The organism is Salinivibrio kushneri (genome assembly GCF_005280275.1).
GTDB classification, from domain to species: domain Bacteria; phylum Pseudomonadota; class Gammaproteobacteria; order Enterobacterales; family Vibrionaceae; genus Salinivibrio; species Salinivibrio kushneri.
Map to the genome: position 1 here is coordinate 1691647 of NZ_CP040021.1, position 115343 is coordinate 1806989.

Annotated in this window: 92 protein-coding genes, 12 tRNA genes and 1 pseudogene (2 of these 105 only partly in view); 33 read left to right on the forward strand and 72 right to left on the reverse strand. The window is 49.7% G+C overall.

Annotation, left to right across the window (positions count from 1 at the left end):
• The 3 genes from pstA to FCN78_RS07975 form a co-directional block, all read right to left on the reverse strand.
• Window positions 1–357 carry the 5' end (the start) of a phosphate ABC transporter permease PstA gene (pstA, locus tag FCN78_RS07965; protein WP_077486915.1) on the reverse strand. The gene continues 948 nt to the left of window position 1, outside the view, so only the first 357 of its 1305 coding nucleotides appear in the window; it begins with the start codon at window positions 355–357; the stop codon falls past the left edge of the window.
• Complete coding sequence (gene pstC, locus FCN78_RS07970) at window positions 350–1732, reverse strand: phosphate ABC transporter permease subunit PstC (protein ID WP_069362254.1); 1383 nt, start codon at window positions 1730–1732, stop codon at window positions 350–352. Before pstC ends, pstA begins: the two co-directional genes overlap by 8 nt.
• Before the next feature lie 66 nt (window positions 1733–1798).
• A complete protein-coding gene (locus tag FCN78_RS07975) occupies window positions 1799–2839 on the reverse strand; it encodes a substrate-binding domain-containing protein (RefSeq protein ID WP_069362253.1) in 1041 nt (346 codons plus the stop codon).
• A 292-nt stretch (window positions 2840–3131) separates the two neighbouring features.
• Between FCN78_RS07975 and FCN78_RS07980 the strand changes: the two genes are divergently transcribed.
• Window positions 3132–3602: a hypothetical protein gene (locus tag FCN78_RS07980; protein ID WP_077659785.1), complete on the forward strand. Its 471-nt coding sequence runs from the start codon at window positions 3132–3134 to the stop codon at window positions 3600–3602.
• A gap of 91 nt (window positions 3603–3693) precedes the next feature.
• Here the strand turns inward: FCN78_RS07980 and FCN78_RS07985 are convergent, their stop codons facing one another.
• Window positions 3694–5310, reverse strand: a complete 1617-nt coding sequence (locus FCN78_RS07985; RefSeq protein WP_069362251.1) for a methyl-accepting chemotaxis protein — start codon at window positions 5308–5310, stop codon at window positions 3694–3696.
• Window positions 5311–5438: 128 nt separating this feature from the next.
• Complete coding sequence (locus FCN78_RS07990) at window positions 5439–5900, reverse strand: DUF3429 domain-containing protein (RefSeq protein ID WP_235607614.1); 462 nt, start codon at window positions 5898–5900, stop codon at window positions 5439–5441.
• A gap of 202 nt (window positions 5901–6102) precedes the next feature.
• On the opposite strand from FCN78_RS07990, the gene FCN78_RS07995 reads away from it, so the two are divergent.
• Window positions 6103–7776, forward strand: a complete 1674-nt coding sequence (locus tag FCN78_RS07995; RefSeq protein WP_069362249.1) for a BCCT family transporter — start codon at window positions 6103–6105, stop codon at window positions 7774–7776.
• Window positions 7777–7836: 60 nt separating this feature from the next.
• On the opposite strand, the gene glpC is transcribed toward FCN78_RS07995, so the two are convergent.
• The 7 genes from glpC to FCN78_RS08030 all read right to left on the reverse strand — a co-directional run bounded on the left by glpC (window position 7837) and on the right by FCN78_RS08030 (window position 15966).
• Window positions 7837–9093, reverse strand: a complete 1257-nt coding sequence (gene glpC, locus FCN78_RS08000; RefSeq protein WP_077659786.1) for an anaerobic glycerol-3-phosphate dehydrogenase subunit GlpC — start codon at window positions 9091–9093, stop codon at window positions 7837–7839.
• Entirely contained in the window at window positions 9083–10396 is a 1314-nt protein-coding gene (gene glpB / locus FCN78_RS08005) for a glycerol-3-phosphate dehydrogenase subunit GlpB (protein ID WP_077600401.1), read from the reverse strand. The genes glpC and glpB overlap by 11 nt, the downstream gene beginning before the upstream one ends.
• On the reverse strand, window positions 10393–12087 hold the full coding sequence (gene glpA, locus FCN78_RS08010) for an anaerobic glycerol-3-phosphate dehydrogenase subunit A (protein WP_077659787.1): 1695 nt from the start codon (window positions 12085–12087) through the stop codon (window positions 10393–10395). The genes glpB and glpA overlap by 4 nt, the downstream gene beginning before the upstream one ends.
• Window positions 12088–12377: 290 nt before the next feature.
• Window positions 12378–13061, reverse strand: coding sequence for a YoaK family protein (locus FCN78_RS08015; protein WP_077659789.1), 684 nt, complete (start codon window positions 13059–13061; stop codon window positions 12378–12380).
• Window positions 13062–13069: 8 nt separating this feature from the next.
• Entirely contained in the window at window positions 13070–13837 is a 768-nt protein-coding gene (locus tag FCN78_RS08020; RefSeq protein ID WP_102505176.1) for a glucosaminidase domain-containing protein, read from the reverse strand.
• 95 nt (window positions 13838–13932) lie between these two features.
• Window positions 13933–15225, reverse strand: a complete 1293-nt coding sequence (locus tag FCN78_RS08025; protein ID WP_077659790.1) for an ATP-binding protein — start codon at window positions 15223–15225, stop codon at window positions 13933–13935.
• A gap of 33 nt (window positions 15226–15258) precedes the next feature.
• On the reverse strand, window positions 15259–15966 hold the full coding sequence (locus tag FCN78_RS08030; protein WP_077659791.1) for a response regulator: 708 nt from the start codon (window positions 15964–15966) through the stop codon (window positions 15259–15261).
• A gap of 248 nt (window positions 15967–16214) precedes the next feature.
• On the opposite strand from FCN78_RS08030, the gene FCN78_RS08035 reads away from it, so the two are divergent.
• Window positions 16215–16802 (forward strand): porin family protein, encoded by a 588-nt coding sequence (locus tag FCN78_RS08035; protein WP_077458630.1) that lies wholly within the window; start codon window positions 16215–16217, stop codon window positions 16800–16802.
• A gap of 415 nt (window positions 16803–17217) precedes the next feature.
• Window positions 17218–18387 carry an MFS transporter gene (locus FCN78_RS08040; RefSeq protein WP_077659792.1) on the forward strand — a complete coding sequence of 390 codons (1170 nt, stop codon included), beginning with the start codon at window positions 17218–17220 and terminating at the stop codon, window positions 18385–18387.
• Window positions 18388–18533: 146 nt separating this feature from the next.
• On the opposite strand, the gene FCN78_RS08045 is transcribed toward FCN78_RS08040, so the two are convergent.
• Window positions 18534–19418 (reverse strand): sterol desaturase family protein, encoded by an 885-nt coding sequence (locus FCN78_RS08045; RefSeq protein ID WP_235607615.1) that lies wholly within the window; start codon window positions 19416–19418, stop codon window positions 18534–18536.
• Between the two features lie 159 nt (window positions 19419–19577).
• A tRNA-Ser gene (locus tag FCN78_RS08050) sits at window positions 19578–19668 on the reverse strand.
• Between the two features lie 182 nt (window positions 19669–19850).
• Here FCN78_RS08050 and FCN78_RS08055 point away from each other — a divergent pair.
• Window positions 19851–20210, forward strand: coding sequence for a HopJ type III effector protein (locus FCN78_RS08055; protein ID WP_069362239.1), 360 nt, complete (start codon window positions 19851–19853; stop codon window positions 20208–20210).
• Between the two features lie 72 nt (window positions 20211–20282).
• Here FCN78_RS08055 and FCN78_RS08060 read toward each other — a convergent pair whose 3' ends face one another.
• Window positions 20283–21269, reverse strand: a complete 987-nt coding sequence (locus tag FCN78_RS08060) for an arginine deiminase-related protein (RefSeq protein WP_077458633.1) — start codon at window positions 21267–21269, stop codon at window positions 20283–20285.
• A 328-nt stretch (window positions 21270–21597) separates the two neighbouring features.
• Here FCN78_RS08060 and FCN78_RS08065 point away from each other — a divergent pair, with 328 nt between their 5' ends.
• A complete protein-coding gene (locus FCN78_RS08065) occupies window positions 21598–22569 on the forward strand; it encodes a sensor domain-containing diguanylate cyclase (protein WP_069362237.1) in 972 nt (323 codons plus the stop codon).
• Between the two features lie 23 nt (window positions 22570–22592).
• Here the strand turns inward: FCN78_RS08065 and FCN78_RS08070 are convergent.
• From FCN78_RS08070 to FCN78_RS08100, 7 genes are all read right to left on the reverse strand, one after another.
• A tRNA-Gly gene (locus FCN78_RS08070) sits at window positions 22593–22668 on the reverse strand.
• A gap of 37 nt (window positions 22669–22705) precedes the next feature.
• Window positions 22706–22782, reverse strand: a tRNA-Met gene (locus tag FCN78_RS08075).
• A 37-nt stretch (window positions 22783–22819) separates the two neighbouring features.
• Window positions 22820–22895, reverse strand: a tRNA-Gly gene (locus FCN78_RS08080).
• Window positions 22896–23033: 138 nt separating this feature from the next.
• Window positions 23034–23110 (reverse strand) — tRNA-Met (locus FCN78_RS08085).
• A gap of 37 nt (window positions 23111–23147) precedes the next feature.
• Window positions 23148–23223, reverse strand: a tRNA-Gly gene (locus FCN78_RS08090).
• Window positions 23224–23361: 138 nt separating this feature from the next.
• Window positions 23362–23438, reverse strand: a tRNA-Met gene (locus FCN78_RS08095).
• A 28-nt stretch (window positions 23439–23466) separates the two neighbouring features.
• A tRNA-Cys gene (locus FCN78_RS08100) sits at window positions 23467–23540 on the reverse strand.
• A gap of 336 nt (window positions 23541–23876) precedes the next feature.
• Here FCN78_RS08100 and FCN78_RS08105 point away from each other — a divergent pair.
• Entirely contained in the window at window positions 23877–25373 is a 1497-nt protein-coding gene (locus tag FCN78_RS08105) for a M20/M25/M40 family metallo-hydrolase (RefSeq protein WP_201258665.1), read from the forward strand.
• A 97-nt stretch (window positions 25374–25470) separates the two neighbouring features.
• Here FCN78_RS08105 and FCN78_RS08110 read toward each other — a convergent pair whose 3' ends face one another.
• The 3 genes from FCN78_RS08110 to FCN78_RS08120 all read right to left on the reverse strand — a co-directional run bounded on the left by FCN78_RS08110 (window position 25471) and on the right by FCN78_RS08120 (window position 28179).
• Complete coding sequence (locus FCN78_RS08110; protein ID WP_069362261.1) at window positions 25471–26037, reverse strand: alpha-ketoglutarate-dependent dioxygenase AlkB family protein; 567 nt, start codon at window positions 26035–26037, stop codon at window positions 25471–25473.
• Between the two features lie 116 nt (window positions 26038–26153).
• Complete coding sequence (locus FCN78_RS08115; RefSeq protein WP_077659696.1) at window positions 26154–26762, reverse strand: 2OG-Fe(II) oxygenase; 609 nt, start codon at window positions 26760–26762, stop codon at window positions 26154–26156.
• A 121-nt stretch (window positions 26763–26883) separates the two neighbouring features.
• On the reverse strand, window positions 26884–28179 hold the full coding sequence (locus FCN78_RS08120; RefSeq protein WP_077659695.1) for an NAD(P)/FAD-dependent oxidoreductase: 1296 nt from the start codon (window positions 28177–28179) through the stop codon (window positions 26884–26886).
• A gap of 297 nt (window positions 28180–28476) precedes the next feature.
• Here FCN78_RS08120 and FCN78_RS08125 point away from each other — a divergent pair, with 297 nt between their 5' ends.
• From FCN78_RS08125 to FCN78_RS08155, 7 genes are all read left to right on the forward strand, one after another.
• Window positions 28477–29520: an ABC transporter substrate-binding protein gene (locus FCN78_RS08125; protein WP_069362233.1), complete on the forward strand. Its 1044-nt coding sequence runs from the start codon at window positions 28477–28479 to the stop codon at window positions 29518–29520.
• A gap of 168 nt (window positions 29521–29688) precedes the next feature.
• Window positions 29689–30699 (forward strand): low-specificity L-threonine aldolase, encoded by a 1011-nt coding sequence (gene ltaE, locus FCN78_RS08130; protein ID WP_069362232.1) that lies wholly within the window; start codon window positions 29689–29691, stop codon window positions 30697–30699.
• Window positions 30700–30872: 173 nt separating this feature from the next.
• Window positions 30873–33245 (forward strand): Lon protease family protein, encoded by a 2373-nt coding sequence (locus FCN78_RS08135; RefSeq protein WP_077659694.1) that lies wholly within the window; start codon window positions 30873–30875, stop codon window positions 33243–33245.
• A gap of 223 nt (window positions 33246–33468) precedes the next feature.
• Window positions 33469–33696, forward strand: coding sequence for a FeoA family protein (locus FCN78_RS08140; protein ID WP_069362230.1), 228 nt, complete (start codon window positions 33469–33471; stop codon window positions 33694–33696).
• Entirely contained in the window at window positions 33696–36023 is a 2328-nt protein-coding gene (gene feoB, locus FCN78_RS08145; RefSeq protein ID WP_069362229.1) for a Fe(2+) transporter permease subunit FeoB, read from the forward strand. The genes FCN78_RS08140 and feoB overlap by 1 nt, the downstream gene beginning before the upstream one ends.
• Window positions 35974–36195: a FeoC-like transcriptional regulator gene (locus FCN78_RS08150; protein ID WP_069362228.1), complete on the forward strand. Its 222-nt coding sequence runs from the start codon at window positions 35974–35976 to the stop codon at window positions 36193–36195. Before feoB ends, FCN78_RS08150 begins: the two co-directional genes overlap by 50 nt.
• Window positions 36196–36350: 155 nt before the next feature.
• The gene (locus FCN78_RS08155) at window positions 36351–36995 is read left to right on the forward strand and encodes a Fic/DOC family protein (protein ID WP_069362227.1); all 645 of its coding nucleotides are present in this window, start codon (window positions 36351–36353) and stop codon (window positions 36993–36995) included.
• On the opposite strand, the gene FCN78_RS15860 is transcribed toward FCN78_RS08155, so the two are convergent.
• The 6 genes from FCN78_RS15860 to FCN78_RS08180 form a co-directional block, all read right to left on the reverse strand.
• Window positions 36978–37130, reverse strand: a complete 153-nt coding sequence (locus FCN78_RS15860) for a hypothetical protein (protein WP_167483330.1) — start codon at window positions 37128–37130, stop codon at window positions 36978–36980. The two genes, FCN78_RS08155 and FCN78_RS15860, sit on opposite strands and share 18 nt — an antisense overlap.
• Window positions 37131–37309: 179 nt before the next feature.
• Window positions 37310–37396, reverse strand: a tRNA-Leu gene (locus FCN78_RS08160).
• 39 nt (window positions 37397–37435) lie between these two features.
• Window positions 37436–37511, reverse strand: a tRNA-Gly gene (locus tag FCN78_RS08165).
• Between the two features lie 35 nt (window positions 37512–37546).
• Window positions 37547–37623: transfer RNA gene (locus FCN78_RS08170), tRNA-Met, on the reverse strand.
• A 25-nt stretch (window positions 37624–37648) separates the two neighbouring features.
• Window positions 37649–37722, reverse strand: a tRNA-Cys gene (locus FCN78_RS08175).
• Window positions 37723–37960: 238 nt separating this feature from the next.
• A complete protein-coding gene (locus tag FCN78_RS08180) occupies window positions 37961–38548 on the reverse strand; it encodes a TfoX/Sxy family DNA transformation protein (protein WP_077458642.1) in 588 nt (195 codons plus the stop codon).
• Window positions 38549–38849: 301 nt separating this feature from the next.
• Between FCN78_RS08180 and FCN78_RS08185 the strand changes: the two genes are divergently transcribed.
• From FCN78_RS08185 to FCN78_RS08195, 3 genes are all read left to right on the forward strand, one after another.
• Window positions 38850–39437: an LON peptidase substrate-binding domain-containing protein gene (locus FCN78_RS08185; protein WP_069362225.1), complete on the forward strand. Its 588-nt coding sequence runs from the start codon at window positions 38850–38852 to the stop codon at window positions 39435–39437.
• Between the two features lie 135 nt (window positions 39438–39572).
• Entirely contained in the window at window positions 39573–40496 is a 924-nt protein-coding gene (locus tag FCN78_RS08190) for an HDOD domain-containing protein (protein ID WP_069362224.1), read from the forward strand.
• A 110-nt stretch (window positions 40497–40606) separates the two neighbouring features.
• Window positions 40607–41515, forward strand: coding sequence for a LysO family transporter (locus tag FCN78_RS08195; RefSeq protein ID WP_069362223.1), 909 nt, complete (start codon window positions 40607–40609; stop codon window positions 41513–41515).
• A gap of 58 nt (window positions 41516–41573) precedes the next feature.
• Here FCN78_RS08195 and ptsG read toward each other — a convergent pair whose 3' ends face one another.
• The 14 genes from ptsG to yceD form a co-directional block, all read right to left on the reverse strand.
• On the reverse strand, window positions 41574–43004 hold the full coding sequence (gene ptsG, locus FCN78_RS08200) for a PTS glucose transporter subunit IIBC (protein ID WP_069362222.1): 1431 nt from the start codon (window positions 43002–43004) through the stop codon (window positions 41574–41576).
• A 614-nt stretch (window positions 43005–43618) separates the two neighbouring features.
• Window positions 43619–44398, reverse strand: a complete 780-nt coding sequence (locus FCN78_RS08205; protein ID WP_069362221.1) for a TatD family hydrolase — start codon at window positions 44396–44398, stop codon at window positions 43619–43621.
• Between the two features lies 1 nt (window position 44399).
• Window positions 44400–45392 (reverse strand): DNA polymerase III subunit delta', encoded by a 993-nt coding sequence (gene holB, locus FCN78_RS08210; protein WP_077659693.1) that lies wholly within the window; start codon window positions 45390–45392, stop codon window positions 44400–44402.
• A complete protein-coding gene (tmk, locus tag FCN78_RS08215; protein WP_077487024.1) occupies window positions 45389–46027 on the reverse strand; it encodes a dTMP kinase in 639 nt (212 codons plus the stop codon). The genes holB and tmk overlap by 4 nt, the downstream gene beginning before the upstream one ends.
• The gene (gene mltG, locus FCN78_RS08220; RefSeq protein WP_077659692.1) at window positions 46024–47040 is read right to left on the reverse strand and encodes an endolytic transglycosylase MltG; all 1017 of its coding nucleotides are present in this window, start codon (window positions 47038–47040) and stop codon (window positions 46024–46026) included. The genes tmk and mltG overlap by 4 nt, the downstream gene beginning before the upstream one ends.
• Window positions 47034–47843, reverse strand: coding sequence for an aminodeoxychorismate lyase (gene pabC / locus FCN78_RS08225; RefSeq protein WP_077659691.1), 810 nt, complete (start codon window positions 47841–47843; stop codon window positions 47034–47036). Before pabC ends, mltG begins: the two co-directional genes overlap by 7 nt.
• Before the next feature lie 109 nt (window positions 47844–47952).
• Complete coding sequence (fabF, locus tag FCN78_RS08230; RefSeq protein ID WP_069362216.1) at window positions 47953–49191, reverse strand: beta-ketoacyl-ACP synthase II; 1239 nt, start codon at window positions 49189–49191, stop codon at window positions 47953–47955.
• Window positions 49192–49283: 92 nt separating this feature from the next.
• Entirely contained in the window at window positions 49284–49520 is a 237-nt protein-coding gene (gene acpP, locus FCN78_RS08235; RefSeq protein WP_046075439.1) for an acyl carrier protein, read from the reverse strand.
• A gap of 157 nt (window positions 49521–49677) precedes the next feature.
• Window positions 49678–50412: a 3-oxoacyl-ACP reductase FabG gene (gene fabG, locus FCN78_RS08240; protein WP_069362215.1), complete on the reverse strand. Its 735-nt coding sequence runs from the start codon at window positions 50410–50412 to the stop codon at window positions 49678–49680.
• A 67-nt stretch (window positions 50413–50479) separates the two neighbouring features.
• Window positions 50480–51421 (reverse strand): ACP S-malonyltransferase, encoded by a 942-nt coding sequence (gene fabD / locus FCN78_RS08245; protein ID WP_077659690.1) that lies wholly within the window; start codon window positions 51419–51421, stop codon window positions 50480–50482.
• A gap of 18 nt (window positions 51422–51439) precedes the next feature.
• Complete coding sequence (locus FCN78_RS08250) at window positions 51440–52399, reverse strand: beta-ketoacyl-ACP synthase III (RefSeq protein ID WP_069362213.1); 960 nt, start codon at window positions 52397–52399, stop codon at window positions 51440–51442.
• Between the two features lie 8 nt (window positions 52400–52407).
• Window positions 52408–53430 (reverse strand): phosphate acyltransferase PlsX, encoded by a 1023-nt coding sequence (plsX, locus tag FCN78_RS08255; protein WP_069362212.1) that lies wholly within the window; start codon window positions 53428–53430, stop codon window positions 52408–52410.
• 9 nt (window positions 53431–53439) lie between these two features.
• On the reverse strand, window positions 53440–53610 hold the full coding sequence (rpmF, locus tag FCN78_RS08260) for a 50S ribosomal protein L32 (RefSeq protein ID WP_046075434.1): 171 nt from the start codon (window positions 53608–53610) through the stop codon (window positions 53440–53442).
• Between the two features lie 5 nt (window positions 53611–53615).
• Window positions 53616–54146, reverse strand: coding sequence for a 23S rRNA accumulation protein YceD (yceD, locus tag FCN78_RS08265; RefSeq protein ID WP_077659689.1), 531 nt, complete (start codon window positions 54144–54146; stop codon window positions 53616–53618).
• Between the two features lie 326 nt (window positions 54147–54472).
• Here yceD and FCN78_RS08270 point away from each other — a divergent pair, with 326 nt between their 5' ends.
• Complete coding sequence (locus FCN78_RS08270) at window positions 54473–55066, forward strand: Maf family protein (RefSeq protein ID WP_077487031.1); 594 nt, start codon at window positions 54473–54475, stop codon at window positions 55064–55066.
• A 59-nt stretch (window positions 55067–55125) separates the two neighbouring features.
• On the opposite strand, the pseudogene FCN78_RS08275 reads toward FCN78_RS08270, so the two are convergent.
• The 4 genes and pseudogenes from FCN78_RS08275 to rluC form a co-directional block, all read right to left on the reverse strand.
• Window positions 55126–55363, reverse strand: a pseudogene (locus FCN78_RS08275) (hypothetical protein).
• Window positions 55363–55533 (reverse strand): acetyltransferase, encoded by a 171-nt coding sequence (locus tag FCN78_RS16020; RefSeq protein ID WP_077487035.1) that lies wholly within the window; start codon window positions 55531–55533, stop codon window positions 55363–55365. The pseudogene FCN78_RS08275 and the gene FCN78_RS16020 overlap by 1 nt, the downstream one beginning before the upstream one ends.
• A gap of 83 nt (window positions 55534–55616) precedes the next feature.
• On the reverse strand, window positions 55617–56342 hold the full coding sequence (locus FCN78_RS08285) for an HAD-IA family hydrolase (protein ID WP_235607606.1): 726 nt from the start codon (window positions 56340–56342) through the stop codon (window positions 55617–55619).
• 84 nt (window positions 56343–56426) lie between these two features.
• The gene (gene rluC / locus FCN78_RS08290; RefSeq protein WP_077605373.1) at window positions 56427–57377 is read right to left on the reverse strand and encodes a 23S rRNA pseudouridine(955/2504/2580) synthase RluC; all 951 of its coding nucleotides are present in this window, start codon (window positions 57375–57377) and stop codon (window positions 56427–56429) included.
• Window positions 57378–58071: 694 nt separating this feature from the next.
• Between rluC and rne the strand changes: the two genes are divergently transcribed.
• The 14 genes from rne to gspS2 all read left to right on the forward strand — a co-directional run bounded on the left by rne (window position 58072) and on the right by gspS2 (window position 81195).
• On the forward strand, window positions 58072–61020 hold the full coding sequence (gene rne / locus FCN78_RS08295) for a ribonuclease E (RefSeq protein WP_077659688.1): 2949 nt from the start codon (window positions 58072–58074) through the stop codon (window positions 61018–61020).
• 308 nt (window positions 61021–61328) lie between these two features.
• Complete coding sequence (locus FCN78_RS08300; RefSeq protein WP_077659700.1) at window positions 61329–64733, forward strand: hybrid sensor histidine kinase/response regulator; 3405 nt, start codon at window positions 61329–61331, stop codon at window positions 64731–64733.
• Between the two features lie 967 nt (window positions 64734–65700).
• Window positions 65701–67389, forward strand: coding sequence for an ABC transporter substrate-binding protein (locus FCN78_RS08305; RefSeq protein WP_069362207.1), 1689 nt, complete (start codon window positions 65701–65703; stop codon window positions 67387–67389).
• A gap of 83 nt (window positions 67390–67472) precedes the next feature.
• Window positions 67473–68465: an ABC transporter permease gene (locus tag FCN78_RS08310; protein ID WP_069362206.1), complete on the forward strand. Its 993-nt coding sequence runs from the start codon at window positions 67473–67475 to the stop codon at window positions 68463–68465.
• Window positions 68462–69490 (forward strand): ABC transporter permease, encoded by a 1029-nt coding sequence (locus FCN78_RS08315; RefSeq protein WP_077649898.1) that lies wholly within the window; start codon window positions 68462–68464, stop codon window positions 69488–69490. The genes FCN78_RS08310 and FCN78_RS08315 overlap by 4 nt, the downstream gene beginning before the upstream one ends.
• Complete coding sequence (locus FCN78_RS08320) at window positions 69487–70476, forward strand: ABC transporter ATP-binding protein (RefSeq protein ID WP_077659687.1); 990 nt, start codon at window positions 69487–69489, stop codon at window positions 70474–70476. Before FCN78_RS08315 ends, FCN78_RS08320 begins: the two co-directional genes overlap by 4 nt.
• Before the next feature lie 27 nt (window positions 70477–70503).
• A complete protein-coding gene (locus FCN78_RS08325; RefSeq protein WP_077458563.1) occupies window positions 70504–71499 on the forward strand; it encodes an ABC transporter ATP-binding protein in 996 nt (331 codons plus the stop codon).
• Window positions 71500–71519: 20 nt separating this feature from the next.
• Window positions 71520–73523, forward strand: coding sequence for a glycoside hydrolase family 9 protein (locus FCN78_RS08330; RefSeq protein WP_106407202.1), 2004 nt, complete (start codon window positions 71520–71522; stop codon window positions 73521–73523).
• Entirely contained in the window at window positions 73523–75487 is a 1965-nt protein-coding gene (locus FCN78_RS08335) for a beta-N-acetylhexosaminidase (protein ID WP_077659686.1), read from the forward strand. The genes FCN78_RS08330 and FCN78_RS08335 overlap by 1 nt, the downstream gene beginning before the upstream one ends.
• Before the next feature lie 109 nt (window positions 75488–75596).
• On the forward strand, window positions 75597–76364 hold the full coding sequence (gene miaE / locus FCN78_RS08340) for a tRNA isopentenyl-2-thiomethyl-A-37 hydroxylase MiaE (RefSeq protein ID WP_077659685.1): 768 nt from the start codon (window positions 75597–75599) through the stop codon (window positions 76362–76364).
• Window positions 76365–76768: 404 nt separating this feature from the next.
• A complete protein-coding gene (locus FCN78_RS08345) occupies window positions 76769–77710 on the forward strand; it encodes a transposase (RefSeq protein WP_077659684.1) in 942 nt (313 codons plus the stop codon).
• Between the two features lie 454 nt (window positions 77711–78164).
• A complete protein-coding gene (locus tag FCN78_RS08350) occupies window positions 78165–80288 on the forward strand; it encodes a plasmid pRiA4b ORF-3 family protein (protein WP_077659683.1) in 2124 nt (707 codons plus the stop codon).
• 218 nt (window positions 80289–80506) lie between these two features.
• Window positions 80507–80818 carry a YciI family protein gene (locus tag FCN78_RS08355; protein WP_077659682.1) on the forward strand — a complete coding sequence of 104 codons (312 nt, stop codon included), beginning with the start codon at window positions 80507–80509 and terminating at the stop codon, window positions 80816–80818.
• Entirely contained in the window at window positions 80818–81195 is a 378-nt protein-coding gene (gene gspS2 / locus FCN78_RS08360; RefSeq protein WP_069362196.1) for a type II secretion system pilot lipoprotein GspS-beta, read from the forward strand. The genes FCN78_RS08355 and gspS2 overlap by 1 nt, the downstream gene beginning before the upstream one ends.
• On the opposite strand, the gene FCN78_RS08365 is transcribed toward gspS2, so the two are convergent.
• The 14 genes from FCN78_RS08365 to FCN78_RS08430 form a co-directional block, all read right to left on the reverse strand.
• Window positions 81188–81856, reverse strand: a complete 669-nt coding sequence (locus tag FCN78_RS08365) for a TIGR01621 family pseudouridine synthase (RefSeq protein WP_077659698.1) — start codon at window positions 81854–81856, stop codon at window positions 81188–81190. The genes gspS2 and FCN78_RS08365 overlap by 8 nt on opposite strands.
• A 313-nt stretch (window positions 81857–82169) precedes the next feature.
• Window positions 82170–83585 carry a Na+/H+ antiporter NhaC family protein gene (locus tag FCN78_RS08370; protein ID WP_077659681.1) on the reverse strand — a complete coding sequence of 472 codons (1416 nt, stop codon included), beginning with the start codon at window positions 83583–83585 and terminating at the stop codon, window positions 82170–82172.
• Window positions 83582–84742 (reverse strand): trans-sulfuration enzyme family protein, encoded by a 1161-nt coding sequence (locus tag FCN78_RS08375; RefSeq protein ID WP_077659680.1) that lies wholly within the window; start codon window positions 84740–84742, stop codon window positions 83582–83584. The genes FCN78_RS08370 and FCN78_RS08375 overlap by 4 nt, the downstream gene beginning before the upstream one ends.
• Window positions 84743–85130: 388 nt before the next feature.
• Complete coding sequence (locus FCN78_RS08380; protein WP_077659679.1) at window positions 85131–86135, reverse strand: substrate-binding domain-containing protein; 1005 nt, start codon at window positions 86133–86135, stop codon at window positions 85131–85133.
• A 34-nt stretch (window positions 86136–86169) separates the two neighbouring features.
• Entirely contained in the window at window positions 86170–87099 is a 930-nt protein-coding gene (rbsK, locus tag FCN78_RS08385) for a ribokinase (protein WP_077659678.1), read from the reverse strand.
• 84 nt (window positions 87100–87183) lie between these two features.
• Complete coding sequence (gene rbsB, locus FCN78_RS08390) at window positions 87184–88077, reverse strand: ribose ABC transporter substrate-binding protein RbsB (protein ID WP_077659677.1); 894 nt, start codon at window positions 88075–88077, stop codon at window positions 87184–87186.
• Window positions 88078–88200: 123 nt separating this feature from the next.
• Window positions 88201–89190 (reverse strand): ribose ABC transporter permease, encoded by a 990-nt coding sequence (gene rbsC / locus FCN78_RS08395; RefSeq protein WP_077659676.1) that lies wholly within the window; start codon window positions 89188–89190, stop codon window positions 88201–88203.
• Complete coding sequence (rbsA, locus tag FCN78_RS08400; RefSeq protein ID WP_077659675.1) at window positions 89187–90692, reverse strand: ribose ABC transporter ATP-binding protein RbsA; 1506 nt, start codon at window positions 90690–90692, stop codon at window positions 89187–89189. Before rbsA ends, rbsC begins: the two co-directional genes overlap by 4 nt.
• A gap of 23 nt (window positions 90693–90715) precedes the next feature.
• Window positions 90716–91135 (reverse strand): D-ribose pyranase, encoded by a 420-nt coding sequence (rbsD, locus tag FCN78_RS08405; RefSeq protein ID WP_077659674.1) that lies wholly within the window; start codon window positions 91133–91135, stop codon window positions 90716–90718.
• Between the two features lie 481 nt (window positions 91136–91616).
• Window positions 91617–91841 carry a hypothetical protein gene (locus tag FCN78_RS08410; RefSeq protein WP_077659673.1) on the reverse strand — a complete coding sequence of 75 codons (225 nt, stop codon included), beginning with the start codon at window positions 91839–91841 and terminating at the stop codon, window positions 91617–91619.
• Between the two features lie 30 nt (window positions 91842–91871).
• Window positions 91872–92111 carry a hypothetical protein gene (locus FCN78_RS08415; protein WP_077659828.1) on the reverse strand — a complete coding sequence of 80 codons (240 nt, stop codon included), beginning with the start codon at window positions 92109–92111 and terminating at the stop codon, window positions 91872–91874.
• Between the two features lie 267 nt (window positions 92112–92378).
• Window positions 92379–94403: a capsular polysaccharide biosynthesis protein gene (locus FCN78_RS08420; RefSeq protein ID WP_077659474.1), complete on the reverse strand. Its 2025-nt coding sequence runs from the start codon at window positions 94401–94403 to the stop codon at window positions 92379–92381.
• On the reverse strand, window positions 94400–95362 hold the full coding sequence (locus FCN78_RS08425; RefSeq protein WP_077659473.1) for a glycosyltransferase family protein: 963 nt from the start codon (window positions 95360–95362) through the stop codon (window positions 94400–94402). The genes FCN78_RS08420 and FCN78_RS08425 overlap by 4 nt, the downstream gene beginning before the upstream one ends.
• A complete protein-coding gene (locus tag FCN78_RS08430; protein WP_077659472.1) occupies window positions 95359–97500 on the reverse strand; it encodes a glycosyltransferase family 2 protein in 2142 nt (713 codons plus the stop codon). The genes FCN78_RS08425 and FCN78_RS08430 overlap by 4 nt, the downstream gene beginning before the upstream one ends.
• Before the next feature lie 213 nt (window positions 97501–97713).
• Between FCN78_RS08430 and FCN78_RS08435 the strand changes: the two genes are divergently transcribed.
• The gene (locus tag FCN78_RS08435) at window positions 97714–99855 is read left to right on the forward strand and encodes a glycosyltransferase family 2 protein (RefSeq protein WP_158014705.1); all 2142 of its coding nucleotides are present in this window, start codon (window positions 97714–97716) and stop codon (window positions 99853–99855) included.
• A 5-nt stretch (window positions 99856–99860) separates the two neighbouring features.
• Here FCN78_RS08435 and FCN78_RS08440 read toward each other — a convergent pair whose 3' ends face one another.
• The 9 genes from FCN78_RS08440 to FCN78_RS08480 all read right to left on the reverse strand — a co-directional run.
• Window positions 99861–100307 (reverse strand): hypothetical protein, encoded by a 447-nt coding sequence (locus FCN78_RS08440; protein ID WP_077659470.1) that lies wholly within the window; start codon window positions 100305–100307, stop codon window positions 99861–99863.
• A gap of 67 nt (window positions 100308–100374) precedes the next feature.
• Entirely contained in the window at window positions 100375–103287 is a 2913-nt protein-coding gene (locus tag FCN78_RS08445) for a glycosyltransferase (protein WP_077659469.1), read from the reverse strand.
• A 169-nt stretch (window positions 103288–103456) separates the two neighbouring features.
• Window positions 103457–105637 (reverse strand): polysaccharide lyase, encoded by a 2181-nt coding sequence (locus FCN78_RS08450; protein WP_077659468.1) that lies wholly within the window; start codon window positions 105635–105637, stop codon window positions 103457–103459.
• Window positions 105638–105814: 177 nt separating this feature from the next.
• A complete protein-coding gene (locus FCN78_RS08455; protein WP_131825570.1) occupies window positions 105815–106030 on the reverse strand; it encodes a hypothetical protein in 216 nt (71 codons plus the stop codon).
• Between the two features lie 212 nt (window positions 106031–106242).
• Window positions 106243–107736 (reverse strand): methyltransferase domain-containing protein, encoded by a 1494-nt coding sequence (locus FCN78_RS08460; RefSeq protein ID WP_167483331.1) that lies wholly within the window; start codon window positions 107734–107736, stop codon window positions 106243–106245.
• Between the two features lie 129 nt (window positions 107737–107865).
• Complete coding sequence (gene glmM / locus FCN78_RS08465; RefSeq protein ID WP_077659465.1) at window positions 107866–109212, reverse strand: phosphoglucosamine mutase; 1347 nt, start codon at window positions 109210–109212, stop codon at window positions 107866–107868.
• Between the two features lie 38 nt (window positions 109213–109250).
• Window positions 109251–110621: a bifunctional UDP-N-acetylglucosamine diphosphorylase/glucosamine-1-phosphate N-acetyltransferase GlmU gene (gene glmU / locus FCN78_RS08470; protein WP_077659464.1), complete on the reverse strand. Its 1371-nt coding sequence runs from the start codon at window positions 110619–110621 to the stop codon at window positions 109251–109253.
• A gap of 13 nt (window positions 110622–110634) precedes the next feature.
• The gene (locus tag FCN78_RS08475; protein ID WP_077659463.1) at window positions 110635–112056 is read right to left on the reverse strand and encodes a glycosyltransferase family 4 protein; all 1422 of its coding nucleotides are present in this window, start codon (window positions 112054–112056) and stop codon (window positions 110635–110637) included.
• Between the two features lie 870 nt (window positions 112057–112926).
• Window positions 112927–115343, reverse strand: partial view of a glycosyltransferase gene (locus FCN78_RS08480; protein WP_077659462.1) — the 3' end only. 2656 nt of this gene lie beyond the right edge of the window; 2417 of the gene's 5073 nt are visible here — the last part of the coding sequence; its start codon lies off the right edge, out of view; its stop codon occupies window positions 112927–112929.

A 115343-nucleotide genomic window follows, 5' to 3' on the forward strand; every position in this document is an offset into this window, starting at 1 on the left:
ACGGAACAGCTCACGTTTGTCGCCACGCGACGTCACCTCGGGCATGGCATCAAAAATGGCATCTGCCAATACTGAGCGATAGCCCAGGTATTTAAGGGTCTCATCATTTAATGGCTTGCCTTCAATACCTAGATTTTCTTCACTTAAATCAACGGTCAAGCGAATTTCCGTGGTATAGAAAGCGGTGTAGCCTTGCGAGACGATCGAGCCGAGCAATAGAACCAAGAAGGTAAACGCTAGGAAAATAGAGCCGATACCGTAAAAACGGAAACGTCCTTCTTTCCCGCGGCGCTTTGCTAAGCTGGCCCTTACCCTTGCGCGCTTTTCTTGCGCCAGTTGTTCGATTTTATCAGTCATATTGTTCCCGGTATTTCTTCACGATGTTCAACGCAATCACGTTAAGTGCCAGTGTCACAACAAATAAGGTCAGACCCAAAGCAAACGCCGCCAAGGTTTTTGGACTATCAAATTCTTGGTCACCTACAAGAAGCGTGACAATCTGCACCGTCACTGTGGTCACTGAATCAAGGGGGTTAGCCGTTAGGTTCGCCGACAGACCCGCCGCCATTACGACAATCATGGTTTCGCCAATTGCACGTGAAACAGCCAGCAATAAGCCACCCACAATGCCGGGTAATGCAGCCGGTAAAACAACCTTGCGAACCGTTTCTGACGGCGTCGCGCCCAGTCCATACGAGCCATCACGTAGCGATTGCGGTACAGCAGTGATCACATCGTCTGATAATGACGACACAAAAGGAATAATCATGATCCCCATCACCGCACCGGCAGCCAGTGCACTCTCTGACGACGCGCTGCTAAAGCCGATCGCCTGTGCCACATCACGTATAAAGGGTGCGGCCACCAATGCTGCAAAGAAGCCATAAACCACGGTTGGAATACCTGCCAGGATCTCCAAAATTGGTTTGACGATACCCCGTATACGCGGCGATGCATATTCGGCCAAGTAGATCGCACTCATCAACCCGACTGGTGCCGCAATGCACATGGCGATAAACGAGATCATCAAGGTGCCGGTAAACAGTGGAATCGCACCAAACGAGCCACTGGCCGCTTGTTGGTCTGCACGTAAGGCGATTTGCGGTGACCACTCAGTACCAAAAATAAATTCAGTGACTGGGATCATTTGGAAAAAGCGCAACGCCTCAAACAACACCGAGAGCACAATGCCCAGTGTGGTTAAAATCGCGAGTGTTGAACAAAGCAGCAAAAAAGCCTGCATCACATTTTCCACGCGATTTCGAGCGCGAAGACGTAATCGCAGAGAGCGCCAGCCAAAGGCCAACCCCGCTAATGCAAGCGATGTCATGGCGGTGAAACGCAACGTCGTTCCCAGTTGGTTCAACATTTGATAATGGTCAGCCGCTGCCAACAAGACAGCATCGTCAGTTTGGGTGATGCCACGAGCGACGTTGCCAATCTGACTGTATAGCAAGTCGGCGTTGCCGAACTGCGTGACATACGAATCAGATAGTTGTGCCATCACCAAACTGTGGATCAAGTTGGGTTCTACCGCTTGCCACAACAATAAGAGAACCAGTGCCGGAATAGCCGCGAGAATCGCAACATAAGAGCCGTAATAATTAGGACGAGAATGAAGCTTACTCAATCCGCCAGCCGTATCGGCGAGCTTGATTGAACGTGCTCGAGCAATAAAAAAGCCTGAAATTGCAATGACAGCAATTACGGTCATCAGCATGGGTGTTGTCATTGTTCCTCCTGAACACGCACAAAGGTGGCACCTCATGTGTGCCACCTTTTCGTGTTCACACTGCGCTTACAGGTTTGGTTTTAGGTCAACTGCGGCGCTGCGTACTTGTTTCCATTCACCGTTGTCGAGTGGGATAAGGCCACGGTCAGCCAAGTAACCCATGTTGCCGATTGCATCTTCAGCAGTGAATGCGCTTACGTAGTCTTTCAGACCTGGAATCACGTCTTCGTGTGCTTTTTTCACGTAGAAGTACAGTGAACGTGATACGGGGTAGTCGCCACTACCAATCGCGTCAAACGTTGGTTCAACACCCGCGATTTTTGAGCCTTGTACCTTGTCAGCATTTTGCTCTAGGAAGCTGTAACCGAAGATACCAAGTGCATCTGGGTTTGCTTCAAGCTTTTGTACGATAAGGTTGTCGTTCTCACCCGCTTCGATGAAAGCACCGTCTTCACGCATGCCATGACAAATCGCTTTAAACTTGTCTTCGTTGCTGTCTTCAAGCGCTGCCACTTCTGGGTATTCGGCACAGCCCGCTTCCATGGCTAGCTCAACAAAGGCGTCACGTGTACCTGATGTTGGTGGTGGACCTAGCACTTCAATTTTGGTGTTAGGCAGTGATGAATTCACGTCTTTCCACGTGTCATTTGGGTTATCAATGAAATTGCCGTTACCGTCTGGCACGGTTTTGGCGAGCGCGGTGTAGATGTCTTTCAAGCTCAAGTCATATTGCTGAGACATTTTCGAGTTCGCCAGCGCGATGCCGTCATAGCCGATTTTGATTTCAACAATGTCGTCAACGCCGTTTGATTTACAACGGTCAATTTCCGAGCTTTTGATTTTGCGTGATGCGTTAGTGATGTCTGGCGTGTTTTCACCCACACCTGCACAGAACAGCTTAAGACCGCCGCCTGAACCGGTTGATTCGATTTTTGGTACTGAGTATTGCGACGTGCGACCGAAGCGCTCAGCAACTACAGTAGCAAAAGGGTAAACGGTAGAAGAGCCAACGATGCTAATGTAATCACGGTTTGCGGCCGTTGCGCTACCTGAGGCCAGCACGGCCATTGATACTGTAGTAGCTGCAAAGAGAGCTTTAAGTTTCACATCAACCTCCAAGTCGATTATTTAAGTTAGTGCTGTGCAAATCAGTTTATCTACACATAACGAAGAACTCGGTTAACGGGGAGACACATTAAGAGCACAAAGTGACAGTTCCTTTATGCAATCATGAAGGTTTGATGACAGTGCGGCGCATTGGTAACAGATTCAAAAGTTGTTTTTACCACGCTGGCGCTGAACACATGGCGGGCTAGGATAAACGCATCCAGGGCTGATGCGCGTCGACGAGATGCGCCGATAAACGTCCTGTCTTCCACTTTTTAGATGAGTAAAGGCAATGATAGATGCCAAAGACAATGTCCCGTTAGACGCGCGTGCCGACGCGTTCCCGATGCATAATGATACCGCGCCGAGTAAGCCAGTGGTTTTGTTTTTGTGCGATGGTGTACATGGCGTCTCCTTGATGGCCGCCGCTGTGATGAAAAGTAAAGCGAGCAGCTTTTTTGATGTCCACTGCGCACATACATCCAGCACCATGCATACTGCACAAGCGTCAAAAGCACTTATTCAATTCCAACTCTCAACCTCTGGGATCACGCCTTGCCCGCTGGCCGAGCTGACATTGACATATGTTGATTATCTAGTTGCCGTGAATCCAGCCGCCGTACAATCTGGACTACCCTTGCCCCGTTACGGAAAATTTGTGCCTTGGGATGTGACCGAGCACAGTGATGCCGGCTTGGTTGCCGTGCTCCGGGAGGTGAATAAAAGCATCAACTACTTTTTATCTTTGTATTTATTTCGTTGAGATATTTGTTTCGCTACTGCGTTTGCGGCGGGAATAAAAAGTGCGCTCCATTCGCGCACTTTCTGTTGGTGGATGGTGTCGGTGGGTACAGTTATAACCTGAAGGCTTCCGCTTGCTCTTTAATACTGGCGTTTTCTTTTTCCAAGCGCTCATAGGCTTGACGGGTTTGCTCTGCGGTCTCGGCAAGTGACTCTGCCGCTTGGTGAATCGCCGACACATTTTGGTTCAGATCCGCCGCTGCCGTGGTTTGCTCTTCGGTCGCGGTAGCAATCGCACCTGTCATTTCAGATACCTGCTGCGTCGCATCATTAATGGTGTTGATCGCTTCTGCCGCATGCTTGGCATCATCCAGCCCTTTTTGCGTCAAGGTTTGGCTATCGCTCATCACTTTGTAGGCCTGACGCGCTTTGGTTTGCAGTCCTTCAATGATCTGGTTGATCTCATCGGTCGATGATTGGGTTTTGGTTGCCAACCCTCGTACCTCATCAGCCACGACCGCAAAGCCTCGACCCGCTTCGCCCGCGCGCGCCGCCTCAATAGCCGCGTTGAGCGCGAGCAAGTTGGTTTGCTCGGCGATGGTACTAATCACTTCCGAGACTTTACCGATATTTTCGCTGTCTTCGGTTAACGCCTCAATCACTTGCGAGGCTTCGTTAACTTGATCTTTAGCCGCCACGCTTTGCTGATACGATTGCTCAAACGTTTGTCGGCCTTGCTCTGCGTATTCACGCGATTTATCAGTATGTTCCGCCGCATTGACAGTGTTACTGGCCACTTCACCAAAGGTAGACTCCATCTGCGTCATCGCGCTCGCAAGCTGTGAGAGTTCACCCCGCTGTTGCTCAACGCTATTCACGGTATGGCTCACCTGGGTCGATAGCTCATCACTGACCGTTTGTAATCGCTTAGTGCCTTTCACTAACGACCCTATCAGCTCGGTAATGCTTTCTTGCATTTGCGCAAAGGTATTCGCTGCTTGTCCCAGCTCGTCGCGGTTAAACGTATCGAGATCCAACCGTTGGGTAAGATCACCGCTTTCCACCCGCTGCATCTGAGTAACCAGCTTCGCCAGCGGCCCACGTATTCGCTGTTGTAGCAATAACGCCACACCCGCCATCAGCACAACCAGAGCAATAATCACGGCAATACCACTATAAATGAGACGCTCAATTTTTTCCGATTCTCGCGTCTTTATCGCGTTGGCTTGGTCTTCCAACGTCTGTTGCAATGTGGCGAGATTCGCGACTATCTGGTCAAACGGCGCCAACATGGGGCCTAACATTTTACGGCGCGCATCATCAATTCGCCCGTTATCAATAAGCGAAATATAATCGTTTTGCATCTCACGGTAATTGTTCAGGCGCGTTTCTATCGTGGCCACGGCCTCTGTATTACTGTCACTCACCGTGAGTGCTTTCATTCGGTCAAGTGCTTCGCCAACCTCTTGATCGTTGCGCTCTATTTTCACCAAAATATCGCGATGCGCTTGTTTGTCATCGGTTAACCCGTAATCGAGTGCGAAACGGCGATAAGTGACGGTATAATAACGCAAGTCAGACACAGTGCTCAGCAGGCGAACATTACGCTCTACCACATCATTAAACTGTGCCTTGACCGTGTTTATTTCGCTGAACAAGTACGCCCCGCTCGCCGCAACCGCAATGCCGAGTGCCAGAAACACCACGCGTAAATACTGTATAATCGTCATTGGTTACCCCGCTGCCCCTAATTCCACTGTAAAGTTACTTGTTTTTTTGCGCACGAGGTAACGGGTACGGCCTATTGCTGCAATAGGTTCATTCTCGGTAGGGTTTTTCTTGGTGGCCTTTTTGCTGCTCACACCACAATGAGCAGCAACCCATGACAAGCCACAACAGCTATCGTCAAGCGGCCACGCATGGTTTGATAGGCAGAGGACGTGTCTTCACTCTCGCTTTTTCGGATCCATTTTTCCGCCAGCCATACCGCTAAATAACCGGTCGCAAGCAGCCCAGTCGCGATCAGGTATTGGGTCGCGCCTTGAATAAGCGCCCCCCAAGCCAAGAGTGCAAACAGGTTGCTCAGCAATAACGCATTACGGCTAAGTTTATGGGAAAAGTGATCGATGCCATTGCCCCATAAAACGCCGGATAAAAAGCTTAAAATCACCGCGCTATAGCTTAAAAAAAGCTGCTCGCCACTGAGACCTAATAAGGTCAGATCGGCCCAGGTGACGAGCACACCGCCAATAAAAGGAAGCAAGCCAAGGTACCCAAGTTGCAGCATGGTATCGCGCGAAGCGGGTTGTGGTTTCATCATCTCACTCCTAGACACTCTATTAAGGTTTTTATCAATCCTAAGTGTACGAAGACAATCCGCCACTGGCCGTCTTATCGACACATTTCGCTGCTTTTCTCAACACCTCCACCTAAAATAATGTGATTAACGGCTCTTTTTTTTGCAAAGGGTGCTTGTGTTGCGTAAATTGTTGCGCGTTTTGTTGTTAAAAGAGGAACGATTCATGTCAACACGAAGTACGTCGGATGCGAGTAATGCCAGCGCATTGCAGCATCCGTTTGCCGATTGCGTCACACAGACCGGCCTGTTTAAAGGTGTTCATAAAAATATGATGATCGCCGCCACGCTCCTGGTTTGTGTCTTCGTGTTTTTTACCGGATTTAATACTGATTTAGCCGGCCGTGTATTTGCTGCGGCACGTGGCTGGGTGGAGTCGACCTTTGGTTGGTATTACATGTTGGTGTTGGTGCTGTTACTGGTCGCCAGCTTGACGATTGCCGTCACGCGTTTAGGAAACATTCGGTTAGGTGATGACGACGACCGGCCTGAGTTTAGCACCTTCTCGTGGCTATCTATGTTGTTTTCCGCGGGTGTTGGCGTTGGCATACTGTTTTTTGGGGTAGCCGAACCCACGCTCTACTTTGATACAAGTGGTGCGTTCGGCTACCCCAACAACCCGTATGCGGATATGGCCGGAGCCACCACCATGGGCTTTGACCGCGCGGCGGATGCCTTGCGTGTCACCTATTTCCATTGGGGCTTTCATGGCTGGGCGGTGTATGTGATTGTCGGCCTCGCGCTCGCTTATTTCTCATTTAGGAAAAAGCTGCCTCTCGCACTGCGTTCCACGGTGCACCCGCTGATTGGTGATCGTATTTACGGGCCCATCGGCCATATTATCGATATCTTAGGGGTACTTGGCTGCGTGTTCGGCGTCGCCACCTCGCTGGGTCTCGGTGTCAGTCAGATTGCCGTAGGGCTTGACCGTCTATTTGGCGTCGACCCGGGCGTGACGACGCAAGTTATCCTCATTGCTCTGATTTCCGTGGCGTCCATCTTGTCGTCTCTCTCCGGGGTCGGCAAAGGGATCCGAATCATTTCTGAGTGGAATATTATCGTCTCAGCATTAGTAATCGCCTACTTTTTATTCGGCGGGCCTACGGCTTGGTTAGTGCAGATCTTTGGCGCTTCACTGAGCGACTATTTGGTCGAATTCATTCCGATGGGGCTATGGTTCCCAGAGGCGCAAGGCCCCACCGCGTGGCAAAACGCTTGGACTATTTTCTATTGGGGCTGGTGGATTGGCTGGGCGCCCTTTATTGGCTTGTTTATTGCGCGTATTTCTCGCGGCCGTACCTTGCGCGAGTTTGTGGTTTGCGTGCTGTGTGCGCCAACACTGATGATTTTTGCTTGGCTGGCAATTTTTGGTGGTAACGCCTTACATCAAGAGCTTGTTGCCGATGCTGGGATTGGCACCGCCGGCATTATTGATTTGGTCAATGGTTGGGACTTACCGGCGGCGCTGTTTGCCACCGCTGATGGCATTACCGGTGGCGGGATCTGGGGTTGGATTCTCAACGCCATGATGATCTTCTTGCTGTTTAGCTGGTTTATTACCTCGTCAGACTCAAGCACCCTTGTGCTGACCACGATTTTGTCGATGGGCAATGACAACCCGCCCAAACGCTTTCGAGTCTTCTGGGGCACCATGATCGGTGCCGTCGCCGCGGTATTGTTGGTCGCCGGTGGCTTACGCGCCCTACAAACCGCGAACATGGTTACCGCCCTACCCATCAGTGTGTTGGTGATCTTAATGACCATCAGCGTGATGAAGTCTTTACTGGCAGAGTCGGTGGGTAAATCCACCGCCTCGACACCATCCAAAGCGAGTCGCTAGCGCGCACTCTCAGACTAACAGCGCCACCCTATGCGGTGGCGCTGTTCTTTGCGGCGAAGCTCAAGACGCTGATGGAGCCTCAACGGCCATCGCCAGCACACTCACCGGATGCAAGGCTTCCAGCGACGTGTTTTCTTCAATTTGCCATTTACAGGTTTCACAGTCGGTGATCGCAAAGTCCGCTTGCGCAGCCTCTATCTGGGCAAATAAGCTACTACCAATCGCAATCGAGGTTTGATAGTTCTCGGTTTTAAACCCATAGGTGCCTGCCAAGCCACAACATTCGCTATCGAGCACAACCACCTCTAATCCGGGGATCATACGCAATAGCTCAATGGTAAACATCGCATTACCACTGCGCGCCAAGTGACAAGGGGTATGGTAAACCACCCGCTTATTGATTGGATTGAGCTTGGGCATCTCGCCATTCATAGCCGCTTTGAGTAAAAAGCGGGTCACAAAGCTGATTTGCCCAGCGACCTCGCTGTTATCCACGCCCAGCACATGGGGATACTCTTCTTTTAACGTCAGCGCACAGGATGATGAGGTGGCGATCACTGGGCGCTCCTCAGCAACAGAATCGGCAATCATCGCGGTATTGGCGGTCGCGTTGCGGCGCGCTTTATCGTAAAAGCCATTGGCAATTAAAGGCACGCCACAGCACTTATGCTTGTCGAGCAATTGCACGCCGTACCCCATCGCATTCATCACTTTTACCAAGTCTTTACCAAGCTTCGGGTTATTAAAATTCACATAGCAACCGTGGAAGTAACTGACTTGTTTCGGGTATTCAGCTTGTGCCGCCGCTTGGCTTTTCATCCAACGCCGAAAGGTGCCAAAAGAATACTTGGGTAGAGATTTATGTTTATCCACCCCAATCGTGGCATGCATCACCGCTTTCACTGGTTTCAGATCCGTCATCACATTTACCAGTGGCGCGACTGGATTAGCAAGCGTGCCAAACAAGTCGGTGTGGCTGAGCACGTAATCACGCATCAGCTTGGGGTTGATGTTTTTCTTGCCGTGTTTGCCGCGCGCCACCGCAATGATATCGCCAATTTTTACACCGGATGGGCAGGCGGTTTCGCAGCGTTTGCAGTTGGTGCATAGCTTGAGCAGGTCATCATAATACTCAGGATTTTTGATCCGCAGGCGCTCACCATCCGGGCCACATTCTTTGGGGCCAGGATACGCCGGGTTCGCTTTCGACACCGGACAATACACTGTGCACACCGTGCATTTAATGCATTGGTCAAAGCTGGTGGGTTGCGGCGCATGGTCGCTATAGTCACGCTGTTTAAGCCATTCAGTTAGCATGGGACGCCTCCTTAGCGCTCGCCATCACGGCGAGCGCACGTTGCGCGGCGGCGTAGCCAGTAGCGATCGCGACGCCACCGCCACAGCCTTCATAGACGGGATCGTAACCACTGAGTACCGCGCCACACACAAACAGGTTTTGGCAACGTTTGCCGCGTGCGGTGGGCCGCAGTTGATTGTCGGTATTGATGCCAAACGCCATAAAGGGATGGCTTTGCTGGCTAAAAAAGTCGTCGTTGCGCCACTCGCTGCGATCGGGGCTTTGCACCATGTCTAACCCCAACGTCGGTTCGCTCACCTGGGTGCGGTCGGCATTGAGACCGCGGCTAAAATAGCTGCCCGTGGCCAAGATCACCGCCTCTGCGGTTAACGGAATATCTTCGAGCTGGCGCGTATGCAGGGCGGTGAGGCAACCATTGTCGTCAAACTCACCGCCGGTCACTTGATCACCACGCAGCAATACCCCACCTGCACTGGCAAAGGCCCGCTGTAAGGCGGTTTCAATTCGAATACCCAACAGCGAAGGCGGCATGGTTGGCACTTCGTGAAAACAGCGATCGGTGCGCTGTTTAAGCACATCCATACCCCGTTCGCCGGCGACATCGGCAATAATGGCGGGCAAAATCACCAATTCATCCGGGCCGGATTGCGCGATTAATTGCTCGCACAGGCTGTCAAAGGCATCAGGCTCGGCCAATAAACGGGAAAGATCCACCGAGCGCAGCTCATTGCGGTTACGGCGTAATCGCTCGGCACCCGGAATCGACAACGTGATGGTGCGACTTGGGCAGGAGGCAAAATCACGCTGGGCGGTAATGGTGTCTTTGGCTAACGTCGGTTGCGCATCGCGATAGCCTTCAATGGCGACAAAACATAAACCAGAGAAACGACGCGGGCCGCGATGCTGATACACATGTCCTTGCGACAGCCAAGTCGGACGCACGGTGCCCAGCGGCGTAATACGGCCGTGGTTGGCATTATCCTCTTGATGATACAGACACACCTTTTGCGCACTCAGTTGCTGTTGGAACCAAGTCAGTGATTGGGTGATTTCCTCTAAACTGACTTTGGCATACGGATGCTCAGGGTGCTGGCGCACCAGTTTCGGAATCGCTTCAAAAGGCTGACTGACCGGCTCACCATTAGGGAAATGGCCCAATACATCAATCGAGCCTGACGAAAAATGTAGCGCGCTTTGTCCGGCGCTAATCATCACAGTTTTCTTGCCCGCTTCTAGTGCCCGCAAGGCGGCAGTAAACCCGGCAATGCCGCCACCAATCACTGCGATATCGTAGTGGATCATTGTGATACCTCCTGATCAGCCGCTGACGTCGGTGTAGCACGTTTTAACTCACCACTACTGCGTGGTGTCTTCGGCGGCGTTGGCACCTCTCCGGCGCCAAATAATCCTTGATAAATCCAATAGCTAAATTCGGCTTCGCGTAGCGCGTCGCCCCAAAAAATGGGTTTCACGCCTTTCCAGCGCTCTTCGAGAAAATCCACTAGCAGCCCAGCACTGGCTTGGCCATCTAATCCTCCGCATTCACTAAATAAGCTGGCGGCACGATAGCTGCAAAGCTCACCCTGACAAGGCCCCATACCCAGACGGGTGCGGCGACGTAAATCAGTGATGTTTTTTGCGTCCAACGATTGAATGGCATAGTTCACCTCGCCCTTGGTCACCATTTCGCATTCGCAAATCACTGCTTGGCTATCGTCACTGTCATTCAGAAAATGGCTAACGCGTTCACCGTGGCGGTAATAGGCGGATTGGTAGACAGGTTTCACCAAGCTGGCGCTGGCTTTACGGATCCCTTTAGAAGGCTCAGAGCCCGGTAGCGGACGGGTCGCAGTTTGGCATGGATTGCGGTTACCCAGCTTTTCAGCCACCAAGTCTGTGGCTTGCTCGGCCATCAAACGGTAGGTCATGAGCTTACCACCGGTGATGGTGATCAAGCCCTCCAGCCCATCGCGTGCTTGGTGATCAAGTAATACAATGCCGCGACTGATATTACGCCCACTGCCGTCGTCGTCTACCGAGACCAACGGCCGCACACCCGCGTAGGCGCGCAAAACCCGCGTATTGGCCATAATGGGGGCGAGCTTAGCCCCCTCGCGCATCAGCACATCCACCTCTTGTGGCGTCACCGCCAACTTATCAATCTGATCGTACTCGATGTGCTCAGAGGTGGTGCCGATTAAGGAAATGGTGTCACCAGGCACCAAGATGTCAGCGTCTGCCGGTTTACGGCAGCGGTTGATCACTCGATTGTTAATCCGATAATCGAGGATCAGCAATGAGCCCTTGGCGGGGAACATTTTGATATTCAGATCAGCATACTCGCAGATTGTCTGCCCCAAAATCCCTGCGGCATTAATCACTTGCTTCGCCATGATGGCAAAACGCTCGCCGGTGAGGGTATGCAAACACTGGACACCTTGCACCGTCGCCCCTTGACGAATTAATCCCGTCACTCGGGTATGGTTAAACACCTTGCCGCCGTGCTCTTTGCCGTCCAACACATTCGCGGCACACAAGCGAAACGGATCGATAATGCCATCCGGTACCTGCACCGCACCAATCATAGCCGGATTGGCGTTGGGCTCGAACGCCAGCGCTTCACGTGGTGTCAGCTTCCGGGTCGGAATGCCGGCTTTATCACAACTGGCAATAAAGGTGTCTTGGTACGCTAAATCATCTTCCGGCAAGGTAATAAAGAGTCCGCTGGTATCTTCCACGCAGTGGCGAGCAACGGATTTAAGGTTGGTGTTTTCTTGGATGCATTCACGGGCCGATTCGGTATCTGTGACCGCGTAACGAGCCCCAGAATGCAGCAAGCCATGGTTGCGCCCCGATGTCCCAGCCGCGATATCGTCACGTTCGAGCATAATGCACGAGATACCGCGCAGCGCACAATCTCGCATAATGCCGGTGCCGGTTGCTCCCCCGCCGATGATGACCACATCCGTTTCAATATACTGGCTATTTGGCATGGGGCCTCCTTGTTACTGTATCGTAACGGGAGTGTGGCATTTTCTGTATCACAAAGACGGCGAGATCATCACACAATGCGCGAATTCGAAACACAAACTCACACTTGTTTGATTTGAGACAAACTTTTGGCCGCAAAAAGACGCGCGAATGGTGACACGGTAAACCGCCGCCACAGGAAGCAGGCACGACGTTGACACCAAAGAATCGGGCAAGTTAGAGCCATCGATACGATGCACAACACGCACATTAAAAAATGCGCGAAAACGCGCATTGTTAATAACGTGTGTGTTTATTTGCTACTGGTGCGGGTTATCAAACGCTGGCGTGTCATATATCCGCGATAACACAATGCCACCACAAAACATAACCCTGCGGGAAACAGCAAAGCCGCAAAATGGAAGCACGCAAAGAGCGACGCGCCCACTACCCCGCCGACGATAAAGCCAGACGCAATCAGTAAAAAGAGCATCAGTTTGCGCTTATCCACTGGATTGCCGCGCAGCTTACCCCCGAGCATCAATCCTAAATCGGTAAAGATGCCGGTTAAGTGGGTTGAGCGCACGATCGCGCCGCTGTAGGTCGTCGCCATCGCGTTCTGCAAGCCGCACGCTGCCGAGGCGGCTAACTGGCCAATGGCAAAGCCACGAGAAAGAAAATAGAACGCCACCATAATCAGCCCAGCTTCGACAAACAGTGCCGAGTCATAATGGCGGCCCAGTTTGAGCGTGCTGCCATGCAATAAGCACCCGGAAATCGCGGCACCAAGGAAAAATGCCACCAGTAAGCCCCCCAGCTGGATGACTTGTGTCCACTGGCCTGCAAACAACCCCGAACCAAATTGCGTCGCGGTACCTGACACGTGGGAGACGGCTTGATGTTCAAAGCCCAACAAACCGATCGCATTGATGGTACCGGCGATCAGCGCTAACACAAACGCCCCGGCTTCAACCCACCGAGGCAAACGGGTAATCATTGGCTGTCCTACTCGTTATTTGATAAAGGTGATGGCTGGTCAAGCCTGTCCAGTTGGTTATGACGGATCATCGCTTGTAGCTCCTTCACATAGGCTTGGCCACGCTCCGAATAGCGCCCCAACCCATTGGCAAGCGATGTACCTGAAAGCGGTTTATTCTGCTCACGCAGGCTAGCGCGGATCTCGCGTAGCCCTTGATACGCGGCATGGGTATTCAAGTTATTGATGTAGCTTTTTACCGAGGCTTGCGGGTTATCAAAGGCTGCCACTTCGTGCACTTTCCCTTCCGCACGTTGCTTGGGTACCAGTCCACATCCTTTGCTGAAGCACCACTGTCCGAAGTAGTTATTCCCTTCACGCGCAAACCGCGAGGTACCCCATGCACTCTCATTGGCCGCCTGCGCTAATACCAACGACGGCGGAATGATATCTACCCGTTGAATCAGCGCCATCCAGTCTGCTTCTTGGCCGACATCAAACTCGGCTAGCTCATACTGATCGGCGAGCGCTTGAACGCGTTTTGTTTCTCGGCGGCTTAACTCACTTTGACGCGTGTGCCATGCCGTTAACGCGGTCCGATCCGCCAAGATTTCGCTGTTAATGGTATTCACGACAGGGGTGAAGTAATCAAAAAACGCCTGCTTACGCTCAGCCCCCGCCGCAAAGGATTGAAAATCGGGCACAAGCGGGGCTTTGGGCTGCTGGCGCGAAACCAAAATGGTGACGGTCACGGCAAAAATCGCCATGCCAATAAAGACGAAAGTACGGTGTTTCATAGTGCCCCTAGTGTTGTCGATGTGGGCGCTATTATACGCGAAATACCTGATGGCGACGAATGCCGCCCTATCAACTTAGCCCTGGCAGCGTGACATCATGTTTTTATGGGTAAGATCACCCGAAAACATGCGCCGCCTAAATCACTATGATCAATCTCAACATGACCGCCGTGGCGGGTGACAATTTGTTTAACGATCGCCAGCCCCAAGCCATAGCCTGAGCGCTTTTTATCGCGGGAACGATTCGCACTGTAAAAGGCATCAAAAATAAACGGCCAGTGTGATGGATCCACCCCCTCACCATCATCGTGTACGGCAATCACAAGCTGTGTGTCCTCGCAATAGACACGCACGGCTATTTGACGAGTCGCATACTTCTCCGCATTACCGATTAAATTGGTGATCACTCGTTTGAGCAGGTGTGGATCGGCCTCAACACTGGGCAAGTCTTGCGGGGCATCCAAGCTCACGGACTTAGTGCTGAGCGTTTGCCAACGCGGCCATTCTTCTTGTAGCCACATCGCCGTATTCAATCTTTCCGGGCTAAAAGGTGTATTGGGGTGATCAACACGTGCCAAATAAAGAAGCTCATCAACCAATCCTGCCATTTCATCCGTATCTTCAACGATACTGACGATTTTTTGTTGTTGCTTGCGATCCAGTTGGCTCTCACTCAACAATTCAGCTTGCCATTGAATTCGAAATAAAGGAGAGCGCAATTCATGCGCCACCGCATTGGTTAGCGCTCGGCGACTACTGACCAAACTGGCAATTCTGTCTGCCATATGATTAAAGGTCGCGTTCAAACTCCCCACGGTATATTGACTCTTTGTTGACGCCCGCGCGTCTAAATTGCCGTTGGCAAATTGAAGAGCCGCTTGCTCGAGTGACCGTACTCGGCGGCTGAGAAACCGCACCATGAAAAAACTGTAGAGAGCAAAACCAAAAAAGAGAAAAACGAACAATAGATCTTCATTAAACGCAATGGCCCCGTGTAGCTCAGAGTCTACCGCGGTTTGTAAACTATAGATTTGCGCCTTATCGTCGAGACGGAACCACAAGGTTTCGTTTTTATCATCAAAAACGGCCGAGGGGTCAAGTTGGTGGGAAAATGCCTCCTTCAAATGGGCCGGAATCTTGCCAAGTTCGTGTACCGATAATGAATATTCAACGTTATCGGCATACCCCTTCAGCGCACCTAAAGCTTCTTGCGTTCCCGCCTGTGACTCAATCAGCGCTACCATATCAACGACACTTTCAGCCTGTCGCTTCGCCAAGGTTGCTTCATAGTTTTCCGTCAGTTCATACACGAGGTATTCGTAGGTCAATGAGCTCGCCATAAAAATGACGACCAGCCCAAAGAAGAACTCTAAATATATCCGACGCATTGCTCACCACTCATACAGACTTCTACTACGCACTTACCATGCATCAGGCACAAACAAGTAACCCTTTCCCCGCACTGTGATAATTTTTTTAGGGTTGGTGGATGTATCACCCAGCTTTTTTCTCAAGGTCACAATTTTATTATCTATCGTCCGGTCAACACCGTCATACTCAATACCTCGTAATGCACGCGTTAACGTCTCTCGTGTGTGCACCTCGTCAGGCTGACTGGCCAGGTGCCAAAGCAATGCAAATTCACTGTCTGTTAATGCGATAGGCTCATCATTTAATGAACAGTAGCGTCTTGCCTCATTGAGCGCCAAGACACCATAATTAAGGACACTGGGCTTGGGTGCGAGCACTGCTGCGTCGTCTCTAAGCTGGCGTAGTTGCACTCTTACACGAGCCATCAGCACCCGAGGCTTAATCGGTTTACTGATAAAATCGTCCGCGCCCACCTCTAGGGCTGCCACATGGTCAAAATCATCATCACTCGCGGTTAGCATCACAATTCTTCCTCTAAACCCATCACGGATTTGTCGGCAAATTGTCAGTCCATCGTCACCGGGTAGCATTAGATCGAGTAGAACCAAATCAGGTTGTGCGGACAAAATGTATTCAGCCGCCCCTGTCCCTTCAGCGAGTGCCGTGACGCGATAGTCTTGTGTATCAAAATACTCTGTCAGCATTTCTCGCATTTTGGGGTCATCTTCGACAACCACCAAGTGTAGTTTCTCTTCCATTAATATTGACCTAGAAAAATAAACAAACCAAAAGCCTTGGTATCAATCATTAATAACTCTGTGCGTCTACAGGCGTAGCTATCACGACAGTCATACGACAAACCATGACACTCTGCAGATACATTACCGCGCTCGTCAGCCGTAAAGTACCACTCAAACGTTCCCCCTTAAACGAACGTTCCAAAAAGCAATGACTATAAGTCATACGTTCTTAAAAAACACCTACGACGAATAATAGGTTATTTACAATGAAAAAATTAGCACCTTTCGCTTTACTGATTCTCGCACCAGCGGCTTATGCCTCTTCTTATATGGGGATGGAATTTGGAGCTGGTAGCGCTGATGTGAGTGGCTTAGATAGCAGCGAGTTCAAAAGTGATCTCGAGGACCGAGGAACCGTCAAGCTGTACGGCGGTAAGTATATCACTGACTCAGTGCGCGCTTACGGCTACTGGCAGTCGGGCGCGTCGAGTAAATCGACCGTGAAAGCAGGAGATGAAGAGCTGTCGCTGGAAAATACTGATTATCAATTCGGTATGGGCTTAGACTATATTCACGAGTTCACTGACAATTTGTACGGTATTGCTGGTGGTACGCTAGGCTATCAACGCAGCAAGCTAGAAATTAAGGACAAAGATGCTCTGGGGACTGACAACTATAATCTCAGAGACTCTGGCCTAGCGAGCGACGTCAATCTCGGCCTTGGGTATCGTTTTAACTCCGGTATCGCTTTGGAAGGCGGTCATAAATACGGCTTAACGAAACAAAAGTATGCGGAAGGTATTTCCTTCAAGAACCCAAGTGTGTTTTACCTCGACGTTAACTATAAATTCTAACAACACGCTCACAGACGACAGTTGGCTAAACTTACGCGGACAGACCGTTTAAGCTAAGACAAAGACACTATCTCACTCCTTACCCAAATAGGCATCCACTCAGTGGGTGCCTATTTTTCTTGCAATAGCGATGATTGGTTAAATACCAGTTCTAAGTGTCAACTCAATCACCCTTTGATATAAAGGCTGACTCATCGCGCCCTGTATTATAGTCAATTGTTTACTCTGTAAAAAATACTTGCCTGCTCCTCTACCTATATTTGCTGGCAAGTGTTTTCGCCCAATGTAATACTTTGTTACATTTCCTGGACATTATAAAGTTGTACGCTTGACAAGGGGCCCTTCCCCATCGTCATCTGCGTGTCAATTGACGGTATACCCGCAACTTTTCAAAGACTCACGCGCTAGGCTATCCATGAAAAACATTTTATTTTTACCCATTGCGATGTTTGCGTTCGGCATGGATGCATATGTCGTGGCGGGCATTATTCCGGAAATTTCCACCAGTTTTCAGATCACAGAAGCACAAACCGCACAAATGGTGACGGCTTTTACCTTGTGCTACGCCCTTTCTGCGCCAATCTTGGCGACATTGTTGGCAGGCTTTCCGACCAAAAAGGCACTCGTGTTATCGATGCTGATGTTTATCGCCGCTAATCTTGTCACCATTTTCAGCACGCACTTAACCATGTTACTGGCAAGCCGCGCGCTAGCCGGCATAGGGGCAGGCATTTTCTCGCCTTTAGCGGCGGCGAGTGCCGCCTCTTTGGTGCCTGCAGAAAAGAAGGGGCGTGCATTAGGGCTGTTGCTGGGTGGTATGAGTGCGGGTACCGTTGTCGGGGTTCCCGTCGGTCTCGCTCTCGCCACTTGGCTTGGATGGCAAGGCGTGTTTGCCGTCGTGATCGGTATCGCGCTCATTGGGCTGATTGGCGTGGTGCTGGGTGTTCCTCAGATCTGTGTCGCCCCGCCACCATCGCTAAAAGCACGCGTCGCGTTACTCGCCAGTCGGTCCGTGTCTGCGACTATTAGTGTCACCTTCTTGACGGCTGTCGCCAGCTTGGGGCTCTATTCTTATCTCGCACCTGTGATTACAGGCATCACACAACAAACCAACCTCACGCCCTATTTATGGATTTGGGGGCTAGGCGGCATGGTAGGCAGCTTCACCATCGGCCATTTAATTGACTGGGTAAAACGTCCAAGGACAATCCTGCTCAGCGTCCTGACGCTCATGTTCGTCGCCATCTTTAGCATTCCGAGTAGCTTGCCGTTGCCCTCAATCATTGCCTTTGTGCCATTCTTTTTATGGGGTGCGGCCGGTTGGTCGTCGCTCGCACCACAGCAACACACTCTGATTAGCCTCCAACCGGAGCAAAGTGCCGCCGTTGTCGCACTCAATAGTTCATCAAACTACCTTGGTGGTGCGGTGGGTACCCTTTTGGGTGGGCTGTGGCTCGGCCACGGGATTTCAGTGATTCAGCTTGTCTACGCTGCCGCCGCGGTAGCGGCCGTAGCCATCGTTATTCAGGTTGGGATTCTGCGCCAAAGCGCCAACGCCGTGACAAAGGAGTGCAAAAGCATCTAGCCTGCTAACAATCAACTCGGCTCATATTTCAAACGTTGCGTTTACGCGCCTCCATAGGCAGGAATGCTACACGTGGCGGTGTTGGCACCCGGTAACAATGAGCTATATCCTCAAAATGTGTTTGCTTGCAGCAAGCCAGCAAACTGCTACCTCTTACGTGATGCTTGCTCGTCTGTCGTGTGGCCTTGTGCGTGTCCTGGCGGTGCAAACAAGCACCGCCATCGTTGCCGAAAACTCAGATCAGGCTGCGTGACATCGCGCCACATTTGCTGCCATTCTGCAAAGGTCACCACCAGAGGGTTAAAACTTTTTACTGGCTTGGGGATCCCATAGCGCACCGGCTCAGATTCCGGCTCGAAGGTGCCAAATAATTTGTCCCAAATGATCAAAATGCCCGCGTAGTTTTTGTCGATGTACTGGGGGTTCACGCCATGATGAACACGATGATGAGACGGGGTATTAAAAACCCATTCCACAGGCCCGAGTGTCTTTATCCATTGAGTATGGACAAAAAACTGTAACCCTAAATTCAGCAGCACAACAAACACCACCCATTGCGGCGGAAATCCAATCACCACCAGCGGCAGCCAAAACAGCCACATCCCTGCCAGCGGATACATTAAGCTTTGGCGAAACGCGGTGCTAAAGTTCATCCGCTCTGAGCTATGATGCACCACATGCGCCGCCCACATCCAGCGAACACGATGGCTGGCGCGGTGGAACCAGTAGTAACAAAAATCTTGTGCGGCCATCAGCAACAAAAACAGGCTCACCGACATCTCAATGTCGAACAGCCGCCAGCCAAACCACCATAAATAGACCTTGGCAACCAGCAAACCAGTCAGTAGATCGGCAGCTTGATGCAGCCCCGCCAAGGTAAAGTTACAGAGCACTTCCGGCACGTAATAACGCGCATTATCGCCCAATTTCCCCCGGCGCAGCGCCACCCAATACTCCCCCAGCATGCATAAGAAAAACACGGGAGCCAATACAAGCAGTAGCCATTCTGGATGGGAGATCAGTTCAGTCACGGAGCCTTTATCGCACAGTACAGTTTCTTAACATATTAGGTGTTTCAGCCCAACCTGTAAGGAAAAGCATCACCAAGCTGTTAGTTTGCGCACAAAAGGAGAGTAAGCGGATATACAGATACAAAAAAGCCGCTGATTTCTCAGCGGCTTTTCGGTATGTGGCGGAGGGACAGGGATTCGAACCCTGGAAGGGCTATTAACCCTTGCCGGTTTTCAAGACCGGTGCTTTCAACCGCTCAGCCATCCCTCCGAACTGGGTGGTATACTAATGTTGCCCCGAGTCAATGTAAAGCACTGCAACAAAAAATTTGGTTTAAGTGATGGATATTTATCCATTAGTCGCTTCTCTTGGCTTCACATTGGTTAAACAAGTTGGTACAACGTGCACATACTCTCGACGAGAGCTCGCATGTTATTAACTCAGGAACCAACATGACCTTAGACAGCTTTCTCGCTAAAGTCACGCAAACCCCAGATATGGTAATGTTTGACGAGACAATAGCGGTGATAGATGCCCATTACGACTATGCCCCCACTCGATTCACTAACGGTGATCTGGCTAATAAAGCAGGCCAGAACACAGGGTCTTGCAAAGTCCTCGCATTCTGCCAGCTCCATGAGCTTACGGAAGCACAGACACTCTCCTGCTTTGGGGGGTATTATCGCGAGGACGTGCTGAGCAACCCTTCGGGGACGGATCACAAAAACATTCGCAACTTTATGGTCACTGGATGGAACGGTGTCTCATTTGACAAAATGCCACTTAAGGCCAAAACACGCGCGCACTCGTAGCATGAAAGCAACGTGAAACGGCGACCCTAAGTCGCCGTTTTGCCTATTAAACCGACGTTTTAACCGACGCCTTTAACCCGATATCGCGGCTTGATGACGAGGTAAAAATACTTCTCCCATCATACAACGCACGCTTCCCCCACCCACGGTTTCAATTGTGTTGACATCGACGGGCACCAATTTACCAAATTGGCGCAGCGTGCGTTTTTGCTCTTCAGTAAACGCACTGTAGGCCGACAATGACATGACGATGAGTGATTCACCGTGGCGATTGCGCAATTGTAAAATATTGCCACAAAGCTGGTTCATTTGTGATTCACTAATGGATACCAAGGTTTTATCTTGACTCAATGTGTTACACACAAGATCGCGCTGCCCCGGTTCTATCACCTCATCGCACACAACGGCAAACTCTTCACCCACCGCCATCATCACATTGGTATGATAAACCGGATTGCCATCGCTCATTTCCGTGTTAAAGCTCACGACTTGTCGCATGCCTACCTTTGCTGCCCACTCAGTGAGCAAAATGCTGTCACAACGGTGTGAAAGCGCCGCATAAACACGCTGGTTGAGGTGGTCGATAACCATCGCGCCCGTACTTTCAAGAAACGCATCGTCCTTGTCATGACACTTCACTTTGTGTACGTGATTGACGGCATAGCCTGCACGGTCTAATGCAGTCATTAAGCGCTCGGGTTTCACCTCTAACTGACGGTTTGGGCACGCCATAGGGTAAAGGTAGAGCTCGCCACTGGGGAGGGTACTAAACCAGTTATTGGGAAACACGGCATCAGGCGTTGCAGGGTCAGAGTCTGGGTACTCCATCACCACCACATCGATACCATGGCGGCGGAGGATCATCACCATGTTGTTGAATTCTGCCATCGCGCGCGCTTTTACCTCTTCATCCGGTAGTGACGGCGCATGCTGAAAACCATTATCCTCACTCGTTTGCGCATTAAATTTAAAATGAAGCGGGGGCACCATCACCACAGCAGACGCCGCATGTGGATGAGTCAGCGGATATTGGGTATCACAGCTCGCTAAAAACGCCATAAGCAAACCTTCTAAAAACAACAAGTATTAAGAGTATAGAGTCGCTGTCACGCACGCGATCAATCCGGGTGCGTCACCGCCTCTTCCAACAGTGTGAATACTGAACAAGCGGAGGAAAATATCATTGAAACAAGTTTTTTACAAACTGAGTTTCTCAGCCTCTCGCACACCTACAGACACTTACAGCCAGTTCTCCTATATCTCACTGAATTAATGATCTTTTTAAAAGCTTCTCGGGGTGTCAGCGATATTCACCGCTCCGAACAATTATTGCCCCTACCCTGTGTGTGGTTGGCTACAATAGAAATAGCGGCAAGGAGGAAAAGGCATGGAAACGGCGCGCCCCACTCACAATGAGCAGCAAAGACTTCACGCATTGCACGATCTAGGCATATTAGATACTGGACACGAAGACAGATTTGAGCGGATTGTCAGGGTAGCGGCATACGTTTCTGACTGCCCCGTTGTCGCAATTAGCCTCGTTGATGAACAGAGACAATGGTTTAAAGCTAAACGTGGTTTGGCAGTCAACCAAACAAGCCGCAGCGAATCGATTTGTGGTCATGCTATTCAGCAACTAGAGCCATTAATTGTTGAGGATACGCTCAACGACAGTCGCTTTGCTGACAACCCGTTGGTAACCGGCCCTCCTTATATCCGTTTTTATGCAGGTTTTCCCTTTAGCCTGGATAGCGAACACCTGCTTGGAACGCTCTGTGTGATCGATCATCACCCTCGCGAGCTTACGGATGCCTGTCAGCGCGCGCTGTCAGACCTCGCGCGTATCGTCGAGCATGAGTTGGTCATGACGCAACAAAATGTCATTGATCCGCTAACAGACGTCTTTAATCGACGTGGCTTTTACCGAGAAGTAAACAGTTATCTAACAGACGACGTTGTCATTGAAGATCAACATACGTTATTACACTTTGACGTTCGCCAATTACAAGACGTCAACCAGCGCTATGGCAAGCATGCGGGCGACAAAGTCCTGAAAGAGTTTGCTGGCTGTCTAACAGATGTGTTCGGTGATTTGGGCTGGGTTGGTCGCCTAGAAGGCTGTGAATTTGCGATATTATTGATTCAACAGGATGTCGATGCGGTCGAAGCACAATTGGATCGCTTCTATCTCCGGCTTTGTCGCCGATTATCCTTAGAACGCTATCCGTTCAACTACTCAGTCGGCCTTGCGCACTTTTCGCAGATTGACGAAACCGTCACGCTAGAAACAATGCTTCTAGATGCGACAAGTGATACAAGGCGCTACGCTGTGCCTGAAGAAACACGTCATATAGGGTGAAGTCGATGGAGAGTTATGAAGATTGGAGCGACATACGAGGTTCGAACTCGTGACCTCGACCTTGGCAAGGTCGCGCTCTACCAGCTGAGCTAATGTCGCCTTATGCAATTAAGCGTTGCATGGCGCTGTGTAAAATTGGTTGCGGGAGCTGGATTTGAACCAACGACCTTCGGGTTATGAGCCCGACGAGCTACCAAACTGCTCCATCCCGCGTCCGTAACATCAATTGTTGCTTGATGTGGGCAAAACTTGGAGCGACATACGAGGTTCGAACTCGTGACCTCGACCTTGGCAAGGTCGCGCTCTACCAGCTGAGCTAATGTCGCATTATGCAATTAAGCGTTGCATGACGCTGTGTAAAATTGGTTGCGGGAGACGGATTTAACGCGCCGTGCAACGGCACCGACCGAAGGTCGTATTGACTTATCATCAATTGTTAAGTGCTTCTTCAGCAACCTAAAATTTGGTTGCGGGAGGCGGATTTGAACCGCCGACCTTCGGGTTATGAGCCCGACGAGCTACCAAACTGCTCCATCCCGCGTCCGTAACATCAATTGTTGCTTGATGTGGGCAAAACTTGGAGCGACATACGAGGTTCGAACTCGTGACCTCGACCTTGGCAAGGTCGCGCTCTACCAGCTGAGCTAATGTCGCCTTATGCAATTAAGCGTTGCATGACGCTGTGTAAAATTGGTTGCGGGAGACGGATTTAACGCGCCGTGCAACGGCACCGACCGAAGGTCGTATTGACTTATCATCAATTGTTAAGTGCTTCTTCAGCAACCTAAAATTTGGTTGCGGGAGGCGGATTTGAACCGCCGACCTTCGGGTTATGAGCCCGACGAGCTACCAAACTGCTCCATCCCGCGTCCGAATTATACTGCACTAAGAGAAACATGGAGGCGCGTCCCGGAGTCGAACCGAGGTCCACGGATTTGCAATCCGCTGCATAGCCACTCTGCCAACGCGCCTTAACGCTACTGCCTCTTGAGTACGGGGAGGCATTCTACGGATTAACGTGATCGAGTCAACACTTATTATTTAAAAAAAGTGTCACCTGCCTGTTTTGCAAACGAAAACATCAAAACCCATCCAGTTTGCGGATCTTTTCAGCATGGTTTGCCTTTTTATTATTCACTTCCTGTTTTATCTTCGCCTTATCTCTTATTAACATTTTTGTGACAAGTTTCATGTCCACAACATGCCTGTCTTAATTTTTAAACAACGTGTCTTTTTCCTCTACAGTGAATGGGTTGCAAGGAGTAATGCGACGCTATGCAAATCAAGGAGGAAACATGAAATACAAAATGACAATGCTCGCTTTCGCGCTGGCCACCAGCTTTGCCCACGCGGGTCAAGACGACGATAAAGTCTGGATTTCCATTGGCGCTGATGCGCAACAAACGGCGCGTCACGCTGGTGCCAGACCGATGTTGTCACACGCTGTTGCAAGTAATGGCAAAGCATGGGTAGGTGAAGTCAGTGAATCTCAATTGGCCGCGCTGTCTCATGAGATGCATGAAAATCATCACCGCTGTGGTGGCTATATCGTGCACACCTCAGCACAAAGTGCCATGGCAGCCAGCAATATGCCGGTGTCCCGCGCAAGCTTTACGCCACCGACCATCAGTCAGCAGGCACTCGTAACGCCTTGGCTGGACCAAATTCAATCAAGTTTAATCGTGAATACCATCGATCGCCTGACCGACTTTCCCAACCGCTTCTACACCACGACATCGGGCGCACAAGCATCCGATTGGATAAAGGCACGCTGGCAATCGCTCGCTCAGGGGTTAAACGGTGTGGCAATCTCTCAAGTGTCGCACAGTGGTTATAACCAAACGTCGGTTATGATGACTATCGAAGGCACAGAAAGCCCTGACGAATGGGTTGTGATTGGTGGGCATCTCGATTCCACCATTGGTGCACGCACAGACGAGCAAAGTATCGCACCTGGCGCCGATGACGATGCCTCCGGGATTGCAGCAGTGACAGAGATCATTCGTGTTTTATCGCAGAATGACTTTCAACCCAAACGCAGTATAGCCTTTGTCGCTTATGCCGCCGAAGAAGTTGGACTTCGTGGCTCGCAAGCTATCGCCAACCAGTTTAAACAACAAGGCAAAGATGTACGTGGCGTGTTGCAGCTTGATATGACCAACTACCAAGGCTCAGCAGAAGACATTGTCTTTATTACCGATTATACCGATAACGGCCTCACCCAGTATCTCACTCAGTTACTCGATACCTATTTGCCTACACTCAGCTATGGCTTTGATACATGCGGATATGCGTGCTCCGACCACGCGTCTTGGCATCAAGCAGGTTATCCTGCAGCCATGCCGTTCGAAGCAAAATTCAATGACTACAATCCCAATATTCATACCCCTCGCGACACACTCGCCAACAGTGATAGTGAAGGGCGTCATGCGGCTAAGTTCACCAAACTCGGTTTGGCCTATACGGTAGAGTTAGCTAACGCTGCCTCCCAGCCCAATCCTGGTAATGGTTTGCAGCTCGGTCAGCCTGTCGACAATATTTCAGGTGCCCGTGGCAGCGAGCGCACCTATCGCTACCCGTTAGAGACCACCAGTGATGTCGTCATCCGCACATACGGCGGTACTGGCGATGTGGACCTTTATGTCAAACAAGGTGGTCAAGTTAGCACTGATAATTGGGATTGCCGCCCCTATCAAGGCGGAAATAACGAAATCTGCCGGTTTGATGGCGCATCGCCCGGCGAGTTTTCAGTCTTGCTTCGGGGCTATCGGGATTACCAAGGCGTCAGCTTGATTGTTGAATAACCGCAATCGCTCAAATAGGTAACGGCGAGCGACTCATCGGCTCGCCTTCTTACAGGCTTTTTGAGTAACCGTGAATGAAAGGCGCCCGCGTGGCGCCCTATTTGTCAGAGGGGGTGAGGAAGCGAAATGTTAAGTTGATTCGCTCACTCGTTGGCTTTTGCGTTTTCGGCAAACTGTGCTGCCAATGTGTTTGGGTTGTGCCTCTCATCACCAGCAAGGATCCGTGATTCAATAAAACCTCACGCTTTTCTTGCCGTTTAGGATGGCGAAAAAGAAAACGCCGGCTCGCGCCTAAACTGACAGAGGCAATCGTAGGTTGCTCCCCCAGCTCAGGCTCATCATCTCGGTGCCACCCCATGTAATCGCTACCGCTGCGATAGCGATTTAATAGAACGGTGTTAAAGGAAGTCTGACACTGCGCCTCTACCCAGCCTTTGAGTTGGCGCAAGGGATGTGTCCAAGGCAGCGGCTGAAGCGTGAGTCCGCTGTAGGTGTAAGGATGATCACCATACCATGCCAATAGACGTGGCTGCATCACGGTGCGGCCAAACAACGAAATCGGCAATTGTTGCCAGGGGGTTTGCGCGAGTAAGGTTGAGAACAATGTGTCTGCACACCCCGCTGATAGCCACTCAGGCCACCAATCCACCTGAGCATCAGGCATATCAGTGATCGGGTGGCTATCAAATGCCGCATCAGAAAAGAAACTTTGTTGCTCGGGAGAGCGAGCCATAAAACACTGCCTCGTTCAATACTGTTAGACAGTGAGTATGGCTGTCGTTAGCGGATTGGATCAACGCGCTGCCCGCTCATACCATTCAATCGATACCAGCCGGCAATACTAAAACGCTGTCTTTTGGCGGGAAGCACCTCATGAGGGAAAGCTTCGGATAAAAACGTCACCAATCGTCCCGCTTTCGGCCATAACGTTTGCCGATGGCTACCGTCGGGGTTGTAAATGACGATTTCGCCCCCGTCTTGTTCAGACCAATCTTCATTAAGATACAACACGGTGGTCACTTTACGGTTTGAGCGCCCTTCGAAGGCATCATAATGTTTGGCATAAAAGTCACCAGGGTTGTACTTAGCAAAATGCGCTTCATATTCAAATAGCCCCAAAAAAAGGTGACGATTGAATGCCTGCTGAAGATCGGCCATTTTTGCTAATAATGCATCCACGGCAGGCTGGCTCCCTCGTTCTAACCAGTGAATTTTATCCCGACGAATTTGCGTATTAGTGTGCTGTTTTTGTTCGCGCCCAATCGTGGCTTGCGCCCATTGGGCGGGCAAGCATGTGTGTAAGTCACGCACCTCTTGCGCTGACAAAAATCCGTCACACACACTGAGTCCATGTGTCGCAATATCATCGATGATAGCCAGGTTGCTCAACCACTTGTCTCCGCCTAGAAATGGAGACGTTACCTTACTGCCTTTAACCGGCAGGACAACATGCGTTGTTTATCGTGACCATAAGCATAACTCATCGATAGCGTCACTCTCTCTCAACATATCAACCGAGCAAATCCTCGAGTTTTGCTTTCCAAATCGCGAGCGCCAGCGCTGGGCTACGGAGCATTTTTGGCGTGGGTATCCAGCCATGTTTGAGGCGAGCAAACACATCAAAGCGACTGGCTTGACCATCGATGGCCTCGGCAACCACTCGTCCCGCAATATTGGTTAATCCAACGCCATGCCCCGTATATCCATGTGCGGTATAAATATCATGACCTAAATGCGCAATGTGCGGCATATAACTACGCGTCACAGCAAACATTCCGCCCCAATGATAGTCCATCTTTACTTGGCCCAGTTGAGGGAAAACCTTAGTCATCCGATGGTGGAGCCGCTGCGCCGAATCCTTATACTCGCGATTAAACGGATGATTGACGCCACCAAACAATAAGCGTCCCTCTGCCGTGGGACGGAAATAGTCTAAACAGTTGTTGAGATCCGACATCGCCATGCGATTGGTAATTGGCATACGCTCACCAAGCGGTTCGGTCACAGCAATAAACGAGGCAACAGGCAGAACCTTGGCTTGTGCTTGGCGGTGTAAACCCTCTAGATACGCGTTACAGGCAAGCAAAACGCGGGGCGTATTCACTCGACCTTGAGGTGTGATCACCGCATGAGGTTGCCCTTTGACCAAACGCGTAGCAGGGGTGTGCTCATAGATTTTCACCCCCATTTGCGCCGCGGCACGAGCGAGGCCTAGCGTGTAGTTCAAGGTATGAATATGCGCACTGTTGGGGTCATATAACCCTCCGAGGTATCGCTCGGTGTTAGCAACCTCCGCCACTTGCGCTTTGTCCCACCACTGGGCGTCTGGGTATTGATAACGCCCTTGCTTTAATGCATGCCAGCTTTGCAACTCCTTTTGCTGCGCGGAATTTAAAGCAAGCTCGATATAGCCCGGTTGAAAATCACAGTCAATCTGGTGATGCTGGATTCGTTCGCGAACAATATCAACGGCTTCAACCGACAAGTCCCACAACTGTTTGCCCCATGCTTGCCCATAGGTTTCATCAACTTCTCTCAGCCCAAGGCAATACCCCACGAGACACTGGCCACCATTGCGGCCAGACCCTCCCCATGCCACTGTTTGTGCGTCTAGAACGGTGACACTATAGCCACGCTGTCGCAATTCAATGGCGGCGTTCAGGCCCGTTAAACCCGCCCCAATAATACACACATCTGCCTCTTGTGTGCCTGCCAGTGTAGGAAATGACAGCGTTTGGTTTTGGGTTGCAACATAGTAATTTGTCGCCGCGTTGAAGTCATTATCAGGTCGAACCGTTTTGACCATGCTCTCAATGGTTACTCTTGTTATCAAAAAAGAAAAAGTATTAAAAAACCAGCAGTCTGGTTTCGCGCCATCACACGCTCAGAGGCGGCAAATACTGGCACTGTCCTCCCTCTCTGGCAAGCTATTATTCTCGTCACTTTACCCGGCCATTTGGGGGAGATGGCAACCGATATGCTAACGTTAGCAAGGTATTGCCTTCTATCAAGGTTGGTAAAAAAACTCGTTGACACTAAGGTCAAGTACAATATGATGCGCTCGACGTGTACTCGGCCAGTCAGCCATTGAAGGATCATGACAATGAAAAAAATGTCTCACGGAATCACCGCCACAACACTTGCGCTTTCAGCCCTCTTTGCAAGCGCCGTTCATGCAGACGATAAGGTACTCAACCTCTATAACTGGGCAGAATACATGCCAATGGACGTGATTGAAGCGTTCGAAGAGGAGTATCAAGTCGACGTGAATTACTCGACGTTTGAGAGCAATGAAGCCATGTATGCCAAGCTCAAACTCCTTAATAGCGAAGGCTACGATCTGGCATTTGCCTCAACCTATTTCATTGAGCGAATGGTCAATGAAGAAATGCTCGCCAACATTGATAAGAGCCAAATCAGTCATTTTGACAACCTGCGCCCAGGCTTACTGGGTCAACCTTTTGACAAAAATAATGACTATTCGCTGCCGTATGTGTTTGGTGTGACTGGCATTAGCTACAACAGTGATTATGTCGATGGCAGTAAAGTGGCCAAGTGGGCAGACTTATGGCGCGACGACTTCAACGGCCAAGTCATGCTCTTGAATGATGTGCGTGATGTGTTTGGCATGGCGTTGAAAGCGCAAGGTCATAGCATTAACAGCACCGAAGAGGCTGAAATTAAGCAAGCCTATGAATACCTCCGTGAGTTGCGCGACAACGTGGTGGTGTATAACTCTGATGCACCGCATGTGCCATTTGTAACCGGTGAAGTGAGCATTGGCCAACAATGGAACGGTAATGCTTACATGGCGCAACAAGAAATCGAAGGCATTGAGTTCGTCTACCCACAAGAAGGGGCGATCTTATGGATGGATAACTTTATCATCCCCAAAAACGCCGAACACAAGACCTTGGCACACCAGTTTATCGATTTTATGTATCGCCCTGAAAATCAGGCGAAACTGGTGGAAGAATTTGGCTATCCAGCCCCGAACACCAACGCGGCTGAGTACTTAGAGGCCGAGCTAAAAGAGAACAGCACCATCTTCCCATCTGATGAAGCGGTGAACAAAGGTGAGTTCACCAATGATGTCGGCGAAGCGGTGAAAATCTATCAAAAATACTGGCAGATGTTGAAAAGCTAATCGCGCGTCTGTGATAACAATTTTCCCCAAGGCCTCATACGAGGCCTTTTTTATTATCTAAGTCAATATCTCACGCTTGTCACTATTTTTAGTCAATGGGTTTTTGCTATGCTCAGACGTAAACACGCATTAATTCACTTAAATCACTGACGACAAGGACGTTATTCCATGATTGACTTTCGCTCTGACACCGTGACCCAACCCGATGCATCCATGCGAGACGCCATGGCTAACGCCCCTGTCGGCGATGATGTGTATGGCGACGACCCAAGCATTAACGCGCTGGAAACATGGGCGGCTGAACGACACGGTTTTGAAGCTGCACTTTTTACCACCTCGGGAACCCAAGCTAATTTATTGGCCCTGATGGCGCATTGCGAGCGCGGTGATGAGTATGTGTGTGGTCAGCAAGCGCACAATTACAAATACGAAGCAGGCGGTGCGGCCGTATTGGGCTCGATTCAACCCCAGCCCATTGAAAATGAGCCAGATGGGACCTTGTCTTTCGATAAAATCGCGGCGGCTATCAAGCCCGATGACTTTCATTTTGCCCGCACTAAGCTGCTGAGCTTGGAAAACACCATAGGTGGTAAAGTCTTACCTCTGTCCTATTTAGCCAAGGCGCGAACATTTTGCGACCAACATCAACTACAGCTACACCTTGACGGCGCAAGGGTTTACAACGCGGCTGTCGCACTAGAAGTGGACATTAAGGCGATCAGTTGTCACTTTGACTCGATGACAATTTGTCTATCCAAAGGATTAGGCGCACCTGTCGGCTCACTGCTACTCGGCTCGAAAGCCCTGATCAGTAAAGCCCGGCGTATTCGTAAAATGCTCGGTGGCGGCATGCGTCAAGCGGGCATATTGGCGGTTGCTGGCTATAAAGCACTGACCGAAAACGTAGAACGCTTGGCGGAGGATCACGCGAATGCGCATTACCTCGCCAGTGAGCTGGAAAAACTGAACGGCTTTTCCACTAGCGGCTATCCTGTGCAAACCAACATCGTTTATGTCGATGTGGCCGAAACCATCAATCATACACGCTTGCAAATGCGGCTGATGGAAAAAGAGATCCGCGTCTCTCTGTCTGGCAAACCAGCCCGTTTGGTGACACACAAAGACATCTGCCGCGCAGATATCGATACCCTGATCGCCGCGATTAAGGCCTCTCACTAAACCGTTCCAACGTACGATCGCACCGGGCCTAATGGCCCGTTTTGTACACAAAACCATCAGACAACTCAAAACTGTGACCCCATCACAGCTTTCTCCACCAAGGTCACTAAAACAATCACTTACAGCCGCTACACTCAAATAATCACCGACACAATGCCAATATGGGAAGCGCTATGGCTATCACTCCGCTAAAAAGCGATCGTTTATACCGTGAGTCCAGCTTAAAGCACAGTGACATCACTTCAACCAAACACCTTGCGCCGCTTGACGAGATTGTCGGCCAAGATCGTGCTCGTCATGCGGTTGAGTTCGCGATGTCCATCAAAGAGAAGGGCTACAACATCTATGCCATTGGCCAAAATGGACTGGGCAAACGCACCATGATGATGCGCTACCTCAACCAACACTGGCAAAGTGAGTCACCGGTTTATGACTGGTGTTATGTCGCTAATTTTCAAGAGGCGCGCGCACCAGAAGTATTGAAGTTGCCTGCGGGTAAAGGCAGTGAACTCAAAAAGCACATTGAGCAACTGATGGGCAAACTGGCCAACGCCCTGCCCATGGCGTTTGACAACGAAATGTATTACCAGCGGGCAGAAACACTCAAAAACCAACTCACAGAGCGCCAGCAAAGTGTGCTTCAAGGCTTGAGTGACACGGCAGAGAAAAACAGTGTGAGTTTGACCATCACGCCCCAGGGTGATTACCAATTTGTGGCCTTAAACGGCGAGGAGCCTCACACCGAGGAGACCTTTGACGCCCTCTCGCAAGACGAGCAGATGGCCTTTGGCAAAGTCATCGATAAGTTGGAGACGGAACTGCGAGGTATTGTTCGCCAACTTGGCGAATGGGAATCTGAGTACGCGGAAAAGCAAAAAGCCTTGGACGAGGATATCGCTCAAGACGTCATCGCCACCCAAATGGCACCGCTTAAAAAACAGTTTGCTGACTTGCCTGACATTTTAGCCTTTTTAGACGCCATGCAAGCTGACATGCTCGAGCACCTTGATATTTTCCTTGAAGACAGTGAGGAGCAAGCTGCACTTGCGTATGCGGCGCTGGATAAAAAACTCCCTCGCCGCTACCAAGTCAATGTGTTAGTCAGTCAAAATGACGCACAAGCGCCGATCGTGGTTGAGGATAGCCCTAGCTACCACAATCTGTTCGGTTATGTTGAGAATGCCACGTTTAAAGGCACGGTGTTTACCGACTTTTCATTGATTCGTTCAGGCAGCCTTCACCGCGCCAATGGCGGCGTATTGCTGATGGATGCCATTAAAGTCCTCGAGAAGCCCTATGTATGGGATGGTATCAAACGCGCTCTCAGTAGCCGCCAGTTGAGTGTGAGCGCTCTGGAGCGAGAAGTGACCTTAAGCGGGACCGTGTCTCTCGATCCGGCGCCGATTCCTCTGGATGTTAAAATCATTTTGTTTGGCGACTACCAAACCTATCAGCTACTCCAGCGCTACGATGCGGAGTTTATTGAGCTGTTTCGGGTCACCGCGGATTTTGAAGATGACATGCCGCGCACAGAGAGCACCGAGCAGCAATACGCCAAGTTCATTTCAAGCATTATTCATGACAGCCATTTGCTCCACTGCAGTCGCAGCGCCATTGCGCGTATTATTGAGCACAGTGCGCGACAAGCCGAGGATCAAAACCGCTTATCATTGCACTCCGCCGATATTGCTAACCTGTTGCGCGAGTCTAATTATTGGGCGAATCACGCTAACGCAAACAGTATTGGTGCCCTGCATGTAGAAAAAGCGCTCGCCAGCCGCAATATGCGCGTGAGCCGCTTGCGTGACAGCATGATGCAGAATGTGGAAAACGGTGTCACACTGATCAACACGCACGGCACGGCGCTAGGTCAAATCAATGGCCTGTCGGTGCTGAGCACATCGGATTACAGCTTTGGCTTACCCAACCGCATCACCGCAACCACGGCGTTTGGGGAAGGAGAAGTGCTGGATATCGAGCGAAGTGTCAAACTCGGCGGCCGTATCCACTCCAAAGGGGTGATGATCTTATCGGCGTACTTGGCGAATTTACTAGGAAAAACGGACACCATCCCACTCAAAACCCATCTTACCTTTGAGCAATCATACGGCGGTGTGGATGGCGATAGTGCTTCCATGGCGGAGTTCTGCGCGATTTTTTCTGCGATCACGGATGTCCCACTTCGACAAGACATTGCCATTACGGGGTCGATGAATCAGTTCGGTGAAGCGCAACCTATTGGTGGGGTCAATGAAAAAATCGAAGGCTTTTTTGATGTGTGCACCCTAAAAGGCCCAAGCAGCACCCAGGGGGTGATCATTCCTACTGCCAATGTCCAAAACCTGATGCTCCGCAAAGATGTGGTACTGGCGGTAGAAAAAGGCGAGTTTCACGTATACGCCGTCTCACATGTCAGTGACGCCCTGGCTTTATTAGCGGGACAGGCCGCAGGCTTTGGCCCTGACAGTGATAACGGGTCTGGACTGTTAGCCATCGCGATCGACAAACTGAATCAACAGCGAGCGGCACATCAACCCCAAAAATAATCGACACCCATCAGCCTAACTCAATACTGAATGCGGCCAATCGGCCGCTTTTTTATTCCGGATTTTTCGCGGCACTTACATATCATTCGCCATATCAACCCTTTACTTTGTTGTGACACATCTCACGCTCTCCGCTCGCCGCTTAACTTGATCCTACGCAAAAAACAGAGCGGTTTTTAAGCGTAATATGCAATGAAAACCATTCTTATTTGGATCTTGCACTATGAAACTGTCCACGCTTGGTCGCGGCCAATCCGCGCGTATTACCAGTGTCCATCATGTGCCCGCGTCTGTTCGTCATCGTCTCGCGGTCATGGGTGTGATTCCAGGCACAGGCGTTGAGCTTGTCAGGCGCGCGCCATTGGGTGATCCACTTCAGATCCGCCTCGACAGTGAACAACTGATCGTACGTCGCGAAGTCGCCAAACTGATTGATGTGGAGGTAATCTGATGAGTTCACGCCGCATTGTACTTGCAGGCAACCCAAACTGCGGGAAAACCACCTTATTTAATGCGCTCACCGGCTCACAACAAAAAGTCGGAAATTGGGCGGGCGTCACTGTCGATAAAAAAGTCGGTACGCTGAGCCTCGACCACACCGAGTGTGAACTCACCGATTTACCCGGCCTTTATGCACTAAACGCAGGCTTTGACGCCAGTATTGATGAGCAAATAGCCACTTACGCCATCGATAGCGGCGAGAACGATTTTATTATTAATGTCTTAGACGCCAATTGCCTAGAGCGCGGTCTATACCTCACCCTTCAACTGCGTGAACGCGGTGTTCCTATGGTGGTGGTGATTAACAAAATGGATTTGCTTGATCGTAATGGTCAACAACTCGACACCGCCAAATTACAAACGATGCTGGGTTGTCCCGTGTTAACCGTCACCGCATGCCAGCCAGCGACCGTCGACACATTGCGCCACCAACTCGCCCACCTGGCCACCCATTTACCCGTTTGTGAGGCAATGTATCTGAACTACGGTGCGGCATTAGAGAACTGGATTCAAAGCCAGCTTGGCGCCCGTTTTCTTCATGCAGCCGCTGCACAAGTGAATCAACGCGCGCACCTGCTTGAGTGCTTGGAGCGGGGCCGCTTGCCTGATGGTAGCACCGAGGCTGACCAGCAGCAGTTTACGATCGCAAACCAAGCCCTTTCAGACTTAGATACTGACATCGCCATTGCGGATACGCGCTACAGTGCGATTCGTGACATGGTTCACCAGGCTCGCCGCGAGCTTCGCCACCTCAGTCGCAATAATACCGAAAAGTTAGATAAGGTCCTTCTCAACCCCTTTTTATCACTGCCTATTTTGCTTGCTGTCCTCTATGCGATGTTTGTGTTTGCCATCAACATTGGCGGAGCCTTTATCGACTTTTTCGATATTGCCGCCGGCGCGATACTTGTCGATGGTACCCATCAGCTTCTTGACGGCATACTGCCGACGGCGATTGTCACTATTCTCGCCGATGGCCTCGGGGGAGGTATTCAAACCGTTGCCACCTTTATTCCTGTTATTGCAGGCTTATACCTATTTTTAACGGTATTAGAAAGCACAGGTTACATGGCACGTGCCGCCTTTTTATTAGACGGTTTAATGCAAAAAATGGGGTTACCGGGCAAAGCCTTTGTGCCCTTAATCCTCGGCTTTGGCTGTACCGTTCCTGCCGTGATGGCAACGCGCACATTAGAACAGGTTCACGAGCGCAAAACCGCAGCCGCGATGGCGACATTTATGTCCTGTGGCGCCCGCCTTCCGGTATACGCCCTCTTTGCCGCGGCGTTTTTCCCACAAAATGGTCAAAACCTTGTTTTCGGCCTCTACTTACTTGGCATTATTGCTGCGATCATCACCGGCCTGATACTGCGTCATACCCTTTATCCAGGGCATAGTGAAAGCCTGTTGATGACACTTCCAGACTACGAACTGCCGCGTGTGCGCCATGTGATGAGCAATACCTGGCAAAAGCTGCGTCGATTTGTTCTGGGTGCCGGTAAAACCATTGTTATCGTGGTAACCATTCTGACCTTCTTTAACTCTCTGGGCACCGATGGGTCGTTCGGACACGAAGACAGCGAGTCTTCCGTCCTGTCGAAAACAGCACAAGTAATCACGCCGGCCCTATCACCTATCGGGATTGAAGAGGATAATTGGCCTGCTACCGTCGGGTTGGTGACGGGTCTGTTTGCCAAAGAGGCGGTGGTCGGCACCTTGAATAACCTTTATGCGCCCAGCGAAGAAGCGGAAGAAGAGCCCACACTGGGAGAAGCGCTGGTCGAAGCGGTTCAGAGCATTCCGGAAAACTTATTTGGCATTGATTATACCGACCCATTGGCTATTGACGTCGGTGAGATTGAAAACACCGAAGCCGCCGCACAAGCGCAAGAAGTCAGTATGACAACGTTTGATAATTTGCACCGTCAATTCACTAGCACCGCCAGCGTAATGGCTTATCTTATTGTTATCCTGCTTTATACCCCATGTGTTGCCGCTCTAGGTGCCTACACACGTGAGTTTGGTCGCCGGTTTGCCCTGTTTGTGGCGAGCTGGTCAATGCTGCTAGCGGTAAGCGGTGCCACGCTATGCTACCAATTCAGTCAGTTGAGTGTCGCCACCACGCCAGCCACACTCTACATCACTGGCCTTTGTGCCTTACTGATTGTCGTGGTAGCACTCATGCGCTATGTCGGCAAACATCCCCATTGGTTTAAGGAGACCTACTATGATCCTGCAAAAGCTCAAAGCCAGTGTCATTCAGGCGGGTGTCATTAGTCGCCTCGATCTCGCCAACCAATACGGGATCAGTCCTGATGGAATCGACGCCATGATGGCAACCTGGGTCAAACGCGGGGTGGTTATTCGACAATCGGGGCGTAAGGATCCGCAAGATATCCACTACCGTTTGGCACACCAGAATGAAATACAATGCTTCAGCATTATATAGCATCGTAGCCATCGCCATTTTACTAGGCAGCTTTTAAGCTGCCTTTTTATTACCTACCGTCTTCTCTCGCCCTCCCCTAACGTTGATGCACCTCACTATACCTCCTTGAGCACGCTGTTCTATGATAAAAAGAGAGCGATGTGAGGGTGTAAGCCATGAGTCGTTATCAAACCCAATCAAGCGAGGCACAGTACCAGCCCGGCTCTGGTGAGCAAGTGCTTAAAAATCATATTGGGGTGACGGAACCAACCGAAATGGACGATATCGAGGCTAACTTGCTCTCGAAATTGTACGAGCGGGTGTTCACCGGCGGCCATTTCCCGCGCCAATTAAGATTTGGCACCCTCGCCAGCTGGCATCGACAATGGCTGGGCAATGTTTACCCATGGGCAGGTCAGGTGAGAAATGTTGAGCTAAGTAAAGGTGGATTTCGTTTTACTTCCCCCAAACAGATTGGGCCCTGTTTGCGGCAGTTTGAAAGCGCCTTCCTCAGCCAATACCCTGAGGTATCTGTGATGCCGCGCGCGACACTCATTCGTTACCTTGCACAAAGTCATGTTGAGTTGATACTTATTCACCCATTTCGAGAAGGAAATGGACGTATATCGCGATTACTTATTGATGTGCTATGCCAACAGGCAGGGTTAGGACTGCTGGACTATCGGCTTTGGGAGGAAAACAAAGATTTTTACGTTGCCGCCATCCAAGCGGGGGTTGGGCATGATTATCAGCACATGGAACGGCTCATTGACGACATTTTGCCGCGTCATCCACTCCCCATCTCAATCGGCGAGCGTTAGGTTTTGATACTTATGTTTATTGGTTTTCAGTCTTGCTTCCACTTCTTCTGTTGATGCTTGCGTCTCGATTGCGGTCGAGCTTGCCACTGCACGCTCTATCATAGCGGGCGTGATTTTTTTTGCTTTTTTCTGCATTAATCGCCTTTTCACAGTCACACTTGTCATCATTGATTAAATTTTAGTCAAAAAAAGGCGTCAATTCAACGCGGAGTGCGGTCTATTTTCTGCAAAATTGTGAAGCACAACGTGCAGACTGAGCACGGAGCAAAACATACAAAAACGGCGACCCTAAAGGCCGCCGTCTTGTTCATTAATGGTGCCCCGGGCCGGACTTGAACCGGCACAGCGCGAACGCCGAGGGATTTTAAATCCCTTGTGTCTACCAATTCCACCACCAGGGCACACAATCTTTTCAGCCGCTTTCGCCACTGTTTTATATTTGGAGCGACATACGAGGTTCGAACTCGTGACCTCGACCTTGGCAAGGTCGCGCTCTACCAGCTGAGCTAATGTCGCTTATTTATTCAAACGTTAATTAACGCTTGGAAAATTGGTTGCGGGAGGCGGATTTGAACCACCGACCTTCGGGTTATGAGCCCGACGAGCTACCAAACTGCTCCATCCCGCGTCCGTATTGTTTTAGCCAGAGTTCATGGAGGCGCGTCCCGGAGTCGAACCGAGGTCCACGGATTTGCAATCCGCTGCATAGCCACTCTGCCAACGCGCCTTGGCGCTTCACCTCTCGGCTAAGTGGTTTGAATTCTACATAAGTTTTTTCACCTGTCACGAAAAAATTATCATTTTAGCGTTTAACCGACGATTATTTATCCAAACATAACATTTCACTATTCTCTCGGCGCTAAGTGAGCCCACAAAAGGCCGATCAACGTAGCGACGAACGCAACATTGACAATAATGCCAGCCCGATTAATCAGGGCTGGCACCTACCTACATTAGTGATTCACCTAGACATCCGCGAGCAGGCGTTCGCGTTCGTCTTTTTCAATCAGTTCCCAATGACGACCTTGCTGCGCCCCCGCGAGCTTCCAAAGTAGATTGATATCGATATCTTTACCGTGTGTCATTTGCACTCGACGAAACATTTCTTGCGGCGCCATGCTGTAAAACGTTGATACGTCCTTTACACCCGACTTTTTTAACATCCTTTCAATGGTTAAACGTAAGTTGGGTAAATCCCGCAACCGAAGACTGGATGCCGATACTTTCTGCGCTTTATCTTTGATCGCACGCTGTAACGACTGCTCAATCATCGCAGGCAAATCAGGATCATGACCTAAGTAGAGTGCGGTTACATCATAATAGTTAACCACCGCTGAGGTGCTTTTCTTCACATGAACAAATTTATCACACCCTTTAGCGATCAACTTGTCGGTGAGTTGGCCTCCCCCTCGTAGATAAACATGCTTTCCAGTAAGCAGCGCAAACATCGCCTCTCGACAGAAAAAGCCAATACCACCAAACATAGAGCGTTGCTCCATCTCCCCATAACTATCCAGAAAACGCATTAATTGGGCTTCAAATTGCTTCGCCATCGAAAACTCTCCTTCAGCGAATAGATGTTCATATCCAGCCATCAGCCGGCCCATAAACATGACTGATAATTTAGTCAATGTGCATGATTATTTTAACGGGAGGAGGTTGCATCAAATGACAATCAAATACTATGCATCTGATCACTTATCTTTAAATAGTCCTTTCATTGAGTGTGGTTTTTGTCACATTTATTACAAACATTTTTTCTTCGTTAAATAAAGTTCTCGACACATCTATGCTTAACTCATCGTCACGAGTGCGCTAAATTGAGAGTGATAGGCGAATAGTCAGGGAGCCGACATGTCGAGACACCCGCTGTTAATAGAAGCAAGTCATTTATTGCCTGGGGGATTGCACAGCTATGTGCTGTCTGAGTCATGTTACTTACAAATGCTTCAGCAGGCAGGCGAACCACCGCGTCTTTTGGTCGCGATGAAAAATGAGGATGAGGGTCAGCAGCGGCCGCACGCGATTTCTCCTATCGTCACGCTTTGCGAGATTGCAGACTTCAACCGTCATGGTGCGCATGAAATTGCGTTGACGTTACAAGGGATTGAAAGTGTCAAGGTGACTGCGATCGACGCGGGTGAAGGTGACGTCAATATGGCGCATTATACGCCGTTACCAAAATGGCAACGCCACACAGTTCCCGACCACTACCTCTATCTGAGTGAAAAGCTGCAGCAATATTATCGCTCGAATCCGACACGCCACGAACACTTCCAGTTAACGCAGTACGATGACATTGGCTGGGTCTGTCTTCGCTGGTTGGAGTTACTTCCTATCGAAGTGAAGCAGAAACAGCTTCTACTGTCCCAGCCGACTGCCTTATTGGTGGCCGAGTTTATTGATAAATTATTGCGGTATCCGCTTATTGACGACGACTAAGTCAGCGACAGATGAAGGGAGTTGTATAAATTATCATCAAAGACGCCAGCAGGCTCACCGATTGAGAGAAAGGCGGTTCTCTTTTATTCTGCGCCCCATTACTATGCAGGCTGCTGACAAATACTATCAGGACTTATGGATCATCTTTCATTTTTTTGGGTCTCACCGGATCGTGATAAGTACTTACGTTCCCTAGAAACCGAGTTTTATAAGCGCGCCGTCGAAAGCATCCGCGTCAATCGTCTCTCCCTGCCCCCTTTACCGGATGCCGTTCTATCAATACAACGGGCCAGTAAGCGATCGGATACCACCATGCGGGATATTGCCAATCTCTTACTGGAAGATCCGAGTTTATGTGGGGCCGTGCTTAACGCCGGGAATTCTGCTTTGTTCGCGCCTCGCGCGACAGGCCAGTGCAAAGATGTTCAAACCGCCGTCTCTCGACTTGGCGTTGATCGCGTTTTAGGGATCATCACAGCCGCCGCCGTCTATCAACTTAAGAGTGATGCCTCATTTTCCAAGGCCTGCAACGCGCTATTGAAAAAAAGTGCGCAAAAATCCCGGGAGCTTGCCGCTGCGATGGCATTGGTGACGCAAAGAGTCAGGAACTACTGTGATGAGCCGCTTTCAGTGGAACCCGAAAAAGCACTGATAGTGGGTTTGCTTGCGGATATTGGCTTATACAGCGTGATAGGCGAGTTCCAACGCTTTATGAATCAGGGCCACTATCTAAAATTTGACATTGCCGAGCGCGTCTTCTTTTCACTGGCGGGCGACTGCAGTCGTCTTGTGCTCAAACAATGGCAGTTTGACCGTGACTTTATCGAAGTCGCCATCAACAACAAGCTTTACACAAAGCCACGCCCCGATATCACCTATTTAGATATCGCGAGAATGGCAAATCACTTGTTAATGTTTCGCAATCAAGATGACGCGATAGAGGATCATGAGGTGGAAATCACTGCGCCTGGCGCAGAAGCGTTATATGAGCTATCCAGCCTCGACGACAAAGAGTTCTCGCGCCAGCTACACCAAGTCATGGACGCAAGCAGTATCTGACACAAACCAGGGTGGTCTTCCCTTTCACCACCCTTGTCTGATTTTATTGACCCACCTATTAACCGGTTGATAACCTCAAGCTCTACTTTCTTAACACCGAGCACAATCAGATGTTTTCAGGGATGCTACTCATCTTCTCGCCGCTTATTATCGGCTATTTAATCCCCATTAAGCAGGTGCGCTACCTCAACGCTGTCAATACCCTGACGATGCGGCTAGTGATGGTCATTTTAGTGTTGATGGGCTTAAGCCTCGCAGGCTTAGATAACCTCGGGCAACATATTTCCACCATTTTGTATTTCGCGGTCACTTTCTTTATTTGCATTGGCGCGACCAATCTGCTTGCCCTGCCTGTTCTCGATAAGCTCTTCCCAACCGAGACCCATGGACACCAACATAAGCTAACCCTCAGTACCATGATGTCAGAGTCCGGTAAACTGATTGCCGCGGTGGCCGTTGGCTTAGTCGTAGGGCTATTGCTCAATCACGATCTGTCTTGGGTCGATACGGCCAGCGAAGGGATTTTATTACTGTTGCTCTTACTGATTGGCATTCAGTTGCGTAACAGTGGCATGACGCTGAAGCAAATCATCCTCAATAAAAGTGGACTGATGATTGCCGCTCTCGTTGTCGCGACCTCCTTGCCCGGTGGCTTGCTGGCGGCATGGTGGTTAGATATTCCCTATCATCACGGTTTAGCGATGGCCTCTGGATTTGGCTGGTACTCATTGGCGGGGATCTTGATGGGCGACGGACTGGGACCAGTTTACGGCGGAGCATCATTTATTCTCGAGCTCGCACGAGAGCTAATGGCGATTATGATTATTCCAATATTAATCCGACGCTACCCGCTCACCGCAATTGGATATGGCGGTGCCACTGCAATGGATTTCACCTTGCCGATCATTCAAAGCACTGGGGGTATTCGCTGTGTACCGATTGCCATTGTCAGCGGGTTTATTCTCAGTTTATTAGTCCCTGTTTTGATGTTGTTCTTTCTCTCACTCGGTACCAACTAAAGAAAAAGGGGTAGCAAGATGCTACCCCTTTTCATATTTGCTGGTTTAGCGCATGCAATTATTGGCTGCGCATCCAGTTATCCATTTCAGTACGCAGGTTGTCTGACTTGGTACCAAAGATAGCTTGTACGCCACCTGATACCACAACCACGCCCGCTGCACCTAGCTGCTTAAGCTTGTCTTGGTCAACAATTTCAGTGTCAGCCACTGAGACACGTAGGCGAGTGATACACGCATCAAGACCAGTGATGTTATCTTTACCACCGAATGCCGCTACCAGGTCGCCAGCAAGTTCAGAGCCTGTCGCGGTTGATACGTCAGCGACCGTCTCGTCTTCACGTCCAGGCGTTTTCAGGTCAAGGGCGCGAATCACCACACGGAACACGATGTAGTAAAGAACCGCATAACCAAGGCCAAGTAGCACCAGCGTTGTCACGTTCTCAGCACGTGGCATTTGCACGATGAAATCGATAAAGCCGTTCGAGAAAGTATGGCCGTGAACAACGCCCAGTGCGTTAGTCAGCACATACGCTGCACCCGCCATGATGGCGTGGATACCATACAGTACTGGCGCGATGAACAGGAACGAGAACTCGATAGGTTCAGTGATACCGGTCAAGAATGAGGTCAGTGCACCAGATGCCATGATACCCATGATTTTGGCACGGTTTTCTGGTTTGGCAGAGTGTGCGATAGCAAATGCCGCCGCAGGTAGACCAAACATTTTGAACAAATAACCGCCTGCCAGCTGACCAAAGCCGTTGCCCGCTTCACGCGTTGCATCGTTAGCGGTCAAGAAACAGGTCATGATGCCGTTTACTTGCTCGCCGGCGTTGTTCACACAGCTGCCCGCTTCATAGAAGAAAGGCACGTTCCAGATGTGGTGTAGACCGAATGGGATAAGTGCACGCTCTACCACACCATAGATACCAAATGCGGTCACAGGGTTTTGTTCGGCGGCCCAGTGAGAGAAGGTAGCGATACCACTGCCGATTGGTGGCCAGATAACAGAAAGGATCACACCAAGCGCGATAGAAATGAAACCGGTAATGATTGGCACCGACCGCTTACCGGCAAAGAAGCCAAGGTAGTCAGGCAGTTGAATCGTGTAGAAGCGGTTAAACGTCCACGCCGCGACACCACCGGCGAGAATACCACCAAGCACACCTGTCTTGATTTCTTCAGCGCCCATGACTGGTGCCATGACATCCAGTGTCGCCACCATGATGCCGTAACCGACAATGGCAGACAGACCGGATACACCATCGTTATTGGTGAAGCCTAGCGCCACACCGACGGCAAACAGCAAGGCCATTTGACCAAATACAGACCCACCAGCTTGTTCCATCATGTGTGAAACAATATCTGGCATCCAGCTAAAGTTGGCTGCACCAACACCCAAAAGTATACCTGCGACCGGAAGCACAGATACTGGAAGCATCAGCGCCTTACCGACTTTTTGCAGGTTAGCAAAGAGGTTTTTTGACATAGTTCTTGCTCCTGACAAGGACGTTTAACAATGTGTTTCTGAAGACAGACCTTTCGATTCCCCCGCAAGAGGTCGCACGATACAACAGGTGCCCAGAGAACAAACGATTTGTGATTATTGAACTCACCCAAACTATAAGGGGCGAATCATCACCTTGCCCATCAGTAACGATTTTACTGATTAAAAAGTAAATATAGATCACAATTAGAATTGGCGATAAAAAAAGCAAAAATAATCATAAGATCATGATTTAAAATGACAAAAAATCCATTCCCTAAGGGAAACGATACGAGCAAAAAAATAGCAACCCTCTCACCCCTAACGTTATTTTACGTAACGAATTAATACAGCACGTAATATAATAAGTTTAGGTTGATAACTATCAATAAATTCATGGAGTTATATTTAAAATTGCGCGAGATCAATCTTGATAGGCTAGCGATATAAATCGGTTATTTTGGCGCAAATATCACCAAAAAATGACGCCAAATTAACCAGGCGGGATGGCGCCATCTCAAAACTAATGAAATCAAAAAGCGGTGTTTTCTTACGGCGAGAAGTGCATGGCGTGCTAAGCACGAAAAACGCCCGACAAGATTATCGGGCGACTTGAATTATTGCGGGTTTGCACCAGAAAAAAGCGCAAAAAAGTTACGGCTGGTGATGTCACAAACCGTTTCCACCGATTCACCTTTTAACATCGCGACGTACTCAGCGACTTCTTTCACATAAGCCGGCTGATTTTGCTTGCCACGATGGGGAACAGGTGCCAAGTAAGGCGAGTCTGTTTCAACCAGCAGGCGGTCAAGCGGGATGCGACGCACCACATCTTTCAGCTCTGTGGCTTTATTGAACGTCACTATTCCAGAAATTGAAATGTAGAATCCCATCTCAATCGCTGCTTGTGCCATTTCATAGCTTTCTGTAAAGCAGTGTAGCACACCGCCGACGCGCTCAGCGCCTTCCTCACGCAGAATCGCAAGTGTGTCTTCACGTGCCGCGCGCGTATGGATAATCAAGGGCTTGTTGAGCTCAACCGCGAGGCGGACATGCTGACGGAAGATCGCTTGCTGCTGCTCGGCAAGCTCTGGCTGATAGTGGTAATCCAGCCCTGTCTCTCCCACCGCGACGACACGCTCATCAGCGGCTAAGGCTTTCAGTCGGTCATAATCGAAACCATTTTCAATATCCAAAGGATGCACGCCACATGAGGCAAAAACATGCGGATAAGGTCGGATCATGTCTAGCATCGCCGGAAAACTATCTAGCGTGACTCCCACCGAGAGAAAATAGTCGACGCCCCTTGCCTGCGCTTTATCTAAAACATCGGCAACATTCTGGTGCAGCGAGTCGTAATCCAGTTTGTCGAGATGGCAATGAGAGTCTATTAACACGTTATTCTCCAATCGATAATAACCACTGGCTAACCACCAGTTCGGTATTTAGCCCTGTATGAATTTGTAACTGACGCTGTAATTGATGCAGCGCGCGTAATAATGAATGAGCTTGCTGAGTGGTCAGTGCATTGGCCACTTCCGCCAACCGTTGGTGATGATGCCGATGCACAATGGTTTGTCCCACACCTTGACGCCATTTAAGTACATCAAGCAGAAAATGACTGAGCCAGTTCAATGAAGCGGGATAGTGTGCGACCAAGACCTCAATAGTGTCAAATAAGCCCGCTCTCTCACGCACATAGGTAGAAAACCCTTCCACCACAGCATGGTGATGATCTAACCCGCCCGATGCCACAAAGTCACTGGCGGCCAAGGGCGCGCCACGGTATAAACCCACCGCATGGTCTGGTACCGAACGCTGCAATGCTTGCTCGATCCACGCCTTGGCTGTGTCAGCTTCAGCCTGCGGTGCCTTCCACACACTGCAGCGACTGACAATGGTCGCAAGTAAACTATCCAGTGAGTCTGTCAACAATACGAAGTAACACCCTGAAGGTGGCTCTTCTAGCGATTTAAGCAACGCATTGGCCGCGGCTTCCCCTAAACGTTCGACACACTCGATAACAATAAAGCGCGCTCCACCCAATTGCGACGTTTCCAACGCTTGTCGTTGCACCTTGCGGACTGCATCGATACCAATCTGCTTACCGGGTTTCTCGGGGGCGAGCCAGTGAATATCAGGATGGTTACCCGCCGCGAAAAGCTGACAATGATGACAATGACCACAAGCGCTATCGGTTTGGTCGCTACACAGCCTTACCTTGGCAAGCTGACTGATCAACGCGCGACGTCCGCTGCCCGGGGGCGCGGCCAACAAGAGCGCATGCGGAAATCTTGCACTGTTCAATAGCTGCTGCCAATCCGCCCACACGCCTTCAAACCAGGGATAAACGCAAGGCGCGGGGTATGCCAATGTTATCTTGTCACTCATACGCCTGTCTGCTGCTTAAGCCAGTTTTCTAGTGCCGTTTTAATCTGAGCGGTCACTGTGTCTAGCGACTGGCCCGCATCAATCACCACCACACTGGGATCGTCGTTTGCCAATGCCAGGTAGCGCGCTCGCGTGCGCTCAAAAAAATCAAGTTGCATTTTCTCAATCCGGTCCAGATCACCACGGCCACGCGCACGTGCCAGGCCTACCTCCGGGTCGATGTCCATATATAGAGTCAGTGAGGGAGCAAACTCTCCCAATACCGTTTCTTTGAGGCTCTGCATCAGCGACGTGTCCATACCCCGTCCCCCACCTTGATAAGCCTGTGATGACATATCATGGCGATCACCCACTACCCATTGACCCTTTGCCAAGGCAGGTTTAATCACATTTTCGACAAGCTGTACTCGGGCGGCATAAAGCATGAGCAGCTCGGCTTTATCCGTGAGCGGTTCATCCGGGTGGCCTTGTTTGACAAGCGTTCGCAACTGTTCGGCAAGCGGCGTACCACCGGGTTCTCGCGTGGTGATCACATCTTTGATGCCGACGTCGAGTAACACCTGTTTGATCTGATTGATGGCCGTACTTTTGCCCGCGCCTTCAAGGCCTTCTACAACGATGAAATGGTTCTTCATTGATTCTTCAACACTTTTAAGTAATCACGCACGGCCCGATTGTGCTCGGCCAAGGTGGTAGAAAATTGGTGGCCGCCTTTACCCGTGGCGACAAAATAGTAGTAATCCGTTTTTGCTGGCTGGGCAGCGGCAAAGATGGCCGCTTTACCTGGCATCGCGATCGGCGTCGGGGGCAAGCCATTAATCACATAAGTGTTATAGGGCGTCGGTGTGCGCAAGTCACGCTTCCGAATATTACCCTCATACTGATCGCCCATACCATAAATCACAGTGGGATCGGTTTGTAAACGCATACCGCGTCGCAACCGATTCACAAATACCGACGCCACCTTTTCGCGTTCACTCGCCACCGCGGTCTCTTTTTCAATGATGGAGGCCAATATTAATAGCTGATAAGGGGTCTCAATCGGCAAGTCCTCGATACGTTGCTGCCAAGCCTGCTTCAAGGTCGATTCCATTGCACGCGCGGCGCGTTTTAGCAATGCCATATCGGTATCTCCCACGTCATAAGCGTAGGTTTCAGGTAGCAATAAGCCTTCCAATTTATCGTGACTGATCCCTAACGCGTCAGCAATGGCGGCCTCACTCATCCCGATTAATGTTTGTTCGAGATGCGGGGCTGATTGGATTTGATTACGCCACTGAGCGAACGTACTCCCTTCGACAAAGGTGATTTCATCTTGATATTGCTGGCCTGAACGCAGGGTCGCGAATGCCTCAGCCAACGTTTGTCCAGGTTGGATCTGAAAGGTGCCCGCTTGTACCCGAGTCAGCTCTGGATAAATCCGTGGCGCAAATTTCGACCAGATGCTTGACGCCATCCAACCGTTGTCTTCAAATTTTGCAATGACCTTATGGTAATGTGCACCGCTAGGTACGGTGAATAGCTGAGGCGTCTGCAAGGATAACGGCGTGGAAATAAACGCCTTCGTTTGCCAAAGTACCCCAGCGACTGAGGCCAAGACTATCGCCATCAATACGCTCATCAGCCCCAAAAATCGCTTTTTTAGCACGCGTTTAACCTCTGTTGTAATCGCCCTGTCAGCGTATGCGTTGTATAGCTTGTTTCATTGATGGATGTCACTGGCACCACCTTCATCAAGGTATTGCAAATAAACACTTCATCGGCACGCCATAGCGCCGCCTCATCGACCGCGACCGTTTTACATTGGTAGTCCGTGAAACCGTCAATCACCGCCATCACTTTTTCTCGCATTAATCCCGCCACACCGGCATAGGCTAAATCAGGTGTATAGATGACATGGTCTTGGCACCAGAAAAGGTTAGATGCCGTGGTTTCAACTAGGTTGCCAAACATGTCCGCGACTACGAAATCATCGGCCTCGGCGTCTTCCAGTGCCAGCTTTAGGCACACCTGCTCTAACCGATTGAGATGTTTAAGCCCCGCCAAAGGTGACGCACCAAGTTGTATGTGCGTCGTCGCCAACGCCACGCCATGCTGTTGCCAGTGATGATAATGGCGTGGATACGGATGCAGGCTGACAATCACGGTTGGCGACGAGCAGCCTTTAGGACTGTAACCGCGTCCCCCCTGCCCTCGGGTGATGATCACTTTCAACACCTGTTCATCCTGCGAATGCTGACACGCTTGATCGAGCGTTATTGCGAGTGCCGACCAATCGACCCCGCGAATGGCTAATCGCTCACAAGTGCTTTGTAAACGCAGTATATGGGCATCACGGTCAAGTAATAGCCCCTGATACACATGGCCAGTGGTGAAACAGCCATCACCAAATTGGAGCCCTCGGTCAGCGACCGCTAGTTCGCGACAAGGGTGTCCGTTTACCCAGTACATCTATCAACCTCGACAATCAACTCATCTTACCGACAATAAAAAAACGGCCCGAATCGTCGGGCCGTTACTATAGCAAACTCTTTTTAGGCTGTATAAACGCCGATGCGCATTACAGCTTTTTGAAGATCAAAGAGCCGTTGGTGCCACCAAAACCAAAGGAGTTACACAACGCGTACTCCATTTTTACGTCGCGCGCTTCGTGCGGCACGTAATCTAAATCGCAACCCTCATCAACATTATCAAGGTTGATCGTTGGTGGGACGGCTTGGTCAATCAGCGACATGGCAGTGATAATAGATTCAACAGATCCTGCCGCACCGAGCAAATGACCCGTCATCGATTTGGTTGAAGAGACCAACATGCTATCAGCTGCGTCTCCCATTGCACGACGAATCGCCTTGCTTTCCGCCACATCACCCGCTGGAGTCGATGTACCATGCGCGTTAACGTAGCCAATTTGTGCCGGGTTGATACCCGCATCACGAATCGCCGCTTCCATCGCCAGTGCCGCACCTGAGCCGTCTTCACTAGGTGACGTCATATGGTAAGCATCGCCACTCATACCAAAACCGGCTAATTCACAGTAAATGGTCGCACCACGTGCTTTCGCATGCTCGTATTCTTCAAGCACCATCACGCCTGCCCCATCACCCAGCACAAAACCATCACGATCTTTGTCCCATGGGCGAGAGGCCGACTGTGGATCATCGTTACGTGTTGATAATGCTTTGGCGGCGGCAAAACCGCCCATACCAAGCTCGGTGGAGGCTTTCTCTGCGCCGCCAGCAACCATGGCGTCTGCATCACCGTATGCAATCATACGGGCAGCATGACCAATATTATGCAGGCCTGTGGTGCATGCGGTTGAAATCGAGATGTTTGGGCCACGCATGCCGTAGTTAATCGACACGTGCCCTGCAATCATATTAACGATGGTTGATGGGACAAAGAAGGGGCTGATTTTACGCGGACCTTTGTCCATATACGCACGATGGTTTTGTTCAATCAAACCAAGACCACCAATGCCTGAACCTATCGCGACACCTATACGGTGTGCATTATTGTCATCCACTTGCAATCCGGAGTCTTTAATGGCTTGCACACTGGCAGCAATGCCGTATTGGATGAACAAGTCCATTTTTCGTGCATCTTTTTTCGACATGTAGTCTTCACAATTGAAGTCCTTAACCATGCCGGCAAATTGAGTGGCAAAGTGAGTGGCATCAAAATGCTCAATCGCGGAAATACCGCTTTGCCCGGCTAGCAGAGCTTTCCATGAAGACTCAACTGAGTTACCCACGGGTGACAACATACCCATGCCAGTCACAACAACACGACGCTTAGACACGATGATATTCTCCGGAGAATATTAGTTTGGAAATTAGAATAGCTTAAAAAGAACACAGGCGGTCAAGGAGACCGCCTGGTAGGATTCTGAGATTACGCTGAAGCGCCGACAACGTAGTCGATGGCTGCCTGTACAGTGGTAATCTTCTCTGCTTCTTCATCTGGAATCTCTGTATCGAATTCCTCTTCAAGAGCCATTACCAGCTCAACGGTATCCAGAGAGTCCGCGCCCAAGTCGTCTACGAATGAAGCTTCGTTTTTCACTTCTGCTTCGTCGACACCTAGTTGCTCAACGATGATTTTCTTTACGCGTTCTTCGATGTTGCTCATATTAATACTAGTCCTTACAAGATTCGCAGATGCGATATGTGCTGTAGTTTATTCATTAATGTGGAAGTTGCAAGACCTCCACGGCTGGTCAAACCACGATTTGGGGACAAATCAATCGGAGTTTGACGTGTGTCATTCGAGATTGCAACGGTCTCGATCAAATCATGTACATACCGCCATTGACGTGCAAGGTCTCACCCGTCATATAAGCGGCATCATCAGAGGCTAAAAACGCCACCGTTGCAGCAATCTCTTTTGGATCACCCAAACGCCCTGCTGGCACTTGTGCCAGAGTCGCAGCGCGCTGTTCATCATTTAGCGCCTTGGTCATATCGGTTTCGATAAAACCAGGGGCGACCGTATTCACTGTGATGCCACGCGCAGCCACTTCACGTGCCATGGATTTGGTAAAGCCAATCACGCCTGCTTTTGCCGCCGCATAATTTGCCTGTCCCGCATTACCCATCACACCGACCACAGAACCAATATTAATGATTCGGCCACAGCGTTTTTTCATCATCGCACGCAATACTGCCTTTGATAAACGGAAGATCGACGTCAAGTTGGTGTCCATAATGTCCTGCCACTCGTCGTCTTTCATCCGCATCAATAGGTTATCACGAGTGATACCGGCGTTGTTAACCAGAATATCAACATCGCCAAATTCTTTTTTGATCGTATCAAGTACCTCTGCGACTGACTCTGTCGAGGTCACATTGAGTGCCAGGCCTTTACCGTTTTCACCGAGGTAATCGCTGATTGCCGCGGCGCCTTTTTCGCTGGTCGCCGTACCAATTACAGTGGCACCACGCTCCGCTAAAAGCTCTGCCGTGGCTCGGCCGATCCCACGGCTTGCGCCTGTCACCAGCGCTACTTTTCCGTCTAGTTTCATTCGGTTACCCTTTTAGTTGATTCTGCCGACATACGCCGGCAGTCACAAAGTGTCTTCGTAATACGGTTTATACCTTCGCCGCGGCAAGGCTGGCGCTATCATTGACCGCCGCGCTACTCAACGCCTTGTTGATGCGTTTGGTCAAGCCAGTCAATACTTTGCCAGGGCCAAATTCCAATAGCTGCTCCACGCCTTCAGCCGCCATATGCTCGACTGTTTCAGTCCAACGTACCGGGCTATGTAATTGACGCACCAAGGCTTCTTTAATTGCAGCCGGCTCTATCGGCGTTGCTACATCTGCATTGTTGACCACAGGAACACGTGGTGCATTAAACGTGACCGATTCCAGTGCTTGCGCCAGTTTTTCTGCTGCTGGCTTCATCAGCGCACAGTGAGAAGGCACTGACACGGGCAGCGGCAATGCACGTTTTGCGCCCGCGTCTTTACACAGGGCGTTAGCACGCTCAACCGCTTCTTTATTCCCCGCAATCACCACTTGGCCTGGCGAGTTGAAGTTAACCGGTGAGACAACCTGGCCTTGCGCCGCTTGTTCGCACGCCGTGGCAATCGCGTCATTGTCGAGACCAATAATCGCCGACATCGCGCCAATACCCGCTGGCACCGCCTCTTGCATCAATTGACCGCGCAGCTCGACAAGTTTAACGGCTTCTTTAAAATCCAATACACCCGCACACACCAAGGCAGAATATTCACCCAAACTATGACCAGCAAACATCATGGGCGCCGCACCACCTTGAGCTTCCCATACGCGCCAAATAGCAACAGACGCGGTGAGTAACGCAGGTTGAGTGCGATGGGTTTCATTTAAGTCCGCGTCAGGCCCTTGCTGGACCAATGCCCAAAGGTCATAGCCAAGCACGTCTGACGCTTCTGCAAACGTCTGCTGCACAACGCCATATTGTTCGGCGAGCTCCCCGAGCATACCCACGGCTTGCGAGCCTTGACCGGGAAAGACAATCGCGGTTGAAGAACGAGCTGTTGAAGACATAGCTGTTTTCCTATTTATTTAAAATCTGACTAACGCTGAACCCCACGCGAATCCGCCGCCAAACGCCTCAAGTAAAAGTGTCTGGCCTCGTTGGATTCGCCCATCGCGCACCGCCTCATCAAGGGCAGTTGGCACCGATGCGGCAGACGTATTGCCATGGCGGTCAAGCGTCAATACCACTTGATCCATCGACATCGCGAGTTTCTTCGCGGTCGCTTTAATAATCCGGTAATTGGCTTGGTGTGGCACCAACCAATCGATATCTGACTTTTCAATTTGGTTGGCCTGAAGCGTTTCTGTCACAATATTGGCCAGTTGTGTTACCGCTACTTTGAAGACTTCATTCCCCGCCATATAAAGCCACGCTTCATCGGCTTCTAACGATTGACCACGCTCCGGATACTTAAGTTTCAATAGCTCGCCAAATTTGCCATCAGCTTTCAAGTGTGTGGACAAAATACCATCATTTTCATCGGCAGAGAGCACGACGGCACCTGCACCATCACCGAATAAAATGATGGTGGAGCGATCATCGGGATCACAGGTGTGAGAAAGGCGATCTGCGCCCACCACCAGCGCATTTTTAGCCAGGCCGTTTTTAACGTATTGATCCGCCACACTGAGTGCATACACGAAACCAGAGCATGCCGCCGCGATATCAAAGGCGGGGCACCCTTTAATCCCCAACATGGCTTGCACGTCACAGGCAGCCGCGGGAAACGCACGCTCACCACTGGTGGTGGCTACAATAATCAGGTCGATGTCATGTTTATCAATGGCAGCCATATCTATCGCCTGTACGGCGGCCTGATACGCCATCGAGGCAACGGTATCTGTCGGTGCAGCAATGCGACGCTCCTTGATCCCCGTACGGGTCACAATCCACTCATCACTGGTGTCTACCATTTGTTCAAGGTCAGCATTGGTGCGAACCTGTTCAGGCAAATAGCTGCCTGTGCCCAAAATCTTACTATACATGAAGACTACTAATGCCTCTCGAGAAGAACTGCCTCTAAACGGTCACTTATCTTAGTTGGGATTTGCCGTTCGACCTCGTGCACCGCCTCAAAAATAGCGTTTTCGTAAGCGGCGATATCAGCGCGTCCGTGGCTTTTTACAACGATGCCGCGCAATCCTAGCAAACTTGCGCCGTTGTACTGGTCGGGTTTCAGCTGTTGGAGTTGATTTAATAGATCAGAAAATAGCCATTTCGCGATCCAACGCTTAATAGGATGCGGGTGGAGATGGGCTTTCACCTTGTCGATGATCAAACGTGCCACTCCCTCGCTGGTTTTTAGCGCCACGTTGCCGACAAAGCCATCACAGACAATCACATCCGTCTCACCCGTGTAGATCTGGTCGCCTTCTACGTAGCCGGTGTAACGCACGGACTCACTGTGCTGCAAGAGATCAGCACAGCGACGCACCAAATCATTGCCTTTGATCGCTTCCTCACCAATATTTAATAGGCCGATACGCGGGGTATGGCCTAACTCAGCCTCCGCTAACACCGCGCCCATCACCGCGAATTGGAATAAGGTATCGGCATCACAGGCCACATTGGCACCTAAATCCAGCAACCATTTACGTTGATAATTGGCGCCTGGTAAGGCTGTTACGAGAGCGGGACGATCAATGCCAGGCAAGAGCTTGAGCAAGTACTTGGATAACGCCATTAGCGCCCCGGTGTTCCCTGCACTCACACATGCATCCGCCTCACCACTGGCCACTTTTTCCAGTGCCACGCGCATAGACGTGCCATGGCTTCGGCGCAGCGCCGTAGACGGACGCATATCATTAGGGATCTCGTCCGGGGCATGGACGATAGATAATCGGGAATGATGCTGGGCATTGAGCTGGTTCAGTGACGCCTTAATGTGGTGCTCGTCGCCCACTAGGATCACGTTTAGGTCCGCAAAACGTGACAATGCCTGCACGGAGGCAGGCACTGTGACTTGGGGACCGAAATCCCCGCCCATCGCATCGAGTGCAATGGTTAACCGAGTCAAGGGTCAACCTTACTTGTTGATAACCTTGCGGCCACGGTAGAAACCGTCTGCAGTCATGTTGTGACGCAGGTGAGTTTCACCGCTGGTTTTGTCTACAGATACAGCTTGAGTACCCAGTGCATCGTGTGAACGACGCATACCACGCTTAGAACGGGTTTTACGGTTCTTTTGTACGGCCATTGACCCTACTCCTCGTTACTTTGCTTTAAGTTTTTTAGTACGGCAAACGGATTTGGACGCTCATCAGCAAGTGGGATTTCCCCATACACCATGTTCTCTGCACTAACTTTACAGTCGGTGTCTTCGTGCATGGCGACTTGTGGCAAGGCCACAATCAACTCGTCTTCGACTAATTGAATCAGATCAATCTCACCGTTTTCGTCGACTAATGCCGGCTCATAAGCATACGGTAAATTGCCAACCTGGTCATCATTGAAAACCGGGCTATAAACGAATTCAGTTTCATAGCGATATGAAAATGGCTCCCAACAACGTTGACACTCAAGACTCACTGTGACGGTCGCACCACCGGTGACCGTTTTGAGCCCTTGGGCGTCAATGTCGAACGAAAGCATCACTTCCGCATCACTATCGATGCTTTGGGTTGCCTCACCGAGACGCACTAAACGCTGCTTGTCTACAAGACCATCATAGTCAAGCTGCTTTTGTGCACAACGGAACGGATCAACCGTCAGCGGTAGCTTTACCTTCTGCATAGGGCGCGAATATTAGCCTCCAAATGCGCTGGAGTCAAAGAAAATGTTGCCTGTGTCAGGCGCGAAAGGGTGATAGCGACAAAAGCGCACATTCCATCGGTGATCGGGATGCCGCTGGTGCTTTGTCCATTCGTACCGGCAACAATGAAAACCCACCCTTTCACCGCCGTCAATAAGCCAGCTAGGCACACCGCTACGGCTTTGCCCGACTCAAAGTCGCGCCTACCATTTTTTCAGGTTAGACTGAGAGTTGGAAATAAACAATCACCGATGCGGGTTGTTTTTTGGTCAAATCTAACTCTGCGCGCAAGAAAGAAGGATCGCTCATGCACTCCACACAACCACCAAAAATTGTGCTGGCCTCAAGTTCTCCCTATCGTCAGTCTATCTTTAAAAAGTTTGCGCTGCCTTTCACGGCCTTCTCTCCTGCCATTGACGAAAGTCGGCAGGAGCACGAGCGTGCGACTGACATGGTTGAGCGCCTGGCACTCGAAAAGGCCATGGCGGGGATGCCGCTATTCGATAATGCGCTCATTATCGGTTCAGACCAAGTGTGTGTAATAGACGAGGAGGTTTTAGGCAAGCCGCATGAGCGAGAGGTGGCGATCGAACAGCTAAAACGCGCAAGCGGCAAACAAGTCACCTTCTATACAGGGATTGCATTGATAAACAGTGACACGGGGGAGCATCAATCGGACGTTGAACCCTTTCATGTCGATTTTCGTGAGCTAAGCGAACAAGAAATTATTCGTTATATCGACAAAGAACTGCCGCTAGATTGTGCTGGCAGCTTTAAATGTGAAGGTTTGGGCATTGCCCTTTTCAATGCGATGCACGGACGCGATCCGAATACCCTTGTTGGTCTGCCGTTAATACGCTTGCGTGAAATGCTAGAAAAGGAAGGTATCGACGTGATCTAGTGGCTATATACACCAAGTCGGCGTTCCCTGCCTTAAGGGGAACATGAATTGGATATTGTTTATACTCTTGCGTATTGAGCGTATAGCACATCGGCGAAATCCAATTCACTAATTTCTCCCAAAACAAGGTCTCGAACAGCATCCGCAAGGAGATCGTTATCATGTACGATTTCGAAATCGTTGAGCGAGAGGAGGTAGTTTCCCGAGATCTACAGCTCCTTGCATCCCGGGACCAGACGCTAAGATAAAAGCGTTTATCTCAATAACGCGCTCGAAGGGGAAACAAATGATATCCATCACATATCAGCTAGCTTTTTAAACGTATTCGCGTGTGTTCGTAAAGCCAGTTTAGTCTCAGACTTAATAATCTGACGTCCAAGATCGCCCGATAAATCTATGCTTTTCTTCGCTTTAATTTTTGGTCTTTGGATCGATTGAACGCCATAATTTTCAATTTTTCTATTCATTATTTTCGCTTCCATCTAAACCTTAACTCATCATGGTCTATATCTTTGGGGACTGCAAGATAGCGCTCAGACCTTAACAAGTACTATGCTCTCTCCATCACCAGCTCATTTAGGCTGTTTAATACCGCAACGGGTTCAAATGTCGAAAGGCTGGCAGAATCTTCTACGCCCCAAGTGACCGCGAGCCTTGCCATATTCGCATTGATGGCTAGTTGCATATCATGCCCGGTATCGCCAATCATCAGCGCTTTATCCCGTGGCATGCCTGTATGCGCTAACACTTCATCCAACATTTGAGGATCCGGCTTAGAAGCCGTTTCATCGGCGCATCGCGTCACCGAAAACAAATCCTGAGTTCCCGTCTCGGCCATCGCCCGATCAAGCCCAGCGCGTGATTTCCCGGTTGCCACCGCCAATTTAAACCCCTGCGCTTTTAGAGACATAAGGGTGTCTTTCACGCCAGGGTATAGCTGACACGGCGTCAGGTTATCGTGCACAAACTGTTGGCGATAGTGGTGAATCCAATCGCCATACCATGTTGGATCTGCATCAGGGTAAAGTCGTTGATAACCTTTTTCTAAACTCAGGCCAATCATGGTTTGCAAACGCTCTGGAGGTAAAATGGGTAGTTGCCCTGTCAAACGAGCCGCCGCATCCAGGCTGGAGACAATGCGCCCAATCGAATCCATCACCGTACCGTCCCAATCAAAAATCAGTAACGAATAAGAGGCAATGGCAGGATGCGGCTTTCTTATTGCCATATTCGACGCCACATCATAATCAACGGTGGTCGGTGGTTCTATGTTCATTTTTACCTCGTGTTTTCAACACTCACTGTTGCAAGATGCAGCGACAAAATACTGCGTATTTACGATATGGGAATACGGAAAAAATTATGCGGTCTTTGCCCGTAGTCCCTCAAGCGCCCGCTCAAGCTTGGGCTCCATCGGTGCATTGAGCGTCATGCTTTCATCCTTGTTCGGGTGTCGGAAGCAGATGGTGGCCGCATGTAAAAATAAACGATCCAACCCAAACGACTTGGTATACGCATCAAAACGGGGATCGCCATAGCGGTCGTCCCACGCCAACGGGTGACCCATATACTGAGCATGCACACGAATCTGATGCGTCCTCCCGGTCACAGGGCTTGCTTGCACTAAGGTTGCTTCAGCAAAGCTCTCAAGCACTTTAAAACGGGTTTCCGACGGCTTCCCCTTTGAATTGACACGCACAATACTGTTCACCTCATTTTTCAGTAAAGGTGCCGTGACTTTGCGCTGTTTAGTCGGCCATTTGCCCATCACCAAGGCATAATAGTCTTTGCGTACCGTTTTTTCGCGAAATTGCGCTTGCAGATGGCGCAACGCAGACCGTTTTTTAGCAATCAATAAGATCCCGGAGGTGTCTCTATCAATCCGGTGCACCAGCTCCAAAAAGCGCGCTTTGGGACGCAGTGCGCGCATTGCCTCTATCGCGCCAAATTGTAGCCCACTTCCCCCGTGCACCGCGGTACCCGAAGGCTTATTGAGCACAAGTAGGTGGTCATCTTCATAAATAATGCAATGCTCAAGCGCAGCCACTTTGTCTAATTTGGTACTGGGGGCGGCTTTCTCATCGCGCTCTGGAAGGCGGATGGGAGGCACCCTCACCACATCTCCGGCTTGCAGCTTATACTCTGGTTTTATGCGTTTTTTATTAACTCGCACTTCTCCTTTACGAAGCACGCGATAAATCATACTTTTGGGGACGTTTTTCAGCTGATTTCGCAGAAAATTGTCGATACGTTGGCCGGCGATGTCGTCATCGATGTCGATGAATCGCACTTGAGTTTTTTGTTCTGTCATAACCTTCATTCTACCGCTAAGCACAGCGACATGCACCTGCTACGGCAAGTTATCCCTTACCTAGCACAGCGACGGGCTGTGCTCGCCCCCATTACCGCGAGCAGCACAAAGGCATTATCGTGCAAAAAAACACCACATCTACGCGGTTTTACTACCAAGTCAACATAAGCGAATAAAGCCGATTGCTGGACTTTAGTCTCCCTGCTATAGTTGCGGCGTTAATCAGAAAAGCAAACGCTTATCTGAAACGCAGTTTATCGCCTGTGACAGCGACTTCATCAGCGGAACATGCATTTTTCGATAAAAAGCTGAGTCTGCGATGAATCCATCAAGCGATAGCTGTATGCGGTGACATCCGTAAAAGAACCATAATTCCGAATGCTTTTAAGGCGTTACGCGGCAATTGGCGTAAGACGTAAACCAAAAGCACCCGTTTAGTGTGTTGACACGAGACCGTTAGTCAGTGTCAGAGCTCTCCGCCATCGGTAAAAACGGCGGACGCCAACTGCGTAATCCGGTGAACCATAAAAACCGTTGCAGCTGGCCGATTAAAACTTGCCCGAGCGCACCCCTGATTTTCTCCAGCCGGGAGGCTGCACCATATCAGACTTGGGGTCAGGCAGCATTGACGACTGCTCTCGTCATCAACCGCTAATAACAACGATAAATAAATGAGAACAATCAGATGAAAAGAATGTTGATTAACGCAACTCAGAAAGAAGAGTTGCGCGTCGCATTGGTCGACGGTCAACGGCTATACGACCTCGATATCGAGAGTCCTGGCCATGAGTCAAAAAAAGCGAATATCTACAAAGGACGCATTACCCGTATCGAACCTAGCCTGGAAGCGGCATTTGTTGATTACGGCGCCGAAAGACACGGTTTTCTCCCTCTAAAAGAAATCGCTCGCGAATACTTCCCTTCCGGTTATACCTATCAAGGCCGCCCAAACATCAAAGATGTGGTGAAAGAAGGCCAGGAAGTGATTGTCCAAGTAGACAAAGAAGAGCGCGGCAATAAAGGGGCCGCCCTGACAACGTTTGTGTCGCTTGCGGGGAGCTATTTGGTATTAATGCCAAACAACCCACGTGCTGGCGGGATTTCTCGTCGCATTGAGGGAGAAGAGCGCAGCCAGCTTAAAGAAGCCATGTCTGGCCTCGAACTGCCGCAAGGGATGGGCTTGATTGTACGCACCGCAGGTGTGGGTAAATCGGCCGAAGAGCTTGAGTGGGACTTGAAAGTGCTGCTCAATCATTGGCAAGCGGTGAAAGAGGCAGCTAACGCCAACCCTGCGCCTTTCCTTATCCATCAAGAAAGTAACGTGATTGCCCGTGCGATCCGTGACTATTTGCGCCGTGATATCGGTGAGATCTTGATTGACAGTGAGAAGGTCTTCCAACGCGCGCAAGAGCACATCAAGCTGGTTCGTCCTGACTTTGTCAGCCGCATCAAGTTTTATGAAGGTGAAGTGCCGCTATTTAGCCACTATCAGATTGAAAGTCAGATCGAATCTGCCTTCCAACGCGAAGTGCGCTTACCCTCAGGTGGCTCGATTGTCATTGACCCAACCGAAGCCCTGACCTCAATCGATATCAACTCTGCCCGAGCCACCAAAGGCAGTGATATTGAAGAGACGGCGCGGCAAACCAACATCGAAGCAGCAGAAGAAATTGCCCGCCAATTGCGTCTGCGTGACTTAGGTGGCTTGGTCGTGATCGACTTCATCGATATGACGCCTGTCCGCCACCAACGCGAGGTGGAGAACAAATTGCGTGACTCTGTCCGCATGGACCGTGCACGGGTACAAATCGGCCGTATTTCACGCTTTGGTTTGCTGGAAATGTCACGTCAGCGCCTCAGCCCGTCATTGGCAGAAGCCAGTCATCATATTTGCCCGCGTTGTAAAGGCACCGGTGTGATTCGTGACAACGAGTCACTGTCATTGTCGATTCTTCGTCTGATGGAAGAAGAAGCAATGAAAGAAAATACGGCGCAAGTATTGGGTATCGTCCCGGTCCCCGTCGCTTCTTACCTGCTTAACGAAAAGCGCCGCTCGGTCCAGCACATTGAGAAATACCACAATGTCAAAGTGGTCGTGGTACCCAATGCCGACATGCAGACGCCACACTTTGATGTGGTTCGCGTCCGCGGCGGTGAAGAAATGGCGAACCTGTCCTATCAGTTGCCTAGCCAGATTGATGCGCTCAAGGAAGTAGAAGCCCGCGAAGAGCCACAACAAGCGCGTCCAGCGAAAAAACGTGAAGAGCCTGTATTACAGGGATTTGCGGCGCCAAGCTCGCCAGCACCCAGTGCAACCAAAGCGGCTGCGCCAACCGATGAGCCAACAGCGACAACCCAGCCAGGCCTGTTCGCCAAAGTGAGTCAGTTCTTCTCGCGCTTGTTTGCCGCGCCCGCTGATGATGCAGCAACCGCTTCATCGTCACAGCCTGCCGCCCAACCTGAGCCAGCTCAGACAGAGCAAAGCCAGAAGCCATCACACAGCCAGCGCAATAAGTCACGTAGCCATAACAAGCCACAAAACCGCGACGAGCAAAGTGATAGCAACAACGGTGAACGTGGACGGAATAACAAACAACGCCGCCAGAATAAGCCGCAAGAAGAACGTCGCGATAATAATCGTAAAGGGAAGAAAACCCGTAACGATAACCGCAACGACAAAGCGAAAAAGCCTGCGGCGCAGGAAGACGCTAAGGCAACCAAGCCACAGGCTGACAAAGCGGATAAAAGTAATAAGCAACCCGATCAAAAGACAGAGAAGACCGAACAGGTTAAACAACGCCGTCAACGTCGTAAGCTAAATCGCAGTGTCCGTATCAACAAAGACAATGCGGATAGCCAAGTGGCGGCCGAGGTAACACCTGACCAAGGTAAAGACTTGCAGCAAGTCGGGGCAGAAGTGGCGCAGCAAGCCAAACAGCAGCCTGATAATGCCAAGAAAGAAGGTCAGCAGGACAAGCGCCGTAACCGTCGCTCACCGCGCCACCTTCGCGCCAGTGGGCAGCGTCGTCGTCGCCGTCCAATGGTGAAAAGTCCAATGCCGCTGACTACCGGTATGGCGTCACCCGAAATGGCGATGGGCAAGGTGTGGTCGGCAGAGCAGCCGGTGAAAGTCAAACAAGACCGTCGCCGCCAAGACAAGCGCCAAAACAGTAAGGCTATCGTCAGTGGTGTTGCCCGTCCAGAAATGGCCATGGGTAAAGTCATTATCATGCAAGCTAAATCGGAGGAGACAGAGTCAGTGTCGACCCAACCGATGGCTTCGACAAGTGCCTCTGAACCAGCGCCACAACCGGCACAAAGCCAAGCAACACCGGTGGTCGATGCGATGCCAAATGTCGCGATGACAGACGCGCCAACGGCAACCCCTGAGCAAGACTCAGAGGTCGATTTGGTGACCGAGAAAGTGATTGAGCGCGAAGCGGAAATCAATGCCCCGACGGCAACGATTCAATACCGCCGAGCGACATCACCGATGATGAAAGCACCGGCACCGAACGAACCAGTTGATCACAGCCCGGTGGCCATCGCTACCTTTAAAGCGCCTAACCCAGCAGCGAAAGCAGCAGGTAGCGCCGAGGCACGTGCATCTGCCTACGCACCGGCGACCAAACCTCAGTACTAATTCCGTTTACCTTCGGAATGCTAAAGGCCTCGGCATCTGTCGAGGCCTTTTTATTTGACCGTTGTTCCATGCAATCACGTGGGCAAAACATACGCAATCTTGCAGCGATACACGGAAAAGTGCGTCGATCCACACGCTTCCATCGCGACTTCCTTGTCAAAGAAAAAAAACTCAGTAACGTCAGGCATAAGATGATTGTCGTGTCGTCACACGACTCCCAACTCTTTTCGCCAGAGATACAGACTCATCAGGGGCCAACATACCGGCCACGATATTGGCAAGTTGCTGTAGGGAAGATGCTGTTGCTTATGAAATCCTTGTTTACTGCTTACCCATTTAAACGCCTCCATCACACCTTGATGCTGGCCTTTCTGCTACTGAGTCTCCTCCCTCTCATCGTGGTCGCTTTGTTTTTTCTCAACGCCCATAGCCAAGATCTCCAAGAGCAAAGCACAGCACACCTTTTATCGGTTCGCGACAGTAAGCAACAGCAAGTCAACGATTATTTTGCTGCCAAAGAGGCGGAAGTCCTTGGGTTTGTCGCCTCGGAGCTAGCCTACGCCAGTGGTGGTCATTTTTATGGTTTGGTCAATGCGTTTCAGCGACTACGACCAAACATCGACGCGGCACGTGACTACGCGCAACGTCGCTATTATCTTGGGTCCGGTGAAAGGGTTAAAACGCCTGTGCCCAAGGACGATCCCCATTATTCCGCCACCGAGCGTTATCGGCTGCTCCATAAACGCTATCACCGCGCTTATCAAGCTTTGATCGCTCGCGCCGATTTTGACGACTTACTCTTGGTCGACAAGCAAGGCAACGTCACCTATTCGGTGAAAAAGCTGGGCAACTTTGGCACTAACTTACTCTCAGACCCGCATCGTAATGCACGATTAGGGCAGACGTTCGCGGCCCTGAAACAGCAAACGCAACAGACAAAAGGGAAGTTAGATCCGACCCCTAAGGTGATTATCTCGGACTTTTCCGCTGAAGAGACCGACGCCCCGGTGGCATGGCTTGGCGCCCCTATTATTCAGCAAGGGTATCTGCATAGCTACGCGCTGTTCCGGCTTCCTAACCATGCCCTTACTAAGCTGATGGCACCTAGAGAAACCAATGCGATTGAAACGCACCTCGTCGGCGATGATGGCAAGACTCGAGCGCATTTAACCAGCAAAAGTCAGCTGATCAGTAACACGCCTGCCGTAGAAAAAGCCATAGCCGGAGAAACGGGTGTCACCCGCTATCAAACCCAGTCAGGCCAAACCATGCTCGCCGCTTACACCCCCATTCGCACCCACGGCCTGAAATGGGGACTCGTGGCTGAAGTCCCCACGCAAGTCGCCTACGCACGTATCCACCAGCTACAACAGCTTTTTATCGTCGCCATGTTACTTGCGATTCTCGCGGTGGTGATTGCCTCGCACTATATGTCCAACTTTATTACTCGCCCACTGCTTCAGCTTACATGGGCGGCCGAAAAAGTCAGTGCGGGTGACCTTGATACCCAAATCCACCACACGCGTCGTCGTGATGAAATCGGGCGTTTGGCGATTAGCTTTGCCCGTATGCGCCATGCCATTCGCGAAAAACTAGACTTAATCCGCCAGCAGAATCAGACCTTAGAAGCTAACATCACCACCATACGTGCTCAGAATGAAGAGCTGCATGTCGCCAACAAGCTGAAAGATGAATTCTTGGCCACCACCTCTCATGAACTTCGCACTCCATTACACGGCATGATAGGGATTGCCGAAGCACTGATTGACGGTGCGAACGGTCCGATTAGTCGCGACCATCAGTATCAACTGTCGATTATCGTCAACAGCGGCCAGCGCTTGGCCAAGCTGGTCGATGACCTCTTGGACTACCACAAAATGCGCTATGGGCAATTAGACTTGGAGCAAGGCCCTGTCAACCTCAATGCCATCACTCAGCTTGTGCTGTCACTCGCCAAGCACCTTAAAAAAGATAAGCCGCTAGAAATCATTAATCAGCTCAGCGACACGCCAATCTGGGTACACGCAGATCCCCAACGCCTTGAGCAAGTTATGTACAATTTACTGGGAAATGCGATTAAGTTCACCGATGCGGGTAAGATTGTTATTAGCGCCGACACCTTGGACGATCGCGTTCGCATCCAAGTGGTTGACACGGGTAAAGGGATCCCCGCAGAACAGTTAAGTACCATTTTTGAGCCGCTCGCACAAGCAGTAAGTAGCCACTATCATTATCAACACGGCGCAGGTCTTGGTCTCTCCATCAGTCGTCAACTTGTCGAGCTGATGGGCGGCCAGCTTTACGTCAGCAGCCAGCCACAAGTGGGCACCACCTTTAGCTTCACCCTTCCGCGTGTCGATGAGCCCCCGGTGTTGAGCACCGAGCTTACCGCCTTCTCTACCCAGCACATTCATCGAGATGACACGAGAGAGGCGCTCGTTCACGCCGCTTCGGAAGCCGTTGAACAAAGTAGTAAGAACAACGGGTTACATATTTTAGTCGTCGATGATGAGCCCACCAATCAACAAGTACTCACCAGCTTTCTAAATATTGAAGGCTATCAGGTCAATACAGCAAGCGATGGGCGCACAGCGATTGATCATATCGCCACCACAAAGCCAGATCTCATCTTACTCGACGTGCTCATGCCCGGCATGAGTGGGTTCGAGGTCTGCGAGCAGCTGCGAGAGCGCTTTGACCATGCTGCCCTTCCGATTATCATGCTGACCGCCTTAAATCAGCCTGATGATCGCATCTATGGCTTTGAGGTCGGCGCCAATGATTACCTCTGTAAGCCCTTTGACAAAAGAGAGCTTGCCGCACGGATAGCCACACATCTTGCCGCCAGCCAAGCGGAACAACGCCGCCAAGAAAACCAACGCCTCGAGCAGGCACTTGAACAAAGTGCCCACCAACAAGCCAGCCTACTTGAAACCCAGTCTTGGTTGATTTCACAGCTCTCTCTCGCCCCTGAAGCCATGTTAGGTATGCGAAGAGATGGCCAGGTTCGCTTTGTTAACCAAGCGGCAGCCTCCTTATTTGGGCGTGAACAGGACGAGGTAAAACGGATGCACGGTCAAGCCTTAGTGAAAGCGCCCGAGCAGGCCAATCATATGGAGCGCTATCAAGGCCCACTGACCATTTATATTGAAGGACAACCCCAAGACGTTGACGGTATGCTGCTGCGTTTTCCAGCCGAGTCTGACATTGATAGCCTGTATGTCATCAACACAGACGCGCCCGTGTCTCAGTCTCGTATACAGAGCCTAGAAAGCGCCATCGAAGCCTTATCTGGCTACGCATTAGGCGGAGACTCGCGCCAACTTGAAACGCTTAAAGCGATGGGCGGGGAATTTGAAGCCCTTGCGGAAAAAGCGCAACACCAACAGCAAGATAAAACCAACACACGTAGACAGCTAATTGTTGATGCCATGGTAGCCAGCTTAGATTACTGGGAAGAAGCCACAGGCAAAAGCAAATTCGATTTTGCCGAGCAAAGTGGTCTCTGGCGCGTCTACCTTGATCGTAGTAGCTTACAAACCCGCACACTGGATAAGTACCTGCTCATCGAAACCCTGCCAAAAACCCCGCGGTGGCGCACGGTGCTGAGCTCCATTCGCTTTATCCTCGATCATTGCGATAAACGCAGTCCGACCCGCACTCAGCTGGAGTCCTATTACCAACAACTTCGCCAGCTACTGCTAGAAGACTAGCAACACACCCACCACTGCAATAAAGTGCCTTCCCTTTTGGGGGCAGGCACTTTTATATTTTCCCCTTCTGGGGACAGGCACTTTCCCTTCTGGGGACAGGCACTTTCCCTTCTGGGGACAGGCACTTTTACCCTTACTAGGACAGGCACCTTAGTCATTAGGCGCCTGTCCCCGATATCTCCTGTCCCCGATATCTCTAATCAATCACTGTCACCAATAAAGTGTCTGTTCTCACTATCATATTTCCTTATTCCAATTGGGACAGACACTTTTTACCCCCTATCAGGACAGGCGCATCGAAATAAGTGAGCAAACCTCGGAGCAAATCCCGGTGACTGTCCCATTGGGGGGTTATTGGCGGATCTCAGACGTGCGTCTACTGACACTAATGGACACTAATGTGCCTGTCCTCTGACTGACGAGCTAAAATCGCTCATTAATAATCCTTGCGAAACAACCTTCATTTCAATCGCAATGCTTCTTGGCAAAAATCCCCTTTTATGTCGGATATAACTCAGAAATGCGCGACTTGTCACAACAAAACAACCGATGATTTTTCTTGGTGAAAAATAAGAGCGTTTTGGTGTGTGACATGTATCACCCAAAAGAAAAATAACCATAACCTAATGATTTTAATGCCATTAAAATTCCACCCAAGGTCGTTACCGGTAGTGAGTCGTGATCATCTTTTGAGCGTAACGACCTTTGGGGCTGTTTTTTTTAACAAAAATAACGTCAACGTCGTGCTTTTTTACGGTTTTAACGATTATTCACATTGCAGCCTTCGCTTAACTTGGGCTTAGTGAGGGTGTTTGCTGGCCTAGTACAACAAGTATCCCTTGGGTCATCCCATCCATAATCACAACGTAAGGGTCGGCAACACAGTAAGCTTGAGCTCGTGAAGGTTGTTAGCAACGAGTTCATCACTATCCATCACGTGAACTGAAAGCAACAGTAAGGAATGGCTATGTTTTCGAGTAACATTAGAATTGCCAGCAAGACCCTACTTGCCTCTGCAATTATCGGTGCGCTGAGCGCAAGTGCTGGCGTCAGTGCCGCCGAGCGCAGTGAGCTCACTATCCACCCGAAAGAATTCAATACTTTTGTCCGTAACTTTAACCCTTTCCTCGGCGCTACCTATCTGCACACCACTACTGACTTTATCTATGAGCCTTTAGTGGTGTTTAACGAAATGAAAGGCAACCAGCCTGTCTTTCGTCTCGCGAGCGGCTATGAAATGGCGGATGATCTGAAAAGTGTCACCTTCACCCTTCGTAAAGGCGTGAAATGGTCAGACGGTGAAGCCTATACCGCTGATGATGTGGTGTATTCGTTTGATTTAGTCAAAAACCACCCTGAATTGGATCAATCTGGCATTAACCAATGGGTTGATGATGTGAAAAAGGTCGACGACTATACCGTCCGCTTTGAGCTCACTGAGGCAAACTCCAATGTACCCTACGAAATTGTGAAAGTACCTGTGGTACCCGAGCATGTCTGGAAAAATGTTGAAGAGCCTGCCTCTTACACCAATGAAAATCCGGTAGGCTCTGGTCCCTTCACCACTATCGATACCTTCACCTCTCAGCTCTATATTCAATGTCGTAACCCGTATTATTGGGATAACGACAACCTCGATGTTGACTGTCTGCGCGTACCACAAATTGCCAATAACGACCAGTTTTTGAGCAAGGTGATCAACAGCGAAATGGACTGGACCTCATCGTTTATTCCTGACATTGATCGCACCTATGCCGCGGCCAATCCAAACCATCACTATTGGTATCCTGCCGCCGGCACTCAAGCTTTTATGGTCAATTTTAATGACCCTGATCCTGCCAAGCGTGAAGCGCTGACGAATGTCGACTTCCGTCGCGCATTTTCGATGGCGCTAGACCGTCAAACCATCATTGATATCGCCTTTTATGGTGGTGGTACGGTGAACGACTTTGCGTCTGGCTTAGGTTATGCCTTTGAGTCTTGGTCCGACGAAGCGGTGCATGAGAAATATCGTCAATACAATACATACGATCTAGACGGCGCCGAAGCACTGCTCGCCAAAGCCGGTTTTAAAGATCAAGACGGCGATGGCTTTGTTGAAACCCCGTCAGGCAAATCGTTTGAGCTCGAGATCCAATCCCCCAATGGCTGGACCGACTTCAACAACACCGTTCAGCTTGCGGTTGAGCAACTTGCCGAGGCCGGTATCAAAGCCAAGGCACGTACCCCAGACTTCTCAGTATACCGCCAAGCCATGCTCGAAGCGGATTACGACGTCGCTTACACCAACTACTTCCATGGTGCTGACCCTTATACCTATTGGAATAGCGCGTATAACTCCAACCTACAGGAAGGGGATGGCATGCCGCGGTTCGCGATGCATTACTACCAAAATGCCGAGCTCGACAAGCTGTTAGACAGCTTCTACAAAACCGCGGATAAAGCTGAGCAGCTAGAAATTGCCCACCAAATCCAAGCGATTATCGCCAAGGATCAGGTCACCATTCCGGTGCTTTCTGGCGCACAAATGTATCAATACAACACAACCCGCTTCACCGGTTGGTGGAACGAAGACAATCCGAAAGGTCGCCCCTCTATCTGGGCCGGCATTCCTGAGCGTCTTCTTCATGTGCTGGACCTTAAGCCCGTTCAGTAACCAATATCGGGCGCCTTGCGCGCCCGCTTTTCCTCGATGTTCACACCACGAACATCACCACTTCGCTGCGTAAGGTGTGGGTTATGGGTTATTTTTTCCGACGGCTAACTTTTTACATGATTGCCCTTTTAGTGGCAGCAACACTTAATTTTATTATTCCTCGAGCCATGCCCGGTGATCCTGTCACCATGATGTTTGCCAACGCCTCGGTGCAAGTCACCCCAGAGCGGATTGAGGCAATGAAACAACTGCTGGGCTTCGTCGATGGCCCACTCTATATGCAGTATTTCACCTACATGAAAAACGTGCTGAGCTGGGATTTAGGCACCTCCATCCAATTTTATCCGCTGTCGGTAAACGAGCTGCTGGGCAAAGCCTTTGGCTGGTCGCTGTTTCTCGCCGGCAGTGCGGTGCTGCTGTCTTTCTCGTTGGGCTCGATTTTGGGCATTTTTGCCGCTTGGAAGCGCGGCGGAAAATACGATGCCGTGATCACCCCAGGCATGCTGATTATCCAAGCGGTACCGCAAGTGGTCATTGCGATGCTCGCGCTGTTTATTTTCGCGATTGGGTTGAAATGGTTTCCAACCGGATACGCCTACACGCCGGGTGTTACTCCCGACTGGACCAGCTGGACCTTTATTAAAGATGTGGCATATCACGCCGTACTCCCGCTTTTTTGTGCCTCCATCATTCAAGTCGGCGGCTTTTTGGTCAACATGCGTAACAACATGATTAACCTGCTTGCGGAAGACTACATCACCATGGCCCGCGGCAAAGGGTTAAGCGAAAACCGCGTGGTGTTTAACTATGCGGCGCGGAACGCGCTCTTACCCAGTGTCACCGCGCTATCAATGTCGCTAGGTATTGCCATCGGGGGCCAACTGATTGTGGAAATCATTTTTAACTATCCCGGCCTTGGCTCAGTGCTGTTGAATGCGATCAACGCGCGTGACTATCAAGTCCTACAAGGCCAGCTGCTGATTATGACCTTGTTTATGCTCTCGTTTAACTTAATTGCTGACATGCTGTACGTGGTGCTTGACCCACGCCTGCGAACAGGAGGGAAAGAATCATGAAAGATCTCCTCACGCTTATCGTGCGCAACAAAATCGCGCGCGCGGGCTCCATTATTGTCGGCTTATTTATCTTAATGGCGATATTCGCCCCATTGCTAAGCCAGCATGCACCTGATAAACGCACCGGTAACCCACATGAATACCCAAGCTTTGTGGTTAAAGCCGCACAAGCCAACCCAGACGGCTGGGTCGCCACCCACTTCGCGGACGACCGTCGCACCCTGCTGATGTCGAAAAAGGCCGAACATGTCCTTGGCACCACTCGTATGGGCCGTGATGTCTGGTCACAGTTGGTACATGGTGCCCGTGTTTCGTTAGCGGTGGGTTTTGGGGCAGGGATCACCGTGTGTGTGCTCGCCACTTTAATTGGTATTACCGCCGGCTATTTAGGCGGTTGGGTTGACGATGTGCTCACCGCCGCAATGAACATTATGTTGGTGATCCCGCAATACCCACTCCTGTTCGTGCTCGCCGCGTTTATCGGCGAAGCTGGACCGCTGACGATCGCCATCATTATTGGCTGTACCTCCTGGGCGTGGGGCGCACGGGTGGTTCGCTCGCAAACCCTTGCCCTGCGCGAAAAAGAGTTCGTGAAAGCTGCTGAAGTGCTGGGTGAGTCGCGCTTTCGTATCACCTTTGTCGAGATCTTGCCTAACCTCGTGCCCATTGTTGGTGCCAGCTTTATTGGCTCGGTGATGTATGCCATTGCCATGGAGTCCATTATCTCTTTCTTGGGCCTTGGCGATCCCAACACCATCAGCTGGGGGATCATGCTCTATAACGTACAAACCTCGTCATCCATGCTGATCGGCGCTTGGTGGGAGCTGCTCGCGCCTTGTATTGCGCTGACCTTACTGGTGACAGGGCTTGCGTTACTCAACTTCGCGGTGGATGAAATTGCCAACCCGCAATTACGTGCGCAAAAAGGGATGAAGCGCTGGAAAAAACTCAGCCAACAAGAAAAGAAAGCCCGCGACGAGAATCCCGTTGCCGAACACATGCTGATCAGTGGAGATAAATCATGAGTCGCACCCCACTTATCTCAATCCGTGACCTGTGCGTGGACTACATTACCGATGCCGGTGATGTCCGAGCCTGCGATCACGTCAATTTTGACATTGCGCCCGGTGAAGTATTCGGCCTGGCTGGCGAGTCGGGCTGCGGTAAATCCACCGTTGCCTTTTCGCTGATGCGTCTGCATAAGCCACCTGCATTTATCACCGGCGGCGAAGTGCTATTTAACGGCGAGAATATCCTCAACTATAGCGATGCCCGCATGCGTGATTTTCGTTGGCGAGAAATGTCGATGGTGTTTCAAAGCGCCATGAATGCACTCAACCCAGTGCTGACACTCGAAGAACAGTTTTGCGATGTGCTGATGCGCCACACCAAACTCACCCGCAAACAAGCAGTCAAGCGGGCGCAAGGCTTGCTGGAAATTGTTGATATTCATCCCAGCCGCCTGACTGATTATCCGCACCAGTTTTCGGGCGGGATGCGTCAGCGCTTAGTGATAGCTATTGCACTGGCCTTGAACCCGAAAATGATCATCATGGACGAACCCACCACCGCATTAGACGTGGTGGTACAGCGTGAGATCTTGCAAAAAATCTATGCGTTAAAAGAAGAGTTTGGCTTTTCGATTCTGTTTATCACCCATGATTTATCGCTCATGGTCGAGTTCTCCGACCGGATTGGGATCATGTACTCCGGCGAGCTGATTGAGGTCGCGCCGTCCAAACAAGTACTCACTAATCCCTATCACCCCTACACCGAAGGGCTGGGCAGCTCATTCCCCTCACTCACCGGACCTAAGCACCAGCTCACGGGGATCCCGGGCAACCCGCTCAACTTGCTCGAAATCCCGACCGGCTGCCGCTTTCAAGCACGTTGCGCGCAAGTGCATGAACAGTGTCGAACCACCCAAACCGTGCTACGCCAAATCGAACCGGGCCGGTATTCCAACTGCCATCTATACGACGGCGAGCCGATCGCCCAACAAAAAGTCTAATAACGCGCCAATGTGAGGAAGTCAGTGATGAGTACAGGTTTTGGAGAATTGCTGGTTGAAGGGAAAAACGTGGTGAAAGATTTCCCCATCAACAGCCACGCCCTTAAACAACCCATGATGCGAGCGATCAATGAGGTATCGTTCAAAATGTACAAAGGCCGTGGGCTTGCCGTGGTGGGGGAATCAGGCTCGGGCAAATCAACCACCGCGAAAATGATCGCAAAAATGTACGCCCCGACCGACGGCTGCATTGAATACCGGGGCCGCGATATTACCACCATTAAAAAACGTGATGAGCTAATGCGCTATCGCGAAGGCCTGCAAATGGTCTGGCAAGACCCTTTTGGCTCGCTCAATCCCACGCATAATGTATTTCACCATATTGCGCGCCCGTTATTGATCCACAAAAAAGTCGCCAAGCGCGACAAAGCCCAATTGAAAGAACGGGTATTCGAACTGCTCGAGCAAGTAGGCCTCACTCCGGCCAAAGAAACGGCGGAAAAATTTCCCCATCAGCTGTCGGGCGGTCAACGTCAGAGGATAAACCTGGCGCGTAACATCGCTGTGGGTGCGGAAGTGGTACTCGCCGACGAGCCGACCTCGATGCTGGATGTGTCGATTCGTGCCGGTGTACTTAATCTCATGGAAGAGATGAAAGTGGAGAAGCAAATGTCGCTGCTCTACATCACCCATGACATCGCCACCGCGCGCTACATTGCCGAAGACTTGGCAGTGATGTACGTCGGCCATATGGTTGAATGGGGAGACACCGAAGAGATTATTCACCATCCCCAACACCCTTATACCCAGTTGTTGGTCTCGGCGGTGCCCGACCCGAGCAAATCCATTCATGAAGAATTAAAGGGCAACAAGGGTGAGATCCCCCTATGGACGCCGGATTCGGTCGGCTGCCCTTTTTCCGGCCGTTGCCCACATGCGACGGCCAAATGCACTGAGCAGTTACCCGGCGTGACCAAGCTCGCCGACAACCACTATGTGCGCTGCTATTTGTACGAGCAATAGCGACCAATAAGGATACCATCATGCAAGTGCTGACCAATCACATTGGCTACTCGTTACACGGTGACAAATACGCGGTGATCGTCAGTGACAGCGACCGCCTCACCGGCACCCCCGTGGCACTGATTTCTCTGCCCCCTCTTAAGGGGACAGGCACATTTAACACTGCCGATAAAACTGCCTCCTCTTCTGGGGATGGGGACAGACACTTTAACGATGCCGCAGAAGATGCAAAAAAAAGTACCGGGACAGACACTTTTGTTCGTGTTCGTGGGACAGACACAGTACCACTCGATAACGTGGTGGCGCAGTTTGAGTTACACCAAGGCACACAGTTAAGCAACTGGCAGATGGGCACGGCTTATACGCTCGATTTTTCTGCCTTTGCACATCGCGGACGCTATCAACTCGTGCTGTTAACAGACACACCGGTATATTCCCATCCGTTTGAGATCACGGATAATTGTCTGTTTCACACCACGTTTTCTGATCTGCTCCATTACTTTAAATCGCAGCGGTGTAGCGGTATCTATGAACACGCGGATCAGCGCGCCAAGGTATTTGGGTCCGATGAACGCGTGGATGTGTCCGGTGGGTGGTACGATGCCTCTGGCGATGTGAGCAAATACCTGAGCCACCTTTCCTATGCCAATTACTTCAATCCGCAACAAATCCCGCTTTTAGCTTGGGGGCTGGCCGATCTTGCCAGCCAATTTAACTCGGACACGCTCCCCGCATTTATGCGCACGCGCTTAGCCGATGAAGCGAAACACGGCGCCGATTTTCTTCTCCGTATGCAACACCCCAGTGGCTTCTTTTACATGACGGTGTTTGATCAATGGTCGAAAGACCCAGAGCGCCGCACCCTTTGCGCTTACGCGACGCAAGATGGAGTAATGAGTGAGGCTTATCAAGCCGGTTTTCGTCAAGGCGGCGGCATGGCGATTGCAGCCCTTGCCACTGCAAGCCGAGCCCCTCTTTGCGCGGAGCCTGACCAACAAGCACGCTATTTAGATGCCGCCATTCGCGGCTACTGGCATTTGGTTGAAAATAACCATCATTACCTTGATGACGGTGAACCCAACATTATTGACGAAACCTGTGCCCTTCTCGCCGCATGTGAGTTGCATCACGCCATTCGGCAGTCTACCGAAGAGCAATCTACCGGGGACAGTCACGCTTATTTGACGGGACGGTATTTAACGGGACAGGCACCTTTAGGTTCTGGGGACAGACACATTAGTACGAACGGTGACTGTCCCTTCTTGAGCGAGGCTCGAGGCTGGATGACAAAGCTGGTCGCACGGCAGCGCAGTGATGATACTTGCCAGTATTATTGGTCAGCAAATGCTGATGGCGGCCGCCCGTTTTACCATGCCGCTGATGCCGGTCTGCCCGGCTTAGCATTAGTTCGCTATCTCGATATAGAGACCGAACCTCACCACCAAGCTATCGCACAAACAGCATTGGAACGCGCCTGCCAGTTTGAGCTCAACCTAACACAAACCGCCGATAACCCATTCGCGTATCCGCGTCAGTACGTCAAACCCGTCGATGGCGTCAAACAGGTACGTCACTTTATTCCTCACCACAATGAAACCGGCTATTGGTGGCAAGGCGAGAATGCACGCTTGGGATCACTGGCGACCTTTGCGTGTCATGCCACGCGCCATATTCATGACGATACGCTGAATACTGCCCTCCACACCTTTAGCCAACGGGCGCTTAATTGGATCCTCGGTTTAAACCCATTTGATATCTGTATGCTCGATGGACATGGCCATAACAACCCAGATTACCTACCGCACTTGGGGTTTTTTAATGCCAAAGGGGGGATCTGCAATGGCATTACCTCAGGAATGGAGGATGAAACACAGATTGCATTCAACCCCGCACCATATTGCGATGATATGGCGCAAAACTGGCGATGGGGCGAGCAGTGGTTGCCAAATGCAAGCTGGTTTATGCTCGCCATCAGTGCGCAAACACTGATTGGCAACGGCCACTCGAATAAGGAGAACGCGTGATGACTTACCGCCTCGATCTTAGTGTGATCAACGAGTATCCCAATGATACCCCGCCACGTAGTCGAATGGGGTTAACCTTACATAATCTCACCGACCGTTCGTTGGAAGCGCTGTCCATTGCGGTATTGTTTGATCGCTTCATCAACCCCAATACCCTGTCACAAGGCAGCATTGAACAAATCGGCAGCTATTGCGTCATTACACCGGCCCATCAAACACTCGATGCCAATCAGAGCTTATACATCGAGTTTGATGCCCACACGCCACCATTACGGTTTCTTTGTGCGGGCTTTAAAGATGCACTGCTCTACGCCAATGGCGAGCAATATTCAGTGATGCTCACTCCCATTAACTTGGCACACGCTCATACCACACGCTCATCGATTCCAGATGTTCACCCCGCCGAGCACGCCATTATTCCGGTGCCCAAATCGGTGCGCCACCAGCCAGGATACTTTACGCTTTCACCCACAACACCGTTAATCGCTGTCGATCCACAGGCCCTTCCCGCCGCGCAGTGGTTAAGTAACGAATGGGTTCGCATATACCCGCAAGCTGATATTGCACTCGACCCACGCCACCAAGATGCGGTCACTGGCGATCATGCCATTATCTTACGGCCTTTACCCGACTCTGCACTTCGAGATATCACACACCGTGATGAGGCCTATCAGCTCACCGTCACCGACCAAGGCGTGGTGATCCAAGCCTGTGCTGAACGCGGGTTTATTCACGGCTGCGCATCGCTATTACAGCTTTGCCAAGAGCAAGACACACAGCTTCGAATACCGGCAATAAAAATCAGCGATGCACCACGCTTTGCTTACCGAGGGATGATGCTCGATTGCGCGCGCCATTTTCATTCGGTGGACACGGTAAAGCGACTGATTAACCAGCTAGCCTATTTTAAGTTCAATACCTTTCACTGGCATTTAACCGACGATGAAGGCTGGCGACTGGAGATTAAAGCCCTGCCTGAATTGACGCGCTATGGGAGTCAACGCGGCCCCAATACCCGCCTTGCCCCGCAGTTCAGTCACATTGCAGAACGTCACGAAGGTTATTATCGCCAAGAAGACGTACGTGACGTGATTAAATACGCCGCAGCCCGCGGTATTACCGTCATTCCAGAAATTGATATTCCCGGTCACTGTCGCGCAGCCATCAAAGCACTGCCTGACTGGCTGCACGATGCCGACGACCGCTCTACTTACCGCAGCGTGCAACACTACACCGATAACGTATTATCGCCAGCCCTTGATGGTACGTATCGATTTTTAGATACGGTATTAAGTGAAGTCGCCGAGCTTTTTCCTGCCTCATGGGTCCATATTGGTGCCGATGAAGTCCCTGACGGGGTATGGACCGATAGCCCAATTTATCGGGACAGACGCATGAACGGAGAAACGACCGCTTCGCTACAGGGACAGATACTGACCTATGCGGAGCAAAAGCTACGCGCCTTGGGCAAACGTATGGTTGGCTGGGAAGAAGTGCAGCACGGCGATAAAGTGAGTAAGAATACCGTGATCTATTCATGGCAAAGCGAAGACGCCGCACTGCATTGTGCGCAGCATGGTTTTGATGTGATTTTAACCCCCGGTCAGGCGACCTATCTCGATATGGTGCAAGATTATGGTGCCACCGAACCCGGCCTCGACTGGGCGGGCGTCACACCATTAGAGAAAGTCTACCAATATGAGCCGCTGGCAAGCCTCGCCAGTGACGACCCCGCCCGTGAGCACATGCTAGGCGTGCAATGTGCACTCTGGAGTGAACTGATCACCAATCAGGACAGGCTCGATTACATGATATTTCCAAGGCTTACCGCCATTGCGGAAGCGGCTTGGAGCCACAGTGAGCGCCGTGACTGGCTCGATTATCTGGCCAGACTCAAAGCGCAATTGCCGCGTTTAGACAAGCTCGGTATTCAATACCGTTCCCCTTGGGCATCGAACAAGTAGGCCGAATTCGCCCACCTGGCAGCGCCTCCTGCGCTGCCAGCTCTTTGCGCTCGCATCCCATCTGTTTATAATGCCCAGCCATTGTTGTCAGTCTGAGAGTGTTTCCGGCATGCTACGCCAAGAAATTAATACCCTACTCACCCCTATTCATGGTTTTCTGCACTGTCAAACCCCCGACAGTTGGATTGAAGCGGCCATTCAGCCTGACAATCAATCGATTCTTTTGCGCGATCACGCAAACTGCGAATTAAAAGCCAGCCAAACCGCGATGTGGCTGATCCGTAAATATGCGGTTGACGCGGCGAGTGGCGAGCAACTGCTGGCATGGGCCAAACCCTATGAAGACTTTGTCTATCGCGGCGTTCGCGATGGGATCTTCCACGCGCGCAAAAACGGTCTCAGTGCACCTTTAACCCCTAAAGCGGGTTTTGCCCACGGCCAAGCCTTGATTGATAAAATGGTCCGGTTAATCAAAGAAGAGTTTCATCACTTTGAACAAGTGATTGAAATCATGGACGCACGCGGCATTCCTTATCAACCGTTAGAAGCAGGTCGCTACGCCAAAGGATTAATGCGCGCGGCACGCACTCACGAGCCGGCTACCTTGGTCGATAAACTGATTATTGGCGCCTACATTGAAGCACGCTCCTGCGAGCGCTTTGCCAAAGTCGCCCCGCACCTCGATGATGAACTGCAAAAGTTCTACATCTCGCTACTGCGCTCGGAAGCACGCCATTATCAAGATTACCTCACGCTTGCAGAAACCATCGCCGGCGAGGACATTCGCGACCGCATTCAAGCCATCGGCGAGCGCGAAGCCGAGTTGATCCAAGCGCCCGACAACCAATTCCGCTTTCACAGCGGCGTTCCTGCCTAGCTTCTTCTTATAGGGACAGGCACTTTATATTTTCTGCGAGGACAGGCACCGCTACGCATATCCCTAATCGGTTTCCTTTCCAATGATTTCCTGTGGGGACAGACACCTTTACGCATGTCCCTACTGAGTTTCCTTTCCAAGGACTTTCCAAGGACAGGCACTTTTAGTTATCGCCGGAGACAAACATCCTTTGGTGACTGTCCTGGTAGCTTCCCGTTGTTTATTGCTCTATAGCCCGCCTGTCCCCGTTATTTTATTTATTGAGACAGACGCTTTTAGTAACTAACTAATCTCACAGTTACAGTATTTCTTGCACTGTCACGAAAACCCGATCTAGAAAAGATGAAGGCTGTTCATTTATACAGTAATCTCTACTCGTACCTAGATGCTAAGAGGGACCGACGATGACCAAAGCTCGCGCATCGCAAATAAATTTGGCTGCCACACCCTATTATCATTGCGTCTCACGCTGTGTACGCCGCTCGTATTTGTGCGGCTATGATGCTCAGTCGCAAAAAAGTTATGAGCATCGTCGCGCATGGATAGAAACGCGTTTACTCGCATTAGCCAAAGCGTTCTGTATCGATATTTGTGCTTATGCCATTATGAGCAATCACTATCACGTTGTTTTGCATATCAACGCAAACGCGGCTCAGTCTTTGACCAACATCGGGGTTATTGAACGCTGGCTAGCCTTTCATCAAGCGCCTGCGCTTATCCAGCGTTTTCATCAGGGTGAATCGCTCTCTCACTCAGAGCGAAAAGCGTGTTTTCGCATCATTGAGAACTGGCGCGAACGTTTGATGTCTGTCAGCTGGTTTATGAAGCTGCTTAATCAATATATTTCGACGCAAGCGAATCGAGAGGATCAATGTTCAGGGCATTTTTGGGAGGGACGCTTTAAAAGCCAAGCCTTATTAGATGAAAAAGCACTCGCTGCGGCCATGGCCTATGTCGATTTGAACCCAGTGCGAGCAGGTCTCACCAAACGGCCTAAACAAGCCAATTACACATCGATTAAAAAGCGCGTTGAATCACTCAAGCAAAATAAAGCGACGCAAGCCGGCTTATTTCCCTTCGTTGGAAACCCAAGAAAGTCGATGCCCGACGGTATCCCTTTTCGCCTTATGGATTATTTAGCTCTGGTAGAATGGACGTGCGATCAGGGTCAGAACGCCAATTCACTCCCGAGACCACACCTACTCACACAGCTGAACATCTCGCGTGAAACCTGGTTAAGTACATGCTCTCACTTAGAAGGCGGGAATATCGTAGGTTCACTATCGAGTGTTCAGGGGGTATTGCCGACATTCGGTCTACAGCGCATGACCGGCATCATGCTCTAGAGTCGGTCCGGCTTGTCGTTAAGTGCATCCCAATAACGTAAACACCAAATAAGCTCGCTAAGGCCTCATCCAATCCAATAAGCCAGCATCATTATCAATACAAACAACACACCCACCGCTTTTAAGAGCGGCTTTAGCCCTTTTGCTCCACCTTCCGGGGATTGATTACAGCATCCCATATTATCTCCTGACCGTTTTTCCAGAAGAATAAGCCTTCCAGTAACAGGAAGGTAAAGAGATATTCAGGTTTGATTTTAGATCTTGTTGGGACAGGCACATTAGCACATTAGCACATTAGCACATTAGCAATGCTGATAGTTGTCCCAGATAGCACGGTTCAATCGATACCAGACATATCAGACGTACCGTGTCTGTCCCAACAAAAGACAGTCGTGTTTCAGAGTGATTTTTTGTACGCTTAAACAATTAATTAATCTCAACCTAGGCCAAGAATATGGAACTGCCACCTTCTGCGCAAGCGCTCCTTGAGGCTATCCAGCACAACATGCCCATTGCCGACATCAGCCGGGAACAACACCAGCTAATAAACGGTTCACCAGAGTCGTATATTGCCGCGCTACCGATTGGTCTATCACTATCAAAGATATTCGACGAACGCCAAGAGGAGCTTTTTGTCGATTACTTTTCACAAATGGCCAATGACCTACGTATTTACTCGCGTAGTAATGACGTCTCTGAAATCATCAATATCGCGAATGAAATCCTCACTAACGCGCTTGAGCTAGACGATGCTCAAATTAACTTGGTGCTTACCAGAGAAATCATCAGATGCATGAAACACCATAAGCTGCATGTCGAAGATGCGATCATTATGAAAGTGCGTGAGCGCAGTCAGCAGCCGATCACTGAGCAACAAGAACAATTGGCACAAGACCCTGAAAAGGTTACCGAACATCTCATCGCCGATCTCAATAAATTCGGCGTAGACACTGGGCTTGCTTTTTGTCAGTTTGTGGGCGGTGAGCTTATCTTTTTCACCGAACAGGAAGTTCAAGGGCTGCTCACGATGATAAGCCATCAACCTTGGTCAATTGATGCGCTTTTGCTTTTGAGCCTCAATGCCGATCCTAAGATCGCCAACACCGCAGCGAGTGTACTCAGTAGCCTTCCAGCAAAAAGATGGGAGTCCCTTGGTCAGCGTCAATACCTAACCCTGATCCAGCGCTTTGGTCACGATAGCGTAAAAAATCACCTACCAGCGTGGCAAAAATCAGCCATGCAATACGGCAAACAAACCGAAAAACATCAGGTGACTGAGCTTTGTCTGTCCTATCCAGACGGCAACCACGCCATACTATTTAATGGGCTACTCATCAACCCAACAACTAAACATGCGCATGTTTTCGGGGGCGTCTTCCGCTTAGGTTTCGGTTTAGTGGATAGCTACTTTGATGCCAATACCGTCGACACCGTACAATATAAAAAAATGACCGCAGAAATGGACAGCACAGTTGAAGCTATTCAATGCGACCCTGGTATCTTGCGACACATACTTTGTTGGGCCCTAGACGAACAGCATGAGGCCTTCGAGCCTGACACGCTACATATGCTTGCGCTTTTCCCTTCACAATGGACCGAGCCGCAACCGTTCTCATTAGATAACCTTGCCTCCACGTGCAATTTCCCAGGTGAACATCCGGATGTGATAGCACGAGGACATCTATCCAGCAAATTGTTAGTCAATACTCCATTGATAGAGACATGGACGGTCGCTGAATCGATCGACCCAGCCCTGGAGACCATACGCAAAGTCCGGAACCGCTATTATCTCGAACACCCTGAACCCTATATCAAAGCACTCGCGTTGAGTGGGCTGATCACGCATTACAGCAAACAAGAAATCACACCGTTCTCACCGAGCAACCTATTTATATTTGCCGCAGCGTATGCGTTGCAAGCACCTGATCGCATGAGAAAAACCTTTCCACTTTTCGACCAGCTCACAGAGCTGAGTATACAACAGCAAGCGGAGCATCATCCGATGGTGCACGGTCCCCAGGAAATAGAACGCCCCCAAGGCATCGTACTGCACATTGAGCTCGATAATAGCCGTCCCAAAATATGGCGCCGTTTTACCATTTCAAACGCCTTACCTTTTATCGCGCTACACGATTGCATTCAGGCTATTATGGGTTGGGAGCACCAACACCTTGCCATGTTCATCACACCCTTTGGTCATATTGACCTTGACGATGAATCCGATACCCAAGCGGCGTATTTACCCATTGGGGCAGTACTGCAAGACCCCGGAGACACCATCGCATATGTGTATGATTTTGGCGATGACTGGCGCCACACCATCACCCTTGAGAAACTGAATACCCGCAATTGCACGCAGCCTAAAGTCACGGCAGGTAATGGCGCCTGCCCACCCGAAGACTGCGGCGGTATAGACAGATACAAAGACCTACTCAAACTCTCAAGACGCGCTCCACTCAACGACGATGAGCGAGAGATCCTGGACCTCTTTAACATGCAGGACTGGGACGCAAAACACTTTGATAAGAACGAAGTGAATCAGAGATTAAAAGAAGAAGTACCACCTATTTTCGACTAGGTAGATCGTGGGACAGGGTAGATCGTGGGACAGACACTTTAGATACTGACACTTTAGATACTTTAGTGTCTGTCCCAATAAGCTTTCGCCAATTAGCGACTAAAGTGCCTGTCCCTCCAATGGTCCCTCCAATGCTCCTCATACCCACTAATACACTGTACTCAGAAATCTTGACTCTGTATCCTAGTGGCTATAAACATCTATCAAGGACAATGACGATGTGGTATCTCATTTATTCGCAAGACGTCGAGAACAGCCTACCGCTACGCAAGCAAGCGCGTGACGCACACCTTGAGCGCTTACACCAACTGGAAAAAGAAAACCGCTTGATGATTGCAGGACCAAACCCTGCCGTTGATAGCGACGAGCCGGGCGACGCTGGGTTTACGGGGTCAACCGTTATTGCCTGGTTTGAGTCACTATCAGCCGCCAAGGCATGGGCCGACAAAGACCCGTATATGGCCGCTGGCGTCTATGCAGATGTCACCGTTAAACCTTTCAAAAAAGTGCTTCCGCAGGATCCTGCCTAATGCGATATGTAAAAATACTGACGATGGCCTGCCTGGGGCTAGTACTCAGTGCATGTAGCAGCACCCAGCATGATCAGGCCGCAGAGGCAGCAAGCCAACGTGCCGACATGATTGCACAGTTACTGCCGATGGATATTGAAGGCTACTCACTGGTTCGCGCTCGTGCGCAGGACGCCATCATCGAGCTGACGCTTCTAGAGAAGAATGCCAAAAAAGCACCGGGGCAGCTCTTTTCCGGCCTAAAGCGTCGTTATTGCGAGGATAACGATATCCGCAGTATGTTAGACAGTGGTATCAGCTATACCATTTTGGTTCGAGATACCCGTGGTCGACAAATCCTCAATAACGCCATTACTTCACCAAGCTGTGCTAGCTAATTAAGTGCCAAGGCTGCTCCCACTCCACCGGTAAGGTTGGCCACAATTCGCCTTGGCTCGGGGGCAGCACATAGCTGTAGTGCTTGGCTGGCTGATCATCAGCAAAACGACACGTAAATTGCAACCCATAAGCGTGTAAGTAGCCACGATCGGCAGGCTCACCGCCATAGTAATCATCACCGATGAGCGGTGATCCAATGCTTTTCATCGCCACGCGAATTTGATGGGTTTTGCCTGTGTAGGGCCGACAGAGAAAAAGTCGCCGTCCCTCACCACCAGCAATAGAGGTAAAACGCGTTCTCGCCGGGTTATCTTTGCTGGTTAACATTTTCCAGCTACCTCGCCGCCCTTTGGCCATATCCCCAACGATCAGACCCTGCTTCTTACGCGGCTTTTTCGCACTTAATGCCAAATATAATTTTTCTATCTCGCGCGAAGCAAACAGCCCTGAGAGGACAGACGCCGCATGAGAAGAGGTTGCCAGCAGCAGCAAGCCCGATGTCATCTTGTCTAACCGATGCACAAGGTAAACTTTCTCAACCCCAATATGCGACGCCACCGCAGGCAACAGTGCCGCGTGATCGGCTTCTTTTTGCACGCTAACGCCGTGGTACTTATTGATCACCACAAAGTGTTGGTTTTGGTCGACAATTGAAAACATAACGAGGCGATTTACCGATTGGCCATTGAGGACAGGCATCATAACGGCTTCCCCCTCAGCCCGCTAGAGCAATCATAAAAGTGCCTGTCCCCGGTAGCTACCCTAGCTTAAAGTGCCTGTCCCCGGTAACTCCTCGTTAGTTACTCGTTAGTTTTGTCCTCGTTAGTTTACTCCGGTAGCTGATACCCGGTAGCTGAGGTAGCTGTTAGTTTAAAGTGCCTGTCCCCACAATCTCTCAAGCTCAGCATACAGTAACAGCGACTTGCATTGAGGTTGTTCAACACCCGCGCTATTGCTTGGGCTATTTCTCTATTTAAATACTCCCTAAGGCCGCAAATGCCATTGTGCTAATTGCTCCCACGACCATGACGTAAGGAAATTGCGTGCGGATATGATCAACGTGATCATTGCCTGTTGCCATCGACGCGACAATGCCGGTATCACTGATTGGTGACGTCATATCGCCAAAAATCGCCCCAGATATCGATGCGCCAATCATTAAGTGCGGATCAATGCCTGTCGCGGCGCCAATCTGAATACCAATCGGAATCATGATTGCAAACGTGCCCCACGAGGTCCCGGTCGCCAGTGACATAATCGCGGCAATCACAAAGACAAAAGCGGCTGATAATCCTGCAGGCAAAATGCCATCAATCACCTGAGTGATGTAGTGTCCCGTATGTAAGTCTGCCGATAAATCCCCCATTAAAAATGCCAGCGACATAATGGCCCCAAGAGGCATCATATTCGCGTATCCGGCTAACAGGTGGCGGAAAAAGGCATCTAACGACAAGACACGCGTGCCGATAAAGAAAGCCATCGCGACCGCAGTCCCTGCCATCACCGCCCAAAAAACAGCGGTCGAGCCCGATCCAGAGGCAATATCGCCATTACCGGTGATAAACAGGCCCACCGGTACCATTAAAATGGTGCTCAGTAACGGCAGAACAAAATAGCTCACTTTACCTAGCGGCTCATCATCGCGCTGATGATCACCAGCAATAGGAAAGGCGCCCTCACGCAGTACTTGCCCAGCTGCCGCACGTTGGTCAGCTTTCGCCATTGGCCCCCAACTCGCCCCAGTGAGCACATAAAAAAGCACCGCCAGCAAGGAGAGCCAAGCCATTAAGTTGTAAGGGATGGCGTGCAATAGAATGGTGAAGGGCTCGCCTTCAACATAGCCTTTGCTGACTTGTACGCCGATAATTGCCATCATCGCAGCACCCCAACCATTGATCATCACGCTGGAGCAAGTCGCGACGCAAGATGACTGGATCACATAGGCGAGCTTCTCTCGAGAAACGCGATAGTGATCGGCTAAATCACGACTCACCGTCCCCGCTGACATAATGGAAATTGAGCTTTCAATAAAAATCAGCATGGTGGTGACCATCGCGAGCAACTGCACCGCAATCGGATTTTTCACCAATTGAGCACGCTCGGTGAGCGCATGAATCACGGCCCGCGTGCCGCCTGTGACTTGGATAAGACGAATTAACCCACCCACCATAAAACAGAACAAAATGGTGCGCGTGTTCCCCGCGCTGGCAAACACACCAATATAACTATCCAGTGCCTTCGCCACGCCTGCGAATGGATTGAAATTCGCAATCACGGTATAACCCACCATCGCCCCTGCCAGCAGCGACAGAATCACCTGGCGCGTGACCACAGCAAGCACAATAGTCACCAGTGGCGTCACCACCGTCCAGACGCCATAATCGGTCATGACGCCTCCTGATCGAGTGCGTGCAGAAGATCCTCAATTAAATCACGACTGTCTTCAATGCCGACTGAAAGCCGGAAGGTGGTATCGAAAATCCCCATCGCCTCACGTTCCTCTTCACTCATGGAGCCGTGAGACATGGAGGCTGAATGGTTGATCATACTCTCCACACCACCGAGCGATTCCGCCAAGATGAAGTAGCGTAAGCGGCTTAAAAATCGCTCGCTTTCCACCCGCGTACCTTTTAGCTGAATGGTAACCACTGCTCCCCCTGAACGCATTTGCGTTTGACAAAGTGCATGTTGCGGGTGTGACGGTAAGCCCGGATAGAAAACCGCTTCAATGGCAGGGTGGTTTTCCAGCGCAGTCGCGACTTTTAGCGCATTATCGCATTGGCGCTGCATACGCAGATCGAGCGTTTTTAATCCGCGTAACGCGAGATAGGCATCAAAGGGAGAAGCAATCGCGCCGACCGTGGTTTTGGCAAAATCGATTTTTTTCGCCAATGCTTCATCAGCGGTCACCAGCGCGCCGCCAATCATATCAGAGTGCCCGCCAATGTATTTGCTGGTCGACAACATCACAATATCCGCCCCTAAACGCAGCGGTGTTTGGTTCCACGCAGTCGCAAAGGTGTTATCCACACAGGTTAATAACGCATGCTCACGGGCAAACTGGCAAATCGCGGTAATATCGACAAGTTCCAACAACGGGTTGGTTGGGGTTTCAATCCAGATCATCGCCGTGTTCGGCTTGACTGCGGCTGCTACGGCATTGAGATCGTTGAGATCAACATAATCGACACTGAGACCATTATTGGCGGCGCGGAGTTTGTCGAACAAGCGATGCGTCCCCCCATACACACCGCGCATCGCAATAATATGCGCGCCTGCCGGCAGTAGCTCTAAGGCCAAGGCCGTCGCGGCCATCCCTGAGGCCGTTGCGGTCGCATAACAACCTTGCTCGAGCGCCGCCAACGCACTCTCGTAAGCCGATCGGGTTGGATTTGCAACCCGCGAGTAACCAAAGTCGGCCTGATGGCTAAGGTCGGATTGAATGAAACTACTGGCCGTGTAAATCGGCGGGAAAGCCGCGTTATGGCCCTTGTCCGTTTGCTCACCACCATGGACAGCAAGGGTAGAGAAGTGAGGAGTTTTCATCGATAGGCTCATTGTCAGTATAAAGAATTGTTAAAATGACGCATATTAGTCATTATCGCCACTAGCAACGAATATTGCATATAATCGTCATTCGAACAGAAACTCAAACAGAATGATATTCCAATATATTCTATAAAATAACTCAGCGAGCGTTTGGATGATTATTTCATCGCCCCCCTGATATAGAGGGGCTTTGGAAAAGCCATTGAGGACAGGCATCATGACGGCTTCACCCTTACGCCGCTAGGGTAATTATAAAGGTGTCTGTCCCGTTAGCTCTCTAGGGCAATCATATAAGTGACTGTCCCCCGAGTGTTCAAAAGTGTCTGTCCCGTTTGCTAATATCTAGTTAGCTTAAAGTGCCTGTCCCCGATAGCTCGCCCAATAGCTATACCCGCTTCACGCTCTCGCGCACCACCAGCGTTGGCTCTAGCTGCACGGTTTGGCTGTCACTTTGAGGATCATCCAATTTGTGGAGTAGCGTTTCGACGGCCGCTTGACCGAGACGGTACTTGGGCTGGTGAATAGTGGTCAGGGAGGGCGAGACAAATTTTGCGAGATGAATATCATCGTACCCCATAATAGAAAGATCCTCGGGTACCCGAATGCCGAGTGCATTGGCAGCATTGATCGCACCCATCGCCATCATGTCGTTGCCTGCAAAAATCGCGCTCGGTAGGGAGCCGCTCGCGGCGATCGCCTGCAAACCTTGATAGCCGCCTTCACACTCAAAGTCCGCTTCTACCATCCAGTCGGCGTTCTCAGTAAGTCCAGCATCGCGCAGCGCATCTTTAAAGCCTTGAAAACGGCGCTGTGCTTGTTGTTTAAGCAAAGGACCACTGATGCAACCAATCTGGCGGTGGCCACAGTCAATCAAGTGCTGGGTCGCTAAATAGCCGCCTTGATAGGAATTGTCTTGAATTTTATCGCAAGCAAAATCAATCGGCCCCCAATCCATCACCACCACGGGAATATCCGGATAACGATCAAAGCCTTCAATCCGCTCACCTTCCAAGGTCGAGCACATCAAAATCAAACCATCGACCCGCTTTTGCAACAACGTATCAATTGAAGCACGCATACGCTCAGCGTCGCCTTCCGTGTTGCATAAAATCAAACTGTAGCCATTGTGATAACAGCTGCGCTCGACGCCCTTCACCACTTCGCCAAAAAACGGATTGGTGGAAGTGGTTACCAGCATGCCAAAGGTTTTAGTTCGATTCACTTTTAGGCTGCGTGCCAGTGCCGACGGGGCGTAATAGTTAAGCTCTTTCGCAGCTTGGTTTACCTTCTCAGCAATCGCCTCACTCACATAACGGGTGTTGTTAATGACATGACTGACCGTCGATGTCGACACACCCGCCCGTTTAGCAATATCTTTCATGGTCGCCATTTATCGCGCTCCGCTGGCTAAGGTGAAATAACGATTAAGCATCTTGGTGGGTCAAAAACGCCTCAACATTTGCACGAGAAGGAATCGAGGTTTGTGCGCCACGCTGAGTCACGGATAATGCCGCCGCGGCATGCGCAAAGCGAATCGCCTGATAAAGTGTCTGTCCCTCTATCAGTCCTGTCACCAATGCACCATTAAAGGTATCGCCAGCGGCAGTGGTATCGACGGCATCGACCCTGAACCCAGGAATAAGCTGGCCCGCTTGTTCGCCTTTTTCACTCAGCCATACGCCTTGTTTGCCGAGGGTGATCATTACAATCCCTACCCCTTTTTCATGGAGCACGTCCGAAGCCGCTTGCGCACTGGCAGTGTCAGTTACCGCGATACCGGTCAGGCTTTGGGCTTCCGTTTCATTCGGGGTGATAATATCGACCGCGGCAAGAAGCGCGTCGCTCAGCGGTGCGGCTGGGGCGGGATTAAGCACCACGTGAGTCTTTGCCGCTTTGGCATGAAACGCCGCCTTCTCAATGCCGCACATCGGTGTTTCTAACTGCATCAGTAAATAGTCAGCCTCGGCTATTCTGTCGAGATCGGCGGTAATAGCCTCTGCTGTCAAAGCCGCATTAGCTTCTGCCGAGAGCGCAATACTGTTCTCGCCCTGATCAGTTACTTGGATCATCGCAATCCCGGTCGGCGTATTCGCCTGCACCTTCACCGCACTGACATCCATCCCTTCTTGCGCGTATGATTGACGAATATTTTGTCCATATGCGTCATTACCTACACTGGCAATAAAGGCGACATCGGCACCGCAACGCACCGCCGCGACCGCTTGATTGGCCCCTTTGCCGCCGGCAATTACGGCATAATCGTGGCCGTGTAATGTCTCGCCCGGACGCGGAAAGTGAGGGACACGTAAAACATGATCAGCATTGACGCTGCCAAGAACAACCAATCGGCTCATTACTATTCCTTACCGTTTTTAAATCAAAAAAGCACCACCCCCAGTGCGAACCCGATGGTGCTCACTATACGTTGCCCTGACGGCTTATTCAGCGATCGTTTCTTGGCTGATCACTTTAAGCGGCACAGGAATGTAGCTGTCTACCGACTCGCCTTTTAGCACCTTATCCGCGGTTTCAACACCAAGCTCACCAATCATACCCGGTTGCTGGGCGATGGTTGCTGCCAGATGACCACGTTCAACGGCCGCAATACCATCTTTGGTGCCATCAAAACCGACAATGGTGACATCTTTGCCTGATGCCTGCACCGCACGCAACGCGCCAAATGCCATTTCATCGTTCTGGGCGAATACCGCTTCCACATCTGGGTGTGCGGCAAGCAGGTTTTCCATCACATTCAGACCTTTGGTACGGTCAAAATCCGCAGGCTGACTGGCGAGTAGCTCAACGTCGGTACCCTCGATGGCGTCCATAAAGCCTTCACCACGCTCGCGTGCGGCTGACGTGCCAGCAATACCCTCAAGTTGGATCACTTTGGCACGCTCACCGACTTTGCCGATGATGTATTCCGCCGCCATTTTACTGCCTTGAGCGTTATCAGAAGCAATATGACTCACCACTTCCCCACGACTCGCGCCACGGTCTAGGGTGATAACCGGGATCTCCGCGCGATTCGCAATACGAATGGCGTTCGAGACCGCGTCTGAGTCAGTCGGATTAATCAAAATGGCTTTAACGCCACGGATGGTTAAATCCTCCACATTCGAGAGCTCTTTACTGGCGTCGTTTTGCGAATCAAGCACCAAGAGCTCATAACCGAGATCTTCCGCTTTCTGCTCCGCGCCCTCTTTCATGGTGACAAAAAATGGGTTGTTTAAGGTTGAAACCACGATTGCCATTCTATCTTCCGCTTGCGCACTGATGCTCAGCGTTGACGACAAAAGCGCGGTGGTAATCAAGGTAGTCAGTTTTTTCATGCGTTCAGTCCTTTTGTGTTTGTAGGGTATTGTTTTTAATTGCTAATTAAACAGAAATAAAAGTGTCTGTCCCAACAAGTTCTCCAACAAGCTCTCTGTTTCGAAAAGCGCTGTCTCAAACAGCTATTTGTTTTTGTTATCCACCAGCACGGCGAGCAGAATCACCACCGCTTTGGCAATCATTTGGTAGTAAGACGACACGTCCAGCAGATTAAGGGCATTGTTCAAAAAGCCGATAATCAGCGCACCAATCAATGTGCCCATGATCTTGCCTTTACCGCCCATTAAGCTGGTGCCGCCCAGCACCACCGCGGCAATCGCATCAAGCTCATAGCCAGCACCGGCAGTCGGTTGTCCGGAGGACAGGCGCGAGGTGACGATGATCCCTGCCAGGGCCGCGAGCATGCCACACAGGCTATACACGCCCACCTTGATTCGATCGACATTAATGCCCGATAACCGCGCCGCAGATTCATTGCCACCAAGTGCGTAAATATAACGGCCAAAACGGGTGTGATTAAGCAGATACCACGCGCCGATAAACACGATTGCCATCAGCCACACGGGGACGGGAATGCCCAACAGGTAGCCGGTACCAAACCAGGCAAACGCGTCCGCGGTTTCAGTAAAGCCCGTTGAGATGGGGCGACCATCGGTATACACCATGGTCACGCCACGATAGAGGGTCATTGCGACCAAGGTGGCAATAAACGCCTGCACCTTGCCTTTGGCCACCACGACGCCAGTCATGGCACCAATCGCCGCGCCTGCAAACAAGGCGGTGGGCACTGCCACTAACACTGGCACCTCAACCGCAATCAAACTCGCGGCAAACGCGCCGCACAGGGCCAACACCGAGCCAACACTCAAGTCGATACCCGCGGTTAAAATCACCAATGTCATCCCCACGGCAATAATGGCGTTTACCGAGGTTTGACGTAGGATGTTAAGCAGGTTGTCGACCATGAAAAAGTTGCTGTTTAAAAATGACATCACCACGATCAGCACCAACAGGGCAATGAGCGATTTTTGCTCAATCAACCATGCTTTGCTGAACAGGGGTTTACGTCCATCTTCTGACGGCTGGGACTTATTCATTGCATTCTCGCTCATGCTGCATCCTCATTGGCATCTTTGCCTACCGCACAGGCAAGCAGGGTTTCTTGGTTAGCGTCTTTGGCATCAAACTCACCGCATACACGGCCTTCGTGCATCACTAAAATGCGGTCGCTCATGCCAAGCACTTCGGGCATTTCTGACGACACCAAGATGATGCTCATGCCCTCGGCTTTAAATTGGTTAATTAGCTGATAAATCTCTTTTTTGGCGCCGACATCGACCCCCCGAGTCGGCTCGTCCAAGATCAGCACTTTCGGTTTAGTCATCAGCCCTTTGGCGATCGCCACTTTCTGCTGATTCCCGCCCGATAAGTTGCCAATGGTTTGCTCGCGGGTGGGGGTTTTGATGTTAAAAAGCCGGATAAAATCATCTACTGCCATCACTTCATCGCGCGGCTGAATTTTTCCCCAATGGGTGAGCTTATCGAGTGCACTGAGTGACATGTTGTCTTTCACCGATAACCCCAGCACCAAGCCCTCGCCTTTGCGGTCTTCAGAGATGTAAGCAATGCCGTTGGCCAGCGCATCTTGTGGGCTCACGGGGTTAATCACCTTGCCATCAAGCCGAATAACGCCGACTTCACGCGGCATGGCGCCATAGATAATTTTCATTAACTCCGTGCGCCCGGCGCCCATCAGGCCCGATACACCCAGAATTTCACTACGGTGCAGCTGAAAACTCACCGCTTCCACCCCGTGGCCGCTGACATTTTCCACTTCAAGGCTTATTCCATCAGGGGTAACATCGCTTCGTGGATATTGTTCAGCGAGTTTGCGGCCCACCATCATTTCAATCAGGCCGTCTTCATCGGTATCACTCACGGGACACTCACCAATAAACTTGCCGTCGCGTAACACGGTGATCCGATCGCAGACCTCAAAAATTTCTTTTAAACGGTGAGAGATATAAACAATGCCGCAGCCTTGCGCTCGCAGCTCGTTGATCACCGCAAACAGCGAGGCGGTTTCGGTGTCGGTCAAGGCATCGGTCGGCTCATCCATAATGATCACCTGCGACTCAAACGACAGCGCTTTGGCAATTTCCACCATTTGCTGCTCACCCAAGCTCAGGCTGCCAAGTGGCGTAGTGCCACGTGCTTTCACATTTAAACGCGCCAACAGCTTATCGGCTTCTTCAGCCATCTTGGTCCAGTCAATCTTGCCAAACCGGTTAGTAAACTCGCGGCCTAAAAAGATGTTCTCTGCAATGGTAAGCTCTGGGATCAAATTGAGCTCTTGGTGAATAATACTGATCCCCGCTTGCTGCGAATCACGCGGGCCTTTAAACGAGACCGGCACGCCTTGATAGTTCACGTCACCACTGTCGGCGTGATAAATCCCGGTGAGTACCTTCATCAAGGTGGACTTGCCCGCGCCATTTTCACCGAGTAGTGCCATTACCTCACCGGGATAGACATTTAAGCTCGCCTCATCGAGGGCGCGCACCCCGGGAAAGGTTTTTACGACTTGGCTGAGTTGTAAGATAGGTTGCGTCATTGTGGTTACTCGCTTAGGCCCACCTAAAAGGTGACACCGGCTTGGAAAATCACATTGGCATAAGGCGTGCACTCTCCGGTGCGCACCACCGCTTTGCTCTGCACCGTGCGTGCTTTAAACGCCTCGTGGCTGATCGTGGTCACAGTGATCGGCTGCTGACGAGCAGCACTCTCTTGCTCTAATCGTGCAAGCAAAGTTTGATGTAGCGCGGGGCTGACCGCTGCAAGCTCTTCTGCAATCACCACCGACTCAATGCAAGTGTGAGCTAACACCGCCTCGACCGTTTGCATAAAGCTCGGCACGCCTTGGGTCAGCGCCAAATCAATACGCGACACCGAGTTGGGGATCGGCAGCCCCGCATCACACACCGTCAATTCATCGGTATGCCCGATTTGGGTGACTAGCTGTGCAAGTTCTGGATGGAGCAAACCATGTTTATTCATTCATCACCTTCTCACTCACGATGGACTTAATCAGCGCTTACCATGCGCTGTCACGTTTTCTTGTGATTGGCTTTTTCCTGAGAGAAAACGCCATCGAAACGTTTCGATATGAGTAAATAATGCAGATGAAAGAAAAATTTCACCATCTGCAAACATCACAGATGTGAGAAGGATCGACTATTGATATTGGAATCATTAGTAAAGGGAGGGGAAGATCACATTAGGGGGTGGGAGAGACTAGAGAGATCCTAGGGTCCTAGGGTCCTAGGGTCCTAGGGTCCTAGGGTCCTAGGGGCAGAATACGGAAAAAAGCATATCGTGCCTAGTCCTGTAGGTAAAGTTCCTAGGGCCTAGGTCCTAGGATCCTAGGCCCTGCTTTCCGCTCTTCTCCGTATTCTGTAAGCGAAGCGCTCCGTATTCCCATTCACGAATACAGAGTACAGAAAAAGCAAGACCCTGATGCGAGCGCGATCTGCTCTATCTAGTCTCTTGTCTGTAGAAGCGAAGCGTCTCGGCTCTCTTCGTTCTCCGGTTGCTCACTTAAACCCGGCACCGCTTGGCAAAACGTGCATTCTTCATTATCAACCGAGGCACCGCCCGACTCGACATAGCGAATACGATGACTCGCTTTGCCTCGATTAGCCGACACCGCAAACCGCCGCTGGTCACGCTCGGGAATGGTCTTTTCTGTGTCATGCTCAGCCATGATTTACCTCCTTCAAATACCGAGAACCGCCTAGCTGTATGTTAACGGAGCAACGCTAAGCAGACTAACCAAAAGTGCCTGTCCCGATAACCTTGGTTGCTCACTTAAACCCGGCACCGCTTGGCAAAATGTGCACTCTTCATTATTCACCGAGGCACCGCCCGACTCGACGTAGCGAATACGATGACTCGCTTTGCCTCGATTAGCCGACACCGCAAACCGCCGCTGGTCACGCTCGGGAATGGTCTTTTCTGTGTCATGCTCAGCCATGATTTACCTCCTTCAAATACCGAGAACCGCCTAGCTGTATGTTAACGGAGCAACGCTAAGCAGCCTAACCAAAAGTGCCTGTCCCGATAACCTTTGTAGATAAAGTTCCTAGGGCCTAGGATCTAGGAACTAGGCCCTGCTTTCCACTCTTCTCAGTATTCTGTAAGCGCAGCGCTCCGTATTCCGTATTCGAGCTTTTAAATACAGCGTACAGAAAAAGCTAGAACCTCAATGCGAGTACGAGGCTACTCGTATCGCATTCTCAAACTAATGCCTACGCAACTTTAACCATTGTCTAAATAGCCACTGAGATAGATGGTTTTTTTTCGAAGGCCTTTGCCGCTGTTCGTGCATCCAACCAATAGTCTGCTCTGGTGTGAGGTAATAGCCTGTATCGGGGCTAACGTAAAAAGGATAGTAGATTAAGGTTGCTGCCACTAGTTCAGGCAATGTACGTTGCATACCTCGACGTTCATGAGGATAAATGTCTTCAGTTAACCCCCACCCCGAATAAAATGGCTGGCCATAGCAGGTCACAGGCACGCCACGTAGCAAGGCTTCAAATCCAGTCAATGATGTTAAGGTATGCACCTCATCAACATGGTCCAGCAAATAAGCCATATCAACGTTACCAATAACTTCATTGGCAAACTGCTCGGCGGTTTGCTCATCTTGTCCTTGCAACCGCAAACCCGCCTGCACATCTGGATGAGGTTTGTATACGATAAAAGCATGTGGATTATTCTCTCGCACCGCTTGGAGCAGAGAGAGGTTACTCTTTAATTCAGGTGATCCAAAGCGAATAGATGCGTCAGATTCAACTTGCCCAGGCACCAATATCACTCGTTGCCCCTGTGGAGGTTGCCAAGCGCTATCGCCAATATTGTATTTACTGAGTTTGAGTTCAACCAAGCGACTCATTATTGCCTTGGCACGCTGTAGATCACATTCAGAAAAACGCGTTTCGATTAAAACGCGCTCTAAACGTGATGGGCGAGAAGCGTCATAGTAAATACCCAAATCATCAACCACCCAAGACACAGGTCGAATCAAATCAGCCCCCAAACCAACCGAGCGAATAAACCCATCTTCCACACGTAAATCTGCCGATTTTGCATTCCCCCAGCGTAAAATCCGTTGAGACGCAGGTAGAGGTTTATAGGCTTTATCAATCAAGGGGATGTGCTTTTTATGTTGGCACACAAACTCTAGTTTTGCACCTTTCAAAAAGTCAACGAGTACAGGCTTTTTCCATCGAGGCATATCAATGGCTGTGATATCACCAACAATACGTTGCGACTGCTGACGCTGAAATGCTAACCAAGCCATTAAATCTTCTACTTGACAGGACCGTTGCCACTCTGGGTGCCAATAGCGGGGGTATGAAATCAATGCAGCATAGACAAGCTGTTCAATGGTCACGGGCTTCCTTCGATCCGGAGCGGGCAAATCATCAATGGTAACGCCCCACCCTGCATAAAAAGGCATACCAAACGTATGAACTACTTTCTCCCATAAAAGAGCTTCGAAGCCCATTTGAGAAGTCACACAAAAGACCGCACTTGCGTTTTCAAGCAGTTTGGGTGGATGAATATCGTCGGCTAATAGCGCGATTCGATCTGAGTGAGCCTTGAATAAATCAGCAGCCGCTTGCCCCGTTAAGTAGCCAGATTTTTTACCTGCAAATACATCCGGGTGAGTTTTTATCACAACCTGATGATTCGGATACAAGGTTAGCGCGCTATCCAACATTCTGCGAAAGCAGCTCTCATCGGCGAGACCATCGCGCACAGAGGCATCTCCCTTGGTCTGGTCAACAACCAATACGAACGGCTTATCAATAGCAGGAATCGTTTTCTCAATACTATGGTTATACTTGGATACTCGGAGTGTCTGCCATTGTTTTAATAGCTCTTGCGCCCTTCGCTTCTGCGCTTCAGATAATGGCTGTGTTATCAACTGCTCTAACCGAGAAGGTCGCGCAGCATCATAATAGATGCCCACATCATCTATCACGATAGAAAGCGGCGGTGATTGATGCCCCAGCAGTAGCGATCGTAAAAATCCATCTTCTAAGCGAACAACAGGCAGCTGTCTGCGCTCAGCAAAACGCTTTGCTTTTAAAGACGAAGGTTTATTCCCCCATGCGACAACCGCTGCACGAGAAGAGAGGTTTAGAGAAACATAGCGCCTCATGGGCGACAAGTATCGAATAGGCTGCCCAATGAGTTCCGATAGATGCGCAATGCTTGATAACGCTGGAGAAATGGTTAAAAACTGAGAAAAGTTCATTCTTTATCTACCACATTCCTAGCAAGTAGCGATTTGTAATAATTTTGATCCTTTAATAACATGGCAATCGCGTTGTACCAACGCTCATGATCCATCGGAACTACCAGCCCATTTACCTGGTCAATGACTTGGTCTCGATAAGCTGGATGCTCGGCATAAACGCCCACTGCGCCCGCTTGGGTAATATCGTAAAACTTCGTGCATGATCGTGCGGCATTGAATTGGCTATCTAGCAAGGGAGCTAAACCGATATGACGCCCGCCCCTTGCCAATAAAGCGCGATAATTCGGCCAAGACATCGGATGTAACACATGCACTCGTGGCAGGTGTCGAAATAAAAGATTGGTTTCACCGTCACCAATAATTTCAATACTTAAATGAGGGAAATCACACAATAGCCGTTCAAATAGCGGCTTTAACCATAAAAACTCCTGCTTATGGCTTGCCGATCCGTGGTAAAAAATAGTCTGAGTAATGGTTTGAGCCTGCCATGTACTTGGTGGACACACCACTGGCTGCCAACTCGCATATTTTTTCGCTAGATAGTGATTCGCAACCCATAACTGCGCACCGATATCACGTAAAAACCGCTGATGTTTCAAGGCATAATTCCAGAGCTTCCAACGATAGCGAATCGTTAATCCGGATGTCGCTTGCCAATCCAGTAAATCGTCATCGATAAACAACACAATTGACGCTATTTTTTGACGATTATTTTTAATCCACGTCCGCCATGTTTTATTCATATAGCGAACAAATAGAAGATTCAATTTTTCACCTGGCTCGCTCTCATCAGTTTCGTGACTAGTGAGACATTGATTAGGGGTCTCAGCTAATAAAACACATTGCCAATCTGCATGCATCGCCGACAGCTTAGGTCTTACAAAAAAATCAAATGAAGGATTTTCACGCTCTTGAATCACTACCCACTGGGAGGATGACGAATCTGTCGACATCATAGTTGGCTCCAATCGATGAGCTCTTGAGGAAACGGGTTGAGAGCAAAATTTGCCAATCTTGCATCTAACCGAGGGTGATAGAAAGGATCCTGATAGCCTTTTATCGACCAACGCTGGTGCATGAACTCAACTTCTTGGGCTGCACGCCGCTTTTTCTCCGGCGTGCTATCTTTACCACGACTCAAAGACTCATGATGATACAATCGAGCAAATGGCGTATACATAACACGCAAGCCACTTTCACGCGCACGCAAACACAGGTCCACATCATTAAACGCCACCGTCAATTGCTCGTTCAGCCCACCTAAAGACTGATAAAGCGATTTCCGCATCGCTAAACACGCCGCCGTGACTGCACTGACTTCTTGAACCAAGGTACCCTCGCAGCGCTTTTCCACCATGTCTAGCGAATGAAACGCTAAGCGATGCGTCGCCACTTGCTGCGGTCCAACCACACAGCCAGCATGCTGGATAAGCCCATTCGAAAACAGAAGCTGAGCACCCACAACACCAACAGCAGGCAAAGTCAGACAACCCACCATTGCCTCAATCCAGTTTTTCTCGATAACCTGCGTATCATTATTGAGCAAAATAACAACTTCACCACGTGCATGTTCAACAGCAAAATTATTAATCGCTGAAAAATTAAATGCTTCATCGTAATGCACTACATTCACTTTTGGGTGTTTTACGATATCCTGCAGCCAAGTTAGCGTCTCAGGTTCTTGGCTTTGATTATCGACCAGTAATATTTCGTACTCAGCGTATTCGGTTAATGCCAATACACTATCGACACATTGCTGAGTAATAGCCACATTGTCCCGAAACGGGATAATCATCGATACCACAGGCTGCCAGACACTGGTATAGTTAAGTTTCGCAACACAGTGATCCGATGCGATACGTTCAGCACTTATTCCACAGCGATACAAATGATCGGTCAGTACAGTATTGAGTTCAGAGAGTTGATGCGTATAAGTTTGGAGCCATAAAGGTAAGCGTATATGATGAAAGGCATCAACCAGATGGTTTTCTGACAACGCTAACAATAGCGTGTAAGGAATATAAGCGCGATTCATCAACTTTTTTTCTGACCACAATGCTTTAAATCGCGCTAACACGGAGCGATCAACAAATAATACATCACCGCAATAATGCGCCGCACGCTGCCGTTCAAGACACCAATCTGGCTTCAAGTCAATGTGACTTGGCACAGATTCGACGGGCGATGTCACCCCACCATGAATATGATCCGAATAAATAACTTTAAGGCGATTCTGATTGATACTGGCTTGATAGAAACAAGCAACCGCATAAGGCAATAACCTTGCCCCGACCGGTACAATTAAACACCATGTCCAACGCGGCTCATCGCACAGCATATCAATGGTCGCAACTCGCGCGCTGATATGTCCAGGTGTTGCAAAAGGAATTCGCGAATCAATCCATATCTCAGCGTCTTGGCCCTTACAAGATTCTAACGTCGCCACAAAGCCTTCTTGCGTCATATCATCTGACGCAAAAATCCACACCACAACCTGATTTCTAATCTTATCGCTCAGCTTTGCTTTCAACGCAGCAACTTGACTGGCTGTTTGCACGTAATGCTCTCGCCACCAATTTGTTAGTGGCACCGCTGGTGATCGAGCTTTGCATAACTGTAAACGCTGATACGTCGCAGGCAAACCCAAACGACGCCACCAACTAAGCACTTGTCGAACCCACCCTGTTCTATCAGGCACATCATGGCGACGAAGTGATAATAATAAGGAAAGAGTTTGATAGGCTAAAGACCAAATAGACTGCGCCGCCCTCACCATTTTATGATTGAGTACCACCCTAGCTCGACCGCTCAAATCACAATCGCGGATACGAATTGCACGTGCGCCCGTAGGTAAATCGATCCACTGCTTTACAACACCTTGCAAACTGGCACCCACCGGTACGTACTGTTTCTGGCCACTACTATCGATAAATTCAACAACAAACCCTTGGTATTGCCAAGCGTGTTCAATACAAAGCGCTAACCAATAGTGTCTTGATTGCGCTAATGGGCCTTTAAGTAGTAGACCGCTCTCATCGTCATCAGAGGTGTCTCCCTTCTGCGTCAGTTGCGACTCTTTCTCCATATTATTCATTCAGTATCCATCGAGCACGTGTATGATAATTTTCACTGACTATCAAAAATCTGTATATTACCGCCTAATATATTTTGTTTGAATACTGTGCCCATGACTTCTACATCAATTCGCTCAAATTCTGAGGCGCCACCATCTTGTGCTCGATATTTAAACGCTTATCGACCCAAGAAGTTTGTGGCGCTCAACCTTGCTTTAGGTGATCATGGATCCGTGAACGCTAAGATAAAAAAGCGCTATTGGGATATTCGTCAAAGCACAAAAAAAGCAATTAATCTACAGCAGCACACGCCCAAGGTTGGTTGGTATCAGTTGACGATCACTTACCACACCGATTCGGACTCACAGATTGGTAACACCGTCCTTGTAGAGCTTGGGCCTGATCACGCCCCGATTCCGCTAGGATGTGAAACACCGGGGAAGCTAGAGTTAGTTTTTCATAGTCCAACCCCCCTTCATCATCTGACTCTGGTATGGCCAGCACTCCAAGCACATATCCAGGCGACGATTAATATCAAACGTGTCTCGCAACCGCGAGCGATGATGCACATGCTCAGAACGATTTCGCGACGCGATCGGCAGAATGGTGGCAACTGGCAACAGATTTATCGTATTACAAGAGCAAGACAAAAGCGGGCAGGCTGGTCATTTGCGCGAGAACGTTTGATTCAAACCTATCATCCAATGTTCATTGGCAAAACGCTTTTCCAGGCGCCCTATACGTTTTGGCAACAGCACTTTCAGCCCAGCTTACCTGAGCCCCAAAGCGTAAAAGATATCGCGATCGTCATGTGGATGGATATTGCAGATAACGTTTCGGTGAACGAAAAGTCAGCAATCAATTTCACTATTCAAAGCCTTTTAGAGCAAACGCATCAGCAATGGCAGCTTAACTTGCTCACCCAGACACCTCCAGATTGGCTAACTGATCACCTGGATGCTCTCAATGATGAACGTATTCAAATCATATCTTCCCATTGCGCGACATACTCAACGAAAGCGTGGCATGGCTTTGTGACGCCGGGGGATCAGTGGGCCCCAAACGCATTGACGTTTTTTGCGCAATGCATCGAGCAAAACCCAAATGCCCGTTTAGTTTACAGCGATCATGATCAAATAACCGACAAGCAACAACGCGACGCGCCGGCCTTCAAACCCCAATGGAGCCCTGACCTTCTGAAAAGTTACAACTATATAGGGCGCGCCGTATTATTTAGCGGCAATACAACGACATCAGCTTATATAAACATGCCTCAACATGTGCGTTGTCTCAACGCTGGGATAAGCGCACCTGCTACTGATCAACCTTGTATTCATATTCCACACATACTTTTCCACCAGCACAGCCCCCATCAAGAAGACATTCCGTTTAACGAGCGACAGCAGGTTCTGCAGGCGCTCAAACAGCTGACTCAACACCATACCCATGGTATTAAGCGCGTCACATTCGATAAAATGCATCAGGTATATCACTGCCATTATCGATTACCGTCGCCCTATCCGCGCGTCTCGATTGTCATTCCCACCCGGAATGGATTGGCAATTACCCGTCAATGTGTTGAAAGCATTTTACGTCTGACCAGCTATCCTCATTACCAGATTATCATTGTGAATAATCAAAGTGACTGCCCCGACACCTTGGCATGGTTTCAGCGAATTGGTCAGCAACGTAATATAGAGATATTAGACTACAATCAGCCATTTAACTTCTCAGCGATTAACAACTTTGCCGTCTCACACAGTGACGGCGATCTCGTGTGTTTACTCAACAACGATACGGAAGTGATTCATTCCAACTGGCTTACCGAAATGGTGCGTCAAGCGAGTCGTCCCGAAATTGGCTGTGTGGGCGCTAAGCTGTTGTTTTTTGATGATACCATCCAACACGCAGGGGTTATTTTAGGAATATGGGGGCTCGCAGGCCACGCACACAAACATTACTCTGTGTACAGTCGTGGCTACCAAAGGCGCTTAGCGTGCAGTCAGAACTACTCGGCGGTTACCGCAGCTTGTCTGTTGGTCAAACGAGCCATTTATGATGCTGTCGGCGGTCTGGATGAAAAGCTCACCGTTGCGTTTAACGACGTTGACTTTTGCCTCAAGGTGCAACAAGCAGGCTACACCAACCTATGGACCCCCCGCGCGACCTTGTACCATTACGAGTCTAAAAGCCGCGGAAAAGAAGATACGCCGGCGAAGAAAGCGCGAGAACAACAAGAGATCACACTCATGAAACAACGCTGGAAAACTGTGATTCAAAATGATCCTCACTACAGCCGACATCTTACGCGTCATCGAGAGGATTTTACTTTACGCCTAGAAGAAGACCACTTTGAGGAAGAAACTGAAACGTAACTGAATCATTTTTTAAAACGCTGCCATATCGAGGTTTTTTGCGGCTGCTCCATGGCCGCAATTTGCGGTTGAGTTAACCACTGGCCCTCCAACACAGTCATTGATTGCCCGTTGACGCGAAAACCAAACGTAAACGGCTTATTGAATACCGGCACCTCAAATTGAAAACCACAGCGCCGAAGAGGATGATTTTCGGCGCTCACGCCAAGTTTTTGCTCCACCACATTTGGGCGTTCAACCGTTAGTTCAAAGCTATGCCGTTGCTCGCCGTCATCGACCCACACGGTCGCTCGGTAAATCGGTTCGTAAAGCAACCAACCATGAAATTTAAGCATGGCATCGCCTGCAGCCTCATTCGCCAAACCGGGCCTTGGCCCGTCCAAATGCCACGCTAAGACACTTGAGACATCGATCTTATGTCGCACCACGTGCAACTGTTGACTAGACTTCATAACTCTCTCAACTACTCAAATACGCTACAACTAACCCCTATCAACGGGGCTCAAAGATAAGTGGGGACTAGCACCGTTCACTCTCGATTGACTTGACCCTACCATCTTGCCGAACCAGTTGTTCGCAAATTAACAACCAGTTCTCGACACCTTCACTGTCGGGCAATGCCTGCTTGACCCACTGTTGGCTATCTTGAGCCCGCCGTTGCAGCGCTTGTCTATCCGCGCAAAGTGCTGCTAAGTGCTCAGTGACTGAAGTATAATCTAAATACTCAGCCCAAATAATCGGCGAGTCTGCAGCCCAATCCACCATGCCCCCCTGTGCATACGCAATCACTACTCGACCCATACTTAGCGCCTCTAACACCGTTCTCCCAAACGACTCATAAAAATGAGAAAGGCTTAATACAACATCTAATGTGGCAAGTGCATCATCTGGATTATCAACGTACCCAGCAAAGTGCAGATTACTGGGCACGTTATCAGCCCGCATGGTCACAATATCGTCTGTCTGAGGACCATAAAGATAAAAATCGATGGGAAGCTGCTGCAACATCGCCTGTTCGGCTATTCGCAACATATCCCAGATACCTTTCTTAGCAATATTGCTGCTCAACATCCCCACGTGTAAACGCGAACCGTTGGGAATACTCACGATATTCCCCGTTGGGGCACGCCAAGGGTTTTGCCACACGATCGGCTTACGCACGTCTGTCAACCACTGCGCCACCGCCTGTGAGTTAGCGATCCACGTATCCACCAAGGGATCAAAATGGTATAACCAAGCACCTGGTGATGTTCCCAATGCAGCGCATAAACTGGGATCATGCTCGGGTAATTCTCGGACGTGGACTGCCGTATGTATATGCCGTCGTTTGGCTGCCAATAAAGGCACCTCCATCACTAACGTATTGACGTACACGGCCTTAGCGTGCGCGTACTCAAGCCAATCAACCCAAATATTGACTGACTCCTCAAGCACAGAGCGTTCTTGATGCCACCAAGGGGTAGGAATAAAAGTGACGCGATGACAGAACGGGAGAATTTGCTCAACATAATCGTCAGTGGCCGAAGGCAAAACCACTTCAATCCGATAGCCTTGGCGTTGCCAATCTTTGTGTGTCGCCACTTGTTGCAGAATTTGGACAAAACTACGCTCAGCACCAAATTGATAGTTCGACACCTGATGCCCCACATATACCACAGCAGGATGCTCAGTTTTACGACCGCTTTTTGACGGAGCCACATCTAACTGTCCTGGAATCGACAGGGGGATAGGCGGCGTGTTTGGATCGTGAGTTAATCGGTGCCAAAGCGGATTGACTGCATTCGCATCTGGATGCAAATACAAATAAGCAGAACTTGAAAAATGCGCACAAGGATCGCGACCTTCTTGCCAACCATGGGTAAGATAATGCTCTACCGCATCGATATTCGCCGCCGCTACATCCGGATAGCGCTGTCGATACCACCCTTCATCCACCCACTGATGTTCACGTATATAACGCACAAAGTTATCCTGCTGTAATGCCGGTGATCCTTTACATAAACGCGGCGGCACTGCAAAAGGACGCGTCGTCATTTCAGCGGGAAGCGGTAACTGGGATTGCATGGTGCTATGCCACGCTAAGGCACTATGATGATACTCTTTTCGCACCCCATAAAACTGGGTGCGTAAGTGAGTCGCACTTTGTTGCGTTAAGCTCTCAGTTAGCACCATTCCCAAAGACAGAGGAATTCCTGGCATCACCTCCACAATGGCGTCAGAGCCATAGATATGCTGCAAGCGATAGTAGTACTCAGTATCCGCATTAACTGCAACATTGTCCCAAAAACCAAGCGCATTAAGCACCTCACGTTTTATTAACAACGACGAGACATTTCGGTACACCCAGCCTTGCTCCATCCGCCAGCGTTGAAACTGCAACTTCTCGTCACAGCGAATCCAATGCGATACCGACGCAACGGCGTGACGATCCGACAACAGCGCTTGCATTTGGCGCTCAATCTTTTGAGGGTGGGACCAATCATCGGCATCATGTACGGTGAGCCAATCGCCTTTCGCGCACTGCATGCCACGATTACGCGCTGCATACGCACCCTGATTTTTCGCCTGTTGCACCAAGCGAATTCTTGCGTCACGCGCCTGCCATTGCTTCACCACATCGACGCTATTGTCACGTGACGCATCATCAACCACCACAAACTCGAGGAAAGGCCATGTTTGCGCACATAAGCCCGCTAATGCACGACCAATAGTCTGCGCCGCGTTATAACATGGGATAACAACAGACACCCGATACCGCCAAGGCAACAATCGCCGCCAGCCGAGCGTGGTCGAAACACGCTGCGTTTTCATTGGCGGACGTAACGCGTCAGACGACGAGTCAACAGGTAAGCCGCTGGGTGCTGACGCACTCGACAACCCTGCATTTACCCAACATCGTTGTAAGGCTTCCCAACTCTGGTTAGCACCTTGAGCCATTCCGAGCGCGAGTTGACGCTCCCATCCGTCCGGCCACGCCATATCAGATAGCAATGCCAATAGCTGATTTTCCTGTTTTTGGTGATACAGTGCAGAAAAACACAGCAGCCAAGGCGCTTGCTCAGGCACCAAAAAGCGCGCTGTCACATCGCACAGTATGGGCTTTATATAATCAGCAACTAACGCGTACTCGCCCTCACTGGCATAAAAACGCGCTAAAACAAATCCCGCCAAGCTCCGATGAATATCCGCGTGATCAACTTCCGGCTGAGTAAACAAGGATGTTAACGTCGCTAATGCCTGCTCACGCTGTAAAGGTTGATGCCAAAGCACCGCCTCCCATTCAAACGCGGGTAACGCACAAGGCATACGATTCTCGTTCCAGCCATGGTGCGAAAAGTGCCACCAAGGATCGACCCCCGCGTCAGCAACATCCGGGTACTGGCGTAAATACCACTCGGCATCAAATAGGGCTTTTAATTGTTCCGCGACCACATGATATCCTTAAAAAAATCGGTCTGAATGGCTGCCCGCTACTTTAGCATACCCCTCTCAACACGGGCATATCACAGCACACGCATGCCATCATTTAACATTGCGCAAAAAAAGAACCATGCCACCCAGCATGGTTCTTCACGCTTAATCATTCTGCGCTGTCGCGCAATCAGTGTGAAATCATAAAATCATCAAAGTAGGCACACTCGGTGGTGAAGTTACCCGCCTCATCTTTGGGTGCCCACGTTTCATCACTCCCGCCATGGAAGGTACTAAATAGCAAATGCTGGATATAACTGTCTGTTCCATCGCTGGCGCGTAATCGTAAATTATCAACCACCATACGTTGCTCGTCATCAATCCAAACTTCTACCACACCATTAGATGCTGAAGCGGGTTGGTTCACCTGTACCACTAACTGCAAGTGGTAATACTGACCGGGGGTAAAGGTAAAGTTGGGGACTCGCCAAGAGTCGCCATAGGTCCCTGGAATATCTTGATGATAAATATAGGTGGATAAGGTACCGGTAGCACCAAAGCTCAGACGCACACTCCAACCTTCATCAGTCATTTCTCGTCCGCCAGTAATGGCACGCAAGGGCCCCAATCCGTGTATCTTTCCACCTCTTACAAACTGAAAATCTTCACAAAACTCGACATTAAAACTCAGTGTATAACGAGAAGCGGGCGGCAGGTCTTGTTTATCTAACACACGACGACTCCCACGCTCATATCCTTCATAGTGCACTTGAATGCCGGTTGAATTATTCGCGCCCCGTGTGTCAGTACGTTCAACCAACTCTTTATCAAACAAGTCCATGGCAAATTCAGACAAACTGCCATCAAACGTTTCTTTAAAAACGGGCACACCAAAACGCTGATAACACTCAGCCAACGACTCAGCGGCCACTAGATCAAATTCAGGGCCACACCGTAGCGCCGTCACCTCATCATCACGTACGCGGCTTTCAACCCACAAACCACTGTCGAAGCGTTTAAGCTCTAATTGCTCACTATCGCTGACAATATCGCGTCTTGAGCGCGTCCAAGTATCGGCACCGTACCCCTCAGGGAAAGACAAAGCAGGCTCAATAAAGTCTAATCGTGACAAATCCACCACGATGGGAGCATCGCTACCATGCATCCGCTGCCAAACTTCATCAACAATCACATTCTCACCTGGCGAAAATGTATGCTCACTCGCATACGAGCGATTCGATGACGCATCGGCTTCTACATCAACCTCAAGCGTCGCTAACGTGCTGGCATCACTGGTTGGCAACAGACAACGCCCTTGTGCCTCATCAAAATCCGTCGTCGCCCTGCCTTTGATGCGGTAGTGGCTCGCTTGCCAGTTTGCACCGTATTCAACCGTCACCGTGCACGTCGAACCGCCATTCGATTGGATAGCTACACGCCGCCGCACCTCACCAACGAGTTCTACACCCCGCTGATAGATAGATACGGACTTGGTAATCGCATCAAACGTGCCAGACACCTCTGATACCCGATGCATCTGTTTATTTTCCGCAAAACCAAAGTCATGACGTAACCATTTTCCACCGATTTGGCCATCACCCTGTGTAACGGTGGGCAAATATAAACGCGTAACCTCTGATAATTCAGGATATTGCTGTTCAAGTTGCGCTTTTTCGGCATACGCTTGCTGAAGCCCAATAGCAAATTGCTGAGCAATATTGTGCGTACGACTATCCCCTCTCTCGATAAAGTCGTTATAAAGCTGTTCGGTCGAGAGACTGTAAGTGTCGCGAATGTCTGACTCCGCCTCGTCGAGCAAGCTCACCAATTGCTCGCGAGTATCAGAGTCCGTGCGCATTGATTCACAATCGAGTTCAGTGTCTTGAGTACGTTGCCACGCTGCAATGGCTTTTTGCCATATCTGCGTGGTGAAAGGTGAAATCACTAAATTACCGGCTTGTTGCTCACCAAGGCGTTGCTCACGGATCACTTGAGGCGTTGCAATGAGCTGGTAGTCGCGTGTGACCTCCCCATAATCGGAATCAAAGGCGCCGACCGGCACATTGACCACGATCGGCACATATTGCCAACAGACCTCCAACGCGGCTTTATCCACCGAAAAACGTCCCTGTTCCTCCGTCAAAACACTGGGTTCGCTATCGTCGAGAGTATGATTAAAGTTGTAGTCGAGGAAAACGGTCGCACCTTCAAGGTATCCATCGATCGCCATACCCACAATCGCAGACGTTACCGGGTTTGAGGAGCCCGGCCCGGAGGGGGTGCCCTCTGAGGAGGAATCGCTCGAGCCATTACAGGCGAGTAAAAAAAAACTAAAGCTACACACTTGCAATAACCGAAAGAATTCTTTCATAACCGCTGCCTCTTTCAGTGTACTTATAAAAGTATTAGTACACAGAAATGAAGACAGCAATTATTATTGATATTTTTATTTATTAAAAAAGAACGCGGCGGCTACAGGTAATTATCCTTATTTATCAGTCAAAAAACTAGAACGTCCAAAATATCAAACCCACGTGCATTGATATTTTTACCATAAAATAAAAACATCATAAGTGCTTGTTTTAAAATACATATCTAACTTTTCATCCAGAGAATAAATCCATAAGCCATTGATTATTGATTTCTTTATCACCAAAAAAATCTCATTGACCTCAGATAATATTGGCCGTTGATCTATCGGATTATCAAGTGCAACCTCACCACCAATCCATACAGAATGAACAGCAACTTGTTCATTTCCCACCACAAAACGGCATTGATCAAAGGCTAATGCTTTAGTATGAATAAAAAAGCAAAAAGCAAGGGTTCTAACGGAGAATAAACCTCGGAAAAACGGCGTTTAATCCGCCCCTCTACTGCATGGATAGAGACGACTAAGGTTTAGGCGCCGGCTCAGAAAAAAAACGCCAAGCGATGCTTGGCGCGTACCATCAAGTACTGATTTTAAACAACGACTTAACTCTGCGTCAGACAACGTTTTAGCCAACGCTTCGCGCGCTGTTGGTAACTATCTGACGTCGCTTGTTCTCCACGTGACACTGTTAATTGAACTGTGGCAATAGGGACACAGTGGTTATCTGCCTGCAACGACAACTGTACTGGTTCATCGCTCTTTTCGTCTAGCTTATATCTCACGCTAAAACCACACGGCGATTGCTCCCAGTACGGCGACGGATAGTTTTGATCCGGAAACAAAGTCGCAAGCACATCCTTTCGCTCACGGGCAAAATTAAATACTTCACGCTTAGTGCCCTGGCTCACCACTAGCTGCAATTCACGATCCGTTTCATCAAGCCAGCCGGCCCACCCAGAAAACCGAACTGTGTTATCTTCAACAATCAGCTGATTATTCACGGGCGAGTCTAAGTGAAAACACAAGCGATCACGCCACTTCTCAGGGAGCTGACGAGTGACACGCACACATTTAGCTTGCTCACTGAGTGAGGTTTTTGCTAAGTGCTTTGCATACGCAGCAGCGCGCTCAGGCGTCCGTGATGGCACGCCTAATGTGTGCGCCTGTGGCCATTGCAGCTCTACCGGAAAATAGCCACTATCAAAAAACGCCTGAGCAATGTCGGCACGAGATGACTCTGGGACAAACGAGTCCAATGCAAAGTCGGCAAAACCAGCCTGCTCTTTCCATATGGAGACAAGTTCTTGATGCAGGCCTTGCTCGAAGATTTTTTTCGTCACTTTATCAATCGTTGACGAGGTGTAGAGCTCATCAACAATCGCTTGTATCTCGGGGCTGCACGTGATTTTTTGCTGTTTAATTCGGTAGTAGCATTGATCGCCCGACAGGGTGACCATGTCGGTTTGCTCAAATAAACGCCGTGCGATAGTGCTTTTGCCCGTGCCCGGTTTATCCATTAGCAAATACGCATAAGGGCGGCATTTTCGTACATGCACCACATATCGCTGTAATGGGTCGCCAGCTTGTTTAACGCTGTGGCCAACGACTTTCCACGCATAGTCTTTGAGCATGCTGCCAAGCTTAATCCGTGTAGGAAATAAGCGCTCATCGATTGCACGTTTTACCGGCACAAATGCATCTTTGCTCCCGGGCGCAATGCTAATTTCAAGCACGAGCACCCCTTGGGGATCAAGCTGTTGCATAATTTGATGAATCAATGCCTCTTGATCATCCGCATAATGCAATGCCGACAAAAAGGTGATGACATCGAAAGGCCCTTCTGGCAACGTTTGCCATGATTGACACAGAAATTGACCCTCGGGAAACCGCAATGCAGCCCGTCCAATCGCTTCTTGTGATTGGTCTATCCCTGTTACACTCTTGGCGCCTTCAAACAGCGCGTAACCACAAAAAAAACCTTCATTACAACCAACATCTAAAAATCGTTTTTGGTGTAAATCAGGTAATCGAAGCGCGGCTAACTTGTCTAATGATTTAGACCCTCCCTTAACACCGGGAAAGGTTTGATACTGCATAGAATTAACACTATGTTGGGGCAACATCCGTTGCACGTTAATGGAACCACATACAATCGCCCAATTCACTTGGGCGATCATAAATCCTTATTCAGGAATGCGGAAAGGGTTCGACACCAAGTGGGGCATTTATGCAGCCTCCACGGCTTCCGCAATATGCTTTGCCCACTGAGTGGCTTGCTGATCAGTTTTCGCCTCAACCATCACTCGAATTAATGGCTCAGTGCCTGATTTGCGCAAAAGAACACGACCTTTAGGCTGCTCTGTATGAGTTGCTAAGGCATCTTCCGCATCCGCAACACACTGCTGAACCTGAGCGCTATCTAGCGGTTGTGAGCCAGGCGCATAGCGAATATTTAATAACGTTTGAGGTAGCATCGGCATTTCGGCGGCAAGTGCATGCAGTGGCTGATTTAAAGCCTGTAATGCCGTTAGCACCTGTAAAGCGGCAACAATTGCATCCCCCGTCGTGACTTTATCTCGACAAATGATATGGCCTGAGCTTTCACCGCCTAACATCCAATCTCGGGCGATTAGTTCAGCCATCACATAGCGATCGCCGACTTTGCTGCGCACAAAAGGCACGCCCAACTCAGCCATCGCTAATTCGAGTGCCATGTTCGACATTTGCGTGCCAACCACTCCCCCTTTTAGCGTACCTTGTGTAAGCTGATGTTTAGCAATTATAAACAAGATTTGGTCGCCGTCGACCGCAGCGCCATATTGGTCGACCAACATCAAACGGTCACCGTCGCCATCAAGAGCTATACCTAGATCAGCGCTATGTTCAAGTACGGTTTCTTGAAGTAGTGCTAAATCCGTTGCACCACATTTTAGGTTGATATTGACGCCGTTTGGTTGACAACCGACTGCGATAACCTCCGCACCCAGCTCCCGAAACACATTTGGCGCGATGTGATACGCCGCGCCGTGGGCACAATCGACAACAATCTTCATGCCTTCTAAGGTTAATTGTGTCGGGAACATACCTTTGCAAAATTCAATATATCGCCCTGCTGAATCATGCATACGTGACGCTTTGCCCAGCTGATCTGATGCAACACATTCAATGGGCTTCGCCAGCTCAGCTTCTATGGCAAGCTCCACATCATCAGGCAGTTTTTCGCCCTCTGAAGAGAAAAATTTGATGCCATTATCATAAAACGGATTATGAGACGCACTGATCACGACGCCCGCTTCTGCACGGAAGGTTTTCGTCAAATACGCCACAGCAGGTGTTGGTAATGGGCCTGTAATCACAGAATTAATGCCTGCAGCGGAAAAGCCCGCTTCTAATGCAGATTCAAGCATATAACCCGAAATCCGTGTATCTTTACCGATGATGACTTTTTTCGTCCCCATCCGAGCCAGTACACGTCCTGCTGCCCAACCTAGCTTTAATGCAAAGTCTGGTGTGATCGGTGACGTGCCGACTTTACCGCGAATACCGTCCGTACCAAAAAATTGTCTAGTCATGTTTCATTAATTTCCTATACCAACTGCTAACACCGTGCTCACGCACTTTTTTTCTTTTTGGCAGGTCTTTGCCAATTATCTTTCACTACCGGTTGTGGGCGAGTAAGCACCAATGCGTCTTGATGCACATCTCTTGTCAGTGTTGAGCCCGCAGCGATAGTTGCACCGCGCGCTACGCGAATCGGCGCAACTAGCTGTGTATCCGAGCCAATGAACACATCATCTTCGATAATGGTTTGATGTTTGTTGGCACCATCATAGTTACAGGTTATGGTGCCAGCGCCGACATTGACACCTTGGCCGATTATTGTGTCACCCAAGTAGGTTAAATGGTTAGCTTTTGAGCCAGCGCCAATAGAGGTATTTTTCGTCTCAACGAAATTACCGATGTGTGCGTTATCAGCTAGACGCGAACCGGGACGAAGACGGGCAAACGGCCCTACTGTACACGAACTTCCGATCGCCGAGTCATCGACAATTGAATAAGGCTGAATCTGAGTCTCAGCAGCAATGTGACAGTTTTTAAGTATGCAGCCCGCACCGACTTTGACTCCATCACCTAAAACCACATGACCCTCAATAATCACATTGATGTCAATTTCAACATCGCTCCCCACAGTTAACTCACCACGCAAATCAAAGCGCTGTGGGTCACCTAGCGTCACGCCTTGTTCGAGAAGGCGTTCGGCTTGCAGTAACTGATATTGACGCTCTATTCTCGCCAACTGTTGACGGTTATTCACACCCTCAACCTCATAAGCCTGCTCAGGATGGACAGCTTCAATCTTTCCACCTTCTTGGTGAGCAAGCTCAATAATATCAGTCAGATAATACTCTTGTTGGGCATTGTGATTGTTGAGCTTTTTCAGCCAACGCTTTAAATCCGAGCCATTTGCTACCATGACACCGGTATTAATCTCTTGAATGTGCTTTTGCTCTTGAGTGGCGTCTTTTTCTTCTACAATAGCTACTACAGAACCATTATCACGGACAATCCGTCCATACCCCGTTGGGTTATCGACATTCACCGTCAACAGTGCAATACCCTGATGGGGTTGCGCCTCAAGAAGCCTATTGAGTGTCGCTGCGCTAATTAAAGGTACATCGCCATATAAAACAGCAATTTTTTCATCGTCTTTAATCCATGCCGCAGCTTGTTGGACTGCATGGCCAGTGCCCAATTGCTCCGCCTGCTCAACCCAATTCACTGGGCTTTGATGCAAAGCCGATTTTAATTGCTCACCACCATGGCCGTAAATAAGGTGAATAGCTTGGGCTTGAATCGACTGACACGTATCAATCACATGTGCCACCATAGGTTTACCGCCTACAGGATGCAGCACTTTTGGCAAGCTCGAGACCATACGGCTACCTTTTCCCGCAGCTAATATTACCGCACTGACGTTCATAGGTTGTTCCTTACTATTGTTTTTTAAGTTGTGAAGCAGAGACCGAAATAGATTCAGTAAAAAAGCTTATTTTCTCAATGGAGTTTTTTAAATAGCATTGCACTCGATAATCTCCGGGCTCTGAGGGAGAAAAGTTGGTGTGAGGCTGCGATGTGTAAAATTGCTTTTCAATGACGCCGCGATCTTGCTTATGTAAATACCACGCAAATTGCGTACTCTCTGGAAAATCACCTTCGAGAGAGACGGTTAATCGCTTATCATCCGTACATAAAAAATTAGTCTTCGTACATTGCAACGCTAAAAATTCTTGCTCCGCTACAGGTTTGAGTGGTGTCATTTTCCGAGCTTGAACCACGGTTCGATATATTTGCTTCATTGTTTGGTGTGCTTGTTTCGCAGACAAAAAAGAACGGACAAGCTGGCGCCCAAATCGCCCTAACTGACGCCGGTATTTCGCCGATTGCATCAACCGATCGATGTCTGCTTCTATGCTACCAGCTTGATAGCCTTGTTCTCGCTGACCAACCCCACCAAAGTTGCTATATAATGCTGCTTGCCATCGTTGCTCGTCTACCAATCCAATATAGCCTTTGCTGCCGAGGGCAATCGCGGGTATGGCGCAACTTAGTGCCTCAATCGCGCAGCGCCCGGGCGCAATCACCGCATGGCTGCCGCAGTAGGCTTTCTGCAAGTCTTTGCCCTGCAGCCAACCGCTAAACTCAACCGTATTTTCGCCTTGTAGGTCTGCCAATTGTGCTAAAAATGTCTCGGCCTCTGTACCTTGACCGATAATCTGCCAATGTATTTTCCCCGCATAAGTTTGGGCTGTATAGTCAACAGCTTTTAGAAACAGATCAAGAATAAATTGCTTATCCCTATCCAAGCGACTCACCAGTGCAATCACTACTTTATTTTTATGATCGGTAGAAGGCGGCGTCGCGATATATTTAAACTGAGTGACGTCGGGCACATTGGGTACAACAAAGAACTTTTCTGCAGGTAAACCACTTTGCTCAGTGAATAAATACTGCTTAATCCCTTCCGAGACACATACCACAGCGTCTAACTGGGCTATAGTGTTCGGTAGCTGATCTAAATATTGGCCATGCATGGTCTCAATTACAGGCACAGCTAAACACTGGCCTATCACTACAGCAAGCTGTCGAGATAAAAAGGGATGGGCATGAATAATATCAAACGGCACTTGTTGATGCGCGATCTTTACCTGCTCAAAAACACGCTTAAAATCCGTTATTGCGAAGTCAGTATTAAAAACGCCAACCCCCATCTCGGCCATTTGATCAGCGAAAGGGCCCGATTTACAGATCAAACTCACACTATGACCCTCAGCCAAGAGGCGCTGTGCAGTAAAGCGCACATTTTCATGAAGACCGCCTTGGGGTGCATTAAAAAACACAGAGATCAAAAATTTCATTTGTCTACAGATCCTTTCTATTAAAAGTCCTTATGCGATGTCGAGGACTTAGCCGCTACGTGCAACACTCCCGCCTGCAGTCAAAGATAATTTTAGGCTGTCTAAAACCAAGATATTTTCTTGGTCGAGTATTCTCGCGAGCTACAGCTTGAATCGCAACCTCATCAGTGATTTGACCCAGGTCAGTGCTCTTGGGAATATACTGCCCAAGCGTCCCGTTACTATTGTCGTTTAAACCTCGCTCCCATGATGAATAACGGTGAAAATAATAAATGCATGTCTCTAGTGCCTCGGCTATCGCCTTATACTCAACAAATTCTGAGTTATTATCTGATGTGATCTCGATATTGTTGATTTTGACTTACAACAGGTTTCTGCAATGACTGTTTATGAACAGCCACGGACCAAAAGGACAGAAATCTGGTATCGTTGTCTTTCGGTCAACTGCTGGTAGCTCATGGTAATCACGTTCTTGTTTAGCGATGAATAGCGTACCACTATCGGACGTTGACCTCCTCTCGCCAGCTTAACCATGAGTGTTGTATTTATTGGATTACATACATTTTAAAGCCCTGAAAGATAACCATAATGTTAAACTCATTGACTATTATTTTAAAAATCTTGAAGTTTAGGCATATAACCATGGACAAACATTAATCCTCGCGCACACATACTCTTAACTATCTTAAGTCGCCTAATGGTTCATATGAACCATTAGGCAAATTAAAAGACTCAAAAGCTGAGGCTTTATTCAAAAATAACAATACAAAAATGAGCAGATATAACCAGACTACCTATCATCAGTAATGATTAAGTCATGCCCCAATATTTAAAAGTTAAGGACAGATTTTTTTAAGGAGGCTGTATTGATCAAAAGCGATTGTAAACAAGATGTCTAAACTTACTTTTCATCACCTCGAATGAAAAACTACTATTCACAAAGGATATAGCCTTCTTACTCATTTCAAAGAAAGCTTGATCATCAGATTCAAACCTCAACATTACTCGCTTGAACTCTTGATAGTTCTCTTCTTCGTTGTCTTTCATGACTTTAGCAAGCTTATTGTAAGGCTTTTCCTCATATAGGTTTCTTAAATAAAGGCCTCTGAAGTTAAAAGTTAATCCATTTATACCATCGTCGATCAGATGACTTACAGCGCCAACTTCAGATGAAATGACAGGCGTGCCTAGCTCATTAGCTTCTAAGAAAGTATAGGGAAGCCCCTCAGTTGCAGTTGTATAAACAAGTGCATCTACAGACCTAAACAAGCTCTCTCTTTCAGATGCATCGAAAGATCTATTTTTTATTAATATAGCATCTCTTTCTGCATGAAGGTTTGCCTTTTCAATAACAATGTCTAAACCCTTGTGCGCTAAAGGACCACATATCAACAACTGGTATTCACTTGATGTCTCTACAACATATCTTGCAAAAGAACGTGCGAGAAAGTCGACACATTTAAGTGGAGCTACTCTACCAAAAAATGCGATTTTCTTCGAACGATTGGATTTTGCTATATGACTATCCAAACGGCTATTCTCAGGTTCTAAAACAGGTGTAATATGGCTGAAGTGACTCTTAAAGTCTCTACCCGTATTTTCTTTTATTTTTTCGATTATCTTTGCATTAATCGTCACTAAGCCATCGATTAGGCTGAGGTGCTTAGATATTTCCACCGTGAACGGATGAATATCAGAGTGAACGATAGGGTAGACTCTAGAGCCGCATTTGTTCAAGTGATTAAGAAGAGACACGAGTTCGGGCCCCTTAACAGGAAAACTGTTAATAAACGCAACATCAAAGTTTTCTAAAAGCGAAAATTCCCCATCAACAAAGTACTCAATTTTTATATTACTAGAAATTTTTCTTAATTCTTCTATCTTCTCATCACTAACTTTTTCTGACACAAGAATAGTAATGTCACATTCAGAAATTGACTTTATTAATTGAACTGAATATTTTTGTACTCCACCAACATTGAAATTCTGCGCAACAAGCAACACTTTTTTTCTAAGCCTAGAGATTTGCTTGTTATAAAGCCATGAAGTTGAATCAATAGAAAGAAAGCTTCTTCTCCACATAAGGTATTTAGAAACATTCTCTCTGAATTTCTCTTCCGAACATTTAATTAAAAGATCTTCCAAATATTCACTTGTAAGACTTTCTTGATTTTCATTACTCGGGTCAAAGTCATAAAAAAGAGGATAGCTTTCACCAAGCTGCTCAACGTAAGAGGGGGTTTTTGCGGCTATAAGTGGTATAGCATGATTAATAGCATCAATATTTTTATTTGACCCACTATAAACTTGAGCAGAAGACTTCCACGTATTCACAATCACATCTAGTTGTAGCAAGGCGTCCTCTTGCGACTCTTTGTCATACTTAGAAATGATAATCCAGTCTTTCTTTGGGATTTCGTCTAGTATATTAATTGAATAGAAGATAATTTTTGCGTTAAGTTCAGGATGATTAGTGCGAATTTTTTCAACCGCTGAAATAAGCAAGTCAGGATAAGTTCCTTTGTAAATAGTTCCTATCACACCAATTAAGAAGTTACAATTTAGCTCTTTTTTTAATCTATTCCTCCTGGAACTATCAAAAACTTTACTAGATTCTGAAGCTTCATGAGCACTCGCTTGATAACGAAGGAAGCTCTGTTCAGGGGGGAAATTAGAATCTACGTAACCTAACGTTCCGTCATCATCAAAATTAGCCAGCTCATTTTTAATTGCAAGTTCCTGTGATGATTCTGTTTGGAAGCCGACTGTGGCTCCCTCTTCCCATATGTCTTTTACGTAGTTGTGGCTAAATATTTTTGGCTCAGGAACCTCCTTTAGAAAGAAATTAACGCATTTTTCATTGCTGCCAGATCTATAAAATGCTGCATCATAATGCCGAGTAGGGCGAAATACCTTTGGCAAGAAGTGTGAGTAGTTTCCTTTTCGCTCTTTGGCCTCACGACTGTGCCTCTCTAGATATTTCCTTTCGTCAAAAACACCCCCATAAAACAAATCATTAACAAAAATATCATTATAGTAAACATTGTTATCCTTCGAAAGTACGGCCATTTCATTAATTGCATTAATTGACGCGCCGCTCCACTGATAGGAAATCCACCATTTATCAGCATAAAGGTAGTATATGTCTTTTTTTTCCTTTGTAAGGAATGTCACATAAGTCTTTGCAACGTTAACCCACTTTAATTTTTCATTTACCCAATTTCGAGCTACATCTAGCTTTTCTTTTGGATAACCATCGGCAATTACGGTTCTAACTTTTTCTTTAA

Excerpts from the sequence above, each read along its gene's own strand:
- pstC (WP_069362254.1), bottom strand. The coding sequence starts at position 1,732 with ATGACAACACCCATGCTGATGACCGTAATTGCTGTCATTGCAATTTCA.
- FCN78_RS07980 (WP_077659785.1), top strand. The coding sequence starts at position 3,132 with ATGATAGATGCCAAAGACAATGTCCCGTTAGACGCGCGTGCCGACGCG.
- FCN78_RS07985 (WP_069362251.1), bottom strand. The coding sequence starts at position 5,310 with ATGACGATTATACAGTATTTACGCGTGGTGTTTCTGGCACTCGGCATT.
- FCN78_RS07990 (WP_235607614.1), bottom strand. The coding sequence starts at position 5,900 with ATGATGAAACCACAACCCGCTTCGCGCGATACCATGCTGCAACTTGGG.
- FCN78_RS07995 (WP_069362249.1), top strand. The coding sequence starts at position 6,103 with ATGTCAACACGAAGTACGTCGGATGCGAGTAATGCCAGCGCATTGCAG.
- glpC (WP_077659786.1), bottom strand. The coding sequence starts at position 9,093 with ATGCTAACTGAATGGCTTAAACAGCGTGACTATAGCGACCATGCGCCG.
- glpB (WP_077600401.1), bottom strand. The coding sequence starts at position 10,396 with ATGATCCACTACGATATCGCAGTGATTGGTGGCGGCATTGCCGGGTTT.
- glpA (WP_077659787.1), bottom strand. The coding sequence starts at position 12,087 with ATGCCAAATAGCCAGTATATTGAAACGGATGTGGTCATCATCGGCGGG.
- FCN78_RS08015 (WP_077659789.1), bottom strand. The coding sequence starts at position 13,061 with ATGATTACCCGTTTGCCTCGGTGGGTTGAAGCCGGGGCGTTTGTGTTA.
- FCN78_RS08020 (WP_102505176.1), bottom strand. The coding sequence starts at position 13,837 with ATGAAACACCGTACTTTCGTCTTTATTGGCATGGCGATTTTTGCCGTG.
- FCN78_RS08025 (WP_077659790.1), bottom strand. The coding sequence starts at position 15,225 with ATGCGTCGGATATATTTAGAGTTCTTCTTTGGGCTGGTCGTCATTTTT.
- FCN78_RS08030 (WP_077659791.1), bottom strand. The coding sequence starts at position 15,966 with ATGGAAGAGAAACTACACTTGGTGGTTGTCGAAGATGACCCCAAAATG.
- FCN78_RS08035 (WP_077458630.1), top strand. The coding sequence starts at position 16,215 with ATGAAAAAATTAGCACCTTTCGCTTTACTGATTCTCGCACCAGCGGCT.
- FCN78_RS08040 (WP_077659792.1), top strand. The coding sequence starts at position 17,218 with ATGAAAAACATTTTATTTTTACCCATTGCGATGTTTGCGTTCGGCATG.
- FCN78_RS08055 (WP_069362239.1), top strand. The coding sequence starts at position 19,851 with ATGACCTTAGACAGCTTTCTCGCTAAAGTCACGCAAACCCCAGATATG.
- FCN78_RS08060 (WP_077458633.1), bottom strand. The coding sequence starts at position 21,269 with ATGGCGTTTTTAGCGAGCTGTGATACCCAATATCCGCTGACTCATCCA.
- FCN78_RS08065 (WP_069362237.1), top strand. The coding sequence starts at position 21,598 with ATGGAAACGGCGCGCCCCACTCACAATGAGCAGCAAAGACTTCACGCA.
- FCN78_RS08105 (WP_201258665.1), top strand. The coding sequence starts at position 23,877 with ATGACAATGCTCGCTTTCGCGCTGGCCACCAGCTTTGCCCACGCGGGT.
- FCN78_RS08110 (WP_069362261.1), bottom strand. The coding sequence starts at position 26,037 with ATGCCTGATGCTCAGGTGGATTGGTGGCCTGAGTGGCTATCAGCGGGG.
- FCN78_RS08120 (WP_077659695.1), bottom strand. The coding sequence starts at position 28,179 with ATGGTCAAAACGGTTCGACCTGATAATGACTTCAACGCGGCGACAAAT.
- FCN78_RS08125 (WP_069362233.1), top strand. The coding sequence starts at position 28,477 with ATGAAAAAAATGTCTCACGGAATCACCGCCACAACACTTGCGCTTTCA.
- ltaE (WP_069362232.1), top strand. The coding sequence starts at position 29,689 with ATGATTGACTTTCGCTCTGACACCGTGACCCAACCCGATGCATCCATG.
- FCN78_RS08135 (WP_077659694.1), top strand. The coding sequence starts at position 30,873 with ATGGCTATCACTCCGCTAAAAAGCGATCGTTTATACCGTGAGTCCAGC.
- FCN78_RS08140 (WP_069362230.1), top strand. The coding sequence starts at position 33,469 with ATGAAACTGTCCACGCTTGGTCGCGGCCAATCCGCGCGTATTACCAGT.
- feoB (WP_069362229.1), top strand. The coding sequence starts at position 33,696 with ATGAGTTCACGCCGCATTGTACTTGCAGGCAACCCAAACTGCGGGAAA.
- FCN78_RS08150 (WP_069362228.1), top strand. The coding sequence starts at position 35,974 with ATGATCCTGCAAAAGCTCAAAGCCAGTGTCATTCAGGCGGGTGTCATT.
- FCN78_RS08155 (WP_069362227.1), top strand. The coding sequence starts at position 36,351 with ATGAGTCGTTATCAAACCCAATCAAGCGAGGCACAGTACCAGCCCGGC.
- FCN78_RS15860 (WP_167483330.1), bottom strand. The coding sequence starts at position 37,130 with ATGCAGAAAAAAGCAAAAAAAATCACGCCCGCTATGATAGAGCGTGCA.
- FCN78_RS08180 (WP_077458642.1), bottom strand. The coding sequence starts at position 38,548 with ATGGCGAAGCAATTTGAAGCCCAATTAATGCGTTTTCTGGATAGTTAT.
- FCN78_RS08185 (WP_069362225.1), top strand. The coding sequence starts at position 38,850 with ATGTCGAGACACCCGCTGTTAATAGAAGCAAGTCATTTATTGCCTGGG.
- FCN78_RS08190 (WP_069362224.1), top strand. The coding sequence starts at position 39,573 with ATGGATCATCTTTCATTTTTTTGGGTCTCACCGGATCGTGATAAGTAC.
- FCN78_RS08195 (WP_069362223.1), top strand. The coding sequence starts at position 40,607 with ATGTTTTCAGGGATGCTACTCATCTTCTCGCCGCTTATTATCGGCTAT.
- ptsG (WP_069362222.1), bottom strand. The coding sequence starts at position 43,004 with ATGTCAAAAAACCTCTTTGCTAACCTGCAAAAAGTCGGTAAGGCGCTG.
- holB (WP_077659693.1), bottom strand. The coding sequence starts at position 45,392 with ATGAGTGACAAGATAACATTGGCATACCCCGCGCCTTGCGTTTATCCC.
- tmk (WP_077487024.1), bottom strand. The coding sequence starts at position 46,027 with ATGAAGAACCATTTCATCGTTGTAGAAGGCCTTGAAGGCGCGGGCAAA.
- pabC (WP_077659691.1), bottom strand. The coding sequence starts at position 47,843 with ATGTACTGGGTAAACGGACACCCTTGTCGCGAACTAGCGGTCGCTGAC.
- acpP (WP_046075439.1), bottom strand. The coding sequence starts at position 49,520 with ATGAGCAACATCGAAGAACGCGTAAAGAAAATCATCGTTGAGCAACTA.
- fabG (WP_069362215.1), bottom strand. The coding sequence starts at position 50,412 with ATGAAACTAGACGGAAAAGTAGCGCTGGTGACAGGCGCAAGCCGTGGG.
- fabD (WP_077659690.1), bottom strand. The coding sequence starts at position 51,421 with ATGTCTTCAACAGCTCGTTCTTCAACCGCGATTGTCTTTCCCGGTCAA.
- FCN78_RS08250 (WP_069362213.1), bottom strand. The coding sequence starts at position 52,399 with ATGTATAGTAAGATTTTGGGCACAGGCAGCTATTTGCCTGAACAGGTT.
- rpmF (WP_046075434.1), bottom strand. The coding sequence starts at position 53,610 with ATGGCCGTACAAAAGAACCGTAAAACCCGTTCTAAGCGTGGTATGCGT.
- yceD (WP_077659689.1), bottom strand. The coding sequence starts at position 54,146 with ATGCAGAAGGTAAAGCTACCGCTGACGGTTGATCCGTTCCGTTGTGCA.
- FCN78_RS08270 (WP_077487031.1), top strand. The coding sequence starts at position 54,473 with ATGCACTCCACACAACCACCAAAAATTGTGCTGGCCTCAAGTTCTCCC.
- FCN78_RS16020 (WP_077487035.1), bottom strand. The coding sequence starts at position 55,533 with ATGAATAGAAAAATTGAAAATTATGGCGTTCAATCGATCCAAAGACCA.
- FCN78_RS08285 (WP_235607606.1), bottom strand. The coding sequence starts at position 56,342 with ATGAACATAGAACCACCGACCACCGTTGATTATGATGTGGCGTCGAAT.
- rluC (WP_077605373.1), bottom strand. The coding sequence starts at position 57,377 with ATGACAGAACAAAAAACTCAAGTGCGATTCATCGACATCGATGACGAC.
- rne (WP_077659688.1), top strand. The coding sequence starts at position 58,072 with ATGTTGATTAACGCAACTCAGAAAGAAGAGTTGCGCGTCGCATTGGTC.
- FCN78_RS08300 (WP_077659700.1), top strand. The coding sequence starts at position 61,329 with ATGAAATCCTTGTTTACTGCTTACCCATTTAAACGCCTCCATCACACC.
- FCN78_RS08305 (WP_069362207.1), top strand. The coding sequence starts at position 65,701 with ATGTTTTCGAGTAACATTAGAATTGCCAGCAAGACCCTACTTGCCTCT.
- FCN78_RS08310 (WP_069362206.1), top strand. The coding sequence starts at position 67,473 with ATGGGTTATTTTTTCCGACGGCTAACTTTTTACATGATTGCCCTTTTA.
- FCN78_RS08315 (WP_077649898.1), top strand. The coding sequence starts at position 68,462 with ATGAAAGATCTCCTCACGCTTATCGTGCGCAACAAAATCGCGCGCGCG.
- FCN78_RS08320 (WP_077659687.1), top strand. The coding sequence starts at position 69,487 with ATGAGTCGCACCCCACTTATCTCAATCCGTGACCTGTGCGTGGACTAC.
- FCN78_RS08325 (WP_077458563.1), top strand. The coding sequence starts at position 70,504 with ATGAGTACAGGTTTTGGAGAATTGCTGGTTGAAGGGAAAAACGTGGTG.
- FCN78_RS08330 (WP_106407202.1), top strand. The coding sequence starts at position 71,520 with ATGCAAGTGCTGACCAATCACATTGGCTACTCGTTACACGGTGACAAA.
- FCN78_RS08335 (WP_077659686.1), top strand. The coding sequence starts at position 73,523 with ATGACTTACCGCCTCGATCTTAGTGTGATCAACGAGTATCCCAATGAT.
- miaE (WP_077659685.1), top strand. The coding sequence starts at position 75,597 with ATGCTACGCCAAGAAATTAATACCCTACTCACCCCTATTCATGGTTTT.
- FCN78_RS08345 (WP_077659684.1), top strand. The coding sequence starts at position 76,769 with ATGACCAAAGCTCGCGCATCGCAAATAAATTTGGCTGCCACACCCTAT.
- FCN78_RS08350 (WP_077659683.1), top strand. The coding sequence starts at position 78,165 with ATGGAACTGCCACCTTCTGCGCAAGCGCTCCTTGAGGCTATCCAGCAC.
- FCN78_RS08355 (WP_077659682.1), top strand. The coding sequence starts at position 80,507 with ATGTGGTATCTCATTTATTCGCAAGACGTCGAGAACAGCCTACCGCTA.
- gspS2 (WP_069362196.1), top strand. The coding sequence starts at position 80,818 with ATGCGATATGTAAAAATACTGACGATGGCCTGCCTGGGGCTAGTACTC.
- FCN78_RS08365 (WP_077659698.1), bottom strand. The coding sequence starts at position 81,856 with ATGTTTTCAATTGTCGACCAAAACCAACACTTTGTGGTGATCAATAAG.
- FCN78_RS08370 (WP_077659681.1), bottom strand. The coding sequence starts at position 83,585 with ATGACCGATTATGGCGTCTGGACGGTGGTGACGCCACTGGTGACTATT.
- FCN78_RS08375 (WP_077659680.1), bottom strand. The coding sequence starts at position 84,742 with ATGAAAACTCCTCACTTCTCTACCCTTGCTGTCCATGGTGGTGAGCAA.
- FCN78_RS08380 (WP_077659679.1), bottom strand. The coding sequence starts at position 86,135 with ATGGCGACCATGAAAGATATTGCTAAACGGGCGGGTGTGTCGACATCG.
- rbsK (WP_077659678.1), bottom strand. The coding sequence starts at position 87,099 with ATGAGCCGATTGGTTGTTCTTGGCAGCGTCAATGCTGATCATGTTTTA.
- rbsB (WP_077659677.1), bottom strand. The coding sequence starts at position 88,077 with ATGAAAAAACTGACTACCTTGATTACCACCGCGCTTTTGTCGTCAACG.
- rbsC (WP_077659676.1), bottom strand. The coding sequence starts at position 89,190 with ATGAGCGAGAATGCAATGAATAAGTCCCAGCCGTCAGAAGATGGACGT.
- rbsA (WP_077659675.1), bottom strand. The coding sequence starts at position 90,692 with ATGACGCAACCTATCTTACAACTCAGCCAAGTCGTAAAAACCTTTCCC.
- rbsD (WP_077659674.1), bottom strand. The coding sequence starts at position 91,135 with ATGAATAAACATGGTTTGCTCCATCCAGAACTTGCACAGCTAGTCACC.
- FCN78_RS08410 (WP_077659673.1), bottom strand. The coding sequence starts at position 91,841 with ATGGCTGAGCATGACACAGAAAAGACCATTCCCGAGCGTGACCAGCGG.
- FCN78_RS08415 (WP_077659828.1), bottom strand. The coding sequence starts at position 92,111 with ATGGCTGAGCATGACACAGAAAAGACCATTCCCGAGCGTGACCAGCGG.
- FCN78_RS08420 (WP_077659474.1), bottom strand. The coding sequence starts at position 94,403 with ATGAACTTTTCTCAGTTTTTAACCATTTCTCCAGCGTTATCAAGCATT.
- FCN78_RS08425 (WP_077659473.1), bottom strand. The coding sequence starts at position 95,362 with ATGATGTCGACAGATTCGTCATCCTCCCAGTGGGTAGTGATTCAAGAG.
- FCN78_RS08430 (WP_077659472.1), bottom strand. The coding sequence starts at position 97,500 with ATGAATAATATGGAGAAAGAGTCGCAACTGACGCAGAAGGGAGACACC.
- FCN78_RS08440 (WP_077659470.1), bottom strand. The coding sequence starts at position 100,307 with ATGAAGTCTAGTCAACAGTTGCACGTGGTGCGACATAAGATCGATGTC.
- FCN78_RS08450 (WP_077659468.1), bottom strand. The coding sequence starts at position 105,637 with ATGAAAGAATTCTTTCGGTTATTGCAAGTGTGTAGCTTTAGTTTTTTT.
- FCN78_RS08460 (WP_167483331.1), bottom strand. The coding sequence starts at position 107,736 with ATGCAGTATCAAACCTTTCCCGGTGTTAAGGGAGGGTCTAAATCATTA.
- glmM (WP_077659465.1), bottom strand. The coding sequence starts at position 109,212 with ATGACTAGACAATTTTTTGGTACGGACGGTATTCGCGGTAAAGTCGGC.
- glmU (WP_077659464.1), bottom strand. The coding sequence starts at position 110,621 with ATGAACGTCAGTGCGGTAATATTAGCTGCGGGAAAAGGTAGCCGTATG.
- FCN78_RS08475 (WP_077659463.1), bottom strand. The coding sequence starts at position 112,056 with ATGAAATTTTTGATCTCTGTGTTTTTTAATGCACCCCAAGGCGGTCTT.